Source organism: Shewanella sp. UCD-KL12 (assembly GCF_001957125.1).
Taxonomy (GTDB): domain Bacteria; phylum Pseudomonadota; class Gammaproteobacteria; order Enterobacterales; family Shewanellaceae; genus Shewanella.
This window is the reverse complement of record NZ_MPHJ01000007.1, coordinates 1-115343: the sequence shown is the minus strand read 5'-3', so window position 1 is coordinate 115343 and position 115343 is coordinate 1. Positions and strand designations below refer to the sequence as shown.

The 115343-nt window shown below is 43.9% G+C and carries 110 protein-coding genes; 72 read left to right on the top strand and 38 right to left on the bottom strand.

The features are described from left to right. Positions 1-361: 361 nt before the first annotated feature. Positions 362-1120, top strand: coding sequence for a TorF family putative porin (locus BM736_RS14045; RefSeq protein WP_372828701.1), 759 nt, complete (start codon positions 362-364; stop codon positions 1118-1120). Positions 1121-1259: 139 nt separating this feature from the next. On the opposite strand, the gene BM736_RS14040 is transcribed toward BM736_RS14045, so the two are convergent. Beyond that, entirely contained in the window at positions 1260-1955 is a 696-nt protein-coding gene (locus BM736_RS14040; protein ID WP_076413522.1) for a DNA-3-methyladenine glycosylase I, read from the bottom strand. A gap of 250 nt (positions 1956-2205) precedes the next feature. On the opposite strand from BM736_RS14040, the gene BM736_RS14035 reads away from it, so the two are divergent. Both BM736_RS14035 and BM736_RS14030 read left to right on the top strand, forming a co-directional pair. Beyond that, the gene (locus tag BM736_RS14035) at positions 2206-3099 is read left to right on the top strand and encodes a LysR family transcriptional regulator (protein WP_076413267.1); all 894 of its coding nucleotides are present in this window, start codon (positions 2206-2208) and stop codon (positions 3097-3099) included. 89 nt (positions 3100-3188) lie between these two features. Beyond that, positions 3189-3839 carry a glutathione S-transferase family protein gene (locus BM736_RS14030; RefSeq protein WP_076413265.1) on the top strand — a complete coding sequence of 217 codons (651 nt, stop codon included), beginning with the start codon at positions 3189-3191 and terminating at the stop codon, positions 3837-3839. Between the two features lie 40 nt (positions 3840-3879). Here BM736_RS14030 and BM736_RS14025 read toward each other — a convergent pair whose 3' ends face one another. Beyond that, positions 3880-4410 (bottom strand): thioesterase family protein, encoded by a 531-nt coding sequence (locus tag BM736_RS14025; protein WP_076413263.1) that lies wholly within the window; start codon positions 4408-4410, stop codon positions 3880-3882. A 194-nt stretch (positions 4411-4604) separates the two neighbouring features. After that, positions 4605-6650 carry an oligopeptidase A gene (gene prlC / locus BM736_RS14020; protein WP_076413261.1) on the bottom strand — a complete coding sequence of 682 codons (2046 nt, stop codon included), beginning with the start codon at positions 6648-6650 and terminating at the stop codon, positions 4605-4607. A 273-nt stretch (positions 6651-6923) separates the two neighbouring features. Here prlC and BM736_RS14015 point away from each other — a divergent pair, with 273 nt between their 5' ends. The 4 genes from BM736_RS14015 to BM736_RS14000 all read left to right on the top strand — a co-directional run bounded on the left by BM736_RS14015 (position 6924) and on the right by BM736_RS14000 (position 11137). Next, positions 6924-7694: a hypothetical protein gene (locus BM736_RS14015; RefSeq protein ID WP_076413259.1), complete on the top strand. Its 771-nt coding sequence runs from the start codon at positions 6924-6926 to the stop codon at positions 7692-7694. 100 nt (positions 7695-7794) lie between these two features. After that, complete coding sequence (locus tag BM736_RS14010; RefSeq protein WP_076413257.1) at positions 7795-8361, top strand: hypothetical protein; 567 nt, start codon at positions 7795-7797, stop codon at positions 8359-8361. Positions 8362-8621: 260 nt separating this feature from the next. Then, a complete protein-coding gene (gene gorA / locus BM736_RS14005; protein ID WP_076413255.1) occupies positions 8622-9977 on the top strand; it encodes a glutathione-disulfide reductase in 1356 nt (451 codons plus the stop codon). Positions 9978-10180: 203 nt separating this feature from the next. Then, a complete protein-coding gene (locus tag BM736_RS14000) occupies positions 10181-11137 on the top strand; it encodes a YeiH family protein (protein ID WP_076413252.1) in 957 nt (318 codons plus the stop codon). A gap of 57 nt (positions 11138-11194) precedes the next feature. Here BM736_RS14000 and BM736_RS25195 read toward each other — a convergent pair whose 3' ends face one another. Together BM736_RS25195 and BM736_RS13995 are read right to left on the bottom strand one after the other, a co-directional pair. Beyond that, positions 11195-11368 carry a hypothetical protein gene (locus BM736_RS25195; protein ID WP_179079059.1) on the bottom strand — a complete coding sequence of 58 codons (174 nt, stop codon included), beginning with the start codon at positions 11366-11368 and terminating at the stop codon, positions 11195-11197. Positions 11369-11505: 137 nt separating this feature from the next. Continuing rightward, entirely contained in the window at positions 11506-12198 is a 693-nt protein-coding gene (locus tag BM736_RS13995; protein ID WP_076413250.1) for a DJ-1/PfpI family protein, read from the bottom strand. Positions 12199-12471: 273 nt separating this feature from the next. Between BM736_RS13995 and BM736_RS13990 the strand changes: the two genes are divergently transcribed. Beyond that, complete coding sequence (locus BM736_RS13990) at positions 12472-15666, top strand: ATP-binding protein (RefSeq protein WP_076413247.1); 3195 nt, start codon at positions 12472-12474, stop codon at positions 15664-15666. Positions 15667-15694: 28 nt separating this feature from the next. Here BM736_RS13990 and BM736_RS13985 read toward each other — a convergent pair whose 3' ends face one another. The 8 genes from BM736_RS13985 to BM736_RS13950 all read right to left on the bottom strand — a co-directional run bounded on the left by BM736_RS13985 (position 15695) and on the right by BM736_RS13950 (position 23535). After that, positions 15695-16306 (bottom strand): paraquat-inducible protein A, encoded by a 612-nt coding sequence (locus BM736_RS13985; protein ID WP_076413244.1) that lies wholly within the window; start codon positions 16304-16306, stop codon positions 15695-15697. Between the two features lie 87 nt (positions 16307-16393). Next, entirely contained in the window at positions 16394-17572 is a 1179-nt protein-coding gene (locus tag BM736_RS13980; protein ID WP_076413242.1) for an HD-GYP domain-containing protein, read from the bottom strand. A gap of 264 nt (positions 17573-17836) precedes the next feature. Further along, on the bottom strand, positions 17837-18064 hold the full coding sequence (locus BM736_RS13975) for a hypothetical protein (RefSeq protein WP_076413240.1): 228 nt from the start codon (positions 18062-18064) through the stop codon (positions 17837-17839). Beyond that, the gene (locus BM736_RS13970; RefSeq protein ID WP_076413237.1) at positions 18065-18811 is read right to left on the bottom strand and encodes a DNA-binding protein; all 747 of its coding nucleotides are present in this window, start codon (positions 18809-18811) and stop codon (positions 18065-18067) included. Further along, entirely contained in the window at positions 18811-19356 is a 546-nt protein-coding gene (locus tag BM736_RS13965) for a core component of ECF transporter (protein ID WP_076413235.1), read from the bottom strand. The genes BM736_RS13970 and BM736_RS13965 overlap by 1 nt, the downstream gene beginning before the upstream one ends. A gap of 20 nt (positions 19357-19376) precedes the next feature. Further along, positions 19377-20048, bottom strand: coding sequence for a CbiQ family ECF transporter T component (locus tag BM736_RS13960; protein WP_076413233.1), 672 nt, complete (start codon positions 20046-20048; stop codon positions 19377-19379). 20 nt (positions 20049-20068) lie between these two features. Continuing rightward, a complete protein-coding gene (locus BM736_RS13955) occupies positions 20069-21430 on the bottom strand; it encodes an ABC transporter ATP-binding protein (protein ID WP_076413230.1) in 1362 nt (453 codons plus the stop codon). 20 nt (positions 21431-21450) lie between these two features. Further along, the gene (locus BM736_RS13950) at positions 21451-23535 is read right to left on the bottom strand and encodes a TonB-dependent siderophore receptor (RefSeq protein ID WP_076413228.1); all 2085 of its coding nucleotides are present in this window, start codon (positions 23533-23535) and stop codon (positions 21451-21453) included. A gap of 404 nt (positions 23536-23939) precedes the next feature. Between BM736_RS13950 and BM736_RS13945 the strand changes: the two genes are divergently transcribed. Continuing rightward, positions 23940-25283, top strand: a complete 1344-nt coding sequence (locus BM736_RS13945) for an isochorismate synthase MenF (RefSeq protein ID WP_076413520.1) — start codon at positions 23940-23942, stop codon at positions 25281-25283. A 41-nt stretch (positions 25284-25324) separates the two neighbouring features. Here BM736_RS13945 and BM736_RS13940 read toward each other — a convergent pair whose 3' ends face one another. Continuing rightward, positions 25325-26071 carry an ABC transporter substrate-binding protein gene (locus BM736_RS13940; RefSeq protein ID WP_083700195.1) on the bottom strand — a complete coding sequence of 249 codons (747 nt, stop codon included), beginning with the start codon at positions 26069-26071 and terminating at the stop codon, positions 25325-25327. Positions 26072-26433: 362 nt separating this feature from the next. Here BM736_RS13940 and BM736_RS13935 point away from each other — a divergent pair, with 362 nt between their 5' ends. Next, positions 26434-27078: a 7-cyano-7-deazaguanine/7-aminomethyl-7-deazaguanine transporter gene (locus tag BM736_RS13935; RefSeq protein WP_076413226.1), complete on the top strand. Its 645-nt coding sequence runs from the start codon at positions 26434-26436 to the stop codon at positions 27076-27078. 109 nt (positions 27079-27187) lie between these two features. Beyond that, positions 27188-27646, top strand: coding sequence for a hypothetical protein (locus BM736_RS13930; protein WP_076413224.1), 459 nt, complete (start codon positions 27188-27190; stop codon positions 27644-27646). Between the two features lie 1064 nt (positions 27647-28710). Here the strand turns inward: BM736_RS13930 and BM736_RS13925 are convergent. Then, entirely contained in the window at positions 28711-30825 is a 2115-nt protein-coding gene (locus BM736_RS13925) for an ATP-binding protein (RefSeq protein WP_076413219.1), read from the bottom strand. Between the two features lie 2 nt (positions 30826-30827). Then, positions 30828-32210 carry a sigma-54 dependent transcriptional regulator gene (locus BM736_RS13920; RefSeq protein ID WP_076413217.1) on the bottom strand — a complete coding sequence of 461 codons (1383 nt, stop codon included), beginning with the start codon at positions 32208-32210 and terminating at the stop codon, positions 30828-30830. 272 nt (positions 32211-32482) lie between these two features. Here BM736_RS13920 and BM736_RS13915 point away from each other — a divergent pair, with 272 nt between their 5' ends. The 8 genes from BM736_RS13915 to mutM all read left to right on the top strand — a co-directional run bounded on the left by BM736_RS13915 (position 32483) and on the right by mutM (position 39854). Beyond that, the gene (locus BM736_RS13915; protein WP_076413208.1) at positions 32483-33295 is read left to right on the top strand and encodes a substrate-binding domain-containing protein; all 813 of its coding nucleotides are present in this window, start codon (positions 32483-32485) and stop codon (positions 33293-33295) included. Between the two features lie 94 nt (positions 33296-33389). Beyond that, positions 33390-34097 (top strand): ABC transporter permease, encoded by a 708-nt coding sequence (locus tag BM736_RS13910; RefSeq protein ID WP_076413206.1) that lies wholly within the window; start codon positions 33390-33392, stop codon positions 34095-34097. Between the two features lie 3 nt (positions 34098-34100). Next, positions 34101-34820 carry an energy-coupling factor ABC transporter ATP-binding protein gene (locus BM736_RS13905; RefSeq protein ID WP_076413204.1) on the top strand — a complete coding sequence of 240 codons (720 nt, stop codon included), beginning with the start codon at positions 34101-34103 and terminating at the stop codon, positions 34818-34820. Next, positions 34804-35394, top strand: a complete 591-nt coding sequence (mobA, locus tag BM736_RS13900) for a molybdenum cofactor guanylyltransferase MobA (RefSeq protein ID WP_076413202.1) — start codon at positions 34804-34806, stop codon at positions 35392-35394. The genes BM736_RS13905 and mobA overlap by 17 nt, the downstream gene beginning before the upstream one ends. Before the next feature lie 14 nt (positions 35395-35408). Then, positions 35409-37208 (top strand): bifunctional molybdopterin-guanine dinucleotide biosynthesis adaptor protein MobB/molybdopterin molybdotransferase MoeA, encoded by a 1800-nt coding sequence (locus BM736_RS13895; protein ID WP_076413200.1) that lies wholly within the window; start codon positions 35409-35411, stop codon positions 37206-37208. A gap of 21 nt (positions 37209-37229) precedes the next feature. Beyond that, on the top strand, positions 37230-38216 hold the full coding sequence (gene moaA, locus BM736_RS13890; protein WP_076413198.1) for a GTP 3',8-cyclase MoaA: 987 nt from the start codon (positions 37230-37232) through the stop codon (positions 38214-38216). A gap of 320 nt (positions 38217-38536) precedes the next feature. Continuing rightward, on the top strand, positions 38537-39001 hold the full coding sequence (locus tag BM736_RS13885) for a hypothetical protein (RefSeq protein WP_076413196.1): 465 nt from the start codon (positions 38537-38539) through the stop codon (positions 38999-39001). 37 nt (positions 39002-39038) lie between these two features. Further along, positions 39039-39854, top strand: coding sequence for a bifunctional DNA-formamidopyrimidine glycosylase/DNA-(apurinic or apyrimidinic site) lyase (gene mutM / locus BM736_RS13880; RefSeq protein ID WP_076413194.1), 816 nt, complete (start codon positions 39039-39041; stop codon positions 39852-39854). A gap of 316 nt (positions 39855-40170) precedes the next feature. Here the strand turns inward: mutM and BM736_RS13875 are convergent, their stop codons facing one another. The 3 genes from BM736_RS13875 to hldE form a co-directional block, all read right to left on the bottom strand. Next, complete coding sequence (locus tag BM736_RS13875; protein ID WP_372828700.1) at positions 40171-41676, bottom strand: capsule assembly Wzi family protein; 1506 nt, start codon at positions 41674-41676, stop codon at positions 40171-40173. Between the two features lie 6 nt (positions 41677-41682). Further along, the gene (gene coaD, locus BM736_RS13870) at positions 41683-42153 is read right to left on the bottom strand and encodes a pantetheine-phosphate adenylyltransferase (RefSeq protein WP_076413192.1); all 471 of its coding nucleotides are present in this window, start codon (positions 42151-42153) and stop codon (positions 41683-41685) included. A gap of 89 nt (positions 42154-42242) precedes the next feature. After that, entirely contained in the window at positions 42243-43673 is a 1431-nt protein-coding gene (hldE, locus tag BM736_RS13865; RefSeq protein ID WP_076413190.1) for a bifunctional D-glycero-beta-D-manno-heptose-7-phosphate kinase/D-glycero-beta-D-manno-heptose 1-phosphate adenylyltransferase HldE, read from the bottom strand. Positions 43674-43893: 220 nt separating this feature from the next. Between hldE and BM736_RS13860 the strand changes: the two genes are divergently transcribed. Both BM736_RS13860 and rfaD read left to right on the top strand, forming a co-directional pair. Then, the gene (locus BM736_RS13860; protein WP_076413188.1) at positions 43894-44907 is read left to right on the top strand and encodes a glycosyltransferase family 9 protein; all 1014 of its coding nucleotides are present in this window, start codon (positions 43894-43896) and stop codon (positions 44905-44907) included. 68 nt (positions 44908-44975) lie between these two features. After that, entirely contained in the window at positions 44976-45929 is a 954-nt protein-coding gene (gene rfaD, locus BM736_RS13855; RefSeq protein ID WP_076413186.1) for an ADP-glyceromanno-heptose 6-epimerase, read from the top strand. A gap of 33 nt (positions 45930-45962) precedes the next feature. Here the strand turns inward: rfaD and BM736_RS13850 are convergent, their stop codons facing one another. Continuing rightward, entirely contained in the window at positions 45963-46355 is a 393-nt protein-coding gene (locus BM736_RS13850; protein WP_076413184.1) for an adenylyltransferase/cytidyltransferase family protein, read from the bottom strand. Beyond that, a complete protein-coding gene (locus BM736_RS13845) occupies positions 46352-47422 on the bottom strand; it encodes a CDP-glycerol glycerophosphotransferase family protein (RefSeq protein ID WP_083700183.1) in 1071 nt (356 codons plus the stop codon). The genes BM736_RS13850 and BM736_RS13845 overlap by 4 nt, the downstream gene beginning before the upstream one ends. A gap of 223 nt (positions 47423-47645) precedes the next feature. On the opposite strand from BM736_RS13845, the gene BM736_RS13840 reads away from it, so the two are divergent. The 3 genes from BM736_RS13840 to BM736_RS13830 all read left to right on the top strand — a co-directional run bounded on the left by BM736_RS13840 (position 47646) and on the right by BM736_RS13830 (position 50906). Beyond that, positions 47646-48761 carry a glycosyltransferase family 9 protein gene (locus BM736_RS13840; RefSeq protein WP_076413178.1) on the top strand — a complete coding sequence of 372 codons (1116 nt, stop codon included), beginning with the start codon at positions 47646-47648 and terminating at the stop codon, positions 48759-48761. 13 nt (positions 48762-48774) lie between these two features. After that, positions 48775-49623, top strand: coding sequence for a glycosyltransferase (locus tag BM736_RS13835; RefSeq protein ID WP_076413177.1), 849 nt, complete (start codon positions 48775-48777; stop codon positions 49621-49623). 452 nt (positions 49624-50075) lie between these two features. Then, positions 50076-50906: a glycosyltransferase family 2 protein gene (locus BM736_RS13830; protein WP_076413174.1), complete on the top strand. Its 831-nt coding sequence runs from the start codon at positions 50076-50078 to the stop codon at positions 50904-50906. 23 nt (positions 50907-50929) lie between these two features. On the opposite strand, the gene BM736_RS13825 is transcribed toward BM736_RS13830, so the two are convergent. Together BM736_RS13825 and BM736_RS13820 are read right to left on the bottom strand one after the other, a co-directional pair. Continuing rightward, the gene (locus tag BM736_RS13825) at positions 50930-52009 is read right to left on the bottom strand and encodes a hypothetical protein (RefSeq protein ID WP_083700180.1); all 1080 of its coding nucleotides are present in this window, start codon (positions 52007-52009) and stop codon (positions 50930-50932) included. Positions 52010-52149: 140 nt separating this feature from the next. Continuing rightward, a complete protein-coding gene (locus BM736_RS13820) occupies positions 52150-53190 on the bottom strand; it encodes a glycosyltransferase family 9 protein (RefSeq protein WP_076413171.1) in 1041 nt (346 codons plus the stop codon). Between the two features lie 117 nt (positions 53191-53307). On the opposite strand from BM736_RS13820, the gene rfbC reads away from it, so the two are divergent. The 4 genes from rfbC to BM736_RS13800 all read left to right on the top strand — a co-directional run bounded on the left by rfbC (position 53308) and on the right by BM736_RS13800 (position 56585). Then, on the top strand, positions 53308-53895 hold the full coding sequence (rfbC, locus tag BM736_RS13815) for a dTDP-4-dehydrorhamnose 3,5-epimerase (RefSeq protein ID WP_076413169.1): 588 nt from the start codon (positions 53308-53310) through the stop codon (positions 53893-53895). Further along, a complete protein-coding gene (gene rfbB, locus BM736_RS13810) occupies positions 53888-54916 on the top strand; it encodes a dTDP-glucose 4,6-dehydratase (protein ID WP_076413167.1) in 1029 nt (342 codons plus the stop codon). Before rfbC ends, rfbB begins: the two co-directional genes overlap by 8 nt. Beyond that, complete coding sequence (gene rfbD / locus BM736_RS13805) at positions 54913-55767, top strand: dTDP-4-dehydrorhamnose reductase (protein WP_076413166.1); 855 nt, start codon at positions 54913-54915, stop codon at positions 55765-55767. The genes rfbB and rfbD overlap by 4 nt, the downstream gene beginning before the upstream one ends. A gap of 101 nt (positions 55768-55868) precedes the next feature. After that, the gene (locus BM736_RS13800) at positions 55869-56585 is read left to right on the top strand and encodes a 3-deoxy-D-manno-octulosonic acid kinase (protein ID WP_076413164.1); all 717 of its coding nucleotides are present in this window, start codon (positions 55869-55871) and stop codon (positions 56583-56585) included. A 309-nt stretch (positions 56586-56894) separates the two neighbouring features. On the opposite strand, the gene waaA is transcribed toward BM736_RS13800, so the two are convergent. Continuing rightward, positions 56895-58163 (bottom strand): lipid IV(A) 3-deoxy-D-manno-octulosonic acid transferase, encoded by a 1269-nt coding sequence (gene waaA, locus BM736_RS13795; RefSeq protein ID WP_076413162.1) that lies wholly within the window; start codon positions 58161-58163, stop codon positions 56895-56897. Between the two features lie 283 nt (positions 58164-58446). On the opposite strand from waaA, the gene BM736_RS13790 reads away from it, so the two are divergent. The 5 genes from BM736_RS13790 to glpG all read left to right on the top strand — a co-directional run bounded on the left by BM736_RS13790 (position 58447) and on the right by glpG (position 63012). Further along, entirely contained in the window at positions 58447-59103 is a 657-nt protein-coding gene (locus BM736_RS13790) for a TetR/AcrR family transcriptional regulator (protein ID WP_076413159.1), read from the top strand. A gap of 298 nt (positions 59104-59401) precedes the next feature. Next, positions 59402-60595 carry a glycine C-acetyltransferase gene (locus BM736_RS13785; protein WP_076413156.1) on the top strand — a complete coding sequence of 398 codons (1194 nt, stop codon included), beginning with the start codon at positions 59402-59404 and terminating at the stop codon, positions 60593-60595. A gap of 125 nt (positions 60596-60720) precedes the next feature. Continuing rightward, positions 60721-61746, top strand: a complete 1026-nt coding sequence (tdh, locus tag BM736_RS13780) for an L-threonine 3-dehydrogenase (protein ID WP_076413154.1) — start codon at positions 60721-60723, stop codon at positions 61744-61746. Between the two features lie 86 nt (positions 61747-61832). Continuing rightward, positions 61833-62141, top strand: a complete 309-nt coding sequence (gene glpE / locus BM736_RS13775) for a thiosulfate sulfurtransferase GlpE (RefSeq protein ID WP_076413152.1) — start codon at positions 61833-61835, stop codon at positions 62139-62141. A 31-nt stretch (positions 62142-62172) separates the two neighbouring features. Next, positions 62173-63012, top strand: coding sequence for a rhomboid family intramembrane serine protease GlpG (glpG, locus tag BM736_RS13770; protein WP_076413150.1), 840 nt, complete (start codon positions 62173-62175; stop codon positions 63010-63012). 145 nt (positions 63013-63157) lie between these two features. On the opposite strand, the gene elbB is transcribed toward glpG, so the two are convergent. After that, entirely contained in the window at positions 63158-63811 is a 654-nt protein-coding gene (elbB, locus tag BM736_RS13765; protein WP_076413149.1) for an isoprenoid biosynthesis glyoxalase ElbB, read from the bottom strand. 412 nt (positions 63812-64223) lie between these two features. On the opposite strand from elbB, the gene polA reads away from it, so the two are divergent. After that, positions 64224-66986, top strand: coding sequence for a DNA polymerase I (gene polA / locus BM736_RS13760; protein ID WP_076413147.1), 2763 nt, complete (start codon positions 64224-64226; stop codon positions 66984-66986). A gap of 739 nt (positions 66987-67725) precedes the next feature. Here polA and yihA read toward each other — a convergent pair. Then, complete coding sequence (gene yihA / locus BM736_RS13755; RefSeq protein ID WP_076413145.1) at positions 67726-68409, bottom strand: ribosome biogenesis GTP-binding protein YihA/YsxC; 684 nt, start codon at positions 68407-68409, stop codon at positions 67726-67728. 169 nt (positions 68410-68578) lie between these two features. Here yihA and BM736_RS13750 point away from each other — a divergent pair, with 169 nt between their 5' ends. The 7 genes from BM736_RS13750 (at position 68579) to BM736_RS13720 (ending at position 76427) form a co-directional block, all read left to right on the top strand. Continuing rightward, a complete protein-coding gene (locus BM736_RS13750) occupies positions 68579-69199 on the top strand; it encodes a cytochrome c4 (RefSeq protein WP_076413143.1) in 621 nt (206 codons plus the stop codon). 745 nt (positions 69200-69944) lie between these two features. Beyond that, positions 69945-70622 (top strand): methyltransferase domain-containing protein, encoded by a 678-nt coding sequence (locus BM736_RS13745; protein ID WP_076413141.1) that lies wholly within the window; start codon positions 69945-69947, stop codon positions 70620-70622. A 48-nt stretch (positions 70623-70670) separates the two neighbouring features. Beyond that, positions 70671-71204, top strand: coding sequence for a Der GTPase-activating protein YihI (yihI, locus tag BM736_RS13740; RefSeq protein WP_076413139.1), 534 nt, complete (start codon positions 70671-70673; stop codon positions 71202-71204). Between the two features lie 79 nt (positions 71205-71283). Further along, positions 71284-71751, top strand: a complete 468-nt coding sequence (locus BM736_RS13735) for a DUF2489 domain-containing protein (protein ID WP_076413137.1) — start codon at positions 71284-71286, stop codon at positions 71749-71751. Between the two features lie 256 nt (positions 71752-72007). Further along, positions 72008-73384 carry an oxygen-independent coproporphyrinogen III oxidase gene (hemN, locus tag BM736_RS13730; RefSeq protein WP_076413135.1) on the top strand — a complete coding sequence of 459 codons (1377 nt, stop codon included), beginning with the start codon at positions 72008-72010 and terminating at the stop codon, positions 73382-73384. 149 nt (positions 73385-73533) lie between these two features. Then, a complete protein-coding gene (locus BM736_RS13725) occupies positions 73534-75339 on the top strand; it encodes a DUF885 family protein (RefSeq protein ID WP_076413133.1) in 1806 nt (601 codons plus the stop codon). Between the two features lie 95 nt (positions 75340-75434). Further along, positions 75435-76427 (top strand): alpha/beta fold hydrolase, encoded by a 993-nt coding sequence (locus BM736_RS13720; RefSeq protein ID WP_076413131.1) that lies wholly within the window; start codon positions 75435-75437, stop codon positions 76425-76427. Between the two features lie 56 nt (positions 76428-76483). Here BM736_RS13720 and flhA read toward each other — a convergent pair whose 3' ends face one another. The 8 genes from flhA to BM736_RS13685 all read right to left on the bottom strand — a co-directional run bounded on the left by flhA (position 76484) and on the right by BM736_RS13685 (position 82987). Then, positions 76484-78565, bottom strand: coding sequence for a flagellar biosynthesis protein FlhA (gene flhA, locus BM736_RS13715; protein WP_076413129.1), 2082 nt, complete (start codon positions 78563-78565; stop codon positions 76484-76486). Positions 78566-78576: 11 nt separating this feature from the next. Beyond that, positions 78577-79710, bottom strand: coding sequence for a flagellar biosynthesis protein FlhB (flhB, locus tag BM736_RS13710; protein WP_076413127.1), 1134 nt, complete (start codon positions 79708-79710; stop codon positions 78577-78579). Next, a complete protein-coding gene (gene fliR, locus BM736_RS13705) occupies positions 79707-80486 on the bottom strand; it encodes a flagellar biosynthetic protein FliR (RefSeq protein WP_076413125.1) in 780 nt (259 codons plus the stop codon). Before fliR ends, flhB begins: the two co-directional genes overlap by 4 nt. A gap of 2 nt (positions 80487-80488) precedes the next feature. After that, positions 80489-80758: a flagellar biosynthesis protein FliQ gene (fliQ, locus tag BM736_RS13700; RefSeq protein WP_076413123.1), complete on the bottom strand. Its 270-nt coding sequence runs from the start codon at positions 80756-80758 to the stop codon at positions 80489-80491. 4 nt (positions 80759-80762) lie between these two features. After that, positions 80763-80903 (bottom strand): hypothetical protein, encoded by a 141-nt coding sequence (locus BM736_RS25190; protein ID WP_179079058.1) that lies wholly within the window; start codon positions 80901-80903, stop codon positions 80763-80765. Positions 80904-80943: 40 nt separating this feature from the next. Beyond that, the gene (fliP, locus tag BM736_RS13695; RefSeq protein ID WP_076413512.1) at positions 80944-81672 is read right to left on the bottom strand and encodes a flagellar type III secretion system pore protein FliP; all 729 of its coding nucleotides are present in this window, start codon (positions 81670-81672) and stop codon (positions 80944-80946) included. A 1-nt stretch (position 81673) separates the two neighbouring features. Then, positions 81674-82033, bottom strand: coding sequence for a flagellar motor switch protein FliN (gene fliN, locus BM736_RS13690; RefSeq protein WP_076413121.1), 360 nt, complete (start codon positions 82031-82033; stop codon positions 81674-81676). 72 nt (positions 82034-82105) lie between these two features. Next, positions 82106-82987 (bottom strand): FliM/FliN family flagellar motor switch protein, encoded by an 882-nt coding sequence (locus tag BM736_RS13685; protein WP_076413120.1) that lies wholly within the window; start codon positions 82985-82987, stop codon positions 82106-82108. 600 nt (positions 82988-83587) lie between these two features. Between BM736_RS13685 and BM736_RS13680 the strand changes: the two genes are divergently transcribed. From BM736_RS13680 to BM736_RS13645, 8 genes are all read left to right on the top strand, one after another. Continuing rightward, positions 83588-84502, top strand: a complete 915-nt coding sequence (locus tag BM736_RS13680; protein WP_076413118.1) for an OmpA family protein — start codon at positions 83588-83590, stop codon at positions 84500-84502. Continuing rightward, positions 84489-85790 carry a sigma-54-dependent Fis family transcriptional regulator gene (locus tag BM736_RS13675; protein WP_076413116.1) on the top strand — a complete coding sequence of 434 codons (1302 nt, stop codon included), beginning with the start codon at positions 84489-84491 and terminating at the stop codon, positions 85788-85790. The genes BM736_RS13680 and BM736_RS13675 overlap by 14 nt, the downstream gene beginning before the upstream one ends. A 38-nt stretch (positions 85791-85828) precedes the next feature. Further along, complete coding sequence (gene fliE / locus BM736_RS13670) at positions 85829-86167, top strand: flagellar hook-basal body complex protein FliE (protein WP_076413114.1); 339 nt, start codon at positions 85829-85831, stop codon at positions 86165-86167. An 88-nt stretch (positions 86168-86255) separates the two neighbouring features. Continuing rightward, positions 86256-87968: a flagellar basal-body MS-ring/collar protein FliF gene (gene fliF / locus BM736_RS13665; RefSeq protein ID WP_076413112.1), complete on the top strand. Its 1713-nt coding sequence runs from the start codon at positions 86256-86258 to the stop codon at positions 87966-87968. A gap of 90 nt (positions 87969-88058) precedes the next feature. Further along, entirely contained in the window at positions 88059-89045 is a 987-nt protein-coding gene (locus tag BM736_RS13660) for a flagellar motor switch protein FliG (protein WP_256717878.1), read from the top strand. 74 nt (positions 89046-89119) lie between these two features. Next, positions 89120-89881: a flagellar assembly protein FliH gene (gene fliH, locus BM736_RS13655; protein ID WP_076413108.1), complete on the top strand. Its 762-nt coding sequence runs from the start codon at positions 89120-89122 to the stop codon at positions 89879-89881. Beyond that, positions 89874-91205 carry a flagellar protein export ATPase FliI gene (fliI, locus tag BM736_RS13650; RefSeq protein WP_076413106.1) on the top strand — a complete coding sequence of 444 codons (1332 nt, stop codon included), beginning with the start codon at positions 89874-89876 and terminating at the stop codon, positions 91203-91205. Before fliH ends, fliI begins: the two co-directional genes overlap by 8 nt. A gap of 9 nt (positions 91206-91214) precedes the next feature. Further along, positions 91215-91631 carry a flagellar FliJ family protein gene (locus tag BM736_RS13645; protein WP_076413104.1) on the top strand — a complete coding sequence of 139 codons (417 nt, stop codon included), beginning with the start codon at positions 91215-91217 and terminating at the stop codon, positions 91629-91631. Here the strand turns inward: BM736_RS13645 and BM736_RS13640 are convergent. The 3 genes from BM736_RS13640 to flgA form a co-directional block, all read right to left on the bottom strand. Next, positions 91628-92074: a flagellar protein FlgN gene (locus tag BM736_RS13640; RefSeq protein WP_076413102.1), complete on the bottom strand. Its 447-nt coding sequence runs from the start codon at positions 92072-92074 to the stop codon at positions 91628-91630. The two genes, BM736_RS13645 and BM736_RS13640, sit on opposite strands and share 4 nt — an antisense overlap. 13 nt (positions 92075-92087) lie before the next feature. Then, complete coding sequence (gene flgM, locus BM736_RS13635; protein ID WP_076413100.1) at positions 92088-92372, bottom strand: flagellar biosynthesis anti-sigma factor FlgM; 285 nt, start codon at positions 92370-92372, stop codon at positions 92088-92090. Positions 92373-92468: 96 nt separating this feature from the next. Next, positions 92469-93107, bottom strand: coding sequence for a flagellar basal body P-ring formation chaperone FlgA (gene flgA / locus BM736_RS13630; RefSeq protein WP_256717857.1), 639 nt, complete (start codon positions 93105-93107; stop codon positions 92469-92471). A gap of 196 nt (positions 93108-93303) precedes the next feature. On the opposite strand from flgA, the gene BM736_RS13625 reads away from it, so the two are divergent. The 23 genes from BM736_RS13625 to BM736_RS13515 all read left to right on the top strand — a co-directional run bounded on the left by BM736_RS13625 (position 93304) and on the right by BM736_RS13515 (position 112002). After that, positions 93304-93654 carry a flagellar basal body rod protein FlgB gene (locus BM736_RS13625; protein ID WP_076413096.1) on the top strand — a complete coding sequence of 117 codons (351 nt, stop codon included), beginning with the start codon at positions 93304-93306 and terminating at the stop codon, positions 93652-93654. A gap of 8 nt (positions 93655-93662) precedes the next feature. Continuing rightward, positions 93663-94082, top strand: coding sequence for a flagellar basal body rod protein FlgC (flgC, locus tag BM736_RS13620; protein WP_076413094.1), 420 nt, complete (start codon positions 93663-93665; stop codon positions 94080-94082). Beyond that, complete coding sequence (locus BM736_RS13615) at positions 94083-94793, top strand: flagellar hook capping FlgD N-terminal domain-containing protein (protein ID WP_083700177.1); 711 nt, start codon at positions 94083-94085, stop codon at positions 94791-94793. It begins immediately after the preceding gene. A 36-nt stretch (positions 94794-94829) separates the two neighbouring features. After that, positions 94830-96020, top strand: coding sequence for a flagellar hook protein FlgE (flgE, locus tag BM736_RS13610; protein ID WP_076413092.1), 1191 nt, complete (start codon positions 94830-94832; stop codon positions 96018-96020). An 11-nt stretch (positions 96021-96031) separates the two neighbouring features. Then, positions 96032-96766, top strand: a complete 735-nt coding sequence (locus BM736_RS13605) for a flagellar basal body rod protein FlgF (RefSeq protein WP_076413090.1) — start codon at positions 96032-96034, stop codon at positions 96764-96766. 46 nt (positions 96767-96812) lie between these two features. Next, positions 96813-97598 (top strand): flagellar basal-body rod protein FlgG, encoded by a 786-nt coding sequence (flgG, locus tag BM736_RS13600; RefSeq protein WP_076413088.1) that lies wholly within the window; start codon positions 96813-96815, stop codon positions 97596-97598. A 35-nt stretch (positions 97599-97633) separates the two neighbouring features. Further along, the gene (gene flgH / locus BM736_RS13595) at positions 97634-98296 is read left to right on the top strand and encodes a flagellar basal body L-ring protein FlgH (RefSeq protein WP_076413087.1); all 663 of its coding nucleotides are present in this window, start codon (positions 97634-97636) and stop codon (positions 98294-98296) included. 92 nt (positions 98297-98388) lie between these two features. After that, positions 98389-99525 (top strand): flagellar basal body P-ring protein FlgI, encoded by a 1137-nt coding sequence (locus tag BM736_RS13590; protein ID WP_076413085.1) that lies wholly within the window; start codon positions 98389-98391, stop codon positions 99523-99525. Next, positions 99525-99977, top strand: a complete 453-nt coding sequence (locus tag BM736_RS13585; RefSeq protein ID WP_076413083.1) for a rod-binding protein — start codon at positions 99525-99527, stop codon at positions 99975-99977. The genes BM736_RS13590 and BM736_RS13585 overlap by 1 nt, the downstream gene beginning before the upstream one ends. A gap of 56 nt (positions 99978-100033) precedes the next feature. Then, positions 100034-101398, top strand: a complete 1365-nt coding sequence (gene flgK, locus BM736_RS13580; protein WP_076413082.1) for a flagellar hook-associated protein FlgK — start codon at positions 100034-100036, stop codon at positions 101396-101398. Between the two features lie 64 nt (positions 101399-101462). Further along, on the top strand, positions 101463-102380 hold the full coding sequence (gene flgL, locus BM736_RS13575) for a flagellar hook-associated protein FlgL (protein WP_076413080.1): 918 nt from the start codon (positions 101463-101465) through the stop codon (positions 102378-102380). A gap of 14 nt (positions 102381-102394) precedes the next feature. Further along, a complete protein-coding gene (locus BM736_RS13570; RefSeq protein WP_256717855.1) occupies positions 102395-103438 on the top strand; it encodes a hypothetical protein in 1044 nt (347 codons plus the stop codon). 402 nt (positions 103439-103840) lie between these two features. Continuing rightward, on the top strand, positions 103841-104647 hold the full coding sequence (locus tag BM736_RS13565; RefSeq protein WP_076413079.1) for a flagellin: 807 nt from the start codon (positions 103841-103843) through the stop codon (positions 104645-104647). A gap of 325 nt (positions 104648-104972) precedes the next feature. Next, positions 104973-106331 (top strand): flagellar filament capping protein FliD, encoded by a 1359-nt coding sequence (gene fliD / locus BM736_RS13560; protein WP_076413077.1) that lies wholly within the window; start codon positions 104973-104975, stop codon positions 106329-106331. Positions 106332-106348: 17 nt separating this feature from the next. Further along, positions 106349-106729 carry a flagellar export chaperone FliS gene (gene fliS, locus BM736_RS13555; RefSeq protein ID WP_076413076.1) on the top strand — a complete coding sequence of 127 codons (381 nt, stop codon included), beginning with the start codon at positions 106349-106351 and terminating at the stop codon, positions 106727-106729. Continuing rightward, positions 106698-107024, top strand: coding sequence for a hypothetical protein (locus BM736_RS13550; protein ID WP_076413074.1), 327 nt, complete (start codon positions 106698-106700; stop codon positions 107022-107024). The genes fliS and BM736_RS13550 overlap by 32 nt, the downstream gene beginning before the upstream one ends. Then, positions 107014-108147, top strand: a complete 1134-nt coding sequence (locus BM736_RS13545; protein ID WP_076413073.1) for a flagellar hook-length control protein FliK — start codon at positions 107014-107016, stop codon at positions 108145-108147. Before BM736_RS13550 ends, BM736_RS13545 begins: the two co-directional genes overlap by 11 nt. 14 nt (positions 108148-108161) lie before the next feature. Further along, positions 108162-108620, top strand: a complete 459-nt coding sequence (gene fliL, locus BM736_RS13540) for a flagellar basal body-associated protein FliL (RefSeq protein WP_076413071.1) — start codon at positions 108162-108164, stop codon at positions 108618-108620. An 11-nt stretch (positions 108621-108631) separates the two neighbouring features. Next, complete coding sequence (locus BM736_RS13535; RefSeq protein ID WP_076413069.1) at positions 108632-109354, top strand: RNA polymerase sigma factor FliA; 723 nt, start codon at positions 108632-108634, stop codon at positions 109352-109354. 15 nt (positions 109355-109369) lie between these two features. Next, positions 109370-110227 carry a flagellar motor stator protein MotA gene (gene motA / locus BM736_RS13530; protein WP_076413067.1) on the top strand — a complete coding sequence of 286 codons (858 nt, stop codon included), beginning with the start codon at positions 109370-109372 and terminating at the stop codon, positions 110225-110227. Further along, entirely contained in the window at positions 110227-111237 is a 1011-nt protein-coding gene (locus BM736_RS13525; RefSeq protein WP_076413065.1) for a flagellar motor protein MotB, read from the top strand. The genes motA and BM736_RS13525 overlap by 1 nt, the downstream gene beginning before the upstream one ends. Next, entirely contained in the window at positions 111234-111668 is a 435-nt protein-coding gene (locus BM736_RS13520; RefSeq protein ID WP_076413063.1) for a hypothetical protein, read from the top strand. Before BM736_RS13525 ends, BM736_RS13520 begins: the two co-directional genes overlap by 4 nt. Positions 111669-111717: 49 nt before the next feature. Next, the gene (locus tag BM736_RS13515) at positions 111718-112002 is read left to right on the top strand and encodes a hypothetical protein (protein ID WP_076413061.1); all 285 of its coding nucleotides are present in this window, start codon (positions 111718-111720) and stop codon (positions 112000-112002) included. Between the two features lie 62 nt (positions 112003-112064). On the opposite strand, the gene BM736_RS13510 is transcribed toward BM736_RS13515, so the two are convergent. Further along, the gene (locus BM736_RS13510; RefSeq protein WP_256717854.1) at positions 112065-114575 is read right to left on the bottom strand and encodes a bifunctional diguanylate cyclase/phosphodiesterase; all 2511 of its coding nucleotides are present in this window, start codon (positions 114573-114575) and stop codon (positions 112065-112067) included. Positions 114576-115343: the final 768 nt, after the last annotated feature.

The following is a 115343-nucleotide window of genomic DNA, read 5'->3' as shown; positions in this document are numbered from 1 at the left end:
TAAATTTTTGGGTAATATTTGAACGTGCATTTATCTCACAACTAAGCAAAGTCAACAAGTAGAACTACCAGTAAATTTGTAAGCTAATGCAAATTTATAAGGTAAATCACCGTGTTATGTTAAAAAATGGTTAACACGCACAATATTTATTGCCACTCGTTAATTGGCTGTGGCTGCGGTTTTCAAAAAAATAATCATAATTACCACATGCTTACTCATGTAACTCTGCTCTTCAATGCACTTTATATTCATAACTTTTCATAACTTTTATTTTTTGGTTCATTCAAACCGTCATAGTTATTCACATCAAGACTCTACTATTTATCTGCGCTAACAATTTCTTTCTAATGAGATGAAGAACATGACAGTCAAGATGAAGCTACAACATACGTTACTACTAAGCGGGTTATTACTTTCTGGCACTTCGATCGCTCACGCTACAGATTCTGACTCTAGCTCAGAAGTACTTGGCGGTACTATTAACGGCAACCTCACCTTTGCATCAGACTACGTTTTTCGTGGTGAATCTGAAACTATGGATGGGGATGTGCCTGTTGTACAGGGCACTTTAGGTTGGGGAAATGATGATGGTTGGTACGGCGGTGTATTTGCCTCAAACATCAAGTTTGCCGATCCAAACCTTGAGATAGTAACCGCGCCCTTTATTGGTAAAGCGGGTGAATTTGGTGATAGCGGCTTTACTTATGACGTCATGGTGTTCTCTTACCTTTATCCAGGAGCTTCTTACTCTAACTACACTGAGCTATGGCTCAAAGTAGGTAAACAGTTTGGCCAGGCAAATGTTCAACTTGAGGTTACACCAACAATAGATGATTGGTTTGGTGTGAAGGGCTGGCAAGGTGTTAACTATGCCATTCATCCAAGTTATGAATTTAGTAACGGGCTGAAAGTTTCTGGCTCTGTGGGTTATCAAGACCTAGATGGTGAAGGTGCCGAGGGCTGGGGACACTGGAACTTAGGTATAAGTAAAGCTTACTTAGGCCTTAACTTTGACCTTAGATATCATGGCAGCACTGTCGATGAAAGCCATTTAGTTTACGGCACACAAACTGAAATTTTTGATGACCGATTTGTAATTGGCATCAATAAAAGCTTCTAAACTCTTACCGAGTTGTATTAGAAGCTGTAAGGAAACGATTTACCCTGCGACAATCTATCTCTATTTATTGCTCAATCTTCGGCAAGCTTGCGCCAGTCCTCTATAGGCTGGCGCTTTTTTCTTGGTAGCTCGTAGCTTATTAAAGCCGATTATCCCCAACGCTACATGCCAATATACGGCTAATATCAGCCAAACTTCTCCCCGACTCTTGCTGCCAGTTATTAAACACTTGCTGAACTTGTTTAAGACCACTTTTAGAGCTAAAGCCATAATCCACTAATTTATTAGCTGTCATATAACCTTGAATATCACCGGTAAGTAAAAAGGTGTCTTTGCCCATAGCCCGCAAAAAATAGGGCCCAGTATTACCACCAAGCCTTTGACCTCTACGCTTAAGTAGCGCCCATAAACCTGTTATATCCTCACTTGGCCAGCTCGCAATAAACTCAGCTAAACTACCATGTTCTCTGGCAATATCTTGTGTCATCAGAGCATTGTCATAAATCGCCATGGTTTTCTTCATATGACGTATTAGCTCAGGATCGCTGGCTCGCTCGTGCAGTTGCTCTGGCGACAGCATCAATACCTTCATCGGCTCAAAACCAAAGAAAGCTTTTTCGTATGCCGGCCACTTATTTTCAACAATCCGCCACACGAATCCAGACTGAAACACCTTTTTGCTCATCTCTGATAGCAGCTGAGCATCCTTATACTGGCCCATCTCATCGAGACTCAAGTTAGCGTTAGATGCCATCAAAGACTCGAGGCCTTCATCGCCTCCTTTACGGTCACTCGCTCTTTGGTAAATGGCTGAAAAAGATTCTTGCTGACTCATAGTGAAATCGTGCTCTGTGACAAATTGACTCCCAATATTAAGAAACCCTACCGAGAAAGCAATCACTAAATCCCCATAAAAGTAGCTTGTTTCATTACTCACTATAGCTATCGATTCACCGCGCAATATTGGGCAGATTTAAAGCAAACAGCTAGTTTTATCCCCGATGTCATGATAAACAATTAATAAGCAATAAGTAGTTTGGTTACCTACAGTTAACTATATAGTGGTTTATTTGGGGGAGATATCTATGGACGCAGGTCAGCTTTACCGAATGTTAGTGTTTGCCAATGTGGTTGAGCATGGATCGCTCACTGCAGCAGCAAATGCCTTAGGTATCAGTCGCTCTATGGTTAGCCAGCACCTGAAAAAGTTAGAGATCAGATGTGAAACCCAACTTCTACAACGAACAACCAGAAAAATGGGGCTGACTGAAAGCGGGCAAAACTTCTATTATTATTGTGCAGAGCTGCTACAACTCGCCAAACAAGCTGAAACCTCAATTCAACCGGATAATGCAGGGCTGCATGGCAATCTAAAAGTGCTCGCACCTGTCTGCTTCGGCGAAAATAATTTGATTAAACTGATCGGCAAGTTTCATCAAAACTACCCCAAAATTCGTGTATCGATACAGCTAGAAGATCGTCACCTTAGCCTACTAGAAAATAAGATCGATATTGCAATCCAAGCTGGTGCCAATATCACCCCAGACGTCAACGCTATCAAGCTCAGTACTTATGATGAATATCTGGTTTCTAGCCAAGATTACCTTGAAAGCAATGGGTCGCCACTACACCCAGATATGCTACAAATGCATCAATGGGTTCTACAGGCATCGAATACTCTGCCGAAGAATTATCAGATTAAAAACAGTTATGGAGACATGTTTAAGCTAAACATTAGCCCATTTATTACCTGTAATAGTAACCTTGGCGTGATGGGCTTGATTAAGCAAGGTTTAGGTATTGGTATCTTACCTAGCTATCTAGCAACGCCGCATATAGAGAATAACCAGCTGACACACCTCTTGCCTGATTATCATCTGCAAGAGGGAGCGATATATGCCACACATCCCTTTAATGAAGTCATACCGCCAAGAGTAAAAGTATTTATCGACTTCATCAGAGAACAAGTGGGCTCCTGACAGGGTTATTAGCTTGTAAGCGTTTGCGCTATGATCTGCAGCGACTAAAGTTATCTATATAAATCAAAATAAATGTGAGGGAAACGCTGATGGAGTTGTTTTATCATCCCCTTTCCCGCTACTCACAAAAAGTTTTAATCGCACTTTATGAAAAGCAGGCAAACTTTTACCCAAGAGTCATCGAACTATCAGATCCTTTTTCCCGTAGGGAGTTCTGCCACTTTTACCCTCCAGGTAAAGTACCACTACTCAAAAGCAAAACAGGTGTTTTAATACCTGAATCTAGCATTATTATCGAATACGTCGACAATGAGTTCTCAACAGGCACAACACTATTGCCTAAATCGCCCCAAATAGCGCTTGATACTCGCCTGCAAGATAGGTTAATTGACAATGAATTGAGTAATAGGTTACTTGAACTGGAACAGCAGAAACTGATTAACTCGGATAAAAACCAATTACTCATCAAGCAACTCGAAAAAGACATAAAACGTTTTTTACAATACTTAGATAAGCAGCTGGATAATAGCCACTGGCTTTGTAGCGATAGCTTAACACTTGCCGATTGCGCACTTTTCCCTTGCCTACACAGCGCGCAAACTCATTTCAAACTGTTCGAATATGACAATTTAGATCGCTACTGGCACCAAGCCCAGATGCGAGGGGCCTATCAACAGGTCGAAGAGGAAGTTGAGCTTGCTATGGGGGAGGCATTAGCAGGCAGAAGGCCAATACCTTAAAAAAAGTTCCCAGCACCTAAGTACTAGGAACGGATACCTTTTATATATTGCGCTCTTTCTTTAGCTGTAAAAACTGTTTCCACTTGACCACTTCTGGCGGTAGCTCAGGCGCGGGGCCTTCAAAGTTGACCTCTTTGACCATAGTATCAATCGGTACTTGCTTGCCTTTACAAACAAACACACCACGCACATGAACGATGCAATGCAGTTTGTTTTCACTGACGAAACGCTGCTCTATATAAAAATATTTCTCGTCCCAACCAACTAACTTAGTTTCGATTTCAAACTTAGTAAATGGCTTGATATCCCGGATATAGGTGAACTCTGCAGCGTTGACGATTGGCATCCACTTAAGCTTTATAAAGCGTTTAAGAAAGCCCATTTCGGCCAGCATATAGGTACGAGCGAGATCCATAAAAGCTGGATATCTTGAATTGGTCACATGAAAGTTAATATCACAGTCACAAGGCAAGGCACGATAAGCGATACGACTGGTGCCTAGAAAATCGATAGCGTTACAGTGGCGCACACGCCAGAGAAATAACCAGATAAGCCTAAAATAGAGATTCATGTACTGCTTAACCCGCATCCTTGATAAATAAGAGCCGAAAGGCTATCAGAGGTCATACCAGATAACAAGCTTGCAAGTTATCTAATATATAGCACTGATTGGTATAAGTGTTTTCCAATAATGAAAATGCCAGTAGGTTTACACCCGCTGGCATCTCTTTTTTCTACTAAAGGGTTTTAGGCTTTAGATGTTCTTTACTCGTCAGTGCTAATACCGCTATGTCGCAGTAGCGCATCAATCTTCGGCTCACGTCCTCGGAAACGTTTAAATAGGGTCATAGGCTCTTCACTGCCTCCCATCTGTAAGATGTTTTCAAGGAAGCTACGACCGGTACCTAAGTTAAAGATCCCCTCCTCTTCAAAACGCGAAAATGCATCGGCAGAGAGGACTTCAGCCCACTTGTAGCTGTAGTATCCTGCGGCATAACCACCAGCAAAGATATGAGCAAAACTATGCTGGAAACGATTAAACTCAGCAGCCTTAACCACAGCAACTTGTTTACGCACTTCGTTCAGTTTAGCTTGAATATTCGCACCTGCTTCAGGCGTGTACTCAAGGTGCAACCTGAAATCAAATAGAGAGAACTCAAGCTGGCGTAGCATCATCATGCCAGACTGGAAGTTCTTCGCAGCTAACATTTTGTCAAGCATTGCCTTCGGCAGTGGCTCACCTGTTTCATGGTGTCCTGAAATTTCAGCAAGCGCTTCCTCTTCATAACACCAGTTTTCCATAAACTGGCTAGGTAGCTCTACCGCATCCCAAGGTACGCCATTAATACCAGAGACTCCTGCTACATCTATTTTGGTCAACATGTGGTGAATACCATGACCAAACTCATGAAACAGAGTTGTCACCTCATCGTGGGTAAACAGTGCTGGCTTGCCATCTATTGGAGCGTTGAAATTACAGGTCAGGTATGCAACAGGATCTTGTAGGCCATTGGGCGTTAGCCGACGGGCTCGACAGTCATCCATCCATGCACCACCACGCTTACCTTCACGAGCGTAGAGATCTAAGTAGAAACTGCCACGATGAACACCTTCACTGTCGGTGATATGAAAGAAACGCACATCTTGATGCCAAGTATCAAACTCTTTTTGCTCTTTGACACTTAAGCCAAATAGGCGAGAGACGGTATAAAACAGACCCGATAAAACCTTATCTTCAGGGAAGTATGGGCGCAGTAGCTCTTGTGAAATCTCATACCTATGATGCTTTAGCTTCTCAGCATAAAAGCTTAAATCCCAAGGTTGTAGATCAGTAGCGCCAAACTCCTGTTCAGCAAAAGCGGTGAGTTCAGCAAGCTCAGTTTCTCCCTGCTCTTTTGAACGGCTCGCTAGTTCATTGAGAAAATCTAAAACTTGAGTCGGATTTTCAGCCATTTTAGTCGCTAGAGATTTATGTGCATAACTCTCGAAACCAAGTAGTTGAGCGAGCTCATGGCGCAGCGCCACAATCTCATCCATCAAAGGACCGTTATCATACTCTCCTGCAAATGGACCTTCGTCAGACGCTCGAGTCACAAAAGCTCGGTAGCACTCTTCACGTAGTTCGCGGTTTTCACTGTAGGTCATCACAGGTAGATAAGAGGGGAAGTCTAAGGTAAATAGCCAGCCCTCTTGCTCTTTGGCATCTGCCATCGCCTTAGCTGCTGCAATCGCAGAGTCAGGGAGACCAGCTAATTGCGTTTCCTCTGTGATGAGCTTACTCCAAGCTTGAGTTGCGTCGAGAAGCTGGTTTGAATAACTACTCGTCAGTTCAGACATTCGCTTCACAAGCTCGCCGTATCTCAACTTATCTTCATCACTCAGTCCAATACCGGAAAGCTCAAAATCTCTTAAGCTATGCTCAATCACAGTCTTTCTAGCTTGGCTCATCTGCTCAAACTCAGTGGATGCCCTTAATGATTTATAAGCTTGATAGAGAGGCTGATGCTGACCAACAAAAGTGCCATACTCAGAAAGAAGTGGTAGGCATGCATCATGTGCTTCACGCCACTCTTCACTGCTGACAACTGAATTCATATGAGAAACTGGCGACCAGATTTTGCCTAGCTCATCATCCACCTCCTCTAGAGGTGCTACGAGGTTATCCCAGGTAAAGGGGACTGATAGTGCTAAGACCTCATCAATTTTACTGCGGCAATTCGCAATGCCTTGCTCTACAGCAGCTTGTATATGCTCAGGTTTAATCTTTGAAAAAAGGGGTAACGTCGTGCTGGTAAGCAAAGGGTTGCTCATAGTCGGTCCTCAGCAAGTTAATAGCTATATAAACTAGATATGGGCAATAGTGGCACGATTCAAGAATTATTGCTCTTAAGTGCCATAATTGTTTTCTCTAGCAGTGAATTACTCATAAAACATTGACCTAGCTCAAATTATTACTTTACACATAATTTACATTCCATCTATTGTAATCGAGATCATAAATACGACGAGTTATCATTTACATTTATTGCTTTCCATATACTCTGGCTACAACTCCCTGTTCTTTCGCCAAATTTTGAGTTTACTATGAAAAATACCGCCCATTTAACATTTTTATCCTGCTGCATAATTGCCTCCTTTTCAGCTCAAGCTGATAACGTATCTAACCTTGATGACTCGCATAACATCAATAAACTGCCAAAAAATGAGCAAGCTGAGACGCAATTTATTGTCGACTTAGGTTGGGACTCTGAATATATCTCTGAAGGCCGTAACAACTTAGATAAAGGTGGTATCACGTGGGGGACAGTTGCAATCCAACATGGTGATCTTAATGTGTATGCCACGGGCGGCCGAGCCGATAGCCAAGATTATACTGAGTGGAACTTTGGACTAGAATACGGCATTGCACTGGCTGACAATGTAGAAGCGAGTATTGGTTACCAACGTCTCGAATTTTATGGTGAAGACAGAGATAGTGATAATGAGATTTTCAGCTCATTAGCATATACAGGCGTTGAGTGGTTAACCCCTTCAATAGCTTACACATATTCAACCGCTGCAGGTGGTTACTTTGTTGAAGCTAGTTTACATAGCAGTTGGGAGCTAGCTACTGGCTTAACTGTGACACCATATATAACTCAAGCTTTTGACTTTCAATATGTTACTGAAGAGCATAATGGCGCTAACCACTTCCAATTTGGGGTTGAAGCTGAATACCTCATTAACGATCAAATCGTTGTATCAGGGCACTTTAGCCATACGATTGCCCAGGAAGATATCAAGCTAGAAGCTGATGGCAATCAATCTAGCTTAGATCAAACTTATGCAGGTATTCACCTAACTTGGAGTTTCTAGTTCATCGCTGATTGAATTTAGATTAATGCTCGACTAAGTTTATCTATGAAGTGAGGCAAAGGATCGCCTCATTAAAATGTTCAACTTGGAGAAACAGGGAATGTTACTCACTCAACTATGCACACTGCTAACTTGTTCAAATCGCTTTAGTCAAAGTTACCTAAGCCGATGCTCTGCTTTATCTCTGCCAATAGTATTCATACTCAGCTTTTTTCCAGCAAATATGGTCTACGCTCAAGACCCGACAGAACGACTCACAAATGACGCTATACATAACATGCCAATGGATATGGCACTCGATAGTGATGGTAATCCGATAGCAATCCCCTCCTCTAATCAAAGCGCACTCAACTACCAGCCACAAGCTCCAAAGAGGCATCTGCGCTCTCATAAGAAAAGCACGAAAAAAACAAAAAGAAAGAAGAGTAAGCTTTCCCGTAAGCAGCAGCTTAAAACTAGATCACAAGTCGCTAACGACCCAAGTTGTCGCTGGATTGATCAGCGGATGGACCAACTTGAACAAAAGCTATCGTATTCAGGCAATAACACTGGCTATGGTTATCATTCTAAGGAGCTTAAAATAAGACAAAGTGAGTGGCAATGTATGAAATGCGGTGCCGAAGGGCCAAGTCAACGAGACTACGATAATTGCCAATACCGACGTTAACGCCTGCTCACTCTCCACGCTTGTGTTTACAGCTTACTGTTGGCTTTTACTACTTTTTACCCTAGGTAGGTAGAGCTTGAAAGATGCAGAGGTCTTGGCAGCAGCTCCTATTTCAGCAAGCGCATATATTTACTTTCATCTGCAACTTTTTCTACAGTTCTCCCGTCTTATACTTGAGCGCTGGTTCCAGAGATCTTTTCCCTCTACAATGAAGCACGCTTTTTAAAAAGCAACTGACCCACAACTTTTTGGAGATAATGATGGCCCAACATTTTGACTATATCTGTCTCGGTGCCGGCAGCGGCGGTATTGCATCGGCAAACAGAGCAGCGATGCGAGGCGCGAAAGTGCTACTTATCGAAGCGAAAGCCTTAGGTGGAACCTGTGTCAACGTGGGCTGTGTCCCTAAAAAGGTGATGTGGTATGGCGCTCAGGTAGCTGAAGCTATGCACCTTTACGCTAAAGACTACGGCTTTGATGTTACTGTAAACAAGTTTGACTGGAACACGCTCGTCGACAGCCGTGAAGCTTATATCGAGCGTATCCACGGTGCTTACGACCGAGGCCTTGAGAGTAACAAAGTTACCTTAGTTCGAGGTTATGGTCGTTTCGTTGATGAGCGCACCATTGAGGTCGATGGCCAGCACTACACAGCAGATAATATCCTTATTGCTACAGGTGGCTCACCAACTATTCCTAATATTCCAGGCGCTGAGTACGGAATCGACTCTGATGGTTTCTTTGAACTGAGGGAGCAACCAAAGCGTGTGGCAGTCATTGGTGCTGGTTACATCGCAATTGAGCTTGCTGGCGTGCTTCATGGCCTTGGCAGCGAAACCCACCTTTTTGTGCGTAAGCATGCTCCATTGCGTAGCTTCGACCCTATGTTAAGTGAGGCCTTGATGGAAGCTATGGCGACCGATGGTCCAACCTTGCACACCAATAGCACGCCAAAATCTGTAGAAAAAAATGCCGATGGCAGCCTGACATTGACCCTTGAGAATGGTGAAAGTTACCAAGTCGATACGCTCATTTGGGCCATTGGCCGTAAGCCATCTACTGGCAATATAGGCCTTGAAAATACCCAAGTTCAGCTTAATGACAAAGGTTATGTCATTGTCGATGAGCAGCAAAATACCACTAATCCTGGTATCTACTGTGTCGGTGATATCATCCAAGGCGGTGTAGAGCTGACGCCAGTTGCCGTCAAAGCCGGTCGACTACTGTCGGAGCGCCTGTTCAATGGCATGGACGATGCGAAGATGGATTATTCACTCATCCCAACCGTTGTCTTTAGTCACCCAGCCATAGGCACTATGGGTCTGACTGAACCTGAAGCCATAAGTGAATACGGCGAAGACCAAGTAAAAGTGTATACCTCTGGTTTCACCTCTATGTACACCGCAATTACTGCACATCGCCAAGCCTGTAAGATGAAGCTAGTCTGCGCAGGTCCCGACGAGAAAGTCGTGGGGATCCATGGACTAGGATACGGTATGGACGAGATCCTTCAAGGTTTCGGCGTTGCGATGAAAATGGGCGCAACTAAGAAAGATTTCGATGCCGTCGTTGCGATACACCCAACTGGTGCAGAGGAATTTGTTACCATGAGATAAGCAGTTATCTCATTACTGAGCGCAAACAGACGCACTCAACATAAGCCTGGGTTATCGGTAATCCAGGCTTTTTTATCCCCTAGATTTAACAGTATTCACCTCAAAAGATTAAGTTTTATTGAATTAAACACTAAGATAAATTGAATTTGTTGAGCTTGTTAGCTCAGCTATAATTATAATTCCATTTATCTTTATAGCGTTCGATGACTCAAGAGAATAAAGCAGTTACATCACGTATAGAAAAAGCAAAAAAGCATAGTCCTTTTTTTATCCTTGCCATTTTATGCCTGCTTCCTGTTATCTCATCACCCATCGCCTTAGTGCTTGGCTTCACCTTGGCAAGCATTGGCCTAGTACCAAAAGATATCGATCTCGCCTCGCTGACTAAACGCCTACTCTCATACTCCATCATAGGCCTAGGCTTTGGTATCCACCTTCAAACTGCTATATCTGCAAGTCTAGATAACCTGCCATTAATATTAGGCTCGATTATTTTCACGCTGATTTTAGGTTATCTGCTAACAAAAGCACTCAGGTTTGATAGCAAAACAGGACATCTGATCTCAGCAGGAACGGCGATTTGTGGTGGAAGTGCCATTGCCGCAGTCTCTCCCGCAATTAATGCTAACAGTGAGCAGTCTGCAATCGCACTGGCAACGGTTTTTATTTTGAATTCAGTTGCTCTATTTTTGTTTCCAACATTGGGTCATCTATTTTCTATGAGCCAATATGACTTTGGCGTTTGGAGTGCCATCGCAATACACGATACCTCATCTGTAGTAGGAGCAGCTTCAGCCTATGGTGAAGAAGCACTGACTACAGCAACGACGATCAAGTTAGCTCGCGCTTTATGGATCATCCCTATCGCACTGTTAAGCGCGCTACTTTTTGGTGGTAATAAGAATAAAATAACCATTCCTTACTTTATTGGCTTTTACTGCCTCGCGATTGGTGTTGCACATTGGTTTCCGCAAGGAGAAGCGGTTTATGAAGTGGTTTTTGAACTCTCAAAAAGAGTATTGGTTTTATGTCTGTTTTTAATTGGTGCAGGGATAACGGTGAGTAAAATGCGAGCCGCTGGCAGCAAACCTTTGCTGCTTGGTGTGCTGTTGTGGCTCTCAATTGGAACAGTATCTCTACTTTATATCTTGTATCTATAACACGCTAAAGAGACCAAAGTTTAGACGCTGAAACGAATTCAGAATAGGCGTTAAGCTTTACTTATCACCGATAATTTTGGATGGTTTGGCAGGATCTGACTTAATACCAATTGCTATCCATAAGAGACAGGCAAAAGCCATTAAGTCGATAAGGGCGCGCGTTAACCCTGTCGTCAAAAGAGAGGCTGCGACAAATACTGCACAACATAAGATAATTAACCACTGCTTCATTTTGCCTCCTATGTTTGCCAGGGAGATGATAAGTAGTGGTTATTATTTATCGAATATAGGTAAGTTCCCAAATACCCGTTTTCACTAACAAATAGCTATTCGGGCTAAGAGTCCAAACTTATACTGATTGGTATTACCTATACGGCATAAGGATCTTGGCTAGCATCATCATTCCAATGATATTCAGTGAGCCTTTCGATTCGTTTCGCCTCATCCATCCCAGCTTGCTGTGAAATATAGAAAAGTGCAGCATCGATTCCTGCTGAAACCCCAGATGAAGTCAAATATTTTCCATCATCAACCCAACGCGCACTCGGGTGCCAATTTGTTTTGTCCGATAGACTGGTCACCCAGTTATAAGCCATCTTATTGGTAGTAGCATTGAGACCATTTAACAAACCTGAGGTCGCTAAAAGGGCTGAGCCCGTACAGATTGAGAACACTTTTTTAGAAACACTTGCTTGCTTCTTTAACCAAGCCTGCATCTGCTTATCTTCTACTAGCTGCCTAGTACCAAGGCCACCAGGTACAATAAACAGATCGCAAGGCGTAACCTGATCCATCAAGATATCAGCGACGACCTTAGGCCCTTGATAACTTCTAATAATGCTCTTTGGCCCAACCAGCTTAATCTCAACATTCTTCATATGACCAATCATTTCAATTGGCCCATGAAGATCGAGTGTTTCATAATCATCAAAGACTAATGCTAATACCTGCAATGGCTGTTCTTTTGTTGCCGCAAATAGCTGAGTTGAAAAGCCACTCGTCGCTATTGCAGCCGTTCCTGCCGCAACTATGCCCGCAGATAAAAATTCCCGACGTCTCATAAAGTACTCATCTAATAAATAAATTCTAGGCTAGCCTGTATAGAGTGTTAGTCATCAAGATATTGAAATAATTCACTGTAAATATAGTTAGCTATATTTAATTTATTAATAAGTGGGAGCTAAGCCTAGCCAATTTAAAAAATGAGATAAAAAACTATTAAGCGATTTGATAAACAGAAGTAGGTCACAAATCAAATATTACTGTTACCTTTAAATCTCACTCCTCTGTTCTACACTTGTATGAGTTAATTCGTACTTATGGATCTTTAAGCCATGCCTGCTCGCTCCTTATTTCGGTGGCTCTCATTTAGCTCTATCGGCAGTAAAGTTATCGTCTCTATGATAAGCATTAGCTTGCTCGTACTCCTGCTTTCAGCTTCTAACTACCTAATGAACACCCGTGTAAAAGAGGACACTACATCTGTAAGTACTCACGAAATTCCTAAGGCCATTGCAGCGATCAACATGCTAGATGAGATTGGTGATATGAATGCCAACGTCCTTGAATATGTGTTAGGAGAGGTCGATGAGCGCAATGATTTCGACCGAAATCAGGAGGAGTTTGCACTTTACCTTTCGAACTTAAGACAAGCACTCACCACAAATGACAGAAGAATCGATGAAGTTGAAGAGCTGTTCAATGACTTTCATACAACAGCGAGAGCCCAAGTGTTCAACCGTTATAACCCGGATAATGAGGACTGGGCCAGACAGAGGGTTAAGGGGCTAACCGATATCACAGGTCGCAAGCTAGAGATCTTACTTGATAGCCTCAAAGAGAGCGAGATTCAAGATGTCGGCTCACAGCCAAACATAGACGAAGTGATTCATGATGATCTACCCGGTGTACGTTACTACTTAGAGTTAGTCGATGAAGCCGGGGATATGGTCGCCGACTTGAGTGATTATGTAGCGGGTAATTACGAGGCTAAAATCTCGTTCATTCAAAATGCTCAAAACTTCGAGGAGTTTCTTACCAAGTTAAAACCACTAGAGATGAAACCAACTGAGGTCGCTCAGCTACAAGAGGTTGAAGCCCTGTATAAGGTACTTAGAGATGGCGGCTTTGAAGTATTCCAGCGCTATAACTCCTCTAATAAAACATTAGCAATTAAGGCTATTGATGATTTAGAACATCAAACTTTTGCGAGGCTAGAACGGTTACTTGATGAGGTCTCCATCGATGCAGGGGAGAATGCCAATGTCGAATTACTTGGGCTTAGAGAGGTCACGGTATCGAACCAATATATTCTTATCACCTCTTTAGTCTTAGTCCTAATGCTCTGCGCTAGTATCATCTACTTTTCCTACCGAAGTATTACTGAACCAATTACCAAGTTAAGCGGCACTATGAAGCAACTTGCTGACGGTGATACCGAAGTGCAAGTCGTGTATCTAGAGCGTAATGATGAAGTGGGCTACATGGCCAAGGCGATCGAGATTTTTAAAAATAATATGATCGAAAGGAATCGTGTAGAGCAGGAGCTAGTCACAGCTAAAGATAATGCCGAAGAAGCCTCTAGAGCAAAAGCTAGCTTTCTAGCAACCATGTCACATGAGATACGAACACCGATGAACGGCATTATAGGTATGATAGATCTACTATTAACATCGAGCATGAATCGCGATCAGCGTAATATGACAAATACCATCCGGGAATCAGCCTTCTCTCTACTCAATATCATTAACGATATATTAGACTTCTCCAAAATAGAGGCGGGCAAGTTGGAGCTTGAAAACATTCACTTTTCAATCTCGGAACTACTTGAAAGTGTTGTAGATACCATCACCCCAAATGCCGATGAAAAAGGGGTCTCACTCGAGCTCTATACGGATCCTCAAATCCCTCATCAACTGCATGGTGATCCTATCAGGATCAGACAGATACTGTTTAATTTACTCGGTAACGCTGTAAAGTTTTCAAGCGATCAGCAACAAGCTGGTAAAGTTAGAATTTCCCTAACGTCACAAGAGATCAGTGACAAGCTAGTCTCATTCTCTATCGAGATTGAAGATAATGGTATTGGTATTAAGCCAGAGAGTTTAGAGGGACTATTTAAGCCGTTTACACAGGCTGAGTCATCCACCACACGTCGCTTTGGGGGCACAGGTCTCGGTCTCGCGATCTGCTATAACATAATCAGTCTTATGAAGGGTGATATCAAAGTTAAAAGCGAATCAGGCCAAGGTTCATCTTTCACTATCTCTCTCTCACTCCCATATAGCGATATCCCCAAACCCAAAGAGGATTATAAAGATACTCTGGTCATCAATGACATACAATCAGATTGGTTATCTGAGTGTGTGAATGGCTATTTTAATGCTCACAATATCAATATTATAACTTTGCCATATGTCAGTATTAACAGCTTTCTCAGTGATAACTATCAACACTCAATTCACACTGTGGTAGTTACCGATAATATTGCTCACTGTGAGGCGCAATTGACCCAGTACATTAGTAAAGAGCTAAAAGATAAGATTAAGTTTTTGGTGTTAAACAATGCTTCCAGAGGGGAGGGAGTGTTCAATGACCACTCATTCTCCATCGCAGCCTCTCCCTTAAAACTCACCACTTTGCTATACGGTTTTAATGTCGTACTCGGGCGTGAAAGCCCCCTAGAAAACCTCACACATGACGGTGAAGAGATACTGAAAAGCCACTTACCTCTCAAAGAGGCTGAAGAAGCTGGACGCCTCATTCTTGTCGCAGAAGATAATCAAACCAATCAGGAGGTGATAAAGCGTCAACTTAATAAGCTAGGTTACTCATGCATCATTGCAGACGATGGTATAGATGCGCTAGAACTCTACCCTAAGTACAATTTTGTAATGGTTTTGACTGACTGTCACATGCCAAGAATGGATGGTTACGAACTTGCTGGTTTACTTAAAAAGCAGCAAAAAAAGTCAGCGGTCAAACTCCCAATCATAGCGATTACAGCCAATGCATTAGTTGGTGAAGCAGATAAGTGTATAGCAGCAGGCATGGACGATTACTTGTCAAAACCTGTTGAGTTAGCCAAATTAAATTTAATGCTAAAAAAGTGGCTTACCGTTCCCAAAAAGGCAATTGGCACACAGGAAGAAACAGCGAGTCAGCCAGTTGTCAGCTTATTGGATAAACAGGCAATCACGACTATTTTTGCTGATGATATGCAAGATTACGCAGACTCTTTGGCTGACTTCCTTGAGCTAAGCTTGCCACAAGTCAAAGCCATGGTAAAAGATAAAAGCTTTAATGTTTCAACCATAGGTGAATTGGCTCATAAGCTTAAATCATCGGCCAAAATGCTTGGAGTTACATGTATTGGAGAGCCTTGCGAAGCCATAGAGCAAACAGCCAAGCAGGGAGACACTCCCGCTAACAAGGTGACGATTCAAGCTCAGTTAGACGCCATGGCCAAGATACTCCCTCAGATTGAAGATGAGATAACCAGTGTCATACATTCACAAGCTCATTCCTAAGACTTATTGCTCGTTTAAATAATAATGATTAGCTGGCTCTATTTTTAGCTGTCTGATTAACCAATATCCCGCTTAATATTGAGAAGATGCAGTAAGCAGAGAAGTAATAAAATCCCACTTCAAAATTAGCTTGGGTATTAAGCAAAGCCCCCATGCCAGCCGAAGCATTACCTGCCATATAGCTCACTATAACAGCGACGATAAACACGTCTGCCATGGACCATTTGCCGATAAAATTAGTCAGTAAACTCATCTTATTGCTGATCTGTCTCGATATAGGCAGCTGTTGAATCAACATAAAACTCAATTTAATAACTGGAATAATAATACTAAATAATCCCACCAGCGCAGCAACCAAGATATTCCCTGAGTGATACAGCTCCTCAACGGTGCCTAATATACTGCGCGTTTTCTGAAATACTTCCACCTCGCCTTCAATAGTATCTAAGCCCAACATGCTCGACATCATAGATAGCATCTCTTTTGCATTGGGGCTTCCCTCTGCGAGGTGCTCTATACCTGCCTGAGTTAATTCTGACTTCTCAATGGTACCGCTTAGGGTAAGAATAGGTTGAGTGACACCAGGCACAAGCAGCGCTAAAGAGGCAAGGATGACAACGAAGGAGAGTAGCCGATTCATAATAATTCCAACAAGCCGTTATCAACGGCAGTGATTCCAATCGGCATTATACTTATATTTTCAAAACTTGGGGGGGGTGAAGCTTTATTAATAAAATGGCGAGGGGTCAACCTCTAAGCTACTGGGTGATACGCCGCGCTCTATGTGTAGATCAGACTTCATCAGATCGACCATAGTCACATCGGTATAACGTTTATGCTTAACAGAATAGAAGCACTTTAAAACAGGGTGTAGGGCATCTCTATTCTTAGATTGCCACACAATACCTATACGGCCATCGGACAGCTCTACTAATGAACCAACAGGATAAACCCCCACACAGCGTATGAACTCATAAACGAGCTTTTCATCTAAATGAAATGGCGTGAGTGATAATAAGATTTTGAAGGCTGCAGCTGGGCTCATCGCCTCTTTGTAGCAACGCGTCGCTGTTAACGCATCGAAAATATCCACAATACAGCTCATGCGTCCATGGAGTGGAATTTCATCTCCCTTGAGACCTCTAGGATAACCGTTTCCATCCAACTTCTCATGATGCATCAAACACACATCTTTGCTAATTTTTGAGAGCCCTTGGGTTTGCTCCATAATATCAACGGCAAAGGTTTGATGCAGTTTCATATGCTCAAACTCTTTATCGGTAAGTCGTCCAGGCTTGTGTAATACCTTATTATCTACCTTTATTTTACCTATATCATGCAAGATGCCACCAACAGCTAGCTGGCGTAATATATCTCTCTCTAAATTAAGGTATTTACCGAAGGTGACCAACAGGAAAGAGACATTGATTGAGTGCTCCAGTAAATAGGCATCTTTAGTTCGCAGGGCTGAGACACATTTCAGCGCATCGGCATCAAGTAATACCGACTCAATCATGTTATCAGCTAGCACTTCGAAGGGCTCAACCTCAACGGCCTTGCCCTCAAAAACTTCAGATAGTACTTTTTGAACGAGATCTTTAGCTTCAACAATCAGCTTCTTAGACTCTTGCTGCTGCTTGTCGCGCGATGGCTGGGCCTTCTTCGCCACAGGTTTTGGTGAGATAGCCCGTTTTAAACCACAGCTATCAGCAGAACGTTCAACATCAATCCAAACATGGGTTATGCCATTTTTCTTAAGTTTTGCAATCGCATCTCTACTGCGAATTTGACCAGCATTTGCAATAGCAACCTGACCCTTTTGATCTATTGCACTCACAAACATTCCTATGGTCAACTTTGACACAGGAAATTTAATCAAGGCTTTAGAATCCGTCGCTTGGACCATCTACTCACATCCCCCCAGATGACATACGAGTATAGAATACTTTATAAACTTCTAACCCACTTATATTTTAGTATTCCAGTACGCCTAGTGTTTAATTATTTTAATTTTTTAGCATTTTGGCGTAAGGGGGAACATTCTATGCCCAGAATAACTAAATCACCACTTTAAAATAGTAATAACAGATCCAACAGACATAAAAACATACTGCAAACATATCCAACATTTAAGTAATGCACGGGGATTTATAATGAGTCACATGAATAGCTATGACTTAACTCTAAGTTGAATGCACTCTAACCCATTGGCTATCCAACGCCTTTTCATACAGTTAAAACACGATAAGCTTATATCGTCTGTCTGTTCATCCTCATCATCAGGCATAAACTTCTGACACATTAATGCAGCTTGTCGAGCAGCTGAATAATCCTCACTATCAGATTTGAACTGTAGAACATCGCCATTAATCTCAAACCAAGGTAAAAGTTGTTGCATCTAATACTCCTTCAAGTGCTGTTTAAGTGCATTACACCAACGACCTTCGCTGCTATAGACCAGTAGCGAGAACTTATGATCCCAATAGATAGCTTTTACTTTGTCAGTCAAAAACAGACTTTCATCAGCACCAAGCTGTTTCCCACAGGTAGAGACAACACAATCGAGTCCTGTTTGGCGCAAAAATGCCTCTACGTTGAGAGGGCTAACACCCGACTTTTCAAACTGAATCTGACCTTTCACGCGCCCATCCATACCATACAGACGTAAACCGAGCCCGGCTAAGGCTCCAATAACGCCCTGACCCGTTCCGCCATGCTCAGTTAAACTAATACCGAGTTGCTCAGCTAACAGATAAGCTTGTTGTTTTGTTTTGACCTCTGATTTAGCCTCACGGCCAAATTCAATTAATGCTTGCTGATGATAATCAGCAGTAAGATCTAAGATAGCCAAACCTGGGTCCGACGCCTCAGCTGATTGTTCAAGTAAGTGGGCAACCGCAATGGACTTAATCTCGTCGAAGCTTTTACTCGAATCTAGCTTAAAACACATAGCACTATTGTGTGAGGTATAGGGAATATCTGGGTGAACAAAGAGTTGATGGCGAGTCACCATAGGAATAGCTTGTTGAGCATCATCACTAAGCAAACCCGCTATCTCTTCGGCTATCTCTCCTGTCCCTTTAGTACCGATATCATCGGTATCATCGATACAGATCAACCAAGGTTTTTTATCAGAGTTTTGCATTACACTTTTCCATTACTATTGATTAAATCATGGGACTTTAAACGCTCAAGCACAGAGGGCACGATTGTCGCTGCGAGTACAGTAAAGAAGCCCCCTTTGAGCATGCTCAAACTAAATTGAACCATGGCCACTTCTAATGTCATGCCAACGAGGAGATCTTCCACCCAACCTTTTACTGCCCAAGCAAAACAGCCGACCAAGCCAACGAGGATGCATCGCCACCTCAGCGTAAATAACCCTGCAAACACGATTAAGCTAAGATCCATCGCCAGTGCTGGCAGCGCAAACTTAATTAAGATCAGTGGCCCGCCTTTGCCTACCCCTAAAGTCATGGCCACTATCCCAGCTAACATGCCACAACTTGTTATCGCTCCTAAGCGACCGACAACGCCATAGCAGATCAGATAGAAGAAGGTCATCAGAAACATGGAGTGGCCAGATAAACCAAGCTTAAGGCGTAGCATGCTTTTCATCACCACCAGCAAGGTCGCACAAAAACCAATAAAAAGAGCATCCTGAAGCCTAAAATCGCAGATTTTTCTCATAGTGTCTTATCTCTTGTTTACTAAAACTTCCAGTAGGTGGGTTTGTCATTTGTACCGTAATACCTAAACTGCGCGGCTGTAGCCATCTGCTTAGAAAGCTTTAGAAGTTGAATCAATAAAGGTAAAAGCACGCAGCTAACTAGCTCATGCCAGTTTCTAGGATCTCTGAGTGCCTTTGGCGTAATACGCGCCCCACGAAGACATTGGGCTTGATAAATATCCCTCATCTCTTTGCCCATTAAGGGTAATAAGCCAATAGAAGCGGTGATAACAAAAGCCCACTTAGCAGGCAGTATCCACGTGAGTACACGACCTATTTTTTCAGGTGCACAAGTCACTGAAAGCCACCAGCCTGGTATAAAAGCAAGGAGCACTCTTAGTACTGCAAGCAAACCTTGTAACATCTGCTCTTGGCCATGTAATAGATAGTAAAGCGCCATAGTGATCGCTAACTGCACACTAAATACCTTAACCAGTACAGTGACGCTTCCTTTGCGATATACCCCATGTAAAACCAAGACGAAATTACAAGCGCACAAGGTCATCAGGAACCGATCGGGCAGCATAAATGCTGAGCTTGATAGCAGGAGCACTAAAATCAGAGAAGCACTCGTAAATGTCCCCTCATAACGGCTAGCGGGATGAACTCCACAGCTCAAGTGATGGCTATGCCTGCTACCTCTAGAATGCATATACACGCTTTAGCAAACATTCAGCCCACATTGACTGACTCCTCTATCGATGCTTGATCAAATAGCTCACCATCAGCGATCCGCCAATACCGAGAAACTGGCGTATGGGGCAGTAACCTATGGCTGGTAAGTAAAATAGAGGTGCCCTGCTGACTTAACCTAATGAGCAGTTGCCAAACTCGACAGGTGTAGATCTGATCAAGGCCTGCAAACGGGTCATCGAGCAATAACACCTTAGGCTTGAACGCACAGATGGATGCCAGTGCCACTAGATGTTGTTGACCATAGGAGAGAGTATGAGGTGAGTGATCTTTTAGATGCTCTAGTCCAATTTCAACCAATAAGCTTTCAGCATTTTCAAGTGGCAAACTAAATCGCTTTAAACTAAATCTAAGCTCCTCTATGACAGATGACTCAAACAGCTGACGGTTCGGACGTTGAAATAGAAAACCTAACTCAGCGCCATACAGTCCTAACTTAGGCTTAAGCCCCATTAAGGTGATTGGTAAGCTAGCCACGCCTTGCTGTATACCCGCAATACTTTTAAGTAGGCTACTTTTTCCTGTGCCATTATCCCCCACCACAGCGACTATCTCGCCACTGTGTAAGGCTAAACTTTTACGGGATCGAAACAGCGGGTCTTCATGTTCAAAGCGATACTCTAATGGCGGTATTTCTAGGTGAGTCTCGTCAATCGCAGGCGTTACAGCACAGGCAAATTTAATTGTATTTGCCCTATAGCACCCAGGCAGCAGCTTGCCTTTGTCTAATTGCCAAAAGTGATCAACCAGTTCAATAAATGCTGAAGGGTTATGCTCAACGAGTATGATCGCAACGCCTTCATGTTTCAGCGCTTGCAGGGCTTTAATAAGCTCAGCAACACCGATATCATCAAGTTGCGCCCACGGCTCATCTAACAGTAATAGGCCTGGGTTAAAGACCAGTTGAGCCGCAAGCATCAAGCGATATTTTTGCCCTAATGACAAAGACTCAATTGGCATATCTAAACTAATAAAGAGCCCAACCCGCCTTAATGCATGCCTAACTTTGTCATACATACTCTGTGGAGGGACAGCTAAGTTCTCTAATGCAAAAGCAACTTCAGCACCTACACTTTGGCGAATAAGCTGAGCGTTAGGGTCTTGCATCACTAGGCCGATCATCAAGGCTTCAGATACCACAAGCCCCCCTTCGTAGGGCCTAGATACCCCCCCCATAATGATACTAAGCAGCGTAGACTTACCTGAGCCTGTCGGGCCATTGATACAATGTGCCTCGCCCTCTTTCACCGTTATAGACACGCCGTCTAAAATGGCTCTACCTTCACAGTGATAACGAAAGCTCAACTCATCGATTTTAAGTAAATCTACACGCTTATTCATAACCAGCCCTCTGAGAAACGCTATATTTGCCAGTTAATGCCTACAAATACCTGACGCCCAGCCTGAGGGATCCCTTCACTCTGGTAATAGTTTTCATCTAGCAGGTTGGTTGCTCTTAAATACAGTTCCAGGTTGTCATCTAAAATTGGCTGGGCAAGGTTTAGATCTAACAAGGTATAGTCCTCTACACTCTGCTCAACCCATAACTTTTCATTACCCACTTTCTCTTCCACGTAAAAGACCTGCCCCATGATGCGCTCAAGGTTCACGTTAATACGCAGTGCAAAAGGAAGTTCATATTCAGCCTGTAGGCGGAACTGATGCCTAGGGCGGTACTCTAGTGTCTGCATGCCATCGCTTGCGCCAACCTCTTCGGTATCTAAGAAGCTATAGGCGAATGTAACTGATAGCTCATCGATTGATTGGTTCGTTAATGCTAAATCGACCCCTTTAAACTGATATTGCCCCATGTTTTGGTATACGCCAGTGAGGTCTTTAGCGATATAGTTTTCAGCATCGGTATAATAGCCAGCCACATTGAGCGATGTATCAGCTCCCATCTCCTGCACAATACCCAGCTCAAAATGCTGAGATACCTCGGCTACCAGTTCATCATTTCCAGATGACTGAGAATAAAGGTTCCTCATTGAGGGGAAGCGCACTTTTCTCGCCACACCCGCATTTAGCTTTGTCTGCTGAAATAGCTGCCAATAGCCAGAGACTTGACCCGAATAATCAGCCTCAGAGTCACTTACACGATCTTGTTGATGATAAGCAGCCCCCAGGGTGACACCATAATCACTAGGGCTTTGATATTGATACTCTGTCGCTACTGTGTATAACCAAGCTGAGTCATCGAAATTATTATTCGAATTTCCTCCGCCGTTTCCACCACCGTTACCGCCGCCGTTATCGCCATTGCCGCCTCCTGAGCCTCCTCCATTGCCACCGCCAGAACCATTACCAAAAGTCACTGAGCTAGATTTATCAGAGAAACTCTCTGATACTGACTGCCAGCTTTGGTTCTCAGCAATCAATGCACTGGTTAAAAGGCCCACCTCTGCAAAGTCACTAATAAACTGCAGATTACCGCCCTGAATGGTTGAACGCCCATCCTGACTTTGTTTCAATTTACTGTAGCTATCATCCTTATATTGGTTTTCCAATACATCGCTTTGGTTGTGATAGCCAAAACCTCTGAGCGTAAACCTCTCATTAAATCGGTGTGCCATACCCAACTGGAATGTTTGCGACTGGTAATCATCGACACGCTCAAACTTAATGCTGCCACTGCCCGTTCCATCTCTTGATGGTTTGCCCCACTCACCTGAACGAAGACTTGCGTTTGCAGTGATCTGGGTATCATCAGATAACCAATAACTTCCCTGGGCATAGATATTATCAATGGTCTTATCGGAGTTATTTCTAACATCTCCCTGCTGAATATCATTCTCAGGGTAATCAGAAGAAAGGGGGAATCCGTCTGTTTGCTGATGAGAAACTGACACTAGACCTTGCCAATTATCTCCAGATCCTGCGGCACTGATATCACCGTTGAATACCCCATGTTCAGCCGCTTCTAGCTTTCCTGAGAGTAGTGGTGAATTGTCACCTTGCTTGGTAATTATATTTATCACACCACCAGCGCCACCTGGACCATATAAAACTGAGGTCGGGCCGACTGAAACTTCGACAGATGCTATTTGACTGGTTGGAATAACACTGGGATCAAACTGACCATCCTCAGCGCCATTGGCTGGAACACCATTAATCAGTAAGGTGACATGCCGCGTTTTGAACCCTCTAATATCAACCCTAGGTGTACCTTGAGCACCAGTTCGGACATATAAACCTGGCACGTTTTTCAACACTTGATCTAAGCTCTGAGCACCTAAAGCTTTAATTTCGTCCTCATTAATGCTCCAGTGTGTTGTTGATGCCTCGGTAGCTGTCGCTCTCTCTCCATGTACAACAATCACCTCACTGATGTTAAGGATTGCATCTCTTTCTATTGCTGCATCGGCATAAGCAAAGTTCAGCCCACTCGCTGCCGACATTGCTACAGCTAAAGCTGATATTTTGATGACTTTTCTCTGTTGTTTCATTTCTGCCTAGATCCTAAGGAGCACTTAATAGCGAGTATTCTCGATATTCGCCCTATTCCAGCAAGCGACAGAAAGCAAAAAACAAACCTATGTCGAGTTATTTAGACATCGTCTGTAACTTAGGGCACCCAATACAGACAAAAAGTCCCAAGCGGATACAGGTAAAGACAAAATTACTCACCATTTTTATGAGTAACTTATTGAATACTTATTTATAAATTGTCGAATTTAAGCTCAAGTTCACAGCTTGAAAGCCAACAACTTGACAGTTTTTACCTTGACCATTAATTTATGGTAAAGATTCTTATTAGCAACTAATCTGAGATTGAAAGTGGGAGCTAACCTTTCCGCTATAGATAGATTCGTTTTTACTGTTCTGTACGGAGTTTTCATTGGCTGCCATAATGCTGTCTCAGGCTATCTCAACACTTACCGATAAGCTTCAACAACTGAATTTTCAATCACATAGTGATCCTATTATTCAATTGTCTGTGGCTGTCAAAGCTATGCCTGTTATTGCCTGGTTAGCCGCTCAACCTATCTACCCTAGGATCTATTGGAAAGGCCGTGACACCGAAGAGGAGGTCTCAGCCATAGGTAGCTGTAAGGACTTCTTCTATGAAGAGGAGATAGATGACAATCAACTCTCTATGGAGTATCAGGCGCAAAGGGCTCTGACAAATAACCAGGAAGTACGCTATTACGGCGGTGTCGCTTTCGATAGAACCACTGAATGCTGGCCTGAATTTGGCCGTGCTCGCTTTGTTCTTCCTAGAATAGAGTTAAGACGAAGTGGCAATGATTACAAATTATTGGTAAACCTTAACTGCGAAAATTGCAGTGAGTCTGAACGTGCTCTCGCTATTGAAGCATTAGCAAGCTTAGCGTCGCCCACCCCTTTACCTCCGCCAAATAAAGTGAACTTATTAGGCCGAAGTGATAGACCCGATCGTTACCACTGGACTGAGCTCGTCAACAAGGTCACTCACCCAAAATTTATCAAAGACACCCCTAAGGTGGTGTTATCTCGTCTTACTCAGCTAGAGATAAATGAAGAGGTTAACCCTTGGATGCTACTTGCCTGCTGGCAAGGCCGTAACCCAAACAGTTTTCAATTTGGTTTTCAGTTTAGCCCCGATAGAACATTTATCTCCTGTACCCCAGAGAGGCTATATCGTCGCTGTCAGCGTGAGCTTTTCACTGAGGCATTAGCGGGAACAACGACTCGAGGGCTTAATCAGGAAGAGGATGAGCAGCTTGCTCAACAGCTTTTAGATGACACAAAAAATAGCCATGAAAACCAGCTTGTAAGGCAACACATTGTCGATGCACTTACGCCATTAAGTAACTATGTTGGCGCAGAGAAGCTCGCAAAGGTATTTAAACTTAGCCATATTCAACACCTACACCGCGCTATTCGTGCAGAGCTAAAACCTGGGGTCGATGACTTTCAGCTCCTTTTAGCTCTTCACCCAACACCTGCCGTCGGTGGACTGCCAAAAGAGCCAGCAATGAGCTTTATTCGTCAGCGCGAAGGTTATGCTCGAGGCTGGTATGCCGGCGCATGTGGCTACTTTAATAAGTATGAAAGTGAATTTGCAGTAGCAATTCGCAGTGCACTGATTGAGCCTGGCCGTATCAACTTATTTGCAGGTGCTGGCATTGTTTCAGGCTCTGAAGCTGACGCTGAGTGGGTGGAGTTAGAAAATAAACTCACTACGATTTTATCTATTCTTACTGAGCTATAGCTAAGCTCTGCATAAAAAGTGCGGAGTTTGAACCCTGTAAACTATTTCCCATTGAGCCTGTCTGCGCCCTCTCCAACATAGACTTTAAACAGTTTGTCTAACTCTCCACTTTCAACAAGCTGTTCGAGTCTTTTATCGAAGTGTGTCTTTAAGTTCTTACCTGAGCTGTTGTTACTAAACACAAAGTAAACCTCTAAACTAAACACATTCTCGACGATGACAAACTGTCTTGGATGACTTAATTCTGCGACTTTTGCTAGCATCGCCGGCTTATAGTCCAATACGGCATCTATCCTGCCTTGATTAACCCTGTTCAGCAGATCGAGTAAGTTAACACTCTCCTCGTAATACATAGGCACAGCAATAAGCTCATCGAAACGATACTCCAACAGTGCCTGCACCTTTTTATAGGCTAAGCTCTCCACCCCTTGCCACATTGCCGCTAACTCTGGCGTTAAAGCGATATCAACGCTATCAACTTCAATCGGCTGCTCGCTATAAAGCGAAGCTGAGCTATCAGCAGGATAGAAACCTAACGCCATATCTACTTTTTGATTTGCAATGAGATATCTCACCCGAGAAAATGGCACAAACTCAATCTCTAGCTGCCATTCAGGCTCTGGAAAAATCTGCTTAAGCGCATCGAAATAAAAGCCACTACCATCAAGGTTGGTATACCCAACCCAATTATCAGTAGCAATTTTAACTAACGTCGGTGCTGCAATAATTTGCACAGGCATACAACAAAATAGCAGTACGGCAATGCCACGAAACAGTTTATGGTTCATTAGGGTCACTTCTATTAAGCAGAGCGTCATCTTAATAACGCTCTCCTCTACGAGTAAGAGAGGCTTTGAGCTTCTCAATAAATCACTATCTAATAAGTTTAGAACAGGCTTGCATGAATATAGAGCGACCACACCTTCTTTTTAAAGGCACCTTGGGAAAATCGACGTAAAACCAAGTAATCAAAACTGCAGAATTAGGCTTGCTTGAAAAATAAACCCCTTTATAATGTGCCGCCCCTACAGGGGTAAACAATAATAATGATCACAAGGTATGCCGCTTAATATTATGAGCTGTATATCATCTATTTATCAGCGGGTTCCCTCACCCCGCGCTTCTCAACCACCACTAAAAAGGCCACAAGATGTTAACGTTAACACCAGCGCAGATTAAGCGTGCGCTATTGCTGCTTGTCAGCTTCCATATATTGATTATTTGTGCCAGTAACTATCTGGTTCAACTACCTTTCCAAATATTTGGCTTTCACACTACCTGGGGAGCATTTAGCTTTCCGTTTGTCTATCTCGCCACAGATCTAACTGTACGAATTTTTGGTCAAAGTGCAGCAAGGCGAATTATTTTTAGGGCGATGATACCTGCATTGGTGATCTCCTATTTGATGGGCGTCATGTTCCACCAAGCAGCTTTTCAGGGAGTCGCTGCACTCGCTGAGTTTAACAGTTTTGTATTCAGAATAGCCTTTGCGAGCTTCGCTGCTTATCTCATTGGCCAGCTAATGGATATCACCGTTTTTTCCAAGCTTAGAAACACGCAATCATGGTGGGTTGCACCAGCCGCTTCAACGGTTATTGGTAACTTGGTTGATACCTTAGTGTTTTTCTCACTGGCATTTTACGCATCAACAGATAGCTTTATGGCGCAGCACTGGCCAGAGATAGCCAGTGTCGACTATGGCTTTAAACTCATCGTTAGCTTGTGTCTATTTCTACCCGCTTATGGTGTATTACTTAAAATATTAGAGCAGAAGATAGTTAACCCAGCGCCCTAAAAGCGCTAAGAATCCCAACCAACTGGCCTGACCAGTCGTTTTGTACTATGATAGCGGCACTCAAAATTAACAATGAGATGCCGCTTTAACGGTATCAACTAGAGGCTTTATGTATACCGTTACTATCAAGCAGATCACAGATATCCAAGACAGTATCATTGATGAGGTTATCGCTGTTTGTGCTCAAATCCCTGAATTTGATAAGCCCTACTCACAGAGCGAATATCAAACTCGCCTACAGAACAGCACTGTCCTACTTCAGTATATCTATGTAGAAGATGAGCTTGCAGGTTTTAAACTGGGTTATTCCACGCAAAATAACCACTTCTATAGCTGGTTAGGTGGAATTTTACCTGATTTCAGAAAACTGGGATTAGCCGAGCTGCTACTAAAAGACCAAGAGTTGTGGGTATCAGCTCAAGGGTTTGCTGCAATAGAAGTTAAAACACTCAACCGTTTTGGCGCTATGTTAAGCATGCTCGTTAAGCATAGCTATGAGATCATGTCAGTCGATACCAACAAGCACTCTACATCATTAAATAAGCTTTACTTACAGAAGCTTATATAAAGTCTGGTGTTGTTATTGAAATTTTAAGTAATAATCGTGGAAAAAAGCTTGCAAGCACAAATGATAATGATTATTATTTACATGCGTTCCAAGAACTCACTCTACAAAGCTAAGGTAAGCACTTCATCTCTGTTTTCATTAGCCAACTATTTAATTAACTCTACTAAGGGTTAACTAAATAGAAACGTTAAGCGGGTTTCGCATAGCACGACATTGCTCACACACTCTTATAGCCGGGATACTCTTATCCCGGTATTTTTTTGTCTCCAGTTTATCAAGTTCTCAGGGCCATCTAAGCAGATACATCCCTTAGAAAGAAAAACAGACTCAATATAAAACAAGTAAAAGCAATAACTTAAATAAGGGTAAAAATAAAAAGATAAATATTCTATAAAAATGTACAAAAAATAGTTGCAAGACCAAATGATAATGATTACTATTTGCATGCGTTCCAAGAACTCACTCTACAAAGCTAAGGTAAGCACTTCATCTCTGTTTTCATTAGCCAACTATTTAATTAACTCTGCTCAAGGGTTAACTAAATAGAAACGTTAAGCGGGTTTCGCATAGCACGACATTGCTCACACACTCTTATAGCCGGGATACTCTAATCCCGGTATTTTTTTGCCTTGAATTTTCTTATCTCTTATCTCTTATCTCTTATCTCTTATCTCTTATCTCTTATCTCTTATCTCTTATCTAGATTAATTGCTCTCAACAACTAAAAATACAACCCATTGAATTACATTGACAAATAGCCTAATTATGTCTCTTTACAATACAAACGATAAAAAACAGTTGCACCCCTTAATGATAATAATTACTATTTGCATGCGTTCCAAGAACTCTTTCTTACTTATGTGATTCGCCTTTGTTTCATGTCTTAGGTTTATATTTAAGTTGAGTTTCGCAAGCACGACATTGCTCACACACTCTTTATAGCCTAGATACTTTTTCTAGGCTTTTTTTTGTCTAAATTTATATCAAATTCTAAGCAGACCCCATAAAAAAACCACTAACTGATGTAGTGGTTTTTATCGATGAGAATGAGCGGTGATTCCTAGTTAAGGCGCATTGAAGTGCAAACCTTCATAAGGTGTATCAGTCTGCTCCTCTTTGGCCTTGTGGTATAGACCAATGGTAAATAGCGTGCCTTTACCTAATGTAGAACTCACCTCTATGGTGCCGCCAATACGCTTAATGATGCCGTAGCTTAGTGATAACCCTAAGCCGGTACCATCCTTTCTGGTTGTATAGAAGGGGTCAAAAATACGCCCTAGTTGCTCCTGAGGGATACCTTTACCTTCATCTTCAATCTCAATCTTAACGCCAATCGGCTCATCCATATGCACCCAGTCATAGGTACGGATCCAAATTCGTCCCTTCTCGTCCATAGCGTGGGCTGCATTAACCACGAGGTTAATTAAGACTTGCAGCAGTTGAGGACGATTTACCTCTATCGGATAGCTAGCATTAAGCTCTTGATTCAATACAACCTGTTGCTCCTGAATAGAGTGACGGACAAGCACCAGCATCTCCTCAATAATCGGAGTAAGTTGGTGCATCTCTAATGGTGCGTTAAACTCACCAGGTCGGCTGTATTGCAGCAAGCTACGAATAATCGTGCTAATGCGTCCTACCTGCTGAATAACGAGGTCTATCTCCTCTTCGACAGCATCAGCATTGTCGCCGAGTTCATATTTAAGCAGCTCCATGTTCCCTAAGATCACTGCCGTAGGGTTATTGATCTCATGGGCGATACCTGCGGTTAACTCACCGAGCGCGGTTAACTTTTCATTGGTCACTAACTGCTGTCGAGTTTCATTAAGCAGCGCCACGTTGTTTTGTAACTCTTCGGTTTTCTCCTGCAGGCTACGTGTTCGCTCCTCAACTTTCACTTCAAGTTGCTCCGATGCAGCCTGAATTTGAGAGTTTCTACGCTGAAGCAGATCTAGCATGCGGTCGAACTGTTCCGCTAGGTTTGAAAGCTCATTTTCCCGCTCTAATCCAAGCGAACCAATACGCAAGTTTCGACCAGATTGAACCGCTTTTACTACATGATGAATTCGCTCAATCGGCTGCAGTAAGCTATATGCACCGCGATAAACCAACAAACCAGAGACCAGCAGCACCAACATTAAAATGGTACCCAGCTCGATAATATTCAGCAGATAGTTGTGGATAAATGGCGACTCAGAGAAACCTGTGTAGATCATACCAATCCGCTTGCCCTGAATATCAACCAGTGGAGAGTAAGCAGAGATAAACCAATCATTAAATACAAAGGCACGATCAACCCAAAGCAAGCCTTGAGATAACACTTTCTGTTTCACCTCTTCCGATACCAGGCTACCTAGAGCACGCCCTTGTGTTTCGTCACCTTGGGGGAAGAAATGTAAAGGTACATTGGTACTAATACGAATATTATCAAGAAAGATAGTCACAGTACCGATAGAGCGTTCAGGCAAGGTGCCTTTGTCGTATACAAGATCGCGAATATGGTCAACAATTCGGATATCTCGGTTAAACAGTATGCCACCGTCAAGATACCAAGCGACATTACCATCCGCATCAGGGATCGGTAAGATACTCCGGCTGAGTAGGCCTCTATCCTCTACTGTTTTTAATGGCTTTTGCGATCTGGGAGTTTCAACCAGTGGAATACTCGCCACTGCCACCATCTCAGGATCAATTCTTGCCAGCCTTTTAGGCCCTAATACCATTAAACCTGAGAAAGCTGAGCTTCCGTTGACTTTAGGCAACATAAACCGCAGATCGGGATCGGCAGCCGCCTCAGCGACACTGACCAAACGTAGAAAGTCTAAGTTGAGTGATTGCTTCTGCTGCTCTAAAAAATCCTCTATCGGCTTTCGCGCAGTCACTGAGGTATCAAACTGCCTAAACTCATTTTGAAACTCCCATGAGCTCATGACTAACTCTAGCTGTTTCTCTTGGCTATGCTGTACCGATACTAAGGTGTTATTAGCCACAGTAAGGTCAGCTTTAACCTTCATAAATAGCTGCTTACCGGTATAGCTAATATTCCAGTAGATAGTGATAAACACTAAGCTGACTAAAGTGAGCAAGATAGGTAACAGAGTTAAGATTAATATGCGATAGCGAACTTTGGCCTGCATCTGCTGCCAATTAACACCAAAGACTCGAGGGAAAAATGACACCTTTAGCCCTCCTCTTCTCTATCTGTGTCAAACCACTCTTTATATTTTCGGTCTAAGGTCTTACGTGAAACACCAAGATCTCTTGCCGCAGCAGACTTATTACCTTGATGAGCATCAACAACTTGCATCACATGGTGCTTCTCAACCTCTTTGAGCCCCCAACTTAATGGATAACCTGATTCATTCACAGATTCGCTCTTAGGTTGCTGCTTCCAATACTCTGCAGGTGGTTTACCTAGGAGTATGCAACGCTCAATCATATTACGTAGCTCACGAATATTACCTGGCCACTCATGCTGCTGTAGTTTGAGCATATCTTCATGACTCCAAACCACCTCTTTCACTCCCAACTCAGAAGCGAGCTGCAGGGTGAAATGATGCGTCAACTCAACCACATCTTCTGGTCGCTCTCGCAGTGGTGGAATAACGATATCGAGCACATTTAAACGGTAATAGAGATCACGCCTAAAGTTCCCCTCTTCAACCTCTTCAGCTAACTTACGGTTGGTTGCAGCTAAAACCCGCACATCAATATTGGTCTCTTTTTCGCTACCCACAGGTCGAATCGTTCTCTGCTCAAGCACTCTAAGTAGCGCAGTTTGCATCTTCAGTGGCATCTCACCAATTTCATCAAGAAATATGGTGCCACCAGAGGCGAAGCTGAATAACCCCTCTCGATTGCCTTTCGCACCAGTAAAAGCACCAGCAGAATGACCAAATAATTCACTCTCTAAAAGCTCTGGCGCTATCGCACCACAGTTAACAGGTACAAATGGCCCTTGCCTTCCACTGAGTAGATGCAGCTGCCGAGCCACTAGCTCTTTACCTGTGCCAGACTCACCTTCGATAAGAATAACGGCATTAGTTGGTGCAACACGCTCTATCACGTGTTTCACCTCTTTCATGGCTTCGCTGCTGCCTATGATGGTCGAAGACTGTCCGATAGAGACTTCACGACGCAACATCAAGTTTTCACGCTTCAACAGGCGACGTTCAATACAGCGATCGACCGCTTTCATCATCTGTTCTAAGTGGAAGGGCTTCATGATGAAATCAGAGGCACCAGCACGCAGCGCTTTAATCGCCACGTCCATATCGGCGTAGCCAGTCATAAAGATAATATCTGATCGACGTTCTTGGTCATCAAGTGCTTCATGCCACTCAATACCTGAACGCCCAGGCAAGCGAATATCGACAATCAGCAGGTCGAAATGACAGCGACTTCTAAGCTGCTCGGCATCTTCTACGCTCGACGCTGTCTCCACTAAAGCAAACTTCTTCGATAGGGCTTTTTTGAGGAAACTACGCATTCCAGGCTCATCATCTACAATAAGCACAGAAACAGCTGATGGAAGTGGTTTAGAATCTTTTTTAGTTTGGCTCATATTGTCTGCTTTAGGACATTTTGACTCATTTAATGATTATTCTATCACCAAGTTCAAGAAAATAGGTCACTGTGAACCAAAGAATGCGATGTTTGGGACAATATGTCTGTATGGTAACTTTTATTTTTGCGATCTTGCTCTCATTTCGTGCTGCAGTGTGAGACCCGTGTAACCATAAATAACTTGGCATTGTACTTGCTAAATACAAGGCAAATTGTTGGATGACCTCATATGGCAATGGGTCCTCTTATTAGATTAGCCAAGGAGCAAGAATGTTAAACCTTAAATCACTCTTCAGTATTGCATTAGCCGCTACGTTAGTTACAGGCATGCCTGCACAAGCTGAAGAGATCATTAAACTCGCCACTACAACGAGTACAGAAAACTCTGGCCTGCTTAAAAACCTACTACCAAAATTCGAAGCAGAATCTGGCTATAAAGTTCAGGTTATTGCTACAGGTACAGGTAAAGCTCTTAAGTTAGCACGCCAAGGCGACGTTGATGTCATCATGACTCACGCCCCTGCCGCTGAAGCAAAATTTGTTGATGAAGGCTTCGGACTTCTTCCACGCGGCATCATGGAGAACGATTTTGTGATCTTGGGCCCTAAAAATGACCCTGCAAAAATCCGTAGCAGTAAGACAGTTGAAGAAGCTTTTGCTAAAATAGCTAAATCAGGTGAAACCTTTGTATCTCGTGGAGATAACTCAGGGACTAACATGAAAGAGCTGATCATCTGGAAAGATGCCGATGTTGATCCCTCTTTCGCTACCTATAAGTCAGTAGGTCAAGGTATGGGTAAAACCCTGCTAATGGCTAACGAACTTCAAGGTTATACGCTTTCTGATCGTGGAACGTTTGTTGCGTATAAAGCAAAACTAGATATGGCGATTGATTTTGATGGCGGTGCAGCACTAGCTAACCCTTACCAAATCATGCTTATTAACCCTGCAAAATACCCTGACCTAAACCACAAAGGTGCAAGAGCCCTAAGTGATTGGCTGATCGGTGCTGAAGCACAAAGCATGATCAACAGCTACAAGGTTCAAGGTGAGCAACTATTTAAGGCAACTTATAGCGAATGACTCTAAGTTTCTGGTTAAGCAGCTTTTTAAAGCGCTCTACAGCGAACACATTTAAAGGTCTGAATATGCCGTTTTATAAATCGGACTATCACACATGAATGAAGGCTGGTTAGCCCTTTTACAGCAGGCCTTTGGCCTGCTGTTTTCATTGGACCCAGAAGTTTGGTCCATTGTTTCTGTCTCTTTTTCTGTATCTTTTGCAGCGCTAGCGATCACCTTGCTGCCCTCTATGATACTGGGGTTTGTGCTGGCATTTGGCCGCTTTCCAGGCCGCTGGATAATCACAAACCTCATTCAAACACTGCAATCGATACCTACAGTTGTTATCGGATTACTGGTTTACCTTATGCTTACCCGCATGGGTCCTCTTGGGGATCTTAAGTGGTTGTTCACCCAAAAAGGCATGATATTAGGTCAGATGCTGATCTGTGCGCCAGTGCTTGTAGCTATGAGTCAGGCAGCTTTCACCAGTGTAGACCGCAGAGCTTGGGAGACCTCCCGCACCTTAGGTGCTTCTTGGTTAAAAGCGATTTGGACTGTATGTAGAGAGCTTAAAGTGCCACTACTTATGGCTATTGTTGCCGGATTCAGCCGAATCTTAACCGAAGTCGGTTGCTCTATGATGGTCGGTGGTAATATTGCCGATGTAACCCGAAATATTCCAACAGCGATAGCACTCGAAACCAGTAAAGGCGACTTTGCCCAAGCTATCGCTTTAGGTTTAGTTCTGCTTATCCTATCTCTGGTACTCAACTTTACTTTGGGCAGCCTTAGAGGCAAAGCCGAACCGAGGAGCCATTAATTTATGGTTAAGTTGGTTGCACAAGATCTTAAGATGTACTTTGGTGATAGACACCTTTTTAGTGTCAACAGACTAGAGTTAGCTCAAGGGCTGACTATTCACCTGCAGGGAGATAACGGTTGCGGTAAAACAACCCTGATGAAACTTCTTGCAGGCCTTATAAAGCCTACCCAGGGAGAGATTTCCGCTAAAGGGTTTGCCCCATTACCTTGGTGGCGTTCCAATCCACTCCTAGGTAAAGCGGTTTACCTCCATCAGCACCCGTATCTATTCGACGGTAGTGTCGAGTACAACCTAAGTTACCCTCACGCATTTTGCAAAATGAGCAAGGCTGAACTTAAAAAACGCACAGATCAAGCAATAGAGATGGCAGCCTTAACTCACCTTAGAACGCAAGCTGCTTCTAGTTTATCCGGCGGCGAGAGACAAAGACTCGCTATTGCTCGCGCATGGATAATGCAACCTAAGCTACTGATGCTAGATGAACCAACGTCGAACATGGATCAATATTCACAAGATCTGGTATACACTATGATCGCCGACCTACAGCAACTTGGTACAGGCATGTTAATCAGTAGCCACCAATCTTGCTCACTCACCCGGTTATGTGACCAAACATGGGAAATTAATGCACAAGCTGTTGTATCATCGGTTCAGCTAAAACCTACACCTAGCAATACAGTAATTAACATACAGGATTCCGAATATGTCACTGCAAATTAATGCCGTCATCCTCGCAGGGGGAATGGCGCGACGTATGGGTGGAAATGATAAAGGCTTGGTCGATCTAAATGGTCAGCCTATGATAAAACATGCAATTGATCGGGTAAAACCTCAAGTTAAGGAGATCCTGATCAACGCAAACCGTAATCAGAACCTTTATGCTGAGTTCGGTTATCCAGTGGTCAGTGATGAAGACTCTGGTTACCTAGGCCCATTAGCCGGAATGATAACCGCTATGGCGCAGACAGATGCAGACTACCTGTTAGTGGTTCCTTGCGATTGCCCACTGTTACCGACCGACCTTGTATCACGTATGCTTTCACAGATTGAAAGTAATGATGCCGAGCTTGCGGTAGCCAGTGATGGAAAAAGAGAGCAACCTGTCGTGATGTTGCTCAAACCGTCTCTAAGAGATTCAATGAAAGCATTCTTAGATGCCGGCGAAAGAAAAATAGACTTTTGGTACGCAAAACATAACTGTGTTGTCACTGATTTTTCAGATCAACCCAATGCCTTTGTTAACGTGAACACGCCAGAACAAAAACAACAACTTGCTGAGGCAATTGCCAAATAAAATTTGAGGTTTAAATGAGCATTCCTTTTACCAATCCGCTGTCTATTCCAGTACTCGGATTTTGTGCCTATAGTGGCACAGGAAAAACCACCCTACTCAAGAAATTGATCCCAGAACTAAATCGTCGCGGGATAAGGCTAGCGGTTATTAAACACGCTCACCATGATTTCGATGTGGATATTCCAGGTAAAGACAGCTACGAGATGCGTAAAGCGGGTGCTCGCCAGATGTTAGTTGCCTCTCACGTACGCTGGGCCTTAATGACTGAAGATGAAGTCGAAGATGCGCCTAAGCTACCACACCTCTTACAACAAATTGAGCAAGACAAAGTTGATATCGTATTGGTCGAGGGCTTTAAGAAGCTAGAGCTGCCTAAAATAGAACTCCACCGCGCCGCTCACGGTAAGCCATTTATCCATACTCAAGATGACAATATTCAAGCCATCGCCTGCTGTGAAGATACGCAACTCCCTAGTGACTTACGTCGTTTGGATATTAATAATGTTGGCCAGATTGCAGACTTTGTTATTGAGTATGCAGAGCAATATCAACACTGCCCAACCAGCCTGCCGTTAGCGCCATCTTGTGGTTGTGAACTTGATACCAGCAAGACACTATCTGTACGCCAAGGGATAGATAAGATCCTCACCTATGTGAACCCGGTTTCAGAGAGTGAACTGGTTGCATTAGATGAGCTCAATGGCAGAGTACTAGCCCAAGATGCTATCTCTCCAATTGATGTCCCTCAGCAAACCAACTCGGCGATGGATGGCTACGCATTCAAATACTCGCAGCCAATGCTTCCAGAGTACAAGATCGTTGCCGATATTATGGCTGGGCATCAATATGACGGGATACTACAAGATAACGAAGCCGTTCGTATCATGACAGGCGCTACGGTTCCAGCAGGCGCTGACACCGTACAGATGAAAGAACTGGCCACAGATACAGGCGACACAGTCAGCTTTGAGGGAGAGATAACCTTAGCTCAGCATGTTCGCCTTGCAGGAGAAGATATTCCTCAGGGAAGTTCAGCACTTACTGCAAATAAACGTCTACAGGCACCCGAGCAGGGCCTATTAGCCTCTTTAGGCTTTGGTGAACTCCCAGTTTATAGACGACCAAGAGTGGCAGTATTTTCCACTGGTGATGAAGTTTGTCAGCCTGGCGAACCTTTAAAAGCAAACTGCATTTTTGACTCTAACCGCTTTACTATCAAGGCCATGCTAAAGCAGCTTGGTTGCGAAGTGATTGATCTTGGCATCATCCATGATTCACAAGCAGCGCTTGAGGAGACCTTGAAGCAAGCAGCAGTCGATGCCGATGTAGTGATCAGCTCAGGGGGGGTCTCTGTCGGTGATGCTGACTTTATTAAGCTTGCTTTAGAAGAGGTCGGTCAAATTAACTTCTGGCGTATCAATATGCGTCCAGGTCGACCACTCGCTTTTGGACAAATTGGTGACAGCCTCTTCTTTGGCCTACCAGGCAATCCTGTAGCTGTCATGGTCTCATTTATGCAGTTCGTCCAGCCAGCACTTCGTAAACTAGCCGGTGAAAGCGAATGGCAAGCAAGCATGATCCCAGCAGTGGCAGATTGCCATCTACGTAGCCGTACTGGCCGCACCGAATTTACCCGTGGCATCTATCATTTAGCGAGCGACGGTAAGCTTCACGTATCAACAACAGGCGCACAAGGCTCAGGGATGTTGAGCTCTATGGTAAAAGGTAACTGTTTAATCGTTGTAGGTGAAAAAGACGATCAGTTAAACCCTGGTGACACCGTTTATATTCAACCTTTTGCCGACCTTCTGTAGGCTCAATTGTAGGTATGTAGTATGAGTTTGATCGTCGACACCTTTGGCCGACAGGTAGAGTATTTACGCCTTTCAGTCACCGACAGATGTGATTTTCGTTGCGTCTACTGTATGAGTGAAGATCCCTGTTTTCTTGAGAGAGAGCAGGTGCTAAGCCTTGAAGAGCTAGCTTGGGTTGGCCAAGCGTTTACCGAACTTGGTGTAAAAAAAATCCGCTTAACGGGTGGTGAGCCACTAGTACGTACTGACTGTGATAAGTTGGTAAAACAGTTGGGCGCCTTGCCTGGTTTGTCTGAGTTATCCATGACAACCAATGGATCTAGACTCACTAAGTTTGCTAACAAGATGCGTGACTCAGGCTTAAGCCGACTCAACATCAGTTTAGATACGCTAAAGCCCGATCTTTTTACCGAACTTACACGTAACGGCAAAGTTGAGCGAGTGATCGCCGGCATTGATGCAGCTAAAGCCGCCGGCTTTAAACGCATTAAGATCAATGCCGTAATATTACGTGGGCAAAATGATGATGAGGTTCTTGACCTCATTGAGTTTTGCCGTGACCGCGAACTCGATATTGCCTTCATCGAAGAGATGCCTATCGGGGTTATCGATGAACGTAAAGAAAGCAGGCACTGCAGCAGTGAAGAGGTCAAAGCCATTATCTCTGAGCGTTATAAGCTTATGCTTTCCAACAAACGCACAGGTGGACCTGCACGCTATTACACTATGCCAGGTAGTCCAATCCATGTAGGCTTCATCTCCCCACATAGCAACAACTTTTGCCATGAATGTAATCGGGTTCGTGTTACCGTCGAAGGCAGATTATTACTCTGTCTAGGCAATGAACACTCGGTCGATCTAAAAGCGATAGTGCGAGAATACCCTGGTGATATTCAACGACTAAAAACTGCGATTTTAGAAGCCATTAAACGTAAACCTAAAGAGCATGTTTTTGGCGATCAGGGCGATGTACAGATCTTACGCTTTATGAATGCCACGGGCGGTTAGTAATATACAATGGCCAAACAAATGTTTATCTCTATGTTTGGCCACTCAACCGGTTTCAGCTAGCAATAATAGCAAATGGTATACGACAGGATTGACTGCTAATACCGGTCAGAATAAAGATGTGATCGCTCAGCGCTAAAACTCGCCTTTCAGGCGTGTTTTTGGCCGCCTACTTCTTCGTTGATTAGCTTCACAAGGCAATAACTATTCCATCAACTATTCGCCTTGAATTAGTTGCCAAAAAAACACTCTGAGTAGCTCACTTTCTTATGCTGATTGGTATAGTATCTATACTCTCCATTCTAATCTGAAGCAACAACATGGCATTATCACGGAAAAAGTGGAACAACATCATCATAATCGCAACGATTATGATGATATCGATCTTGACGCTTTTAGATAACAAAACCTCTCAGCTCCCTGATGATGCCGCACCGCTGTTCGATGACAACTCCCCTTTAAGCCAGTTACAACTTGATGACCTCTGGCTCAATCAAGGAAACACCAACTGGCAGTGTCATCCCAGCATTCTCAACTGCCAAACCTGGGCTGAAGCTTGGAGCCATATTCACTTATCGCCGTTAAGCCAGCAATTAGACGTTGAAGATAAAGGATTAGCACAAAAAGTGGTTATCTTGATCTCAGGTAAAACTGAGCCTCAGTTATGGTACTTCTTTGCTCAACCAGGGTTATTGCAATCACCAGCCAATAACTGGTATCAGATCCCACCGAGTCAGCGAGAAGCACTAACCCCCATCATCAAAGCTGAAGCGATAGAACAATAATTAAGCTTGCTGTACACAATATCACTAGAGAACTTATATGCCTGAATTACCAGAAGTTGAAGTCACCCGCCAAGGGATTACACCTCACCTTGTTGAGCAGCAAGTCACAGGACTCACCGTTCGTAATGCTAGCTTACGCTGGCCGGTACCCGATATTGCCCAGCAGATTGTCGGGCAAGAGATACGTAATGTACGTCGCCGAGCCAAATACCTGCTAATCGATACTGACGCCGGGACCACTATTGTGCATTTAGGCATGTCAGGCAGCCTACGTATCGTGCCTAAGTCCACCCCAGTAGAAAAACATGATCATATCGACCTTGAACTCGCTAGCGGTAAGGTACTGAGATATAACGACCCTAGACGATTCGGTGCTTGGCTTTGGTGTGAGCTCCCAGAAGAAGCTCATCCATTATTATCAAAGCTGGGCCCAGAGCCGTTAAAGGGAGCGTTTAATCCTGACTATCTACTGGAGTCACTTAAGGGCAAGAAGAAAGCGATAAAGTTATGTTTAATGGATAACCACATTGTCGTCGGCGTAGGGAACATCTATGCGAATGAGGCACTTTTCGCCGCAGGGATCCACCCTCAAGCTGAGGCAGGAAAAATAGATGTTGAGCGATTGACTATCTTAGTAACTGAAGTAAAACAGATATTGGCCAACGCGATTAAACAAGGGGGAACAACCCTCAAAGACTTTACCAACGCTGATGGCAAACCGGGCTACTTTGCCCAAAAGCTACATGTATATGGCCGTGGGGGTGAAACCTGTACCGCATGTGGCAACTTGCTCAGCGAGATAAAGCTAGGGCAGAGAGCAACGGTTTTTTGTGGGCTATGTCAGGCGAGATAAAACGATTAGGCCCTATCATCTAGGGCCTAATTTCAATCAGTATAATACTTATACCAGTTCCATTAAACATGTGATCAATTCAGAGCTTTCTCAGGGCTTTCAATTCAAGACGCATCGTTGAAGAAATGGCTATTCCCTTTTGAGGCGATGCAACGCAGGAGTGGAAGTCCTGAGACGCTCACGAAGTGCGGGTTTAAAATCCCTTTATGCTGCGCATGTGGCTTTCAAAATAGAACAACTATTAGCTTCAAACCACTTACTTGCCTACAGCGATTTTAACTCCCGCTGAATGGTCAACTCTTTAATGGAAATGGTATTAGAAACGGTACTCATAAGTACCAAATAGACTCGCATCAGACTCACTCTCTTGAGTGTCAAATTCCGAACGAGAAACAGTACCGCCGACACTCATCATTCCCTGCCAAATAGGCAATCGATAACTCAACTCAAGCATCAATAGGTCCTCTTTTGGCGTCTGGGGCGCCCAGCCATGCGACGGACTAGAGCCATCATTATTAAGCTGTGCATACCTGAGTATCGAGGTAATACCTTTACTATCTTCAAACTGACCAATTAGCCCTAAAGCATAAACGATGGCATCACTTTCGTAAGTGCTACCGTAGGTTTTACCGTAGTAACGCGAACCAGACTTATAGGTTGAATGCTCGTACATACAGTTGAAGACATTAGGGTCTTCGCCACAATCAACCTTAGTATCTGAATACTCGAAAAACAGTTTGTATTGTGATGTATCAAAAGCGAACCTGGTATCTGCACCAATGAGGTGTGCACAGTCAACGATATCCCAAGGTGCGGATCCTTTGGCATCTTCACATGTGCGTTCGTAATAAACACCTACAGGCACATTAAACCAAGTATCACTATATCGAATGTCGTAACCAGCCATCTGATTACCGTAGTTAGTACAGCCGGCCTCTCCAGCCTCACGACAATCTCTTTGGCCCGTTATCGACTTAAAGGCACTCTCTAATGTGCACTCCTCACCTTCACCACAAAATTGGGTAGACCATGAAAAACCAATCTCTAACTGCTGAAATGGTCGAATGGAGCTACGAAAGTTCCACAACAGAGGCTTAGAAACCGCCCTTTCCTCTTCCAATTGACTAATGCCAGCGGTAAGTGTCCAAGGGCCTAACCAAGAAAGCCAAGGCGTTTCAAAACCGGCGGCATTATTGCGGCTCACCATCACTGATGGCAATGGACGCGCATTATTCGATCTATGTAGTGACGAATCAAAACCTGGGCCCCACCATTGCTCTATTGCACCTGCGGTAAAGATCCAGTTACCCCAAATCATTGCCATATAAGAGCCATCAAGGCGAAAGTCTTCTTCGTCGGTGGCATCATAATGCGCAGATGCAGCAACTTTGAAGGCGAATCTATCTCCCATATATTCATGAGAAACCTGTAGATCACCTTGCTCCCGGTAATCGGAACCAAAATGCTGGAAACGAGCTGCATCGGTTGCAGCAGCAGCCTTAATACTGGTGTTACCACGATTTTCTACCGCATTTCGGTAATAGTAGTTTACTCGAGAAAATGCCTTGGCTAAGTCTGGTGTTAATCTAGATGGCTCAGCCTTACCTAAGTCGGCGCCAATGCCAGCCCACATCAAGGGATAAGTATTAACAGGTACAGTAATAACACCCGCATCTGCTAACGCCTGTATGTCTGCACGAAGGTATACGTCAGACACATCTACCCAGGGCGCTGAGACCGCTGAAAACGACGCTAATAGGGTGAATAAGAAACAAATTCTTACGCCGATAGATTTTTTCATGCTCTTAGTAACTAGTTTCATTTAACTTTACTTATTTAATGCCTTAGCAACGGCACAATGAACAAATTGACTGACATCTCCACCATGATAGGCAACTTCTTTAACCAGTGTGGATGAGATAAAAGAGTTTTCTTCTGCAGGGGTGAGAAATACGCTTTCTAGATCTGGGCTCAAACGGCGATTCATATTCGCTAGCTGAAATTCATACTCAAAATCAGATACCGCTCTTAAACCACGCACAAGAACACTCGCTTGCTGCTCCTTAGCAAAATCCACGAGTAAGCCACTGAAGCCTACCACTTCAACATTATTTAAATGTGAAGTAACCTCTTTTACGAGCTCTACACGCTGCTCTAAAGTAAACCTCGGTTGCTTGGAGGGGTTAGCGGCTATGGCAATAACGACATGCTTAAAAAGCTTTGCAGCACGCTCTATCAAATCAGTATGACCATTTGTTACTGGATCAAAAGTACCTGGGTATATCGCTCGAGTATGCATGGGTTAACGTCCAAAACTAAATTAAAAATAGGCTCTAAGTCCAAGAGTGATTGCAAAGGTGCTAGACCTTGCAGACTAGCACCTATAAATTACTGCTTTGACATTATGTTCTCAATGATTTTTGTGGTGGAGATACCATCTTCAAAACAGAGAACCTTTACCACGCCTCCAGCTTTAATAACCTCCTCGCCACCAGCGATCTCCTCAATCTTATAGTCGCCACCTTTAACTAACATATTTGGTAGTAAGCGAGAAATAATGCGCTGAGGAGTATCCTCACTAAATGGTACTACCCAATCTACTGAGGCGAGTCCGGCTAATACTGCCATACGTCTATCTAGCTGATTAACAGGCCTACCGTCACCTTTTAAACGCTTAACTGAATCATCATCATTAACAGCAACAATCAACCTATCACCATGGGATCTGGCTTCCTGCAGGTAGCTCACATGACCGGCATGCAAAATATCGAAACAACCATTGGTCATCACCACTCGCTCACCGCGTAACTTGGCCTGCTCAAGTGCATAAGCCAATTGATCTTCGGTTACTGCACCAAAACCCATCTCTCCATGATTTTGAGATAAGGCTTCTATCAGCTCAATTCGGCTAACGGTTGAAGTACCTAGTTTTGCTACTACTATGCCAGCAGCGATATTAGCAATAGCACAGGCCTCGGCAAGGCTACTGCCTGCTGACAATGAAGAAGCTAATGCAGAGATAACAGTATCGCCGGCACCAGTTACATCATGAACCTCGCGGGCAACGGTAGGGATATGTAGCTCATCGGCATCAGCGGTGATCAGTGTCATCCCCTTTTCAGAGCGGGTAACGAGCAGAGCTTCAAGCTCAAACTCTTTCAATACTTTGTGCGCTTTTTCAACCAGATCAGCCTCACTAGTGACTTCACCAACAACCAGTTCAAACTCACTCATATTAGGTGTTAACAGCGTCGCGCCACGGTAACGTGAAAAGTCGCTTCCTTTAGGATCGACTAATACTTTCACCCCTTGAGCTCTAGCCTGCCTAATAAAAGGCAGAGGATCAGCTAACGCCCCTTTGGCGTAATCTGAAAGAATCACCACATCGACCGTAGGAAGTTCCTCCACCACACTATTGAGTAGCGATTGACTCTCTTCGACGGGGTATTTTTCTTCAAAATCCAGGCGAATTAATTGCTGCTGGCGAGACATCACTCTAAGTTTAGTGATAGTCGGCTTATTGCTAACTGTGTGCCATTTAGGCTCAACGCCTAAAGCCTGCACTCCTGCCGTTAATGCTTCAGCAGCTTCATCTTGACCAACTATGCCTGCCAAAGAGACTTTTCCGCCAAGAGTCGCAATATTGAGTGCCACGTTAGCAGCTCCACCAGGGCGGTCTTCGCTCTGGCTGATCCGCACAACAGGAACCGGGGCCTCAGGAGAGATGCGTCCAGTAGGTCCTGTCCAGTAACGATCTAACATCACATCACCGACGACAAGGACTTTGGCTTTTTCAAACGCTGGCAGAGAAACCTTCATAACACTCTTATCTATTACAAAAAATGAGACCTGATTGTACCTAATTTTATTTGCTTCTGTTACCTTTGCCGCTTATTTATACTGACAGCATCTATTTAATCTTTGAAAACTGTTATCATCAAAGGTAAATTTTTATCGTTTTCAGATTAAGTATTCTTTGAGGATGTAGATAGCCACTACACCTCGTTCATACTTATCAATACTGGGTAATTGCTTTCATATGATCAAACGCATTTTAGTCATCCGACATGACAAGATTGGTGACTTTGTCCTTTATTGGCCAGCACTTTCTCTGCTAAAGGCCGCATTACCCCAAGCTAGTATCGAAGTGTTCGTCGCCCCCGTATTAAAAGAGTTTGCCGAAGCTTGCCCTTACATTGACCGCGTAATTGTTGATAGCGGTGACGATGTTGCAATAAGTGCAGAGTTTGCATCGCGTCAGTATGATGCTGTCATCGTCTCTTTGTCTCAATTCCGTATTTATAAGATGATCCGCCATTTGGATATCCCCTATAAATTAGCGCCGAAACATAACTGGTATCAATACCTCTATAAGCACAGAGCCGATGCCCAGTATAAAAAAGGGGAAGCCTGCTGGCGCGGTGGCTGTATGTTAGTTGAACATTTTCTCACTCAGCATGGTTATCCTATCCCTGAACTACCTCAACAGTATTGGGATATGAGCGCAGAACGTGAAAAGTGGCAAGAGTATTATGGCCGTACAGGAGATGAAAAGTTAATTTTTGCCCATGCTGGGACTGGTGGTTCATCGGGAATTTTGGCTCCTGCAGATTTTGCAAATCTCTTAACTCAAGTGAATAATAACACCCAAGCTAACTGCAAATTTGTTTTAACCTATAATGGCAGTGAAGAGGTGTTAGCTCAGGAAATTTTTAATATCCTAACTGCAGCATCTATCAAGGTAGAGATGGCAAAACCTCTCAATAGCCTTGCTGACTTTGCTAAGTCAATTGTAGCTGCCGATATGTTTATGGCGGGTTCCACAGGACCACTGCATATTGCTGGTTTACACAATGTGCCCACCGTTGGGTTTTATGCTGGTAGACGCTCTGCACCTAAGGTTCGCTGGCAAACCCTAACACAGAGCCATAAGCGCTTAGCTTATACTCCGCCAATTGGTAAGAAAACAGGCCGTAATATGGCACTCATTGATTTCAAAGCTGCAGCTACTGATATTGCAGATTTTTTAAATACTTATGACTCTAAGCAGTAATAAGTAACACATTATCGATTATCGCGACGTGAGATCCACTCAAGTCGCCTGAAAATTGGAAGATAGATATGATTATAGTCACAGGTGCTGCAGGCTTTATTGGTAGTAACTTAGTCAAAGCTCTCAACGATATGGGTCGTACCGATATTATTGCGGTTGATGATCTAACCGATGGCACACAGATGTTTAATTTAGCCGACTGTGAAATAGCCGATTATCTGGATAAGGACGATTTCCTTGCCAAGATAAAAGCCGGTGATTTCGATGGTCAACTTGAAGTTATCTTCCATGAAGGCGCTTGCTCATCAACCACTGAGTGGGATGGTAAGTTCATGATGGAAAACAATTATGAATACTCGAAGAGCTTACTGCATTTCTGCCAGGTAAATAACTGTCAGTTTATTTATGCTTCTTCAGCCTCAGTGTATGGCGGTAGTGAAAAGTTTGTTGAACAACGTGAATTTGAGAAGCCGCTGAATGTTTACGCATACTCCAAATTCCTATTTGACCAATATGTCAGACAGCAAAAGTTAACCACTCAAGTTGCAGGCTTACGCTACTTCAATGTTTATGGTCCTCGTGAGCAGCACAAGGGTGGCATGGCCAGCGTAGCTTTCCATTTCAACAATCAAATCAAATCTACAGCAATCTGTAGGTTGTTTGAAGGTGTTGACGGTTATGACGATGGACAACAATTACGAGATTTTGTTTATGTTGAAGACGTCGTTAAGGTGAACTTGTGGTTATGGCAAAACCCTGAGGTCTCAGGCGTGTATAACTGTGGTACAGGCGAAGCGCAAAGCTTTAATGATGTCGCAAACGCCGTCATTAACTACCACGGTAAAGGGGAGATTGAGTACATTCCTTTCCCTGATAAGCTAAAAGGCGCTTACCAAAGCTATACGCAAGCCGACCTGACTCAGTTACGTAAAGCGGGCTATAAAGAAGCTTTCAAGACGGTTGAACAAGCGGTACCTGAGTATATGGACTGGCTAAAGTCGCAACACTTTATCGGTCAGTAATCGAGTAAATAGAGCACCAAGTATGTTGGTGCTCTATTTTATTTCTCTGACAACTTCAATTAATTGAGTCGTTGAAATGGCAGGCGTACGGGGCAGGTAAACCACATCACATAATGGCTTTAGCTCATCAAACTTTCCTAGCCAGTCATCGCCCATCACTAAGCAATCCGCTTGATGAGATTTAATATATTCCGCTTTTAGCTCAAGAGACTCTTCAAGAAAAACCTCATCGACACTCGATAGCGCTTGTACAATTCTCATTCTGTCAGCTTCATTACAGATAGGAAATCGCTGTTTCTTAGAAAAATTCAGCGCATCCGATGAAACGCCTACAGTGAGATGAGCGCCAAGTTCCCGAGCCCTCTCTATGATATTAAGGTGGCCAATATGGAACATATCAAAGGTGCCAAATGTAATGATTCTCATGAAACCTCATCAGATAAAAGGGTATCGACAATGCGTTGACTACATAAGCCATCGATCTTGCCTGCAAGCTCATAGGTGTATTGAGCACGTTGGGCTGCAAACGACTCAGGATTAGCGATCTGTTGGTCTACCACAGATTTTAGCTCTTTATAGGACTCAGCATGAGCCGCAACACCCGCATATTTATACAGGTCTTCATCCATACGTTTATTAAAGCGAAATTTGAAAATACCGCGATAGCTCCAACGTAGGTGATAAAAGTCACACCAAACTACTGGTTTGTCGAGCGCTGCAAATTCGAAAAGAGCAGAAGAAGCATCACTGATCAATAGATCTGCAGATGCCATAAAGGGCAGCAAATTCGCTTGTTCAATAGGAGCAAGATAAGCATTATCAAATTGAGCCCAATGCTCTAACAACTGCTTTTGTTTTTTATAATTGGATTTACTCAGCGAGAAGTAATGTGGTTTGAGTAAAATATTATACTCAGCAAACTGTAGAGGCCAATCGCGGGCCATTTTTTCAATACTGCTTGGATAAAATGTCGGTGCGTATAATAAAGTTGGTTTATTAGGATCAAGCCCGAGTTCTTGCAAGTCTAAACCTTGCTCTTTACCTTGGATTATAGGGTCTAATTTGGCATAACCAGTATCGATAAACTGCTTACTAGGAAACATCTCTTGTAAGCGATTTAAACGATATTCGCCTTCAACAAAACGCACATCAATATCTGACTCAGATACCGTGTAATAACAGGATTTAGGCCCAATACCATGCTGCATCAAAGCCGTCCTGCTTACCCCTTTAAGCTTAGATGCGTTATCGAATGTATTACCAAAAATAACCCAGCTAGGTTTATGCTCAAGATAATAAGCTAAGGCCTGCTCAACATTATCTACCCATGTCACTGGCAAGTTATGCTGCTTCACGAGTGCATCTAATGCAACTTGCTGATCTTCACTGCGATAAACAATAAAGTGCACCGATTCACCACGAGCAATTAACTCGTCCATCACTGGCAAATATTGCGGTAGATAATAGGGATGCAGCATGTCAAAGCAAATCAAAATAGGCCTTCTTTACTGAAAAATATATATAAGAATTAGATTAACTAATCTAGTAAAGTTCCGCAGATCATAACACACCTATGCATCTATGCTATATCTCAGAATCGAAGAAGCTAGATACACACTCAAGAACGAATTGAAACACCCCTTAATTAAGCAAATCTTTTTAAAATAGTACTTTTCAGGGTATGCTTGCAGCAACAAAAATCACCAACTCCAGTTTATGTCGCTAGTATCCGATAAGCAGTTTCAACAGTGCCAACGCCTTTTATTCATATCACCAGTAGCTTTAGGGGATTTTCTCTACCTAAAGACCTTTCTTATTGCGTTAAAGCAGCGTTACCCTCATATCGAACTTGATATCTGGTTGGATGACAACAGGTGTAATTCTGATAGCTGGCGACTTTCTCGCAGTAAAATTTTACAACAATGGATGGAAACTGAAGGCTGCTTTACCCGTAGTTATGGTTGTACTGACTCCGTTGAGTCACGCAAGGCGCAAATCGAGCAAGCTAAAGGTCAACAATATGATCTCATCATTTGCCACTCGGTAAGCAAAAGCCAGCAGTATTCAGAGATTGCTCGAACGATTAGCCCAAATGCCTTTATTGTATCTAGCCTGCCTAAACGCTCTGCTTGGGGATTATTCGATAAAATACTCTACCGTCATTCGGATCGTGTATTTAGCCTTAACGCCAACGAGCTTGCGAGTAATCACCACATAACTGATCGCTATGAAAACATTTTTAGCCATATCACAGGGCTGCAATTAGCCAAGTCAGAATTAATGCCTGAACTCGTGGTACCCAAAAATGTTGAACCTATTACCGATGCTTGGCTAACAGAGCAGTTTGATGATCTAAGTAAGCAAGGCCCATTAATTTTCTTGAATCATCTTTCTACTAACGCTAAGAAAGATTGGCACCTCTCTCAGCTATTTGAATTAATAGAACGAATTGCAAAAGATGATGTGAACTATCGCTTTGTGATCAATGTGACTAAAGAGAATTATCAGCAAGTATCATCAAGCACTAAGGAGTTTGTTCAAAGCAGTAAGCTTCAAGTTGCGGTTTTTACCGTGCAGGAACACTTTTTTGAGCTACCTTCACTTATCGCACGTGCTGATTTTGTTATTACTGTAGACACTGCAATTTTACATTTTGCTTTCGCCGCTAAAAAACCTTTGCTCTCTATGATGCGACAGAAAAAACCCTACTGGGCGCCACCAGCAAGTCCATCCTCTCATGTCTTGTATGCCACTGAAGGAAAAGGACATATTTCTGATATCTCTGTTGACACTGTTTATCAACAGTACGCAAAGATGACAAAGGCTAACTAATTAAGGTATTCCAATGAAAAAAGCTATTTTCACACTCGCCATAGGCGATAACCCCATGTATAGAGCTGCTGTAGATAGCTTTAAAGAGTATGGTAAAAAGATTGGTGCCGATGTCATCGTATCAGATCAACTGCACTATAAAATCAATATCAATAACCCTAAGTTTGATGCCAGTCCAGCTTGGTCTGAGAAGCTATATATCCAAGAGCTCCTTAAAGAGTATGATCGAGTTTTATACTTAGATGCGGATATTATTGTTACGCCAGAGGCAAGGGATATTTTTGAGCTTTACCCAGATCTCGATACGGTTTACATGTTCAATGAAGGCTTGCATAGAGATCGCAGCCAACAGGCAGAGCAAATTAATAATGTGCTCGGCGAGGTTAACTGGCCAAAAGAAAATGACCAGGTTATTTACTATAACTCAGGTATGTTTTTAGTCTCGAAAGAGACTGGTCTATTTGATAATGCCAATATCGAAGAGATGCAAGCTATCTGTAATGAAGTTAAATTCTACGATCAAACGTACATTAACTATCTGATCAGAAGAGATAATATTAACAGTGTCGGGGTAGAAGCTAACTTTAACCGCATGCAATTGCTTAGTCATGAAAATTATCAAACTGCTGACTTTATACATTACTCAGGCAGAGGGTATCGACAAAAAGTTCCAATGAGAGAGTTGAAGTATATAATTGATTATTGTCAACTTTATTCAGATTCACTATCAGAAGCTGAGGTCTTGAAGTTTAAGCAAGAATCTTGGAATTGGTATATCTTAAAGCAATACCGCAAAACAAAATTACCTATGAGTTTTCTCAGTTTTGTCTTTGGCTTGTTTCATCCAAGTCATAAATACTAAGACCGATAAGTAAAACAAGCTAGCCCCTTTGATAGAAGATAACTGTTCGCCAAAGGGGCTAGATTGAGCAACACCTGCTGCCACACAGTTTTCACGCTCCATTCAATTCAACCCATCACTTCAATTAAATACTTAGCATCAATTGATTGCTTTTTGCTAAAGCTATTTGCCACTCCAAACTTTTTCTACTAATCAAACCTAAGTAACTATTTATGCTCGCTTCGAATATGGCGCAGAAAACTGCTGACAGATGCAACCCAATAAACAGAACAAAAAATCAACAAGCACCAACCAGACTAACAACTAAGCAAACACAGAAAAGCACCAAGGAAAAAACACAATAAAAACATTAAGTTGAAATGTTTGAGTTATATCCAAAATACGCGTTAAGCACTTATCTAATTACTCAACTCAAAGTAGAATCTGCTATATCACCCACTTCTAAATAAACTATGCGTACAAGTCTTATTATCACAACCTATAACTGGCCTGAGGCGCTTGAAGCGGTGCTTAATAGTGTTGCGAAACAAACCAGATTGCCAGACGAAGTGATCATTGCTGACGATGGTTCAAAAGAAGCCACCGTGCAGCTAATCAAGAAAATGGCAAAATCCTTTCCTGTGCCACTTATTCATAGCTGGCAAGAAGACCTAGGCTTTCGCTTATCACGCAGTAGAAACAAAGCCATTCATCTTGCGAGTATGGATTACATTGTGATGATTGACGGCGATATGATACTTAACAAGCACTTTATTGCTGACCATATCAAGGTGGCTGAACCGGGTTTTTTTATAACGGGTAAACGTGTCAAATTAGGTGAAAAACTAAGCCTTAAAGTGCTTAATCAACATGCTTCTCTCTCTTTTTTCACATCTGGGATTTCCAGAGGTAGAGAGCTATGCCTACGAAGCTCTGTTTTACAGTCAATGTATTGCAACAGCAGACCTTATAGCATAGACGGTATCCATGGCTGCAACTTAGCTTTTTGGCGGCAAGATGTCATCGCGGTAAATGGCTTTAACGCTGAGTTTGAAGGTTGGGGACCGGAAGATAAGGAATTTGCTTTACGTATGATAAATAATGGCATACTGAGAAAGCAGATTAAATTCTATGGTGTTGCCTTTCACTTAAATCATCATGAAAGCAGTAAAGAGCAGCTAGAAGAAAACGAACGGATTTTTCAAAACATTAAAAACAACCACATCATCTGTTGTCAGCGAGGTTTATGTGAATTTATTAACACATGGAAGGGTGAACAAAATAGCTGTAAACCGCTATATTAGTGCTTTATCGACCACCTCTCTTGCTACTCACCTATCAAACGGGCTATTTCATTCATGCCCACCTCAAGGCCATGAGTATCACTTAGCTCTGCCATATTATCTCTCACTATACTAATAGATTTCTTGTCTAAAAGTTGGCGAGTACTGGCTAACATCTCTCTTTCACTACTATCACAGGCTAAAATTAACTCTCTAGCGCTGCAGCTATCAATTCTGCTAGCCTGATCTTTAGCGATTGCAACTGCAAGTGTCGGTGTATTTAAAGCTACGGCTTGAAGTAAAGTATCGCCGCCACTCAAAATAGCCCCCTTTGCGCCAGCAAGTAAATTGATAAATTCACAGGTGCTTAACTCTGGGATAGCTAACACCCCTTCCATTTCTGGTAGTGGTTTGGGGTAATTGGGGCCGAACACCATTAAGCTTGGGACACCTGTTTCACGAAAAATTGTTTGAGCAACCTGTGCAAAACGATCTGCAGCCAACTCATGTTTCAGACTATGTCCACCGGAGCCTGCACTATAAAGCAGATATTCTCCCTGCTTAACCTGGTACCGTGAAAAGAGCCCTTGCTGAATCGTCTTCGTAGGGGATTTGAAAATACTGCCAGTAAAAATAGGCAGCTCTCGTTTAATCAACCCTAGCTTAAACCGATCAAATCGGCTGATATCACCAATCACAAACTCAGGTTGCACCACCCAGTGGCTATCAGTCACCAAGGCACGTTCGATTTTCATACCCCGTGAACGCTTGCGTCTGTGCTGACTAATAAAGATAACTTTAGCGCCAATACGGTTTGCATGCTTTAACTGAGCTTTACGACCTGCAGCGTCAAAAATGACAATATCAGGCCTAAGGTCATCCATTAACTGGTTAACCTCTTTAATTTTTTTGGTGGGGGTATCGTCCAGCAAGTGAGTAGAGTGTGGGCAAAAATCGGCATAAGGAGCCCGTCGATTTAACACAAAATCGATCTGAGCCTTAGGCCAACGACGCAAGATCTCGTCAGCAATAATTCTAGAGCGCATATACTCTCCAATCCCCTCTTCAGAGGAAACCGGAACAAACAAAAACTTAGGCGCCAACAACATCCATATATCCTTCATGAAGAAAGTGATCTTTACGTACTATCTTTTTGTGCGATTTATCTGTGCGATTTCTCAGTACTTTAATACAGCAAGAGGGCACTATTTTATCACTAATCCCTTTACCTACGCGACTCTAACACTCATAGTGATGAATTACCCTATAAATGCGTGTGAGACAGTTTATCAAATTGCGCAATGACGGGCGCTAACTTGATATTCTCCATCAAATACTCGCCCTTTGCCCGCTTCCCCCAAGGAATATCTCCGGCTTGCTGGGAAGCAACCACATCATGGTAAACGCTTACCACCGAGTCTAAGTATGTATATGGACCTGTCCGCCCAGGATTTGAATGAGCGTAGAGGCCAATAACTGCCGTTCCCTGAGTCACAGCCATATGAGCTGGACCTGTATCTGGTGCCAGTACTATGGACGCCTGCTTTAACACAGCCAGTAGTTGTGTTAGCGATGTCTTACCGACCTGATTGTCCAACGACTCAGAGCAAGCTTGCTCGATTGATTCTGCCAACTCCACCTCTAAAGCGGCTGGACCACCACATAAGAGCACGCGATAGCCTTTAGATACCGCATGTTCAGCTACAGCAGCATAGCGATCGCTTAGCCAGTTTCGCTCAGCCTTACTAGCAGCCGCACAGATCACTAATGTCCTATAGTTATCAGGTATCATCTGTTTAGCAAAATCTGTGTCAGCCTGAGGTACAGGTATATCCCACCTTGGAGTTAGGTCCTCTACACCTATCGCTTTAGCAAATCCCATAAAGCCCTCGAGTACGTGGGGGCGAGCTAAAGCTTCGACACTATGATTGGTCACTAACCACTGGCCCTCTTTTGCTCTTGCACGATCAAAACCGACTCGCACTTTGGCGGAGATTGCCAGCGAGGCGATTGTCGCCCTCAGTGCCACCTGCATATGCAATAACACATCAAACTTTTGACCAGCGAGATCTTCTCTTAACTTAAAATAGCTTCTCCAGCCCTGTGACTTATCAAAAATAACAAACTCAACCCCGGGAATATGTTTAAGAAGCTGATATTCAACCTTACCGATCACCCAAGTAATTTTAAGCTTTGGATATTGCCGCTGGATCGCTTGCACCATAGCCACAGCATGGCACACGTCACCTATAGCAGATAAGCGAAGTAAACAGAGAGAGTCACTATTATTTAGATTTAAGCTCATAGGGCCAGGTTGTTATTGGGGAACCGTATCGATTTTAATGTAGAATGCTATAAGGTTCCATGCTTACTCCACTAATTGCTGCTGGAACATTGTGCTTTTACCAACTGATTACCTCTTATGAAGATCATTAATACCAAAATTACAGATGTAAAAATCCTCAAACCTAAAGTTCACGGAGATGATAGAGGCTTTTTCCTCGAGACATTTAGAGAGGACTGGTTTCGAAAGCATGTCGCTGATGTTAGTTTCGTTCAGGAAAACCATAGCCACTCCTCACAGGGAACCTTAAGAGGGCTGCATTACCAATCACATCAAGCACAAGGAAAATTGGTTCGGGTAACTTCTGGAGAAATTTTCGATGTTGCTGTAGATATGCGCAGCACAAGTAAAACCTTCGGCCAATGGGTTGCCACCTATCTATCAGCAACTAATAAACAGCAATTATGGATCCCCGCAGGCTTTGCTCACGGCTTCTATGTCATTTCTGAGCAAGCTGATTGTCACTACAAATGCACCGATTACTACGCTCCCGAATTTGAAGAGACGATTCTGTGGAAAGATCCAACACTCAATATTGAATGGCCACTATTATCTGGCTTAGCGCCTAAGCTTTCTCTCAAAGACAGTGCTGGGAAATTATTTCCAAGTGACCCATATATCAGCGAGCAATCTGAGCACAGCCCCCTTGGAGGCTGTAATGAGTAAAACCATCCTTATTACTGGCGGCGCAGGATTTATAGGCTCAAGATTAGTGAGGTACTTACTAAGTGAAACTCCACATAAAGTGATTAACTTAGATAAGCTAACCTACGCGGGTAATTTACTCTCACTCAAACCAATAGAGCATGAGCCGCAATACCTTTTCATAAAAGGTGATATCTGTGATCGTCAATTGCTCGATCAGATATTAGCTGAGCAGCAGCCTGATCTCATCATGCACCTAGCAGCCGAGAGCCATGTCGATCGCTCTATCGATGGCCCAGCCGATTTTATCCAGACGAATATCATAGGTAGCTACACCCTACTCGAAGCCTGCAGAAGCTATATAGCCCAACTTACAGAAGATAAAAAAGCATCTTTTCGTTTTCACCATATCTCAACGGATGAAGTTTATGGCGACCTTGGACAGGAAGGGTTATTCACCGAATCTAGCCCCTATAAACCAAGCTCCCCCTACTCAGCGAGTAAAGCTGCTTCCGATCACTTAGTCAGAGCGTGGGGACGTACATTTCAACTGCCTATTGTGCTCAGTAACTGTTCGAATAACTATGGTCCCTATCAATACCCCGAGAAACTTATTCCGCAAACCATTCTTAATGCTATAGAGGGCAAGCCGATCCCTATTTATGGTAATGGCATGCAAGTGCGTGACTGGTTATATGTTGAAGATCATGTGAGAGCGTTATATCAAATTGCTATGCATGGAAAGTTAGGGGAAACCTACAATATCGGCGGAGAATGCGAGAAAAACAATCTTGCTCTTGTTATGGATATTTGTGAGCAACTCAATCACTTAGTGATATATAAACCTGACAAAATCGATGACTTTAAACAGCTAATAACCTTTGTTGATGATCGTCCAGGCCATGACCAAAGATATGCAATCGACTCAAGTAAAATCAAAGAGCAACTTGGCTGGCAACCAACAGAAAGTTTTGAATCAGGGTTAACACTGACTATTGAATGGTATCTGAGTCACCTTAGCTGGTGCCGAGAAAGATTATGAATGTACTCATTATCGGTAAGCATGGTCAACTGGCCCTAACCTTGATGCATTCATACCCAAACAATATCGAGCCTATAGCCATGGGTCGCAATGAGATAGATCTAAGTTCAACTGCGACAATAAGCTCTGTTATTAATCAGCATAACATCGCTCTAATCATCAATACGGCCGCCTACACCAATGTTGAACTGGCTGAGAATAATATAGCTGATGCTTTTTATCTCAATGAAATTGCTGCTGGTAACATAGCTGCTGCAGCAAATATCGCTGGTATAAAGCTCATTCACCTTTCTACTGATTATCTATTTGATGGGGCTAAAGTTACCCCATATACAACAATGGATAAACCAAGTCCTCTCAACATTTATGGTCTCTCTAAACTCAAAGGGGAAGCTGCTATAAAGCGACTAGAGAATAGTGACTTCACCATTATACGTAGTTCATGGCTCTACTCTATTGCCGGGGATAATTTTCTACTAACTATGCTTAGACTAATGCAAGAAAGGGATTCATTGCATGTAATTGACGACCAAGTTAGCTGCCCGACTTCCACTTATGAGCTAGCTAAATTTATCTGGAAAATCGCAGCTCAACAACATAAGGCTCCTACCTATCATTGGACGGATCTGGGTAAGGCAAGCTGGTTTGAATTTGCCTGTTCGATTCAAGACATAGCATTTAAATTGGGCAAAATAACTAAAAAAATCCCCATCGTGCCGATTACCTCGTCTGAATATGGCTCACTGGCGGTTAGACCTAGCTACAGCAAACTCGATATCAGTGAATCTCAAGCTATTCTCGAAGCAAAACCTTGGCAGCAAAACCTTGAAGCGATCATAAAATCCCTTTAAGCGAGATATCCTGATAGCTCATGACTGCAAACTCATTGTAGAATGTAGCTTACTGAAAGTTTATCGTTTATTTTTCTCATCAAGAACACGGCTCATTAAACATGCAGATAAAGCACACGCCTTTAGGTCATATCGCATTTTGTCCTCCAACTTCAGATGCTATCACCAATGAGTGGTTTACTGTCGAACATTGGCAGAAACTATCTGCAGTGACAGGCTCCTCCAAAGGGCGCTACACCACATGGTTTGTAAAACCTCAATCAAGTGAACAAAGTGAGTGGGTATTACGCCATTACTACCGTGGCGGATTGATAGAGAAAATAAGCAAAGACTCTTACCTGTACACAGGGCTAAAACGAACTCGAGCAGTTGCTGAGCTAGCACTACTAGAGCAGTTGTACAGTGAAGGATTTAATGTCCCAAGACCCGTTGCGGCCAATGTCGAGCGCTGTGGCGTTCATTATCGGGCCGATATCATTATTGAAAGAGTCGAAGGCGCCCAAGACCTTGTTGCCAAGTTAAGTCAAGAACCTATGTCTTCAACTCAGTGGCAAGACTTAGGCAGCTGTATTGCTAAGTTCCACCAGCGTGGGGTGTATCATGCCGACCTCAATGCCAAGAATATTCTCATCACAGACAATAAATTCTACCTCATAGATTTCGATCGAGGCGAACTACGCCAACCTAGCCCTAAGTGGCAGGGTGCTAATTTAGAGCGACTGTTACGTTCTTTTAGAAAAGAGCTCACTAAGCTGCCATCGCTGGCTTTTACTGAGTCTGATTGGCAAGAGTTGATACTTGGCTATTCAAAAACGTAGAACTTGTCTGATAACAAGTTTGAAGTATCTTTCTGTGCTGGGTTCATTAGGTACTTGGTCACACACTGAGAGCCATAGCGTCAATGGTGTTTATTGCTTGCAGTAGGCCCATGTGCAGATACTTCTTCGGGACGCTGTAAAGCCATCCGTGGCCGCTTAACGAAAACCTCCATGTTTTCGATACCCTCAGCCACATCGACACCTGATTATCAATCTCTTCAATTTAGGTTTTATGATTATTAATACGACTTTAAACAAATTAGAACATCAGCTCACCACAGATAATAAATAACCATGAAGGTTCAGCCTTTATTCGAAGGCAATCAAACGTTTTGTGAGTTCAAATTGATGCTTGAGTGAGCCTCTATTGTCATCGACCACTTTAAGTCCGGCTTCACTGGCTAGTTGATAACTGGCTTTATCATCGAAGTTGGCAATTAATCGCTCTGCCAAAGTATCTGCTGAATCAATGACTTTAAGCGCGCCAGCCTGTTTGAGTAAGCCCGTGATTTCAGCAAAATCCCAGTGCTGAGGACCTACATATACAGGCAGACCTAATGCCGCCGGCTCTAAGGGATTGTGGCCCCCGTTATCAATTAAGGTTCCACCGACAAAAGCTTGATCTGCTGCGCCATAAAACGTCAGTAACTCACCCATGGTATCGCCCAGTAATACTTGAGTCTCCGGCGTAACCGTGTCATTTAAACTACGACGTGACAAATTAAATCCGGCATCAAGGACCTTCTGTGCTGCGGCATTAAACTGTTCTGGGTGCCTCGGCACTATAATCAATAGCGCATCAGGCTTTTCCATCAATAAGCGTTGATGAGCCTTTAACATGGCTTCGAACTCTCCAGGATGAACACTCCCCGCCACCCAAATAGGACTTGCCACTCTCTGCCAATCTAATCTTAATGATTTCGCCAAATCGACTTTCTCTTTAGCGATAGTCAGATCAAACTTTAAGCTCCCTGTAACATGTACCTTTTCAGCTTTAACTCCTAATGAGATAAACCTTTCAGCCGCTTGTTGCGATTGAGCCGCAATCATATCTAGACGCTGCAGCATAGGTATAGATAGCCTAGCTTGTTTACGATATTTTTCTGCCGATTTTTCAGATAAACGGGCATTGGCTAGCATCAGTTTAATACCTGACCTTGATGCATGATGCACTAAGTTAGGCCAAAGCTCTGTTTCCATAATGATGATCTGCTTAGGTGAAACTTGCTTCAAAAAGCGTTGCACACAAACAGAGAGGTCAAAAGGCAGGTAGCAATGCTGTACGCTAGCCCCAAAAGCCTTGAGTACTTCCGCAGATCCTGTGGGACTCGTCGTCGTAACGGTAATCGATAGCTCAGGGTAAGCTTGCTGTATCTGTTTTATTAAAGGAATCGCCGCTAACGTTTCTCCCATAGATACGCTATGTATTAGCAGGTCACTCTTTTTCAGTGAAACGAGAGAGAATCGCTCACTCCAGCGAGATCGATAATCAGCACTCTTAAAGCCTCTGATTGCTAGGTATAAAATCAACAAAGGCAACAAAAGGTATAACAGGGCGGAATAAATAAAACGATTCATAGGAGCAATTACTTAATTAAGTCTTAGTAGCGTGAGAGGACATGCTATCACAGCACTCAAAATAGCGATATTATCGTCATAGCACAGCTTGCCAGCACTAGTAGACACAGGGTTTACTGGTCGGTTCAGAATTTCACTTTTTCTCACATAAAATCATTGGGCTAATACTCGTTAATACCCCATAGTCTTAAACACTAACAAATCATTTTTGCCTGACCAATTCCCTCAGTGCTAGTATGCTTGTTAGTTCAACTCATTTAAGCTCAAAATCACTAGGACAAAGATGAAAACCCGCGATAAAATAATACATGCAAGCTTGGAGCTTTTTAACGAGCATGGTGAAAGGACAATCACCACCAACCATATCGCAGCTCACTTAGGCATTAGCCCAGGTAACCTTTATTACCATTTCCGTAATAAAGAGGACATCATTCGTTCTATCTTTGCCCTTTATGAAAGTCACCTCGAAACAGGCTTTCAGCCTTATGAAGGTGAACCCGTCAATATAGACCTATTGATAGGTTACTTTGACGCTATGTTTTATGCCATGTGGGAGTTTAGGTTTATGTACGCCAACCTCTCCGATATCTTGAGCCGTGATAGTGAATTAAAAGCGCTCTATCTGAATGCTCAGCAGCAAGTTCTCACTCGTAGTAGCCATGTACTAAGCAAGTTAAAGCAAGATGAAGTGATCACCATAGAGAATGATGAGATACCTCCGCTTGCAGAAACAATTAGAATGATTGTCTGCTTTTGGATTAGCTACAAGCAGACCCACTCACCAGATACCAAGATAACTAAGTCGACACTTTACGAAGGTTTGTTGCGTATTTTAATGCTATCGAAAGCCTATTCAACACCGAGTTCTCGTGCCACTTTTGTTCGCTTAGAGCAACACTACCAAGAACTTGCTACTACTGACGCGACTAAAACAGACTGATATTGAGTTAAAACTAACTATCGCAAACACGATTTTGCGATAGTTAGTCTGCAGATGTTAAATTCCAACTTTTCTCTCCAAAGTCAAAAACTCCTTCTACAATCAAGTGTTAAATAGACGACGAGTCATAGCTAAATCTGTTTGTTACTGATTAGTTTTATTAATGTGAAAACCAGGCTAGCCCTAAACTAATTCATCTAGCGGTAACTCGTAAAAAAAAGGCTGTAGGGCGGAGAAGTTTAAGGTTAAAATGCCGCCACTCCACTACTCAAAATAATGCTAATTAAGGAGAATTCAGGTGGCAACGACCTCATTCTACGACCAGATCAATCAACAACTTACTGAAGTTAAAGCTGAAGGCTTATATAAGAGTGAGCGTGTAATCGTCTCTCCTCAGCAAACTGAAATTAAAGTCAATGGCACTGAAGTCATGAACTTCTGTGCTAATAACTACCTTGGCCTAGCTAACCACCCTGAGTTAGTAAAAGCAGCCCAAGATGGATTAAGCGATCATGGCTTTGGTATGGCTTCAGTAAGATTTATCTGTGGCACACAAGATATCCATAAGCAGCTTGAATCTAGCCTTAGTGAATTTTTAGGTATGGAAGACACCATACTTTACTCTTCTTGTTTCGATGCAAATGCTGGTCTTTTTGAAACCTTGCTCAGCAAAGAAGACGCTATCATCTCTGATGCGCTCAACCATGCTTCTATCATCGACGGAGTCCGTCTATGTAAGGCAATGCGCTTCCGCTATGCTAATAATGATATGGTCGATTTAGAGACTCAGCTAAAAGCGGCAAAAGAAGCGGGTGCTCGTAACATCATGATCGCCACCGATGGTGTGTTCTCTATGGACGGCGTTATCGCCAACCTAAAGGGTGTTTGTGATCTTGCTGACCAATATGGTGCCCTCGTCATGGTTGACGATTCGCACGCAGTAGGCTTTATCGGTCAAAATGGCCGAGGTACTCACGAGTACTGTGAAGTCATGGATCGCGTAGATATCATTACAGGTACCTTAGGTAAGGCGCTTGGTGGTGCTTCAGGCGGATTTACTTCAGCTAAAAAAGAGGTCGTCGATTGGTTGCGTCAGCGCTCACGTCCGTACCTTTTCTCTAACTCATTAGCTCCATCAATTGTAACCGCCTCTATCCACGTACTGGAAATGCTAAAGTCAGGCCAAGCAATACGTGAAGCGGTATGGGAAAATAGCCGCTACTTCCGCGAGAAGATGAGCGCTGCCGGCTTTACTTTAGGCGGTGCCGACCATGCAATCATTCCAGTAATGATTGGCGATGCCAAACTCGCTGGTGACTTTGCTAACCGTTTACTTGAAGAGAACATCTATGTCATTGGATTCTCTTTCCCTGTTGTGCCAAAAGGTCAGGCACGTATTCGTACTCAAATGTCTGCAGCGCACACTAAAGCTCAGCTAGATAAAGCTATCGAGTCATTTACTCGTATCGCAAAAGAGATGAAGATCATCTAACCATGACAAGTGGTTTGCCTGCCTCCATAAGCGTAGGCAAACTATAGTTAACGTGTCAGTTTTCTGCATGGTACTTAAGCCTTCCATAGCCAATAAGTATCAAAAGCAGTCTTGAAGGTCACAACATGAAAGCATTAAGCAAGTTAAAGCCTGAAGAAGGCATCTGGATGGTGGATGCACCTAAGCCAGAGATGGGTCATAACGACCTGCTAATTAAGATCCGTAAAACAGCAATTTGTGGTACCGATGTACACATCTATAACTGGGATACCTGGTCTCAAAACACCATTCCAGTACCTATGGTCGTTGGCCATGAATATGTCGGTGAAGTTGTCGATATAGGCCAAGAGGTTCGAGGCTTTACTATTGGTGACCGAGTATCAGGAGAGGGCCATATCACTTGTGGTCACTGCCGTAACTGTCGCGCAGGTCGTACCCATCTATGCCGAAACACATCTGGTGTTGGTGTAAATCGTGATGGTGCATTTGCTGAATACTTAGTCATTCCTGCTTTTAATGCATTTAAGATCCCAGATGATATCTCTGATGACCTAGCCTCTATCTTTGATCCATTCGGCAATGCTGTCCATACCGCACTTTCTTTCGACCTTGTCGGTGAAGATGTTTTGATCACAGGCGCTGGTCCTATCGGTATCATGGCTGCTGCAGTCTGTCGTCATGTCGGTGCCCGCCACGTTGTGATCACTGACGTTAACGAATACAGGCTTGAGCTTGCCGCTAAAATGGGCGCAACCCGTACCGTCAACGTAGCTAAAGAGAAGCTAGAAGATGTCATGTCAGAACTTGGTATGACTGAGGGCTTCGATGTAGGTCTAGAGATGTCAGGTGTACCAAGCGCCTTCCACTCAATGCTTGATACCATGAACCATGGTGGTAAAGTCGCTATGCTAGGTATTCCTGGCGATGATATGGCAATCGACTGGAGTAAAGTTATCTTTAAAGGTCTGATAATTAAAGGTATCTACGGCCGTGAAATGTTCGAAACCTGGTATAAGATGGCGAGTTTGATCCAATCAGGCTTAGATATCTCACCAATCATCACTCACCATTATAAGATTGAAGACTTCCAGCAGGGCTTCGACGCGATGCGTTCAGGTCAGTCAGGCAAAGTAATCTTAGACTGGAGCTAATTAACCCATAATTAGCTGGGGCTGTACTAATACAGCCCCATATTGCACAATTAAGCTATACCTTTATTACTTAACAGTACTTTTCTATGTCTAGCTTCCAGCATTTTAGCGTTAATCAGCTAATTCAACTTTCTCAAAGCGATTCTGAGATCCAAATTGTCGATATCCGTGATGCCGCCAGTTTCGAAACCAGTCATATCGAAAATTCAATTAACCTTAACAATGAAAACCTTGCTCAATTTATTGGTCAAGCCGATATGGATCTACCACTCATTGTTGTTTGTTATCACGGTATTAGTAGTCAAAGTGCTGCACAATATCTTGTCGAACAAGGCTTTGACGATGTCTATAGCCTAGACGGCGGCTTTCAAGCTTGGCGAGAAGCTCACGCATAGCATTAAGACAAAATAACCTTAAGGATACTCGATGATAGAAATAGGCAGACTTCCCAACAATCGAGCAGCACAAGCGCTAGTCGATTACCTTAAGGGGCAAAATGTCGACTGTAAGATTATGTCAGTTGAACAAGGGGTCGCTATTCTTGTTTTGCATGATCATGACAGTATCCGAGCTAGGCTCGAATTTGAGCACTTCATCCAAAACCCTCATGATCCCAAATACCTTCAAGCCTCATGGGATAATGGAGATAGCAACTTAAAGCTTGATTACGGCGCTCCTGGGCTACAACTGTTTACCCAATTTATTACAGGGGCAGGCCCATTAACACTGGGTATTATCCTCGTCTGTATTGGTGTTTTTGCCGGTTTCAATTTAGGGCTGGCCGATCCTATCTATCAGTACCTATCTTTTTTTAACGCTGTACCAGGCTCATCTCTCAATGAGTTTTGGCGACTCTTTACACCTAGCTTATTGCACTTCTCCGCGCTGCATATCATCTTTAATTTGCTTTGGTGGTGGTATCTCGGCGGCAAAATTGAAAATAAACTAGGCATAAGCCCCCTTCTCATCTTATTGCTAGTCGCAGGAACCTTGCCTAATATTGTGCAATATTTTGTTGCAGGCCCACACTTTGGCGGACTTTCTGGCGTTGTGTATGCAGTGGTAGGTTACACCTGGATTATGGGAACTAAGAGACCCGAGCTTGGAATAGGCCTCCCCCCGGCTTATATGGGCTTTATGTTGATCTGGCTAGTATTGGGGTTTACCGATATGTTCGGCTTATCCATCGCCAATGGCGCCCATATCGGTGGCTTGATTGTCGGGCTCGCACAAGGCCTGTTAGATAGTAAAAGAATCAAGCAGTAAAGCAGCTTCGAGCACGTTCGCAGACTCACTCCGAGAGCGAGAACAAGTTGGCTACGAGCTAGAGGCAAAAGCTTACTACCTCTTTCTCGTAGAAATGAAGTTTCGTTCTCGTAGTTGCACTGCAACACTCTCACTACTCGCAGCTTTAAATCATCTCCACAACTTTTTTCACGAGTTTCTCTATACCAATACTCGCTTCGGCAATACTGCCAGCCAGCATGTATGCTGGGGTGCTGACAATCTTATTTTCTTCATCAACCACAATATCCTCTACTATGGCATCTTGATGACAGCCCCCCATAAGATTAAACGCTTGGGCTGTTTCAGTATCATTGCCTATAGTCGCTACAACTCCCTCACCATACAGGCGTGGGATCATTATTGGGGCAATACAGATAAAACCTACAGGCTTATTGGTTTTTGCAAACTCAGCCACAAATAGAGAAACCAAAGGTAAGATCTCGCAATCGCTACCATTAGTAGCAAAATTACATAAGTTCTTGGCAGCGCCAAAACCACCAGGAATGATTAAGGCGTCAAACTCCTCTATCAACAAAGCATCTGTTGGTAATATTTCCCCACGGGCAATACGAGCCGACTCAACTAAAACATTACGACTCTCATCGGCTTCGACCTCTCCAGTCAGATGATTAACCACATGCATCTGAGAAATATTGGGTGCAAAACACTGGTAATCAACAGCCAGCCTTGAAAGCGCTAACAATGTTAATACTGACTCATGGATCTCACTACCATCGAATACGCCAGAGCCACTCAATAAAACTGCTATTTTTTTCATTAAAACTGACCTCTATATATCATTTTATTTTAACAAGATGACAACAAACCACTTGATCCGATTATTTTTCATGCTAAGTTAGTGCATCGACTTTACCAAGCGCTGATTATTTAGCCAAGGGGAGAGTCCAGAAAGACAGGGAAATAATTAAATCCACAAATTAGGATGATTTTCAAGAAACTAATGTCTAGTTCACACTTTTTTTAGTTTCAACTAGAAATCAATGAGTTACGACCCTCGATTTTCTAGCACTAAACAGAGCATCAAGTAAAGATAAAAGTTTAACTCACAGACTTATCCACAGGCTGTGTGTTATTTGCCGTGGCTGAAATTCCCCTTATGTGGCATGCTAGCAATACTATCTAAATCTGAGTCAAATACAGCTCTCGAAACCTAAGTCGAATACTAAATTATGCCTAAAATTGCCGAAAATCCTTTAGTTCTAGTGGATGGTTCCTCATACCTTTATCGCGCTTATTATGCACCGCCACATCTCACCAACTCTAAAGGTGAAGCTACAGGTGCAGTTTATGGCGTAATCAATATGCTAAGAAGCCTACTCAACCAATATGAGCCAAGCCAGATGGCGGTGGTTTTCGATGCAAAAGGCAAAACTTTCCGTAATGATATGTATGAGGACTATAAGGCTAACAGACCTGCGATGCCTGATGATCTTCGCACTCAGATAGAACCTTTACATCAGATCATTCGCGCGATGGGTTTACCGTTAGTTTGTATTCCAGGTGTTGAAGCTGATGATGTGATCGGCACCATAGCCACTCAAGCTAGCCAAGAGGGAAGAGCTGTACTTATCAGTACAGGTGATAAGGATATGGCACAGCTTGTCGATGAGAATGTCACGCTTATCAATACCATGACAAATACTGTGATGGGGCCTGATGAGGTAAAAGCTAAGTTTGGCGTTGGACCTGAGCTGATTATTGACTTCTTAGCACTGCAGGGGGACAAATCCGATAATATCCCGGGTCTACCTGGTGTTGGAGAGAAAACAGCAGTCGCTATGTTAACCGGTGCTGGCGGCGTAGATAAGATCCTCGCTAATCCAGAAAAAATGCCAGAGCTTGGATTTCGTGGCTCAAAGACAATGCCAGCAAAACTTGCCGAGCACGGGGATCTACTAAAACTCTCCTACGAGTTAGCGACCATAAAGTTAGATGTTGAACTTGAAGAGAGTTGGAAAGAGTTAAATGTCACGCCAGCTGATAAAGACCAACTCATAAAATACTTTGGAGAGATGGAATTTAAGCGCTGGTTAGCCGAGATTCTCGATAACAAGCTAGATAATAAAGCTAGTGCCAATAAAAGTGATAGCACTGATGAAGCGGTCACTAAACAAGAGATTGAAACTGAATATAGCACCATATTTACCCATGAAGAGCTAGACACTTGGATTGGTAAGCTTAAAAGCGCCGAGCTTATTGCCATTGATACCGAGACAACCAGTCTTAACTATATGGAAGCTAAGCTCGTAGGCATCTCATTCGCAGTCGAAGCAGGTAAAGCCGCTTACCTACCACTGGCTCATGATTACCTTGATGCACCCGCTCAACTCGATCAAGCGGAGGCTTTAGCAAAGCTCAAGCCACTACTTGAAGATGCCAAGCTTAAGAAAGTCGGGCAAAACCTAAAGTACGATATCAGTATCTTCGCCAATGTCGGTATTAAGCTCCAAGGTGTGGCGTTCGACACCATGCTTGAGTCATATGTATTTAATTCGGTAGCCTCTAAGCACAACATGGATGACCTAGCGCTAAAATACCTAGGCCATAAAAACATTAGCTTTGAAGAGATTGCTGGAAAAGGGGTTAAACAACTCACTTTCAATCAAATTGACCTAGAAACAGCGGCTCCCTATGCCGCAGAAGATGCCGATATCACCTTAAGATTACATCAGCATCTATGGGCCAGACTGGAAAAAGAGCCGCTGCTTGCGTCTGTGTTTACCGAAATCGAACTACCACTGGTTCAAATCCTATCTGATATAGAGCGTCAAGGCGTACTTATAGATAGCATGATGCTGGGCCAGCAAAGCGAAGAGCTAGCGAGAACCATAGATGAATTAGAGCAAAAAGCCTTTGAGATTGCCGGAGAGAAGTTTAACTTAAGCTCCCCAAAGCAGTTGCAGGTACTATTTTTCGAAAAACTGGGTTACCCAGTGATCAAGAAAACCCCTAAAGGCGCTCCATCTACAGCTGAAGAGGTATTGATTGAGCTAGCCCTAGATTACCCTCTACCAAAAATTATCCTAGAACATAGAAGCCTAGCGAAATTAAAGAGCACTTATACTGATAAGCTACCTTTGATGGTAAATGGCCAAAGTGGTCGTGTCCATACCAGCTACCATCAAGCTAATGCGGCGACAGGTCGCTTATCTTCAAGCGAGCCTAACTTGCAAAATATCCCAATTCGCACAGAAGAGGGACGCCGAATTCGTCACGCATTTATCGCTCAAGAGGGCAAAAAGGTACTCGCTGCCGATTACTCTCAAATAGAGCTACGCATCATGGCCCATCTATCACAAGATAAGGGATTACTAACAGCTTTTGCTGAAGGCAAAGATATCCATAAAGCCACAGCAGCTGAAGTGTTTGACGTAGATTTTGGCGAAGTCACCACTGAGCAACGCCGCCGTGCTAAAGCGGTTAATTTCGGCCTCATTTATGGCATGTCAGCCTTTGGACTAGCTAAACAATTAGATATTCCTCGAGCCGAAGCCCAGAAGTATATTGATACTTATTTCAAACGTTACCCTGGTGTATTGAAGTACATGGAAGATACACGCGCTGAAGCCGCTGAATTAGGCTACGTATCCACCCTCTATGGCCGCCGACTCTATCTACCTGCAATAAAAGACAGAAATGCCATGAGACGCCAAGCCGCAGAACGTGCAGCGATTAATGCACCGATGCAAGGCACCGCTGCTGACATCATCAAGAAAGCGATGATCGATATTGCCAATTGGATTAAAACGGAAACAGATGGCGAGATAATCATGATCATGCAAGTACACGATGAACTCGTTTTTGAAGTCGATATTGATAAAGCTGAAGAGATGAAACAAAAAGTTTGTCAGCTGATGGCAGCTACCGTAGCCCTTGATGTCAACCTACTTGCAGAAGCTGGAATTGGTGATAACTGGGAACAAGCACATTAAGGTTTAATACCACCTTTTTTCCACCAAAAGCCTTCGATTTTGTCGAAGGCTTTTTGCTTTCTGCTCATAAAAAAGTGACTAATAACATAGTTGCGATCACTCCCCTTCGCTAGATAATAGCAAACCCAGCTTTATCACTTAAGTAAGAACTCTAAATGTACAAAAAATTCAGTAACCGATGATTAATCGAGCGGAATCATTTAAGTGATTCATTTTTAAACGCTATAATGGTAATTATCAGATCAAAAGCCAACATTTTATCAACGAAATTGTTAGATCTAAGTCACAATATTGCCGTTCTTTTGAAAAAACAGTTTCCTAAATAACGGTCAATGGGGTATTATTCTCTGCGTAGGGTACAGAGGTTAAGATGTTCTATCTTTCAAACCTTTTATTTCACTTTATAGTGAACAGCCAAATTATGGCGCCTCAGCAGTTTATATTGCTGGGGCTTTTTTTCGTCTAAAATTTATTTTAGAGCATTTACTTTAATTAAAGTTAAATTCGCGGTATGATATCGATATTGAGAGTCGCAGAGTTCAACTCAGTGACACTTGAGTCTTGTTGAATTTAGCTTCTCCCCAAAAGAGCTAATTGGGCCGATGGTTTTTCCGTCGGCTATTTTTTTGCCTGAAACAAGCTAAATTTAAGCAAAAAAAATGCCTATCATAGGCAAGTATGACAGGCATTCTTAAGCGGTATTTTAAGTCATCAGTTCAACAATGATGATTCCAATTAATTACCCTTCTTTTGATTCATCGCTCGCTTCAGCTATTTCAGCCTCTGCAATAGCTTCAACCAACCATTGTGGATGACACCAATCATTCAGAATTCCCAGCACCTTAGCTTTACCAATCCCTTTTAGCGATGAGAAAGGTTCAACTTTAACTCGACCATCAAAATCACCTAAGTGCTTTCTGACTTCATTAACCATTTTCATCCGTTCACTTTGCTTCATCTTGTCAGCTTTAGTGAGCAGAGCTAATACAGGTACTTCGCTATCAACAGCCCATTCAATCATCTGCATATCCAGATCTTTTAATGGGTGCCTAATATCCATCAGTACAACCATACCGCCTAGACACTGTCGCTCTTGCAGATATTCACCTAGAGCTTCCTGCCATTTCTTCTTTAATGCTAAAGGAACCTGGGCAAAACCATAGCCAGGTAGATCTACCAAGCGACGGTGTTCATCAAGTTTGAAAACATTAATTAACTGAGTTCGCCCAGGGGTTTTACTGGTCCTAGCTAAACCTTTCTGATCTGTGAGCAGATTCAATGCACTCGACTTTCCGGCATTCGATCGCCCCGCAAACACAATCTCGACGCCAGCATCACCAGGAAGGTGCTCATCGAGATGTGCAATATCAGGAGCACTAATTAAAAACTTGGCTTTACGAAAATCAATACGAGATTCAGTCACTACTGACTCCAAAAATATTAAGTTTTGCACTATAAATATCGAAGAATTGCTTACATTTTCACAATTTCGTGTAAAATATTACCCCGATCACATAAGTTACATTTTATCACGCTTGCGGGCTCTGCTAGTAAGCTCAGGACAAAAAAATTTAACAATAAGTTGGAACGCCATGAAAAAGTTAGCTCTTGCGCTATCAGTTTTAGCCTGTATCTCTTCTCCTGTAATGGCAGAAGGTGACGCTGAAGCTGGAAAAACTAAAGCAATTGTTTGTTCTGCCTGTCACGGTGTTGATGGTAACAGCATGATAGACATGTACCCAAAGCTTGCTGGCCAGCAAGCAACTTACCTATCTAAGCAGCTGCATGATTTCAAAAATGCCGCGCAAACAGGTGGTAAAGATGGCCGTAACGATCCGATTATGGGTGGTATGGCTGTAATGCTAAGCGACCAAGATATTGAAGATGTTGCTGCATTCTATGCTTCACAGACTCAAACTGTCGCAGAAGTAAAAGATATTCCAGCTCTAGGTGAGCAGCTATATAGGGGCGGCGATATGGCTCGTGGTATCACAGCTTGTATTGCATGTCATGGCCCAGAAGGTAAGGGAATGGAACTAGCAGGCTTCCCAGCCATTGCTGGTCAACATGCCAATTACCTAAAAATACAGTTAAACAAGTTTAGCGATACAAATCGTAACAACGACTTAAACGGCATGATGCAAGATATCGCTAAAAAGCTAAACAGCGATGATATCGAAGCATTATCTAAATATATATCAAGCCTTAAGTAACTTTTAGGCTTGTTATGAAAAGGTGGCGCTGCCACCTTTTTTTTATCCATTACTTTACGTTTACGTAAAGTACCCTTAAAAACATGCTTGACAGAGATCACAGATTTAGGTTTAATAGCCCCGTACCGAGATGAACCCATCTGTTTGTATAAAATATTAAATAATAACTTACAGTTTTCGGTCGATATAAACATTTAAGATATAAGAATAAATTTACTCAATAACAATAATATAAATTAAGACTACTCCAATAAAAATAACAGGAGTTGTGATTTCACTTGAAATCCAGGTCAGTACAATATTCGTAAGGAACTTGGTTAGGAAGGCCATGTAGCTGTAATAGCACTCCCTTACAGGTTCAGAGAAAATCGTTCCGCCGATAAATTATTATCAGTTTTAGAACGTTTAATCACTGAGCTAACGGTAAACCTTAACAAGGATGGTTACATTTGGCGTCAAAGATGACGATAGGATTGTGATGTGTCATGAAGACCATCTACGGAAGCTGTGGTCAGGAAGACTCAGGAATATAAAGAAAGCGTCTGGAAGACCGACAACTAGAAAACATGCATGGAAAGCAGACTAAAAAAAGATGGATAACGACCGGGAAAGTCGCATAGCAAGTACGGATACTTGAAATCAGAATTGGTGTCTTTGACACTTTTTGGAAGGCGACAGTCATACTGTCGCCTTTTTTTATGGCAAAATACTAGAACCCATAAAATAGTGAGCAATCCATACCTATATGCTTAGATGCCCTCTTTGTCACAATGAACACACTTCACTATTTTACCAAGACAAAAAACGTAGCCTTTTTACCTGTCCTCAATGTCAGCTGATTTTCTCCGATGCACACAGCCACCTGCTACCTCATGTTGAGAAACGTAGATACCAACAAAACTCAGAGAAATACCAAAAGCCACTAGCCCAATTCTTACAGAGCTTGATCCAGGAATGTGCTCAGCAAAATGCACAACCACTAACAGGATTAAATTTTGGCCGCATAGCCAAACCAGACACACTTGAAGCAATTAGCATCTATGGCCATAAGCTAAGTCAATATGATCCATTTTTCGCTCCTGACCACAGCCTTCTCAAACAGGAATACGACTTTATCAGTTGCTATCGTGTCTTTGAGCACTTTCGCTTTCCATCAAGAGAGTGGTCATTACTTTGCAAGCTATTAAAGCCAGGTGCCTGGTTAGCGATAAATACCAAAATACTGACTGAGCCAGAGAACTTTACTAAGTGGCACCACAAAAATAATCCGACTCATGTGAGCTTTTATCAACGTCCAACATTCGAGTTTCTAGCCCAACAGGCAGGTTTTAAGCTATTATTCGCATCAAATGATCTCATTCTGGTGCAAAAACCATCAGGATCTGATATAAAACGCGACCAAAGTTCGCTAATTAATCTTTAATCAGCGCATTTATTTAAAAGTTTGTATTACCAGTTATTGAGAAAAACCATGTCACACTCTAAAAAGTCCCGTAAAAGTAATGAAAATGCGCCTAAATTGGCCCCAAGAACCAAGAAGAGTGAACGCGTTCTTGCTGGTAAAAAGCAGAATTCAGGCAATAAAGCAGGTAGCCGACACAATGCCAATATTGTGGGTGGTAATGCAGGTGGATCTGCCGCTAAGAAAGATCCACGACATGGTAGTAAAAAAGCGGTAGCCCTAGATCTGCCAACAAAAACAATTGCACCTAAGAAAGAGCAAGGGCCTAAGCTCAGCGATGAGCAGAAGCTGCTTAAGCTAGAGGAAGATCCAAGACTGAACCAGCTACTTGATATGCTCGAAGAGGGTAGAGAGTTAGGTCAGGAAGACCAGAAGTGGTTAGAAAAGACCTTAACCCAAATTGAGAAGCTAATGGAACGCTTAGGGATCACCGAAGAAGATGACCTTGAACAGGTCGTGCAATCGACTGCAGCTGCGAGTGATGATGACCTACTCGACAAGTTTGAGTCTGGCGCAGATCTATTAAAAGATTACCAGAAGTAAAAATTAACGCTTAGTTACACTAGTAGATGACACCTTAGGGAATGTTATCTACTAGTCATATATTCAGACAGGATACCTCATGACGACTGTGCTACTAGTCTCTGGCTTTATTATCATCGCGGCGCTTGCAAGCTATGCCACAATGTTAATGCTTAAATTGCGTAAACAAACCAAGCAAAGAGAGAAGAAACAGCAAGAGTTAAATGATATCAATCAAGCTCGAATAGATGAGCACTTAGGAAGTATCCGCTACATTGCGACAGCCATGCTCGAAGATCGCTGTGAACTGTCTGAAGGCGTAATGAGAATAGCAAAACTATTTGGCATTTTATCTATGTCTGAACAGGTGGAGTCAAAGTACCCTGCAATTTTCAAACATTTTGCCGTGATTCAAGATCACCCGATCATGGAAACCCGCAAACAGTTGGAAAAACAGCAGCGCATGAAGCTCGACTTTGCCCGAATGCGCTCAGAAGCGGAACTTGAAGCAGACATCCTCAATGAAGCTAAGCAGCTATCTAGCTTCACACCAAGTCCACTTCACTGAGCTTTTCTGCGTGAGTTGCTCTTGCCCTAGCAAGATCAACTCTCCATTACTCTCTATTTTATTGCCATATCGCGTGAGTCTGTGCACAAATTCTCCAATTGATCGCGACATTCACACTCAATTGATAGATATTCCCCAGCAGGAATGATCATATTTATTTTTCAGCTTTTATTTTTACAACATGGATCAAGGTTATTAAACTTATAACCATGCATACTTTACATGTTGCTAAACTACTACCCTCGGAGGACACGCCTTGAAGCAGCCCACCCAAATTAGTTGGGATCAGTCAATGATCGAAAAATACAATTACAGCGGTCCCCGTTATACCTCTTACCCAACAGCGCTGGAGTTTGACGATTCTTTCACTGAAGAGAAACTGCTGACCTCTATCAAGAACAGCAAAAGCGATAAGCTTTCTCTATATATACATATTCCTTACTGTGCCAAGCTTTGCTATTACTGCGGCTGTAATAAAGTGATTACACGCCATCAGCATAAAGCCGATCAGTATATCGAATACCTTGCTACTGAAATTGTTAAGCGTGCCCCGCTATTCAAAGACTACTTAGTCACTCAAATTCACTGGGGTGGCGGTACACCAACATTCTTAAGCCCTGAGCAGATCCTTAGACTGTCTGCATTGATTAAAACTAACTTTAATGTGGCTGATGTTGGCGAATACTCAATTGAGGTCGACCCACGCGAAATTGAGCTATCTATGCTTGATACATTGCAAGAAGCTGGGTTCAACCGTATCTCAATCGGTGTACAAGACTTTAATAAAAAGGTTCAGATTGCGGTTAACCGTGAGCAAGATGAGCAGTTCATCTTTGATCTTATGGCTAAAGCGAAAGAGATGGGCTTTGTATCTACTAACATAGATCTTATCTATGGCCTTCCACATCAGACACCTGAAACCTTTGCTGAAACTATGCAACGTGTTCTAGACCTAGATCCTGACCGCTTATCTGTATTTAACTATGCTCACCTGCCATCACGTTTTGCAGCTCAGCGTAAGATTAAAGATGAACATCTAGCATCACCTCAACAGAAGCTAGATATGCTGCATCAAACCATCGAGACCCTCACGGGTGCTGGTTACCAGTACATCGGCATGGATCACTTTGCTAAGCCAGATGACGAGCTTTCTATTCTACAGAACGAAGGCCGCCTACACAGAAACTTCCAGGGTTATACCACACAAGAAGAGTGTGACTTACTAGGTCTTGGTGTGTCTTCAATCAGCCAAATTGGTGATTGTTATGCACAAAACCAGAAAGATATCCGCCCTTACTTCGAGTCTATCGATGCTAACGGACATGCACTCTGGAAAGGTTGTGATCTAAATCGTGATGATGAGATTCGTCGTGTTGTGATTAAGCAGCTTATTTGTCATTTCGATCTTGATATGGCCCAAATTGATGACAAGCTTGGCATTAACTTCGAAGAGTACTTTGCAGAAGATCTAAAACTGCTACAAACTTTCATCGACGACAAGCTAGTGAATATCACAGATAGAAAGATCACTATTAGCCCAACAGGCCGTTTATTGATCCGTAATATCTGTATCTGTTTTGATGTCTACTACCGTGAAAAGGCTCGTCAGCAGCAGTTCTCTCGAGTTATCTAAACAGACTGAGACAACACTTTATAAAAGCCGACATCATGTCGGCTTTTTTGTCAGCTCATTTTGTAACTGTTTTTGTATACCATTTTAATCTCTCGCCAACCTGAGGCATAATCGAGGACATAACAATAATAGCCATTAAGGTCTTTGTAATGCATAAGCTTCTGCTACCCAGTTTACTCGCGATATCCCTTAGCGCTTGCCAAGTAACTCCCATTTCAACACAAGCGACTCAACCCGAATCAACAGTTGAAAGCCCACTCACCATTGGCATCAGTGATGCTAAGCTTAAAGCTATTGTTGAAGCAGATTGGCAAATTCAACTAGACAGCAATCCATCTCAAGCATTTCTTGATGGAGATCTCACTGCTGCAGGTAAACTCGCAGACTTATCACCACAACATTTGGCCTCGCTCAATCTACGTAAACAGCAGCTATTAGATGAGCTAAAAACAATAGATAGCGCCTCACTAACTAAAGAAGATAAGATCAACGCACAGATCCTCCAAGGCCAGCTACAAAATAGCGTCGATCTTTTTAAGTACAAAGACCACTACTTACCCATCACAGCCGAGAGTGGATTTCACGCCTATATCTCATCGATTACTAAGGCTAAGTTTGCCACCCAAGCGGATTATCAGCATTACATCGCTAAGCTTAATGCCCTGCCTCGCTATTTCGCCCAGCAAATTCACTGGTTAAAACAGGGACTATCGACAGGTATTACGCCTCCAAAAGTCACGCTTAAGGGGTTTGAAGACAGCATCAGTGCCTTTATGGTACCCGTTGAGGAGAGTGGCTACTTTCAGCCGTTCAAACACTACCCTAAGCACTTTACTCAAGCTCAGCAAGATGAACTCACCGCACAGGGAAAAGCATTAGTTGAACAAAAAGTCCTGCCACTTTATCAGGCGTTTTATGACTTTATGACCAAAGAGTATATTCCTAATGCTCGAGTCGATATTGCCAGCGCTAGCCTACCTTATGGCATCGAATTTTATGAAAACCGTGTGCGTTACTACACCACACTCGATATGAGTGCTGATGAGGTCCATCAACTTGGTCTAAAAGAAGTTAAACGTATCAGAGGTGAGATGCAGGAGATCATCGATGAGCTTGGCTTCGAAGGCAGCTTTGCTGACTTTCTTAACTTTTTACGCACAGACCCTCAGTTCTATCCAAAAACGGCAGAAGAGCTACTCAAAGAAGCAGCTTATATCGCCAAAAAAGCCGATGCTATGCTACCTAAGTATTTTGGCAAGTTACCCAGAACTCCCTATGGTATCCAACCTGTGCCAGCTGAAATCGCGCCAAAGTACACCACTGGGCGTTACTCAGGTTCCAACAGAGACGATCAACCGGGCTATTACTGGGTAAATACCTACGCCTTAGATAAAAGACCTTTATATGAGATGGAAGCGCTAACCTTGCATGAGGCAGTACCTGGTCACCACCTGCAGATATCGCTTAATAAAGAGCTGACTAACCTACCTAACTTCAGACGCTATAGCTACATATCAGCCTTTGGTGAAGGCTGGGGACTTTATTCAGAATATCTAGGTTTAGAAGCGGGCTTCTATCAAGATCCCTATAGCAACTTCGGCCGCCTAACCTATGAGATGTGGCGCGCTGCGCGTCTCGTTGTCGATACAGGTATGCATGCTAAAGGTTGGAGTCGTCAACAGGCACTAGACTTTATGGCGAGTAACACTGCCTTGTCGATGCACAACGTTACCACTGAGATTGATAGATACATCTCTTGGCCTGGCCAAGCGCTTTCATATAAGATTGGCGAATTGACGATTAAGCGACTCAGAGCAAAAGCTGAAGATGAGCTTGGCGAAACATTCGATATCAGAGCCTTTCATGATGCGTTGTTAGAAAATGGCTCAGTACCTATGTCGGTTCTCGAGCAACAGATCAATGACTTTATCTTAAAGCAAAAAAAGAGCAGCTAATACCAATGTGCTACGAGCGATATTGACCACCGTTCGTAGCACTGTTTTAGACTGTGGTACACTGCCAATAAGTATACATAAACCCAGTAGATATCATGACGGTAGCCATTGAGTCACAAGTCGACAATCCAGCCACAAAACAGCTCAGCTTTAGCTCTGAATACTCACTCAATAACGAACAGCAGCTAGATTTTTGGCGTCATATCGAAGAATCCTTCATCAAAATTAATGATCAGATATCACTAGGTTATACCTATATAAAACATCCAGATAGTAAACGAGCTGTGGTTCTCAGCAATGGTCGCGTCGAATCATACCTAAAATACAAAGAGTTAATCTTCGATCTTTATCAACAAGGTTACAGTGTTTTCGCGCTCGATCACCGTGGTCAGGGCCTATCTAGCCGTATCACCGACAACCCGCATCAAGGGCATATTGATAAGTTTGATACCTATATTGATGACTTTTCACTGTTTATTGATAGCGTCGTGAAACCTAAAGACTATCAAGATCTATTTCTCGTTGGCCACTCGATGGGCGGCGCCATTGGTACGCTCTATATGGATAAGCATCCAGAAACGTTTACCGCAGCTGCATTTTCAGCGCCTATGTATGGCATTAAATTGCCCATAAGTCGCCGGTTTATCCGCTGGCTGGCTAACTTACTCGATAGCGAGGCAGGTAAAGAGCCGAACTATATTTTAGGCGGCAAAGATTATCATGCGGATGCATTCGAAAAAAATGACCTCACCAAAAGCCAGTTACGCTACGATGATTATCGCCACCTCTATGAACAAAGGCCTGAATTAAAGCTCGGCTCCCCAACCAATCACTGGCTGGTCGAATCTATTGATGCTGGGCCTAAAACGATTAAAGCCGCAAAAAACAGTCAGTCACCGATTCTAATCCTTCAAGCAGATGAAGATACGATTGTCGATAATTTTGCTCAATACCATGCTGTAGGCGGTTTATGCCAGCTGGTTAATGTCCCTAATGCTCGTCATGAGATCTTTATGGAGCTCGATGAAAGTCGTAACTTTGCCCTGCAGGCAATGTTCAAGTTTCTTGCCTCAAACCACTCTCATTAAACAAATGCCAGCTGTATAAAATAGGGAGCCTAGCTCCCTACCTATCCTGCATATGATTAGCCTAACTGCCCTGCCACCATCAACTCTCGACTCTCGGGGATCTCATTGTATGAAAGTACGTGCAGACCTCTTGCAAACGCCAGCGCATAACGTGCCAGGATTGGCCTTAACTGAGGAGAGACCAACAGCATAGGGCTATGACCTTGCTCTTTTGCCTGCGCTAATAACTGTGGCATCTTCTGCTGTAGCTGAGCCAATAGTTGCGGTTCAACCGGAAAACTATCCAGCGACACCTTCCCCTGCTGTTGAGACTGATTGAGCGCCGTCATCAAGGTTTGCTCAAGCTCAGGGGCTAAAGTCAGTACGTTTAACTGCTGAGATTGGCCAGCTATAGTGTGCAAGATACTGCTTCGCAAAGCACAACGGACATCAGCTGCCAATAATACCGGGTCCTTACTGTTCTCACTGCAATCTAGCAAAGTCGTCGCTATGGTTCGAATATCTTTAAGTGATACCTGCTCCTTTAATAGTAAACGGTACACTTTTAGTTGTTGGATTGGTGTTAATGCTGTTGATAAAGACTCTGCTAACTTGGGTGACTGCTTAGCTAAGCGGTCGCTTAGGGCTATCACATCATCATGTTGCAGCATATCTGGCAATGATTCACGAATAAGCTTACTCACATGAGTCGCTATGACAGTGGCATTATCGACAACCGAATAACCAAGATTTAGCGCTTTTGCCTTACTCTCTGGCTCAACCCAGAGTGCATCCATCTGATAAGCAGGCTCTTTAGTAATAATGCCATCAATATCACCAAACACTGGCCCACTCTTAATCGCCATTAATTTCTCTGGTTCAAGCTCTGCTGTAACCACCGGATTTCCCATTAAATTAATTTGGTAAGCATTAGGGGCTAAGGCCAGATTATCTCTCACTCGAACCTCAGAAAGTAGGAATCCTGCTTGCTCTGACAAGGTACGCCTTATACCTGTTAACCGTTTCTGTAACTCAGCTCCCTTGCTACGCTCAACCAAGTGAACAAGTCGGTAACCGAGTCGAACCTCAATAAGATCAGTAAATGGCAACGCCTCCCAGCTGGGAACAGATGGTTCAGCAAGGCTCTTCTCTAATTTCTCCTCTACCCCCTCCTCAGGCAATACTTCAACTTTTTGACTCAGCTTCCAAGCCGAAAAGCCCAGTACAGCGGCAAAAGAAAGAAATACTAACGCTGGCATTCCAGGAACAATACCTAAGATCACCATGATGACCGCAGCTGTCGCTAAGGTTCTAGGGTTGGCGAGTAACTGCTTACTCAGCTGAGTCGGCATCTCCTCCGCATCGGAGACTCGGGTAACAATAATCGCGGCAGCGGTAGCTAGTAATAGCGACGGGATCTGCGCCACTAAGCCATCACCTATGGTTAGCAAGGCATAAGTTTTAAAGGCCTCGCTCACGCTTAAGTCATGCATAAACACACCAATGGCAATACCACCGAGTATATTGATCGCCAAAATCAATATACCTGCTATGGCGTCACCGCGAACAAACTTAGAGGCACCATCCATCGAACCGTAGAAATCGGCTTCTCTCGCCACCTCCTGACGGCGAAGTCTCGCCTGATCTTGGCTTAGCACGCCAGCATTAAGGTCAGCATCGATTGCCATCTGCTTGCCTGGCAGTGCATCTAAGGTAAAACGAGCCGATACCTCAGATATACGCTCCCCACCTTTAGTGATCACCACGAAGTTAATGATCATCAAGATAAGGAATATCACTGCACCGACCACATAGTTCCCATCGATAACCACTTCACCGAACGCTTGGATCACACGGCCAGCCGCATCTCCGCCTTGATGCCCCTCAATTAAAACCACTCGGGTTGAGGCCACATTCAAAGTTAGCCGCATCAGGGTCGCTAACAGCAATACTGTCGGAAACACTGAGAACTCTAGAGGCCGCCTAATAGAGACAGCTACCAGTAACACCATCACAGCTAAGACAATATTGAAGGTAAATAGGATATCCAGTAGCCAAGGTGGCAGTGGCAGTATGACCATAGCAAGTATGGTCAGCAGCATGATAGGTATACCTATATAGCTACGATTTCCAGCAAACGTACGAGATAACCAGTTCATGAGAGATACCTTTAATCGTGTCTTAAGTGTTTTGGAATGAAAAAGTTTGGTAATGGATCGGGGCGTTTTTTCTTACCCTCTCGAGCGGCCTTTATCTGCAACACATAGCTCAAGACGTGTGCGATAGCGATGAATAGAGCTGCTGGGATCTGTTGTTCGACTTTGGTTGAGTAGTAAATAGCACGCGTAAGTGGCGGAAGCTCTATCACTTCAACATCATTTCGTTGAGCAATTTGGCGCATATAAAGCGCAACTTCATCAGTCCCTTTGGTCAGCACATAGGGGGCATCAGCCTTTTCAACATCATATTTAAGCGCCACAGCATAGTGTGTAGGGTTAACCAGTAGCACATCTGCTTGTGGCACCGCAATTTCAGCTCTAGAGCGTCCCATACGTTGTTGTAACTGACGGATTTTCGCCTTTACTTCTGGCTTTCCATCTTGTTGCTTGTGCTCATCTTTAACATCTTGCCGAGACATTCTGAGCTCTTTATGGTGGTGCCAGTATTGATAAGGCACATCAATAAAAGTGATCACCAACAACCCAAGACCGAGATAAAGCACGCCTTCAGCGAGCATATTGATACCGTTACTGACCGCCTCGTCAATCGGCAGCTGATTGTAAGTCAGCAATGTTTGCAAGTTACTCTCTAAGAAGGTAAACATTATGCTGATAAGCAAAGTGATTTTTAGAATCGACTTTACTAACTCAACTAATGACTTTACTGAAAACATACGCCCTATCCCGGCAATAGGATCAATTCGGCTATATTTAAATTGCGCATTCTTAAAGCTAAACACAGGCCCGCCAGGCATAGCACCAGCAATCATGGCAATAATCGCGACCATGATGAACAGAGGGCCAAGTATATTAAGCATCTCAACTAAGGAAGCGCCAAGATGCTCGAGCAACATACCGGGACGGTCTAACTCCTCTTTGGTGATAGACATGTTAAAACGCGTCAACTCAGCGACTCGCGCAGCAAACCAATCTGCACTCAAAAACAGCATCAGAGAACAACCAATAATCAGTGCCGTTGATGCCAGATCTTTTGACCGGGGGACCTGTCCCTCATCTCTGGCTTTCTTTAACTTTTGGGGGGTGGCTTTCTCAGTCTTACTCTGCCCGGTATCCTTATTACTCATGTGATACCACCAATAAATTGATACATGGCAGCAAGCGCGTCCAAACACAGGTCGCTATAGCGGCTTGGTAAGCCACTAAATGAGAAAAATACGCACAATAAGCCCATCAACATAGACATGGGGAAGCCTAGGGCAAATACGTTTAATGAGGGAGCTGCACGGCTCAACACACCAAAGGTGATATTGACCATTAACATGGCAAGAATTGCTGGTATTGCTAGCATAAATGCCGATGCAAACAGCCAAGCATAACGTGCTACTAACCCCATGAAAGGCAGATCAAAAATGCCAGTACCTATGGGCCATAACCTAAAGCTATCGACTATAATTCCCAGCGCAACAAGATGACCGTCTAACGCCAAAAACAGCAGGGTGCCATAAAGCAGAAACCACTGGCTTAAAATGGGATTAGAGCTGCCGTTGGCTGGATCATTCATAATCGCCATGGCGAGTCCCATCTGCATCGACATCATGGCACCAAACAGTGTCATCACATGAATTAAGATGTAGAGGAACATGGCCAACATAAAACCAATAAGCAGCTGCTCGATAGCGATAAACAGAGCCGCAATCGAGATAGCATCTACCGAGGGGACTGCGGGTAACATAGGTGCAATGAGTGCAGAAATGAGCACAGCTAACAATATTCTCACCATGGCAGGAATATAGGAGCTACTCAAAAAAGGCATAACAATGAATGCCCCCATGATACGGCAGAAAGGCCACCAAAAAGTACCGATAAAACTGCTGATCTGAACTGAAGTAAGAGAGAGCATGGCTAACCAATTATATGGGGAATATTCATAAACAACCGATTAAACAGATCAGAGATCTGCTGCAGTAGCCATGGACCGGAAAACAGTACCATCAAGAGGGTCAGTACTAACCTAGGTAAAAAACTTAATGTCTGCTCATTGACCTGTGTCGCCGCTTGAAATACCGCGATTAATAGACCCACTAACAAACTGGGCACCACAAGTACTGCGACCATAGCGACCACCAAAAATATCGCATCAGCAAACATAGAGGTCAGTTCATTAACATCCATATTGCTACCTTAATATCCCTGTCACTGAGTTAATGACAAATTCCCAACCATTAAAAGCGACAATCACGCAACTGATCAGACAAAGTATAAAATAGATGATGTCACTGACACTGAGGTCATCTTCCAGCGCTTTTACTATTTGCATCATTTCACCTAACAAGATTAAAGTGCAGCCCGTACACCAACTAGCCAAAGCTAGACACAAGCGTCCCGACCGTCATGGACCAACCATCGACGAGTACGAATACCATCAGCTTAAATGGCAAAGAGATAATCAGTGGAGATAGCATCATCATACCCATAGACATCAAGACACTAGCCACAACTAAATCGATCACCAAAAATGGCAGGAAGAGTAAAAAACCGATCTGAAATGCTGTTTTAAGCTCACTCAATACAAATGCAGGCATGAGTACAAAGAAAGGCACCTCATCGGCAGTTAAGGTCACTGGCTCATCGGCAATTTTGAGCATCTGCTCCAAGTCTGTCTCTCGGGTTTGAGCTAACATAAACTTTCTCAGCGGCCCCTCCCCAATAGCTACAGCTTCATTGAGTTCTATTACCCCTTGATCATAAGGAAGGTAAGCTTGGTCATAGATATCTTGGCCAACGGGTCTCATAATAAAAATCGTCAACACCAAAGTAAGCCCAACTAACACCTTATTCGGTGGGCTCTGCTGTAGGCCTAGTGCTTGTCGTAATATAGCTAACACAATGATAATTCTGGTAAAGCTGGTTAACATCATCAGTAATGCAGGCAGAAAGCTAAGCACGGTCATTAATGCCAGAATCTCTAGCTTAATATTGACAGTCTGACTCTGGTCTCCATCATTAAGGGTGAACAGGGTTAATCCATCATTGGCTAAAGCCGCTGGCACAAAAAATAATGAAATAAGCAGCAGAACTCGAAACATATCAGTCATTCGCTCCGGTGAGACTGATGGCTTCCACTTCTAACAAGCGCACACCATAACGGCCGTTAACCTCAACGACCTCACCCCGTCCAAGCAATGCACCATTGACTCTAATATCTAAAGGCTCTCCAACCATACGATCGAGTGCAACAACATCTCCTTCGCCCATACGAGATAACTCACCTAAAGACATCTCAGCACTGGCAAGTTCCAGCGTGACCTGAACAGGCAGCTGCTGAAAAAATGATATGTCTTTAACGGGTTTAGCCTTAACAACTTCCTCCTGTGCAAACGCCTCATCATCAAATAGGTTGTCATCTAATAAAAAATCTTCATCTTGAAGCAGTGTTTGTTCTGACATCTAGTCATTCCTTAATAATTTAAAATTCAATTGTCTAAAAAGCTTGTTCTGTGAAACCTAATCACCGCTAATTCAGCTGTTATCACCATCATCTTGCTGAAAAATATCTTGGGTTAACTTAGCGACCATCTGTCCCTCATGGGTATGTATCGCAGCATAAAATAGTGGCCTTTTTCCTACCGTCACCGGACAGCGTGAATGTAAGTTCATCGGTAAAATATCTCCGGCCTTCAGTCCATTAAGTGAGGTTACGGGGGTAGTTTGTCTTCCAAGCTCGAGGGATACTTTTAGCGGGATCTGCTTTAATCTTTGAGCTAACTTTTCAGAAAGGCCGGCAGTAGCTTGATAGAAGCTAGGCTGCTCAGACATGAGTCCGAGGAGATACTCAGTCATGCAAAATTGAATCGGCGGAGTCATCTGACCTTTAGCAAAACTTAGAGACCAATTAATCGGTGCATCAATGGGGGTATTATTAGCAACTAACTCTAACTCTATCGCCTCCTCATCCAGCTCAGAAATTGGCAGCACCTTGAGCGCCGATAACATCAACTTTCTTGCCAGTCTAAATTCAGACTGACTCGGTGAACGCAATGGAGATTTGAAGGGAGTCGCTAAACTGCCGTAGTAACCACTCGCTAATTGATCGAGTGTACAACGGTCAATTCTCCACCAAGCCATTACAGCGCCATGATAGCTAAGTCTAAACCAAGCATTATGACCATCAGGCTCAATCGGTACACTTACCTCTTGAAGTGAAATATCTGTTAATCCGTGATGCCCTTGGCGAATTATTGGATTAAGTACACTATTAACCGAATCTAAAACTGCTCTTTGACAAGACTCGACTTGAATCAATAAACGGCTTCTAGCCAATTTTTCCTGAATTAAAGCAACAGGCCTTATTTTTTTACACTGACTAAATTTTAGTAACTTTGCTTTTGCTGTTGTTTTCATATTAACCCAACCAATATATAAGTCGTCAAATACATTTTATTTAACACCACTATATTTAAAAAATGACTATCGTCATAAATATGACACTCTCTACCGCAAGACCTAATTAAACCAATAAACCATTATAGGCACATGTGTATTAACGTGCCCACTCTAATTTAAATAAAACAAAATCTATATAAAGCGACCGAATTCAATATTTCTTTAATTATTTTTTAATTTAAATTTAAGAAAAAATTTAAAACGCATACCACACAGATAACTTAACCAGTAAAAACATATAGATACAGCAGGAACAAACCTCTGTATCAACATGTATCAATTGATAAAATTTTAAACAAAGCAATCTTAAAGTAATAAACCAAACATAGAAACAAACTAATTTTATATTTAAACGGTATCAGTAGAAGTTTATTCTTTCAACTGGCGAGCTCTCACAAAATAAATAAATTCACAAAAAAACATTTTACATATCCCTTCATTAATGTTTAATTATAGCCCGCAAACAAACTCCAATTAATCCTATTCAAAAAACATATAAATATTAAAACTCAAGATTTAATAACTTCTAAGTTATGTAAATAAAGGGAAGTAAATCCATTGAAGTCACTAGCTCATATATTAATCTTTTCACTGTTGATTAGCCTGGTCATATCAAATAGTGCATTAGCCAATATTACTCGCTATCAAACACCATTTGAGCAAGCCCAATGGAGCTTTCAAGGAAATCTATTTTCGTGCCAGATAGAACACAAAATCGAAGGCTTTGGAAATATAAAGTTAAAAGCGCTTCCAGGAGAGAAGCTGAGCTTAGTGCTCAGCGCTGACTGGCTTAATGCCGACGGTGCCACATCAAGTATTCAAGTAGTATCACCTTCGTGGAAAAATAACAGCGATGATGTTTTTGCAGAAGCTAAATTGTTCTGGCATGGAAACGTCGCCACAGGTCAGCAAAACATAAACCCATTTTTAGAAGCCCTTGAGCAAGGCTTAGCTTGGCAAGCAGATATCAAGCCTAAGCATAGCAGTCACTACCGAGTTAATAGCAGCCCAGTAAATACCAAGCAAGTAGCCAATAAATTCAGGCTTTGTAGATATCAGCTTTTACCTAAACCGTTTTCTTATGTTCGCAGTCTTGCCCTCTACTTTCCATCTGGTTCCAGTGAGATAACGGCTGATCATGAAGCCGATCTCAATGCAATAGTGAGATACGTTCAGGCTGATCCATCAATTACCCAAATATTAGTTGATGCTCATGCCGATAGTTCAGGTGAACGTTTAGCTAATTTGGTACTCAGTAAAGACAGAGCAGATGAAATAGCTTCTCGCCTTGTCGAGCTAGGTATTTCAGTAAAAATGATTCAAGCACGTCACCATGGCGCTCGCTCTCCAAAAGTGTCCAACAACACTCTCTCAGGTAGAGATACAAACCGCCGCGTCTCTGTACGCCTTATCAAGTCACCGCTAAATAGTGTGGCAGTATCCCCTAAAGAGGTTAACCATGACTCCGAATGATATACGACTGATAGACGCAAGCTTACCCGACAGCTGCCTCTCTCAGTTAACTCTACAGGGGTTTTCCACTTGGCAGTCTGGCAATTCAGCCCCCTGGCTTAGCATGATTAATCTGTCGGATTGTAGCAACGACGAGGTGGCAGCTAAGCTCACTCAATTTCCTGCGAGAAATCAGGTGGCGCTTTTAGCCCCAGAACAAACTGAGCTTGCGACTACGGCGATGCAGCTGGGTGTGCAAGATTACTTGCTACTTCCACTTGAAAGTGAACAGATATGCTCACTGGCTCAAAGACTTAGACGTCTAGAACAACCCGATGCCGAACTCGTCGTTGTTTCGCCTATCAGCCGTCAACTTATGATGCTTGCCCACAGAGCAGCTTCAACGGAAGCGAGCGTTTTATTAACAGGTGAAAGTGGTACAGGTAAGGAGCCTTTGGCTCGCTATATTCATCGCCACTCTACGCGCGCAGCCAAACCCTTCATCGCAGTTAACTGTGCCGCAATTCCAGAAAGCATTCTTGAGTCCATCTTATTTGGTCATCACAAGGGGGCATTTACTGGCGCGACGAGTGATCAAGCAGGAAAATTTGAGCTCGCTAATGGCGGAACCTTATTGCTTGATGAAATTGGCGAAATGCCAGTGCAGGTACAAGCTAAACTACTCAGGGTTTTACAAGAGAGAGAGGTGGAACGCCTTGGGGGTCATAAGTCTATTCCTCTGGATATTCGTATCATAGCCTCAACCAATCGAGACCTGAGAAAAGCCGTCCAGTCTGGCAGCTTTAGAGAAGACCTCTTCTATCGACTCGATGTGCTTCCCCTAAAAATATCGCCACTTAGAGATCGTCGTGCCGATATTTTGCCTCTAGCAGATCACTTTTTACAGAGATATCACCACTTGGCAGCTGGGCAATCTTGCTACTTCAGTGACCAAGCTAAGCTCAGATTAACTTCCCATAACTGGCCAGGTAATGTTCGAGAACTTGAGAACACCATCCAAAGAGCACTCGTCATGAGAAGAGGGCAAGCGCTTCAAGCGTCTGAGCTTGGCATCGAGGGAGACTCAGCCCTTACAGATGACACTCGAGTTCAAAGTGAGCAGGGATTAAAAGCCTCAAAGAAGCATGCTGAATTTCAATATATTTTAGATACCTTAAAAAAATTCAATGGTCACCGTAGCCAAAGCGCACAAGCGCTTGGCATGACGACGAGAGCCTTGAGATACAAGCTAGCTCAAATGCGAGAAGAGGGGATAGATATAGAGCAAGCATTAGGCAAAGCCGCATAAAGATCCCAATCAACATTTATCTTAGATAGGAATACCTAATGTCGAACTCGACCACAATTAGCCCTCAGTCGATGATGAGCACTTTAAGCATTCATACTGAAATGGCCAAAGGTGCTATTAAGATCCCTCAAAACCCGAGAGATCTAGGCGTGCACTCCCCCTCTTTTACAGAGCTAATGGAGAGTAAGGTCGCGGCAGTGAATACAGATCAAAATCATTCATCCGCGCTAATGCGCGCCGTTGATGGTGGAGAAAGTGACGATCTGGTGGGCGCGATGGTTGCTTCACAAAAAGCCAGTCTCTCCTTCTCTACCATGATTCAAATAAGAAACCGATTGGTTCAAGCCTTCGATGAGGTCATGAAAATGCCAGTCTGATCGAAAATTATTAGCCAAACAGAAATTACTAACCAGTTAATAAGATTGAGAAAGCATCGGGTGACATGCTTTCAATAAGGATTAAATCATGTCTACAACTCTTGCTCAACCGAGCCCAGCTATCACAGATGTCGGCGAAAAACCTGACACGCTTTCAAGCATGAAAGCTAAGTGGAAGCAGTTTAATCAGGGCGATAAGCAAGTGCTAATCTTGGCGATTCTTGCCAGCGTAGTGGCCTGTGTCATCGTGCTTTTACTCTGGACAGCAAGCCAAGGCTACCGCCCGCTTTATGGTCACCAAGAGAAAGTTGAAACCTCTCAGATCATCGAAGTACTCGAAGCTGAAGGAATAAAGTACCGCCTAGAGGCCAATACAGGACTGGTTTTAGTCCAAGAGGATAAGCTAGGTAAAGCACGCATGTTACTTGCGGCCCGAGGCGTAAAAGCACGGGTGCCATCTGGCATGGAGTCTCTCGATAATTCAACGATTGGTACTAGTCAGTTCATGGAGCAAGCTAAATACCGTCACAGCCTTGAGGGCGAATTATCAAGAACGATTATGGCGCTCAAATCGGTTCGAACAGCCAGAGTTCACTTGGCGATACCTAAACGGACGCTATTTATTCGTCAGCAACCTGAACTGCCCTCCGCTTCAGTCATGTTAGATCTTTATGCAGGGAGTAATATCCAACCCAACCAGATAGAGGCAATTGCTAATCTAGTCGCTGGTAGCGTTACGGGCATGACTGCAGAGCGAGTACAAGTGGTCGATCAAGAAGGCAACCACCTCAGCTCAGGCATCGCCATTAACCAAGACATTACTCAAGCCAGAGACAGACAATTAAAATATACCCAAGAGCTAGAGCAGAGCTTAATTAATAGAGCTTCCAGCATGCTATCCCCAGTATTGGGACAAGAGAATTTTCAGGTACAGATAGCGGCTCAAGTTAATTTTAATCAGGTCGAAGAGACCCGAGAGTCCCTTGACCCTCAAACTGTGATGTCTCAAGAGAAGCAAAGTACCAATGAAACCAATTCCAGTATGGCTATGGGTATTCCAGGTGCCCTTAGTAATCAACCCCCTACCGCCAATGCAGAGGGTGACGACAATGCTCGCCGTAACTTGAATCAGCAAGAGAGTAGACAGTTTGAGATTGGGCGCTCAGTAAGACATACCCGCTACCAACAGATGCAACTCGAGAATTTATCTGTCTCTGTATTACTCAATAATCAAGCCGCTGGTGAAACAGGCTGGAGCGAACAGCAAGTGTCACAACTTGGCATTATGGTAAAAGATGCGATTGGCTTTACAGCCGCCCGTGGTGATCAATTCAGCATCAATAGCTTCGACTTTGCCCCCGTTCATGCCGCAGTGTTTGAGCCTATGCCATGGTGGCAGACCGAAGGTTACCAATCGTACTTGAGGTATCTGATCGGTGGACTACTCGGCTTTGGTTTAATCCTATTTGTACTGAGACCTCTGGTATCACACCTCACTCGTACAACTGAATACAACAGTAATGAGGATAATTCTGCCGCCGTTGCAGAGCTTGATTCACCTAAAACGGAACAACTCGCCAACAATGCCCAAGCGGGAGATTCACAAGCGCTAGCCGATCAGTTAATGGGGCTAAGTAATGAGACTTCCAACAGTGACTGGATCAGTAATCAAGGATTACCGGCGCCAGAATCACCACTGACAGTGAAGATGGAGCACTTAAGCTTATTAGCGAATCAAGAACCCGCTCGCGTTGCAGAAGTCATCGCTCACTGGATTGGTGACAACGAAAATGAAAAGTAATGCTGCGGAAAGATCGAAAGCGCGAAAAGCTGAGCCAATAGATAAACCGATAGGATAGACATTGTGAATAATAGCGAACTCGGAATAAAAATGGATAATCTCGATCAAGCAGCCATGTTGCTGCTAAGTATGGGAGAGAAAGGTGCCGCGCAGGTGATGGCTCACCTTGATAGAAATGATGTTCAGCATTTAAGTCATAAAATGGCTCGCCTATCGAGTATTACTCAGCAAGAAGCTGAAGCGGTTCTCGGTCGCTTCTTTATGCGCTATCAAGAGCAATCCGGTATCGCTAGAGCATCACGTTCATACCTACAGAAAACCTTAGATATGGCACTGGGTGATCGGGTAGCAAAAAGCCTGATAGACAGCATTTATGGTGACGAGATCAAGACCTTAGTCAAGCGACTTGAATGGGTTGAACCACAGCTACTCGCAAGAGAGATCACTAACGAGCACAGCCAACTTCAAGCGGTACTGTTAGGCCTACTTCCTCCAGAAAGTGCCGCGCAAGTACTTCATAGTTTGCCAGAAGCTGGACAAGATGAAGTGCTAGTACGTATCGCTCAGCTCGGTGAACTAGACCGAGATGTGGTGGACGAGCTTAGACAACTCGTTGAACGCTGCATGCTTATCGCCATGGAAAAGAGTCATACTCAAGTCGCAGGAATCCGCCAAGTTGCAGATATTCTCAATCGATATGAGGGTGATAGAGAGCAGCTGATGGATATGATCAAGCTTCACGATAGACAGCTCGCCAGTAATGTCGCCGACAACATGTTTGACTTTATTATTCTTGGCCGCCAAAAGCCTGAAACCTTGCAAGAAATTATGGCAATCGTTCCGCCTGAGATGCTAGCACTGGCACTCAAAGGGATAGACCAAGAGCTTAAGAGTACCCTACTCGATGCCCTGCCTAAGCGTATGTCTTCAGCCATAGAAACCCAAGTTGATGCCATAGGGGCAGTACCTCTTAGCCAAGCCATTGCTGCACGCAAAGAGATTATGGAACTCGCCAAACAGATGATGGATGACGGCGACATTGAGTTGCAACTATTCGAGGAGCAAGTCGTTGAATAATGATTTCAGCTCAAAGCCAACAGTAAGCATGCTGACATTAGTCTGCGACAAGTCATAAACCAGGTGATCGGATAATGAAATCTACACAAAACAATATTGATCCTAAATGGCGCTTACAAGGCGACCTTGCCAGAAGGCACAGGTTCAGCCCACTCATTCCAGCCGACACGCCTGAAAATAGCAATGAACCTGGCTGGCAGGACTACCAACAAGCCTTCGATAAAGGCTATGACGAAGGGGTTGCTAAAGGTCATCAAGAGGGCTTTGAATCAGGCGAAGAGGCGGGACGACGCAGCGGCTACGCAAGCGGATTTAATCAGGGACGAATCGAAGGCCAAATGAAAGGAAAACAGGGCATCGATGAGCAACTCAATAACCTGCTGGCTCCTCTTGGCGCGCTAAAGTCACTACTCGAAGATGGACACCTAAGCCAGATCAACGAACAGCAGCAACTGATCTTAGATCTAGTGCGCCGCGTGGCTCAACAAGTGATCCGTTGCGAGCTCACCCTGCAGCCCCAACAGATCTTATCGTTAGTCGAAGAGACGGTAGCCTCCCTGCCTGACACTCGCTCCGACATAAAGATCCATCTAGAGCCTACAGCAGTTGAAAGACTCAGAGAGCTGGCAGCCGATAAGATACAAGATTGGATTCTAGTAGAAGATAGCACTATTTCATCTGGTGGCTGTCGCATAGTCAGCGATAACTCAGATGCCGATGCTTCGGTTGAAACTCGACTGAACGCCTGTATGGATCAAGTTGAAGCTAAACTTTACTCGCCAACTCCAGCAGCAGAGCCCGAACAAACTCCTAAGCTTGAAGCAAACAATGTCTAAGCATCAATTAGATAGTGCAGAGATCTTTGACTGGCCAAGTGTGCCAGTCGCCCAAGTCTATGGTCGACTAACCCGTGTCAATGGCTTACTCCTCGAAGCGGTGGGCTGTCAACTAGGAATGGGGGATCGTTGCAATATTGAGTGCCGCAATGGACGTCTAGTCGAAGCTGAAGTCGTGGGCTTTAACAAAGAGACATTATGCTTAATGCCCATTGAGCATACTTCAGGACTAATGCCTGGTTCCAGAGTGATGCCTGTTGCTGAGCAATCGCAGATCCCAGTAGGTCCAAGTCTTTTAGGTAGAGTGCTAGACGGTGCAGGACAGCCGTTAGATAATTTAGGCAAGCTCAATAGCCCACAAAAAATAACGCCCTCTTGCAGTACGATCAACCCTCTACAGCGCCAACCTATTCGCGAACCACTCGATGTAGGCATCAGGGCTATTAATGCCCTACTCCCCATAGGCCGTGGGCAACGCTTAGGGCTATTTGCAGGCTCAGGTGTCGGTAAGAGTGTCCTCCTCGGTATGATGACTCGATTTACCGAAGCCGACGTAGTCGTCGTTGCACTCATTGGCGAGCGTGGCCGTGAGGTTAGAGAGTTTATCGAAGAGTCATTAGGTGAAGAGGGCCGACGCAGAGCCATTGTCATTGCAGCTCCCGCTGACACAACGCCATTGATGCGCTTAAGGGCTATGCGACTGAGTCATCACATTGCCGCCGCCTTTCGAGATCAGGGTAAGCAGGTATTACTTTTAGTTGATTCACTGACACGTTTTGCACAAGCACAGCGTGAAATCGCACTCAGCTTAGGTGAGCCACCAGCAACCAAAGGTTATCCACCATCAGCTTTTGCTCAACTGCCAAGCCTAGTTGAACTAGCAGGTAATGGCGAGCACCCAACAGGCACGCTAACAGCCTTTTATACCGTGCTCACAGAGGGGGATGATCAACAAGATCCTATTGCCGACTCAGCTCGCGCCATTTTAGATGGTCATATCGTGCTCAGCCGTAAGCTTGCCGAGCAGGGGCATTTTCCCGCTATCGATATAGCCAGCTCAGTCAGCCGATTAGCGACGCAAGTAAGCACTACAGACGTTATCGCTTTAGGTCATCAGTTTAAACAACTTAATAGTCGCTATAACGAAGTGCGAGAACTACTGCCACTTGGCGGATATCAAGCTGGGCACGATCCACAAATGGATCTTGCCGTACAGCACTACCCTGAGATGGCAAAGTTTCTTAAGCAAGGCACTGATGAAAAATCTGATTTAAACCAAAGCCTCGAAGATCTAAAACAGTTAGTAGATTCAGTTATTCGTTAGAGGAAGCCTATGAAACAACTATTAATACTCTGTCAGCAGGAGGAGAAAAAGCTCAGACAATTAGGTGAACAACGCACCGATGCGCAAAATAGGGTCATAGCAAACCGTCAGCAAAACGAAGCCGTGACTCAAATGCTCAATGAATATCATCAAACTAGTTGCCACACCACTAGCCCACTGCTACTGCAGAATAACGCCAACTTACTCAGCTCGTTAAAGCCACTTCAAAAGAAGCTCAGTAAACAGCAGATGCTGTTACAGCAGGAACAACAAAGAATGGATGGTTTATGGCAAAAACAGCTGGGACGTCAGCAAGGACTGATCTGGCTCTATGAGCAACGAAAATCGGAGCAACGTAAAGCACAAGAGAGGCTGGAGCAAAAACAGGTCGACGACCTATCCTCACGGTATCAAGGCAGAGGTTAACGCTCCCTTGTCTCCCCATAATCCGTCACGGTATCAGCTTCACGATTAAGTATATTGTTGATCACTGTCTGTTGCGATACTAGCAAGTTGCCATTAGCTTCATTAGCTTGCTGACTATCTCTCACAACAGCTAGCAGGTTTTCCCACAATAAGTTCACTTGCAGGGCGCTCTGTTTTGGCAATTTTGAAATCAAGCTCTTCATGCCTGCCGCATCACCAGAAAAACCCAATTGCAATAATGCATCACTGCGCTTTTTAGCCTTAATCATCAATTCATCACACAGCTTAGCTTGGTGCTCATTATGATGTTTTAAGCCATCATTATCTCGGCGCTGCATCAAATCTCGCTGTCGGTTTAGCAGGCTTTTAAGCTGTTTATAGCTTTCAATATCTTGTCGGATGCCACGAACTAAGACCTGAACAATCTCTTTTTTAGAACTCATGATATTGCTCTCTTTAGCCGTGTTGCTGCAACATCGCCTCTGATATAGCATCCAGATCGAGTTTAAACGTGCCCGCTTTCAGAGACTGACGCAATTCATCAACTTTAGCTTGATCAACCTCATCAATTTGCTGAAGCTCTGGCTGAGAGCGAGACATAAGCTGCCAATCATCACTGACGACCTTCTGTGAAGGCACTTCAGCCCTGTCATTTTTCTCCTGCTGAATAGGCGCTTGAGTCTGCCCCTTCTTAGTACTTATTTCAGTGCTAATCGCACTATTTATCTTTTGGATTTCCATCTGTTTCACCGAGAATTTCTGCCGTTACCTTGTTAAAGCGACACAAAACTCAAAAGACTAAAATATGACTCATAAATAAGACAGGATTTAAGAGAGTTAAAACTGGGTCGCGACTCTTCCCTTTGCGGTTGGATAAGCGGTGATCACCTTGCCAGAGCTTAAGTTTCGGACTCGAATAGGTTGACCTTCTCCCCCGGATTCAAGTGCTTCCCCCTGCATATTGGCATAGAAGCCGCTGCTACTCGCTTCAATAATCACCTTGTCACCGATATTTACCCATTGGGGGGCACTTAACTGTTGCACCTGTATCGGCTTATGCCGACGTAGTCCGCGGATAACCTGACGCCCAACAATCTCATCAATTTGTGTCATCAAATGTCTATCGGATGACGTTAATCTGATCGTTTGCCACTCAATATCTTGTCGACTGACAAGCTCCCCCCGCTTCATCGCTCGGTTTGTCACTGGAATACTGGCTGACACTTTCACTCGAGCGCGTACAAACATAGACCAGCCTAAAGATGCACATTGAACACGTCGTTGAATATTGCCAAAAGCAAGGCCAGACGCAGCATCTATCGATAACGGCTCAGCACACATCGGTAATTTTTTAGCCCCTGAAGGCACCCTCACTTCAATCTCGTGTTGCAGTGATTTAACACCAGATTGACGCTGCCACTGCTTAAGCTCAGCCGAAATGAGTTGCTGCAACTCAACCTCTATCTGCTCACTCACCGAATTGCTCTCAGCGTAGGAAAACGATAGCGGAAGCAGAGCGGACAACAGGATCAACATATGGGAAATAACAGTTCCGTTCCTCTTCCACAAAACATGGCAAACCATTAATAAACCTCACAATTATTTATTGGCACGCAACTTGTACTATAGCCGCAGCAAGACTAAAACCGAACATACATTACTAGGAGTCGCAATGGCTATCAACCTCGATGCCGCACTTGGCATACATCCACAAACGCTCGATTTTCGAGTCGAGCGCAGCAAGATGCTAGCGGGTAACCTCGCCAATGCTGAGACACCGGGTTATAAGGCGAGAGACCTCGACTTCAAAACCGTCATGACCCAGATCAACTCAGGAATGGGCCATGACAGAAGTTATGAAGCCGCCTATCGAGTGCCATACCAGACCTCTAGTGATCAAAATACCGTTGAGCTAGGCAAAGAGCAGGCAAGATACTCACAAAATGCGATGGACTACCAAACCAGTCTCACATTTCTCAATATGAAGATTGCGGGACTGAAGTCTGCAATCGAAGGCCAATAGGAACCAATATGTCTTTTGGAGAGATCTACAACATTGCGGGAGCAGGCATGCATGCCCAAACCGTCCGCCTCAACACGGTAGCCAGTAACTTAGCTAACGCAGGTGCTGCAGCTGAAACACCAGAAACCGCTTTTCGTGCACTGAAACCTGTGTTCTCAACGATCTACAACCAAACCCAAGATGGTCAGCTTTCAGGCGCCCATGTTGAGGTATCGGCAATCGTCGAAGCAGACGCACCACTCGATATGCGTTACGAACCCGACCATCCCTATGCAGATGAACAAGGTTACGTCGCTTACTCCAATGTTAATACCGTCGAAGAGATGGCAGACATGATGGCAGCGAGTCGCTCTTTTGAAACCAACGTAGAAGTGATGAACCGTGCCCGTTCAATGCAGCAAGGTTTACTGCAGCTAGGAGCTAAATAGATGAGTGTAAACGCGGTTTCCAACCAGAATGACACTAACCCAGCCGGCGAACCTGAGATCATGGCCTCAGCCGGTGGTAGCTCCAGTTCAGCAGAGAGCACATCCTCTGCGGGCGGTAATGCCAGCACCATCAAGAATGATTTTATGACCTTGATGTTGGCGTCCATTCAAAACCAAGATCCCACCAACCCTATCGATAGTAATGAGTTTGTGACTCAGATGGCGCAGATCTCTCAAGTCGAAAGTTTAGAGATGATGCGCGCCAACCAAGCGATGAGCATGATCATGATGGAAAACTTAGGCATTGTGCAGTCGGCGCAGTTAATCGGTAAGAGCGCCATGGTGCCCGCCTCTGAGTTTGAAATTGATGCTGAAGCGATAGACGGCAAAATTTATCTAGAAAATGCCGCCGAAGAGCTCAGCCTAGAGATAACCGATGAAACTGGTGAAGTGGTTGCCACCATCAATCTAGGTGCACAAGAGCCTGGTGATGTGGCCTTTATCATAGACCCAGAAGCGTTAGATCTTCCACCTGGAGAGTACCAAGTCAAGGCTAAGGGGTCTGCAGGGGAAGAGACACTGACCGCAGATACCTTTATCAAGGCGCCTATCGAGAAAGTGCACTTTATCAGTGCCTCCGGCGTGATGATGGCCGAGCTTGGTAATGGCCTAGGTACGGTTTCTGTACTGGATATCTCTGAAGTTTCATAAACGCATTAAAATAATATCAATTAAAGGATACATAGCATGTCATTTAATATTGCCCTAAGCGGACTGCAAGCAACCACCCAAGACCTCAACACCATCAGTAATAACATTGCCAACTCATCCACTGTCGGGTTCAGAGGCGGGCGTAGTGAGTTCTCTGCCATCTATAACGGTGGCCAAGCTGGCGGTGTCAACGTGATGTCCACCAGCCAAAACTTCTCTATGGGTGGCAGCCTTGTTTATACCGGTCGCGAGCTCGATATGGGCGTCGAAGGTGATGGTTTCTTTATGCTATCGGCAAGTGATGGCAGCACCCTTTACTCTCGTGCAGGTATGTTTAACCAAGATGCGAATGGCTATGTCACCGACCCTGCTGGTAACCGAGTACAAGGCTATACAGTCGGCCCCAATGGCCAACTACAAAACGGTAATGTTAACGATCTGCAGATCCAATCAGGCTCCCTACCCGCTAAGGCAACGACGAATGTCGGCCAAGTCTCTAACTTAGATGCGAGTGTTGACCCAATCACTGCGGCTTTTGATCCTGATGATTCCTCCACTTACCACTCTTCAGGCACCGTCACTGTCTATGACTCACTCGGTAAAGAGCACGCCATGACTCAGTATTATGTCAAAACAGCAGACAATGAGTGGAAGGTTCATTACAGAATGGATGGTAACGATGTTGGCCCAGCTGGCGGTCACTCATTAGAATTTGATTCTGCAGGTAACCTCACCCAAGGGGAAACACTCAAGTTAGATATTGCAGCACAAGGCGGTGCTTCCGCGATGAGCATAGATCTAAGTTATAAGAACAGTACTCAGTACGCCTCTCCTTATAACAACTCTAGCTTAGTGCAAAATGGCTACACCTCAGGTGAGCTTAACGGCATCCGCATCGACGATGATGGCATGCTCTATGGCACATACACTAACGGGCAGGAGCAGATCCAAGGCCAAGTGGTGCTCGCCTCATTCAACAACCCTAATGGGTTAACTCCCGTTAGCCAAAATGCCTGGACTGCGACTAATGCTGCTGGACAACCCGTAGTGGGCACACCAGGCACAGGCACCTTTGGTTCCGTTGCAGGTGGTTATCTTGAGGGCTCTAACGTAGATCAAACCGCAGAGATGGTTAACCTGATGACCGCTCAACGTAACTATCAATCCAATGCCAAGGTGCTGCAGACCAATGCCAGCATGCAGCAGTCGCTGCTTAATGCCATCTAAGGAATTGAGTCATGGATAAGATGCTCTATACCGCTGCAAGCGGGGCAGCACGAGTGATGGAAGCACAAACAATACGTGCCCATAACCTAGCTAATGCTGAGACCACAGGCTTTAAGGCCGATCTTGAACGGGTTAATGCCAAGGTCGTTGCGGCGACAGGAAATAGCCTACAAACACGGGTCATGGCGCAAACCGAAAGCAGTGGCTTTAGTCAACAAGCGGGTGCGATGAACCCTACTGGTAGAACCTTAGATCTTGCGATTAAAGAGCAAGGTCTATTTACCGTGATGACTGAGCAGGGAGAAGGTTATACCCGCTCAGGCAATATCGTACCCGACACTAATGGTCAACTCACCATAGATGGGCGACCCGTGTCAGGCATTGATGGGCCAATCGTGCTGCCTGAGTATCGTGAACTCTTTGTTGGTGACGATGGCAGAATCAGTGTTATCGCAGCTGAAGGCGGCATTATTGAAGAGGTGGGTCAACTTAAGCTAGTAAACCCAGAACTAGACACTGTCGATAAAGGGCTTGATGGCCTGCTCTATAGCCGTGATGGAGAGCCGCTAGCAATCAATAATGAAGTGCGTGTTGATAGCGGTTTTCTTGAAGCAAGCAACGTCAAAGCAGTTAGCGAGCTTATCGCCTCAATGGATCTTAGCAGGCAATTTGAGATTCAGGTCAAGCTGATGAAAAGTGCTGAGAAACTCGCAGAAGCCGGTAACCGGCTTATCCGTAACGCCTAACCATTAGGCGCAGGACCACCAGCGTTAATAGAATTAAGGAATCAAGATGCAATCCTCGTTATGGGTAAGTAAAACTGGCCTCACGGCTCAAGATGTAAAGATGACTACCATTGCCAACAACTTGGCAAACGTTAATACCACAGGCTTTAAGCGTGACCGTGTCGCGTTTAACGATCTGTTCTACCAGACACAACGTCAACCGGGTGGCCAAGTCGATGAACTCAATGAGCTGCCATCAGGTCTGCAGTTAGGTACTGGTACACGTGTTGCGGGTACCCAAAAAGTATTTACAACAGGCGACCTGCTCACCACTAATCAACAACTCGATCTCGCCATCGAAGGCCAAGGCTTCTTTCAAATTGAGGAGCCAAATGGTGAACTGGCTTTCACTCGTGATGGGCAGTTTTACCGTAACAGTGATGGGCTAATGGTGACATCACAAGGCTTACCTTTAGTCCCCAATATTGAGATCCCTGAAGATGCGCAAACCATCACTATCGCAACCGATGGTGTCGTGACCGCGCAGATCTCAGGTCAAGCTGAAGCGCAAGAGTTGGGGCAGATCACCTTAGCCAACTTTACTAACCCTGCAGGCCTAGAAGCCCGTGGTGACAACCTCTATCGTGAAACAGGCGCATCAGGGGCAGCCATAGAGGGCGTTGCTGGCGATCAAGCCATAGGTCAGCTACGTCAAGGGGCACTAGAGGGCGCTAACGTGAACGTTGTTGAGGAGATGGTTGAGATGATTTCGACCCAGCGTGCCTATGAGATGAATGCCAAGGTGGTTTCAGCCTCAGATGACATGCTTAAGTTCCTCAATCAGGCACTTTAAGCCTTTACTCTTTGATTATCAGATAAGGAAAACAGATGCGCCACATATGGATAGGAATGCTATTACTGTTATCTGGATGTGTGTCTCACTTCCCCGAGCCAGAGACCAAGCCGGGGCAACCTGAGTGGGCACCACCAGAGATAGACTACAGCCTACCTGAAGCAAAAAATGGCAGCGTATATCGACAGGGCTACATGCTAACCCTGTTTAAAGATAAACGTGCTTTTAGGGAGGGAGACATCCTCACCGTTGCTCTGGATGAAAAAACCTACTCCAGCAAACGCGCAGATACTAAAGCGAATAAAGAGCAAGACATGTCAATTGGCGGTCAAGCTTCTACTGGCAGTGACAGCTTCAGTGGTAGTGGCAGTGGCGCCGCTTCTCGCGGCTTCAAAGGATCGGGTTCTAGCACGCAACAGAACCAGCTTTCAGGCTCAATCACTGTCACGGTGGCTAAAGTCTTGCCTAATGGCGCCCTGCTTATTCGAGGCGAAAAATGGTTGAGACTCAACCAAGGTGATGAATACCTGCGCCTACTAGGCCTGATCCGTACCGATGATATAGGTAACGATAATACTATCTCCTCACAGCGGATTGCCGATGCGCGCATCATCTATGGTGGCCAAGGCGCAATCGCTGATAGTAATGCGATGGGCTGGGCTGCACGTTACTTCAATAGCCCTTGGTTCCCACTATGATTCAGGCCGTTACACAGCTTTTATCAGCGAGCTATATAAGGTTTAACGCCATGCCTTATTTTACCATTTTCACCTGCTGCAAAGGTTAACCAATGAGACAGTTCAGTCTATTTATAGCGAGTGCTTTTCTCGCTTTTGTTATCGCTCAGCCCCCAGTTCAAGCTAAGGGCCAGAACCGTTATCTTATGGATATCGTCGACGTCCAAGGGATCAGGGATAACCAGCTGGTCGGTTATGGTCTAGTTGTCGGACTCGACGGCACAGGTGATAGAACCCAAGTTAGGTTTACCAGTCAGTCTATCGTCAACATGCTCAAACAGTTTGGCGTGCAGATAGATGGCAGAACCGACCCTAAACTGAAAAACGTTGCAGCAGTTGCAGTCCACGCAACCGTGCCACCTTTGGCAAGCCCAGGCCAAACACTCGATATTACCGTCTCATCTTTAGGTGATGCCAAAAGCCTACGTGGCGGTACCTTACTGATGACGCCTTTAAGGGCGGTCGACGGTGAGATATACGCAGTAGCTCAAGGTAACTTAGTCGTTGGTGGCGTTTCAGCACAAGGACGCAATGGCACCTCAGTCACCATCAATGTCCCGACCGTCGGGACCATCCCTAATGGGGCGCTATTGGAAGCACCGATGGAAAGTGACTTTAATGACAATGAGCAGATAGTGCTGAACCTAAGAGCCCCAAGTTTTATGACTGCTCGCAATATTGAGCGACAAGTTAATGCACTTTTTGGCCCTGATGTCGCTCAAGCAGACAGTAGTGCCAAAGTGTTGGTACGTGCGCCTAAAAGCAATCGCGAGCGCGTTACCTTTATGTCTATGCTCGAAGAGCTACAGATAGAGCAAGGTCGAAAGTCACCTCGAGTTGTCTTTAACAGTCGCACAGGCACCGTGGTTATGGGTGGCGATGTGGTCGTTAGAAAAGCTGCAGTAAGCCATGGCAACTTAACGGTTTCTATTACCGAGCAAGAGTTTGTCAGCCAACCTAATGCGCCAGTATGGGGAGGCCAAGGACAGGGAGAAACAGTGGTTATCTCAGATAGCCAGGTCGACATAGACACAGGTGATGGTCATATGTTTGTTTGGCCTGAAGGCATCGCTTTAGAGGAAGTTGTTCGCGCGGTTAACAGCCTAGGCGCTTCCCCAATGGATCTGATGGCAATTTTACAGGCGCTTGATGAAGCGGGTGCCCTAGAAGCTGAACTGGTGGTTATCTAATGAAATTAGAAAACTCACATGGATACCTTAATAACCTGAGCGCGGGTGAACTGATCAAAGCAAACGGTGAACATGGCGCACTTAAATTAGTCAGCCAACAGTTTGAAGCGCAGTTTTTGCAAACGGTGTTAAAGCAGATGCGTAGCGCATCAGATGTGATGGCAGACAGCGACAGCCCACTGTCATCACAAAATGATGGTATGTATCGAGATTGGCATGATGCTGAGTTAGCCGGCCGTTTAAGTCAGATGCAGAGTACTGGGCTGGCTAGCGTTATGACAAAACAATTAAGTGCCGCGCTTAAGTCTCAGCCTGACACGGTCGCTTCTACTGAACATACCCTAGAGGCTAATGCAGCAAATTCAGCCCAGTTTAACGGGCTAAATAGTGGCACTAAGGCGATGCAACCAGCACTCGTCGTTCCACTGTTTAACCAGGCAAACAAAGAGTAATTGCTCCACATAGCGGCTCACGCTAACGACACGAATAACAGAGATAAGGAAATATTATGAGCATGCTCAATATCGGCATGTCAGGACTCACATCGAGTATGGCAGCCCTGAATGCAACCTCCAATAACGTCGCAAATGCCATGGTGCCAGGTTACTCGCGCCAGCAAGTGATGTTGAGCTCTGTGGGTGGTGGCGTATACGGCAGTGGTGCTGGAGTACAGATAGATGGCGTTCGCCGTATCTCAGATCAATATGAGGTTGCTCAACTCTGGAATACCACCAGCGGTGTGGGCTACTCACGCGTTAAAAGTAGTTACTATGGACAGGTTGAACAGATCTTTGGCTCTAAAGGAAATAATATCTCCTTTGGACTCGATCAGCTGTTCGCTTCACTCAACTCAGCACTTGAACAACCAAGTGATATCGCTTACCGCCAAGGAGTGCTCAGTGAAGCCAAAGCGATGGGGCAAAGGTTTAACTCTATTAGCCAGTCGCTTAACTCTCAGCTAACTCAAATTGAGGGCCAGATTGGTGCCTCAGCAAAAGAGATAAACTCACAACTTGAAACCATAGCTAAGTTCAATGAGGAGATACAAAGATCGGGGGCCGATGTTCCCGCCTCACTGTTAGATGCCAGAGATGCGGCTATCGATGATCTGTCGCAACTGGTTGATATTCGAGTCACTGAAGATGCGAACGGCATGGTCAATATCTCTCTGGCGCAAGGTCAACCACTGCTTTCAGGTACGACTGCATCCACGTTAGAAGTGAAGCCAGATCCTAGCAACCCAGCACTCAGTACTATCACCATAAAATTTGGCGAATCAAGTTTTCCATTAGATGAAAGTGCAGGCGGAAGCTTAGGTGCGTTACTCGACTATCGTGACAACAGCCTGATGGAATCGATGGCCTTTGCCGATGAGATGGCCGTCACCTTTGCCGATGAGTTTAACGCCATTTTAGCAGGTGGTACCGATCTTAATGGCAACACGCCAACCCAAGACCTGTTCACCTACGACCCAACAAACCCAGCCGGTAGCCTCAAGGTCACCGATGGTTTTACCGCCGAGATGCTCGCTTTCGGTAAAGATGGCACCCCAGGTGATAACAGCAACCTCAAAGAGCTGATTGAGCTAGCGAACAAGGAATTTACCTTCGCATCTATCGATGTAACGGCTTCCATGGGAGATGCCTACTCAAGCATAGTGGGAAAACTCGGCTCAGAATCAAGACAAGCGCAAGTCAGTGAAGATACCGCGCTCAGCCTACAAAGAGAGGCTCAAGCACAATGGGCTAGTACAAGCGGAGTCAACATGGATGAGGAGGCAGTCAACTTAATCATCTACCAACAAAGCTATCAAGCCAATGCCAAGGTGATCTCCACAGCCGATCAACTCTTTCAAACCATACTCAACATTTAGTGGCCTACAGCGATAAGCCCCAGAGTCGATCAGCGCTAGTGATACAGAATAGAGGAACAAGATAATGCGAGTCAGTACCCACAACCTATATGCCAGTAATCTAAATAGTCTGCAAAACTCCACAGCAGACATAGCTCGCCTAAACCAGATGATGGCAACAGGTAAGTCAATCCTGCGCCCATCAGATGATCCTATCGGCTCAGTGAAGGTGATCTCAAGTCAACGTGATGTAGCGGCGACAGAGCAATACCTAAAAAATATAGGGTCGCTGAGCTCAAGCTTTGGTCGTGCAGAAACCAACCTCTCCTCTATGGTTGAGATAGAGTCGCGTATGCGAGAAATCACCCTTTCGGCTCGCAATGGTTCACTGTCAGCTGAAGACAGAGCGGCTTACGCCTCTGAACTTGAAGAGTTACTGGAAGCGTTTGTTGGCGCCGTCAATGCACAGGATGATGCAGGCAACTATATCTTTTCAGGTAATGAAACGAACACGGCACCAATAGGTCAAGATGCTAGTGGTAACTACATCTATCAGGGAGATAATAACCAAAGAGAGGTACAAACATCTGGCTCATCTTGGATGGCTGCCAATGTGACAGCAGAGCAGTTTCTTTTCTCGAATGGTAGTAGCGATATCCTTAACCAAACACAGGACTTTATCGATGTGCTTAAGGACCCCAGTTTATCTCCAGGTGAACCAGGATTTGATAACATCGCCAACACCATGATGGATACCCTTGATGACACGCTATCGAGCGTCAGTGGTGCTATAACGGATATAGGTGGTAAACAGAAGAGTCTGATGTTGATGGAGGAGTCCCATGAAGAGATGATTCTATTCAACCAAGAGGTGATTGGTGACACAGAGGGGCTAGATTATGCCCAAGCGACAGCTGAGTTTAATCTTAAGCTCACCACATTAAAGGTCACCCAGCAGACTTTTGTACAAATCAGTCAACTCACCCTGTTTAACCAACTTTAACAAGGAAGTACGACATGGCTATGGTTAGTGGAGTTTCAGATGCGCTGAGTGTTCAGCACCGTAGCCAAACTGTCAGCGCCCCTGTTGGTGAGCAACCAGCTCTCAAGCAGACTGAAACGAAACAAAGAACAGATATCCCCACCCATAGATTAAAGAGCTACTCTCGTTGGGCGAAAGTGACGCAGGGTCAACATAAAATCTCAGCCTCTCAGGTGGCTGAGCAAGGCTTAAGACAGATAACCCATCTACTAAAGCAGCTAAAGAAACAGAGCCAAAAAGCATTAAGTGTAGAAGGTCAGCAGCAAATAGAGTCGAGCAATCTCGCAAAGCAGATGCAGAAACGGCTCTCAAGCATTCAAGTTGAATATCAAAACACACCGCTAATCGATCATCAATTAAACCTGATATCGCCCAAGCGCCCAGCTGCACTTTATGAGTTCAAATTAAAATCTGTCGAACTTGCTAGCCCTAAGCCAAGAGATGAGCAAGTTGTTATCCAGCTAGCTCAAAAATCAGCGAGTCTCTATCTACCTGCTAACGACAATGCCCACCAGCTAAAGGCAAAAATAACCAAACAGATGGACTCGCTTGGCATTGGAGTATCAAAGTCTAATAGTTTTGTCGCTAACACCGAAACGATATACACCACCAATAAAAGCCACTGGCAAACGTTAAAATCAGGCATTATGATGACCGGGCAAGGGCAGCGACTTCCTGCTGGTGAAGCCAGAACAATCAAAGTTGATGAACAGTTGTCATGGCAAGATCCAAGAGAGTGGCGCTTTGGCACCAATGAGGAGCTTAAACAGGCTATCGCTAAGATCAATAAGTCACTACATAAAGTGGACCAGCAGCTACGAGAGATAGGTGAAGCTAAGCTAAAACTACAACGTCAGCTCGATAAACTAAACCTTAGCCAGAGTGACAGCCAAATGATTGAAGAGACACTCAATCAGTTAGACAGTCATATGCAGTCCAGCCCCTTCTATAAGCAGGTCACAGCTGTGATGGCCCAGGCTAATGTGACGCGCTCTCACGTTTCTTCATTATTAAAGTAGTCCCTTTCATTTTTAGTTTGTTGAAAGTCGGTCGCTATATCAATTTGACCTGATAAGTTTTCAAGCGGTTTTCGAGCCCCTATTCGTCTCCCTTGATACGCTTTCCATGTCCTTCCTATTTGATTTTTTGATTCATTTAACCGGCTATATAGCTGGTTTTTTTATCTCACACTTACTAGTAACCCGTTGTAAGCAAACCTAAAAGCAAGCAACCAGTTTGTGTTCTAATTTATATTTTTTTAACTATTTTTTAGTCGAAGGTTCAGTTTCAAATTTGGGAGTCGTTTTATCAAATATGAGACACAACGAATTGTTTAACTGTGACTTACTGTTCCTCATTAAAATTTATTGAGCCAGCTAAGCCTCAGATGAATAACTTTTAAAATATTTGGAGAAACAGCCATGTTATCAGTTCATACTAACTATGCGTCTATGGTCGCTCAAAATGCTGTAGGTAAAAACAATAGCTTACTTACAACCTCTATGGAGCGCCTATCAACAGGTCTTCGTATCAACAGTGCATCTGATGATGCTGCCGGTCTACAGATCGCTTCTCGTCTAAACGCTAACGTTGTAGGCATGGAAACTGCTAGCCGTAACGTGTCAGATGCAACTTCTATGCTTCAGACTGCCGATGGCGCGCTGGATGAGCTAAACACAATCGCTAACCGCCAGAAAGAGCTAGCTACACAAGCGGCTAACGGCGTGAACTCAGCGGAAGATCTAAAAGCACTGAATGCTGAATACCAAGAGCTAACAAAAGAGGTCGATCGTATCGTTGGCCAAACTGAATACGCGGGTAACAACCTATTCGCTACGTTAGACGGTGGAGTTAAATTCCAGATTGGTGCAGGTGCTGCTGAAACATTAGATGTTAAGACTGATGTTGTGGCTAAGCTTGCTGGTGATACTACTGATATTAGTGCTGCAGGTGGTGGTACTACCGCAATTGGCAACATAGATACATTTATCGATAACATTGGTAATGAACGCTCTAATTTAGGTGCCAACATTAACCGCCTAGGTCATACATCATCTAACTTAGCTAATGTCACCGAAAATACTAAAGCGGCTGCTGGCCGTATCATGGATGCCGATTTTGCTGTAGAAACAGCAAACATGACTAAAAACCAGTTACTTGTTCAAGCAGGTACTAGCATCCTATCTTCAGCCAACCAGAACACTGGTTTGGTTATGGGTCTGCTATAAGCACCTAAGCTTACTATCTAGAGTAAGCTGTATAAAGGAGCCTTACGGCTCCTTTTTTCTATCTAGACCTCACTATAACTCTCCCGTTAACAACAAGATTTCTCTAACACTCACTTCATCTCTCCCACAAAAGGTCGCCTTTAAACCTTGTCGGCTAGTGGCTTTGCATTCAACGAACTAAGCGGAAGCCTCACTTCCCGTATAGCAGATTTAATCGGAAGTGATTTAGAGACACTTAATCACAACACAAAAGTAAAACCAATTTAAACAATAACTTAACTTTTGGCATAGAGATTGCCCTACCCCTTTAACAGGAGGAGTCACAATGATATCTGGTATGAGTGCCGCCCAGTTCGCCGAACAACTGATTATGGCTGAACGTATGGGTAAAGATGAGCTCTACAAAACCCAAATGAATCGCTATCAAGCTCAGCTTGATGCCTATGGTGTGCTAGAGAAAAGCTTAAACAACATGACCAGTAAACTGGAAAAAATCGATGGCGATGCCTTCGATGATAAAACAGTTTCAGTCAGTGATGACAATGCCTCTGTTACTGTCGGCACCGATGCGCCTGAAGGGAGTTATGACCTCATCGTCAAACAGCTTGCTCAAGCCCATCAGCTAACAAAAACCTTTGCTAGTGAAGATGCTACAGGTCTTCCAACCAGTGGAGATTTCACCATAGAGATAGATGGTGAGGTGCTGACCATAGATATGGGCGCAATCAATAGTGATGGCAGTGTCACCATCAGCCAGTTCAGAGACTATATCAATGATCACCCCGACAACCCTGGGGTACAAGCTTCTTTAGTACGCACTGGTGGCAATGTTGAGTTTATGCTGACCTCAACAAAAACAGGTGCAGCGAGTGAGATCACCGTACTTGATAACGGTGCCAGTTTTGGCATGACAGAACGCCGCGCCGCCCAAGATGCATTGGCAACACTCAATGGTATTGATATTCAGAGTAGTAGTAACTACCTAGAAAATGTCGTCGATGGCATGAATATCGAACTCAACAAGGTTCATCAAGCCGGAGAAAGTAGCACGATTACAGTCGGGACTGACTTCGAATCCAGCGAGCAAGCGGTTAACGACTTTGTCGATGCCTTCAATACTCTTATGGATCAGATCAACAAGCTTACCCGCTCTATGGGCAGTGAAGTTGCCGATGAAGTTGATGATGAAAAAGATGATGACGACGAAGACGATGACTCTTCATCTGGCAGTGGCTCAGTCACTGAAGAGCAATTAGGAGTTCTAAAAGGGGACTCTAGCATTCGCATGCTACAAAACAGCATGAGACAAACAGTTTTCACCCCCTCACCTAACGGCATGCGTCTATCGGATATTGGCATTGAGATGACTCGTGACGGCAAGCTTGAGGTCAATGACGACAAGCTCTCAGAAGCCCTCAAAAGTGACCCATCTGCAGTAAAAGCCATGTTTACCGACGATGGCGGTTATGTCGACCGCCTCGATACCATGATCGATCCATTTACTAAGTCTAATGGCTACTTAGATCTTAAGCAGGGCAACCTAGATAAACAGGTTTCTCGCGTCGAAGACAACATGGATCGCCATGACTACCAGATGCAGCAAAGGTATCAGATCTACCTGGCCCAATTTACTGCAATGGAAGCCAACATTATGAAAATGAGTTCAGCCAGCGGGCTGTTTTAACAAAGGAAACCAACACTATGTTGAATGAGCATGATCCCTTCAGCGCTTATAAACAGACAACTTTAGATGCCAGAGCAGCAGCGGCAAATCCCCACGAGATGGTACGTATGCTGCTTGATGGACTACTCGAAGAGATGGAGCGAACTCGAGGGTTTATGGAGCGTAAAAGTTTTGAAGATAAGGGTAAGAGCGTTAATAAGTGTCTCAACATAGTGCATGGACTCGACTCAATGTTAGATCTTGAAAATGGTGGTGAAGTCGCAACAAGCCTGAACCGCCTTTATGACTACTGTAGTCGACAACTCGTTGCTGCCAGCGTTGAAAATAGCCCAAGTAACTTAGACCCCATCATAGAGGTGATCACTAATGTCAGAGAAGGTTGGGCAAATCTCAATTGAGCAGTGGGGACAGTTTGAACATGCCCTTTTAAAACATGCTAAGTCAAAGGACTGGGACAAGGTTATTAAGATCAACGAGCTGATGATTACGGCACTTACCAGTGAAGGAAAGGCTAAGAGTCGAGCCCAATTTGCTGCTAGACAAGCTTTGGCTAAAACCCATGCTCTCGTTCTTTCTCAGCTTAAGCAAGATAAAGATAAATTGGAAATCGAAATGAAGCAATTCAAAAGCCAACAGGATGGATTAGCAGCATACCAACTGACCAGCCTAAGTGGGGAAAGTGATGATATCTAGTACGATAGATCTAGCTGCTACGCCCCACAATTCAAAGAAGTCAGAGCAAAGCATTACTGATGCTACAGAGGACCTGTTGTCACTCGAACAGAGTGAATTCTCTGTTTATGCATCGGCAAGCCTTCCACAATTACAGGCGCTGACCACAGCAGGTACTTCAACGCCACAATCCCTTGAAGCGCATATCGGCAAGTTACAAACCCGCTTAGGTGCTGAAGCTACATTTAGCTCAGCCAGTCTGGATAAGAATCTTGAAGCAAAGGCTTATGAACCTAGCAAGCTCATCAACTTAGAGTTAGCCAAGCCACTGTCTTCTGAGCGCGCTTATACAAATGACCTCAGCCAAATAGTAGGGGCTATTGACCCTAAGCTTGCGAAAGTTATCGATAGAGGTTTGCCCGAATCAATACGACTCAACCATTCTAATACGCTCACAGAGCAGCAGTTGAGTAATCAAGATCCCAAAACCACGTTTCAAGCCTCAAAACAGAGCCAATTATCAACAATGGCACAGCCTGTATCGAACCAAGTTGCCACAGGTGTAGGCAATGCACTTAAAGGGGATATCAACCCTCAAGCGAACTTGATGCTAAATCAGATACTACAGGTAAATAACCAAATTCCAGACACAGATCCCGCGACGGTCGCGATTACAACGACCACTAGAGCCCAAGCTGCTGTGAGCCAGTGGGGACCGGTTTCAGTTTCAACCGCTGCACCTTTAGCTCAGCAGGCACAGGAGATGCTCACTCCACTAAGAGAGCAGCTGAGATTTCAGATCGATCAAAAGATTAAGCAAGCCGAGCTTAGGCTTGACCCTCCCTCTTTAGGCAAGGTTGAACTCAATATCCGTCTCGATGGCGATCGTTTACATATTCAGATGCATGCGGCCAATCCCAATGTTAGAGATTCGCTGCTAACAGGGCTTGAACGTCTCCGTGAGGAATTAGCGATGGATCATGGCGGACAGATTGAACTCGATATCGGCCAAGGTGAAAAAGAGCGACAGCCCGATGAGCGGCAAGCAAGTGTGATAGCGGATCATCAAATAGAGATGCTTGAGCCTGAATCCCCCCAACAAGACAAGCAGCAGATCAGCAATCAAATAGATCTATTAGCCTAACTAGGAGTAAGCCAATGGCTTTTGGTAATAGCAGTATGAGTAAAAAAATAACAATCTTACTTTTTCTTATCCTTTGGACAGCCTCAATATTTTGGGTTGGTTGGCAATCTCCAAGTATCATCGGAGGCCCATTTATTCCGAAAGAAACTCAGGATAACAGTGCAAAATTCTACCCATTAGATCGCTTTGTAATCTCTGTGCCTGGAGACAAATTCCCCCACTACTTGCTACTGGAGCTTGCTCTAAAGAGCAGTTCACCAGATGTCACCAAGACACTTTCAGAAGCAGATCCTCTTGTCAGAAACTCACTGATGAAGATGTTTTCTCGTAAACACTTTAATCAGTTAAACGATTCCAACCAGCTCGAAGGATTACAGCTAGAAGCCTTGACGCTACTTTCTGACGTACTTAAAGAGAACAACTATGAAATAGAACTCGATGAAGTGCTATTTACTCGCATGGTTATACAGTAGGAAGCGACATCATGAACTCTGGCCAACTCGCATACCAAGAATCATTTGAAGATAAAGCAATCAACAGGCTCAGTGAGAGTCAAGTAATGAAGCAGTACCTACCACTGGTCAAACGCTCTGTATCTCAGTTACGTAGTCACTGTGGCGCTGCATTAGCCATTGAAGACATGGAGCAGATTGGCATGATGGCGCTGCTTGAATCATCGAGACGCTATCCTGGCGAGTTTGATAACGGCTTTATCTCATTTGCAGGTCAGAGGATCCGAGGCGCTATTCTTGACGAATTAAGACGACAAGACTGGCGCCCTCGACCTGTAAGGCAGCAAGCACACGAACTGAATGATGTCGTACGTAAGTTGATGCGCAAGCTGGGGCGGGACCCCACCGATATAGAGGTTGCCCAGACCATGGGAATAACGAGAGAGCAGTATCGTGACCGCCTGTACGCCTCTCAATCTGAATCAATGAAAAGCTTAGATGACATGCTAAGTGCTGGTAGTCACTTCTCCGATAACGTTAATGCTATTGAACAATTTTCATCCAAACAGACATTAATGAAGGCAATATCGAAATTAAGCAAAAGAGAACAGGTGATCCTGTCGCTTTATTATCAACATGAACTCAATTTAAAAGAGATTGCCGGAACCCTAGGGTTAACTGAAACGCGGATCTGCCAACTACATAAACTGGCAGTCAAACACCTTCAGGAGATCTACCAACAGTGGGAAAGGTAATATAGGTAAGGAAACATGAGTAAGATTTTAGGGCTAGTCATCATTCTATTGTCGGTCTTTGGGGGTTATGTCTGGGCAGGGGGTAACCTAAGCTCACTTTGGCAGCCCGCTGAGATTCTTATCATATTTGGCGCCGGCTCTGGGGCCTTGATAATCGCTAACCCTAGAGCAGTCCTTGAAGAGATGCTCATTCAGCTAAAAGAGCTTATCTCAATCGAAAAAGAGGATCCTGAGCTTTACCCTCAACTCTTTGGTTTGATGGGAATGTTGATGAACCAAATCCAATCTCAAGGGCTTAAAGTACTCGATGAGCATGTCGAGAAGCCAAGAGAGAGTTCACTGTTTCTAATGTATCCCACAGTGCTAGAACACCCTAATGTGCTGCAATTTTTAATCGATAACCTACGTCTGCAATCTATCGGAAAAATATCTCCCCATGACCTTGAGCATATTTTAGAGGAGGAGATCTATCGTATCGAAGAGGACCGCATGAGGCCTTCGCATGCGCTAGCCAGAGTTGCAGAAGCTATGCCAGGCTTTGGTATTCTTGCCGCTGTGATGGGAATTATTATCACCATGTCCAGCATCGATGGTCCCATCACTATGATAGGCGTTAAAGTAGCAGCGGCTTTGGTGGGGACTTTTATTGGTATTTTTGCTTGTTACTGCTTATTTGAACCTGTCTCTAAGGCGCTGGAGCATTTGGTCGAAAGAAAATCCGCTCAACTACGCTGTGTTGCAGCCATTTTAACGGCCTTCTCTAAAGGCAAACCCCCCATGCTAGCCATAGACGCCGGAAGAAAGCAGATACAGAGTGAAAACAGACCTAGCTTTGTCGAACTTGAACGCTGGATGGTGGAGCAGAAAAGCTAATGGCAATAAAAAATGAGCCACTAGTGATCAAAAGACGTAAACGTAGCAAATCCAAAGGCTCCCACGGGGGCGCTTGGAAAGTTGCATTTGCCGACTTCACCTTAGCCATGATGGCACTCTTTATGGTGCTGTGGATCTTACAAATTGCCGACCAACAAGAGCGAACTATGATAGTTCAGTATCTCAACGGCGATATGTTTGCATCGGGTTCAATAAATCCGTTCGATCTTTCTCAGTCTCCGTCGATGATCGATCTTCAGGGCTCTGTTGCACTGCAACAAGCCATAATTCCCGCGACGGGAACGGGAGTGGACAGAGCCGGGCCAGCAATGCACAACCATATACCGGCAGGTGAAGATAACCCTAAAGCAGGTAAAGGCCCTGAGCTAAACTCGTTGGTACCAGGGCAGTTTGAAACTCAATCACAGCTAGAGTTTCTAGCTAGAGAGGTCAACAAGGTCATTGATCAGGTTAACCTCAGCGCCAATGTTGAAATAAAGGTCGTTCCCCAAGGTATCAGGATCCTTGTACACGACAACATTCACCAGTTTATGTTTACCCGAGGTAGTTCTGATATGAAACCATATTTTGAAGATCTACTTATGGCACTAGGGCCGCTTCTGGGTAAGGTCGAAAATAAGATCAGCATATCGGGCCATACAGACTCTACCCCATATGCTGGAAAAACATTTACCAACTGGGAACTGTCTAGCCAACGGGCACTGCTTGCAAGACGGGTATTGGAATATGCAGGAGTGAAACGCGATCAAGTCATTCAAGTCACCGGAATGGCCGATCAGGTACCTTATATCACTGACGACCCAGCGGCGGCAGCTAATAGACGCATCGAAATGTTAGTACTAACCAGCTCAACGGAGTCACAAATAAGAGAGATGGCAGGACTTCCAAGTAAGCCACCGAAGGAGGACGCCAGACTCACTCAGGCGCAACAAGCTGCAATGGATAACCAACCTCGTACTCGTTATCCAGAGCAATGGACAACTCCATGAGTCATTTTGAAGAGTTTATTCCAGCCGAAAAAAAGCAAGCAAATGAATTGCCCAATCATGAGCATCGACAATACTTGCGCATAAACCTAAGAGAGACAGGTGATGAGTCTCTGGCGCTTGCCTGCGATGGCGTGACGGTTGAACTCTATGCGGACAATTGGTGGCGAAAGCAGAGGTTGGGAATAGCTAATATCAAAAATATAGGGCTAGGTGGTGCGGGACTACTATCTGCAACTAGGCTAACTGTCGGCAGGTCAATAATCATAGAGTTTCAAGGCCAGCGCCTCAAGCTTGAAGTAGCAAGGAGTTGGCCTGTGAACAACAAGCTGCATTTTTCAGGTGCTAAGTGGGTTACTCAGGATGAAAATGAGATCATCAACATGATTAATCTTATCACCAAGAAAAATACATACACCCCAGCCAGTATCTAGCTCAATCTAACTCAACCCTGATTGAACTGCGATTTTTTTAGAGGTTTCCATGGAACGCATCTATCGGCGAAAAGGACCTGATGGTCTACAAAAGCTCTTTTTGTACCTCATACTGCTAGACTGGTTTATCTTGTTGTATATCTCGACAGAGATAAAGCATATGACATTTCGCCATGGTGCCGTAGCATCTATAATGCTCACCCTATTTAACCTTATTTTGGTTAACCTCTGCTACCGTAGAGCCAGGCGTTCTGGAGATAGTTATTTGATCTACCCGGTGATAGCTGGTGCTTTATTCTCTTTTGTTTTAATGAGTTATTTTTTCTTCTTTTAAGCAAAGACGAATCATCTTCCCACTAAAAGTAGCGCTAAATACAGGCCTAAAAATAGTGAAGCTTAACTGACAGACATTAACTTTTTTGTGGGAGCGGAGGCTATAAAACCAATAAAATCAGCCTCTGTTAGTGGCCTAGAAAAAAGGTAACCTTGGAACTTATCGCATCCTTCATGCATTAAAAATTCATATTGTGCCTGAGTCTCTACCCCCTCTGCGACAACTTGCAAATTTAATGCGTGCGCCATATCTATGATTGCTTTAACAATGGCATTTGATGAGCTGTTCTTACCGATTTCACTGACAAAGCTGGCATCAATCTTTAATCTAGAAAGCGGTATACTCTGCAAGTAGCTTAAAGAGCTATAGCCAGTACCAAAATCATCAATAGCAATTGATATACCGGCCTGCTTTAGCCGCAGCATTACCTGCTTAACCGAAGCCAAATTATTGAGTAAAGCATACTCAGTAAGCTCTAGTTCGATGGTTTTAGCATGAACGCCATGCTCGGCAATATGTTTGAAAAGTCCATCGACAAACTCCTCCTGATTAAACTGTCTGGCACTAACATTTATCGCAACAGCATCTAGTTGTAATGCTTTGTGCTCTAATCGCTTAATAAAGTCACAAGTCTCTATAAGAACCCAGCGCCCCAGCTCTTCAATTAAAGCACTCCCTTCTGCTAATGGAATAAAAGTGGCTGGCGAGATATTCCCCATCTCAGGGTGGTGCCATCTCAACAGTGCTTCAGCTGAAACGACAGTACCGTTTCGATCAATAATGGGCTGATACATGAGTGAAAGCTGTTTGGCAGCAATAGCCCCTCTTAGCTCACTTTGAATAAATAAACTATGTTGAGCGACCTCCTCCATCTCAGCGGTATAAAGTAAGTATCCATCTCTTCCCCTATCCTTAACCTGTTGCATAGCAACACCAGCCTGCTTAATTATCTGCTCTGGAGATATTTGAATCGACTGCTCAATAAAGCAGGCTCCAACACTGGCAGAAACAGCGATAGACTGGTTATTGATATTAAAACTGCGAGCAATGATTTGACGTATCTGACTGGCAAGAGCGTGCACGTGACGCCTCGCGGTATTACTATCATCAGATAGATTCTTAGTTAACACGACAAACTCATCGGCTCCAAGTCTTGCAACTAAGGCATTACTTGAAAAGTAACTAGAGAGACGCGCGGCGAGTTGGATCAACAATCGATCACCATGATGGTGGCCTAACGCTTCATTAATTAGCTTAAAGTTATCCAAGCCAATCAGGTATATGCCTGCGGAAGCATGCTGATGGTTTTCCTTCAGAGAATAAAGTTCATCGAGTAGACAGCTACGATTAGGCAGGTCGGTAAGCAGATCATGCTTAGCTTGATGAATAACAGCCTGCTTATTCCTGACTTCATTTGAAACGTCAGCGTGAGTACCAATCATTCGAATGGCTTTACCTTGCTCATCCCACTCAACGACCATGCCTCGGTCTAACACCCAGATGTAGTGACCATTTTTATGTTTAAGACGATGGACACTTTCAAATTCGTCTAGCTCATTATTCAAATATTGATTTAGCGTGTTTAACGCATCAGCTTTATCTTCCGGGTGCAGCAATGACTCCCAAGTCGATAACTCACTAGCTAGCTCATCACTGTTATAGCCAAGCATCTCTTTCCAGCGATCAGATAAGAAAACTTCCCCGCTAGCAAAGTTCCAATCCCAGATACCATTTCTAGAGACTTCAATAGCAAATAGCCAACGCTGCTGACTATCATTTAGCTGCTTCTCACTGCGCTCTAGCTTGTCATAAAAATTGATGAGATGACTCTTAATCGCCTCTAACTCGCTAAAAGCAACATTCACAGAGGAAAGGTGCCAATCAGAACTAGCACCAATTCGGCGAGGCTTATCATGGCTGACTAAACTAGCTTGCTTTGCCATAAGGCGAAGCGGTCTAATCAAATAGATATGATAAAACACAAGGAACAAGAGCAAGCCAATGAAAGTCACTCCCCATGAACGGATAGCACTCTGTAAAACTCGCTTGTCGACTTTAGTTAAAAGAGGGGATACATCATATTCTAAATATATAATGTTATTACTATCAATTAGCATGTCAGAGGTAATGGTAAGCGGAGAGTATGCCTGGATAGATAGTCTTGATTGGTTAAAATAGGTAAGAGAGTCGCCCTGTAAAGAGGCCTGTTCATGCATCGATGAGTCGTAACCATCGATAACAAGCTTTGCGGAACTTCCACGCCAGACAAGATGGTTTGCGAAACGAATTTCACTATTTTGCTGTAACACCGTATAGACCATTACCTCTAGATCTATAGCTGCCAGTGAGACCTCCTCCTCAACCCTATTAGAATCTTGCTCGCTCATAGCAAGCTCAACAATATGCTGCATTCTAAGTAGGTGCTTATCAATCCGCTCCATTGTTTCAACAACAGCCTGAGTACGGCTTTCATCACGTGCATAAAAGTACTCTGCCGACATCAGACAGAAGTAGAGCAAAAATGCTAAAGCAGGAACAACATAAACCAAAGATGGCCGACGAATCTTCAACAAGTTAATAAGCACCCAGATAGACATAGAGAGGACAAGAATAGATATTGGCAACTCAAAATGTAGTAAAAGTAATGAAATCCCATTTCATCAATAAAGATAAATGTTAACAAGCCCATCATCAGCAAGATACATAATTTAATAAATAAAAACCATGCTACAAATTAACTGCTCAGAGTCAGTGACTATATGAACCTGTATAAACCTACAAACAAACCAAAATCATCAAGCAAACTAGATGCTGAAAATGGTTATTAAACGAAACGAAGGCTGCATATAAATTTCCAACTATTAGCATGCTGTTATGTATGGTCAGAATGTTAAAGCACCTTCAGGACTACTTGTGGAGCGGATGTTCCCTAAATCTAAATCGTTTATTAGGCACCTGGAAATGACCTACGACCCATATGGATGTGGGAAGTGTCAATTATGCACGACTGAATGGATTCAGGAGGTAGGGTAACGCAGGAGCTGTTACCGAGGATGCTAGAGCCTTTATCGACCGACGTCGGAAGAAGCTATTTTGTAGCCTGCAACAAAGGCGCCTTTCAATGTCCAGCTTCGAGCAAGCTCTCCGCGTTCAGAGCCAACATCAAGCTTCGCTTGATAAGCGTAGGCTCGTCACCCTACTATCACATGAAATGAAGCATGCTTCGCATGCGCTATTTACTTCCCATGTTCGAGTGGTCATTTCAAAAGCTGTTAAACGAAAAAATCCCCAACACAAAGTGCTGGGGATTTATCGTTTATTAGGCGCCTGGAAATGACCTA

Excerpts from the sequence above, each read along its gene's own strand:
- BM736_RS13960 (WP_076413233.1), bottom strand. The coding sequence starts at position 20,048 with ATGCATTCTAGAGGTAGCAGGCATAGCCATCACTTGAGCTGTGGAGTT.
- waaA (WP_076413162.1), bottom strand. The coding sequence starts at position 58,163 with ATGAATCGTTTTATTTATTCCGCCCTGTTATACCTTTTGTTGCCTTTG.
- rfbD (WP_076413166.1), top strand. The coding sequence starts at position 54,913 with ATGAATGTACTCATTATCGGTAAGCATGGTCAACTGGCCCTAACCTTG.
- BM736_RS13725 (WP_076413133.1), top strand. The coding sequence starts at position 73,534 with ATGCATAAGCTTCTGCTACCCAGTTTACTCGCGATATCCCTTAGCGCT.
- fliN (WP_076413121.1), bottom strand. The coding sequence starts at position 82,033 with ATGTCAGAACAAACACTGCTTCAAGATGAAGATTTTTTATTAGATGAC.
- BM736_RS13605 (WP_076413090.1), top strand. The coding sequence starts at position 96,032 with ATGGATAAGATGCTCTATACCGCTGCAAGCGGGGCAGCACGAGTGATG.
- fliR (WP_076413125.1), bottom strand. The coding sequence starts at position 80,486 with ATGCTCTCTCTTACTTCAGTTCAGATCAGCAGTTTTATCGGTACTTTT.
- glpG (WP_076413150.1), top strand. The coding sequence starts at position 62,173 with ATGATAGAAATAGGCAGACTTCCCAACAATCGAGCAGCACAAGCGCTA.
- BM736_RS13720 (WP_076413131.1), top strand. The coding sequence starts at position 75,435 with ATGACGGTAGCCATTGAGTCACAAGTCGACAATCCAGCCACAAAACAG.
- BM736_RS13965 (WP_076413235.1), bottom strand. The coding sequence starts at position 19,356 with ATGAGAAAAATCTGCGATTTTAGGCTTCAGGATGCTCTTTTTATTGGT.
- BM736_RS13660 (WP_256717878.1), top strand. The coding sequence starts at position 88,059 with ATGGATAATCTCGATCAAGCAGCCATGTTGCTGCTAAGTATGGGAGAG.
- BM736_RS13550 (WP_076413074.1), top strand. The coding sequence starts at position 106,698 with ATGTCAGAGAAGGTTGGGCAAATCTCAATTGAGCAGTGGGGACAGTTT.
- hldE (WP_076413190.1), bottom strand. The coding sequence starts at position 43,673 with ATGAAGGTTTCTCTGCCAGCGTTTGAAAAAGCCAAAGTCCTTGTCGTC.
- BM736_RS13980 (WP_076413242.1), bottom strand. The coding sequence starts at position 17,572 with ATGGTCCAAGCGACGGATTCTAAAGCCTTGATTAAATTTCCTGTGTCA.
- fliD (WP_076413077.1), top strand. The coding sequence starts at position 104,973 with ATGATATCTGGTATGAGTGCCGCCCAGTTCGCCGAACAACTGATTATG.
- BM736_RS13520 (WP_076413063.1), top strand. The coding sequence starts at position 111,234 with ATGAGTCATTTTGAAGAGTTTATTCCAGCCGAAAAAAAGCAAGCAAAT.
- BM736_RS13525 (WP_076413065.1), top strand. The coding sequence starts at position 110,227 with ATGGCAATAAAAAATGAGCCACTAGTGATCAAAAGACGTAAACGTAGC.
- BM736_RS13745 (WP_076413141.1), top strand. The coding sequence starts at position 69,945 with ATGCTTAGATGCCCTCTTTGTCACAATGAACACACTTCACTATTTTAC.
- BM736_RS13835 (WP_076413177.1), top strand. The coding sequence starts at position 48,775 with ATGAAAAAAGCTATTTTCACACTCGCCATAGGCGATAACCCCATGTAT.
- fliS (WP_076413076.1), top strand. The coding sequence starts at position 106,349 with ATGTTGAATGAGCATGATCCCTTCAGCGCTTATAAACAGACAACTTTA.
- BM736_RS13910 (WP_076413206.1), top strand. The coding sequence starts at position 33,390 with ATGAATGAAGGCTGGTTAGCCCTTTTACAGCAGGCCTTTGGCCTGCTG.
- flgK (WP_076413082.1), top strand. The coding sequence starts at position 100,034 with ATGAGCATGCTCAATATCGGCATGTCAGGACTCACATCGAGTATGGCA.
- BM736_RS13945 (WP_076413520.1), top strand. The coding sequence starts at position 23,940 with ATGCTGTCTCAGGCTATCTCAACACTTACCGATAAGCTTCAACAACTG.
- BM736_RS13995 (WP_076413250.1), bottom strand. The coding sequence starts at position 12,198 with ATGAGACGTCGGGAATTTTTATCTGCGGGCATAGTTGCGGCAGGAACG.
- rfbC (WP_076413169.1), top strand. The coding sequence starts at position 53,308 with ATGAAGATCATTAATACCAAAATTACAGATGTAAAAATCCTCAAACCT.
- BM736_RS13565 (WP_076413079.1), top strand. The coding sequence starts at position 103,841 with ATGTTATCAGTTCATACTAACTATGCGTCTATGGTCGCTCAAAATGCT.
- motA (WP_076413067.1), top strand. The coding sequence starts at position 109,370 with ATGAGTAAGATTTTAGGGCTAGTCATCATTCTATTGTCGGTCTTTGGG.
- fliE (WP_076413114.1), top strand. The coding sequence starts at position 85,829 with ATGTCGAACTCGACCACAATTAGCCCTCAGTCGATGATGAGCACTTTA.
- BM736_RS13895 (WP_076413200.1), top strand. The coding sequence starts at position 35,409 with ATGAGCATTCCTTTTACCAATCCGCTGTCTATTCCAGTACTCGGATTT.
- BM736_RS14025 (WP_076413263.1), bottom strand. The coding sequence starts at position 4,410 with ATGAATCTCTATTTTAGGCTTATCTGGTTATTTCTCTGGCGTGTGCGC.
- flgL (WP_076413080.1), top strand. The coding sequence starts at position 101,463 with ATGCGAGTCAGTACCCACAACCTATATGCCAGTAATCTAAATAGTCTG.
- BM736_RS13645 (WP_076413104.1), top strand. The coding sequence starts at position 91,215 with ATGAAACAACTATTAATACTCTGTCAGCAGGAGGAGAAAAAGCTCAGA.
- BM736_RS13585 (WP_076413083.1), top strand. The coding sequence starts at position 99,525 with ATGAAATTAGAAAACTCACATGGATACCTTAATAACCTGAGCGCGGGT.
- BM736_RS13840 (WP_076413178.1), top strand. The coding sequence starts at position 47,646 with ATGTCGCTAGTATCCGATAAGCAGTTTCAACAGTGCCAACGCCTTTTA.
- BM736_RS13975 (WP_076413240.1), bottom strand. The coding sequence starts at position 18,064 with ATGCAACAACTTTTACCTTGGTTTGAGATTAATGGCGATGTTCTACAG.
- BM736_RS13825 (WP_083700180.1), bottom strand. The coding sequence starts at position 52,009 with ATGAAGGATATATGGATGTTGTTGGCGCCTAAGTTTTTGTTTGTTCCG.
- BM736_RS13790 (WP_076413159.1), top strand. The coding sequence starts at position 58,447 with ATGAAAACCCGCGATAAAATAATACATGCAAGCTTGGAGCTTTTTAAC.
- BM736_RS14030 (WP_076413265.1), top strand. The coding sequence starts at position 3,189 with ATGGAGTTGTTTTATCATCCCCTTTCCCGCTACTCACAAAAAGTTTTA.
- fliP (WP_076413512.1), bottom strand. The coding sequence starts at position 81,672 with ATGTTTCGAGTTCTGCTGCTTATTTCATTATTTTTTGTGCCAGCGGCT.
- BM736_RS13935 (WP_076413226.1), top strand. The coding sequence starts at position 26,434 with ATGTTAACGTTAACACCAGCGCAGATTAAGCGTGCGCTATTGCTGCTT.
- fliH (WP_076413108.1), top strand. The coding sequence starts at position 89,120 with ATGAAATCTACACAAAACAATATTGATCCTAAATGGCGCTTACAAGGC.
- BM736_RS14015 (WP_076413259.1), top strand. The coding sequence starts at position 6,924 with ATGAAAAATACCGCCCATTTAACATTTTTATCCTGCTGCATAATTGCC.
- tdh (WP_076413154.1), top strand. The coding sequence starts at position 60,721 with ATGAAAGCATTAAGCAAGTTAAAGCCTGAAGAAGGCATCTGGATGGTG.
- BM736_RS13830 (WP_076413174.1), top strand. The coding sequence starts at position 50,076 with ATGCGTACAAGTCTTATTATCACAACCTATAACTGGCCTGAGGCGCTT.
- BM736_RS13820 (WP_076413171.1), bottom strand. The coding sequence starts at position 53,190 with ATGAGCTTAAATCTAAATAATAGTGACTCTCTCTGTTTACTTCGCTTA.
- BM736_RS13985 (WP_076413244.1), bottom strand. The coding sequence starts at position 16,306 with ATGAATCGGCTACTCTCCTTCGTTGTCATCCTTGCCTCTTTAGCGCTG.
- BM736_RS13515 (WP_076413061.1), top strand. The coding sequence starts at position 111,718 with ATGGAACGCATCTATCGGCGAAAAGGACCTGATGGTCTACAAAAGCTC.
- BM736_RS13750 (WP_076413143.1), top strand. The coding sequence starts at position 68,579 with ATGAAAAAGTTAGCTCTTGCGCTATCAGTTTTAGCCTGTATCTCTTCT.
- BM736_RS13885 (WP_076413196.1), top strand. The coding sequence starts at position 38,537 with ATGGCATTATCACGGAAAAAGTGGAACAACATCATCATAATCGCAACG.
- coaD (WP_076413192.1), bottom strand. The coding sequence starts at position 42,153 with ATGCATACTCGAGCGATATACCCAGGTACTTTTGATCCAGTAACAAAT.
- BM736_RS14045 (WP_372828701.1), top strand. The coding sequence starts at position 362 with ATGACAGTCAAGATGAAGCTACAACATACGTTACTACTAAGCGGGTTA.
- polA (WP_076413147.1), top strand. The coding sequence starts at position 64,224 with ATGCCTAAAATTGCCGAAAATCCTTTAGTTCTAGTGGATGGTTCCTCA.
- rfbB (WP_076413167.1), top strand. The coding sequence starts at position 53,888 with ATGAGTAAAACCATCCTTATTACTGGCGGCGCAGGATTTATAGGCTCA.
- BM736_RS13915 (WP_076413208.1), top strand. The coding sequence starts at position 32,483 with ATGTTAAACCTTAAATCACTCTTCAGTATTGCATTAGCCGCTACGTTA.
- flgH (WP_076413087.1), top strand. The coding sequence starts at position 97,634 with ATGCGCCACATATGGATAGGAATGCTATTACTGTTATCTGGATGTGTG.
- BM736_RS14010 (WP_076413257.1), top strand. The coding sequence starts at position 7,795 with ATGTTACTCACTCAACTATGCACACTGCTAACTTGTTCAAATCGCTTT.
- BM736_RS13615 (WP_083700177.1), top strand. The coding sequence starts at position 94,083 with ATGAGTGTAAACGCGGTTTCCAACCAGAATGACACTAACCCAGCCGGC.
- BM736_RS13570 (WP_256717855.1), top strand. The coding sequence starts at position 102,395 with ATGGCTATGGTTAGTGGAGTTTCAGATGCGCTGAGTGTTCAGCACCGT.
- flgE (WP_076413092.1), top strand. The coding sequence starts at position 94,830 with ATGTCATTTAATATTGCCCTAAGCGGACTGCAAGCAACCACCCAAGAC.
- rfaD (WP_076413186.1), top strand. The coding sequence starts at position 44,976 with ATGATTATAGTCACAGGTGCTGCAGGCTTTATTGGTAGTAACTTAGTC.
- moaA (WP_076413198.1), top strand. The coding sequence starts at position 37,230 with ATGAGTTTGATCGTCGACACCTTTGGCCGACAGGTAGAGTATTTACGC.
- BM736_RS13990 (WP_076413247.1), top strand. The coding sequence starts at position 12,472 with ATGCCTGCTCGCTCCTTATTTCGGTGGCTCTCATTTAGCTCTATCGGC.
- BM736_RS13685 (WP_076413120.1), bottom strand. The coding sequence starts at position 82,987 with ATGAAAACAACAGCAAAAGCAAAGTTACTAAAATTTAGTCAGTGTAAA.
- flgG (WP_076413088.1), top strand. The coding sequence starts at position 96,813 with ATGCAATCCTCGTTATGGGTAAGTAAAACTGGCCTCACGGCTCAAGAT.
- BM736_RS13735 (WP_076413137.1), top strand. The coding sequence starts at position 71,284 with ATGACGACTGTGCTACTAGTCTCTGGCTTTATTATCATCGCGGCGCTT.
- fliI (WP_076413106.1), top strand. The coding sequence starts at position 89,874 with ATGTCTAAGCATCAATTAGATAGTGCAGAGATCTTTGACTGGCCAAGT.
- BM736_RS13860 (WP_076413188.1), top strand. The coding sequence starts at position 43,894 with ATGATCAAACGCATTTTAGTCATCCGACATGACAAGATTGGTGACTTT.
- BM736_RS25190 (WP_179079058.1), bottom strand. The coding sequence starts at position 80,903 with ATGCAAATAGTAAAAGCGCTGGAAGATGACCTCAGTGTCAGTGACATC.
- fliF (WP_076413112.1), top strand. The coding sequence starts at position 86,256 with ATGTCTACAACTCTTGCTCAACCGAGCCCAGCTATCACAGATGTCGGC.
- BM736_RS13955 (WP_076413230.1), bottom strand. The coding sequence starts at position 21,430 with ATGAATAAGCGTGTAGATTTACTTAAAATCGATGAGTTGAGCTTTCGT.
- BM736_RS13850 (WP_076413184.1), bottom strand. The coding sequence starts at position 46,355 with ATGAGAATCATTACATTTGGCACCTTTGATATGTTCCATATTGGCCAC.
- BM736_RS13930 (WP_076413224.1), top strand. The coding sequence starts at position 27,188 with ATGTATACCGTTACTATCAAGCAGATCACAGATATCCAAGACAGTATC.
- fliQ (WP_076413123.1), bottom strand. The coding sequence starts at position 80,758 with ATGGATGTTAATGAACTGACCTCTATGTTTGCTGATGCGATATTTTTG.
- BM736_RS13640 (WP_076413102.1), bottom strand. The coding sequence starts at position 92,074 with ATGAGTTCTAAAAAAGAGATTGTTCAGGTCTTAGTTCGTGGCATCCGA.
- BM736_RS14000 (WP_076413252.1), top strand. The coding sequence starts at position 10,181 with ATGACTCAAGAGAATAAAGCAGTTACATCACGTATAGAAAAAGCAAAA.
- BM736_RS13800 (WP_076413164.1), top strand. The coding sequence starts at position 55,869 with ATGCAGATAAAGCACACGCCTTTAGGTCATATCGCATTTTGTCCTCCA.
- yihI (WP_076413139.1), top strand. The coding sequence starts at position 70,671 with ATGTCACACTCTAAAAAGTCCCGTAAAAGTAATGAAAATGCGCCTAAA.
- flhB (WP_076413127.1), bottom strand. The coding sequence starts at position 79,710 with ATGAGTAATAAGGATACCGGGCAGAGTAAGACTGAGAAAGCCACCCCC.
- flhA (WP_076413129.1), bottom strand. The coding sequence starts at position 78,565 with ATGAACTGGTTATCTCGTACGTTTGCTGGAAATCGTAGCTATATAGGT.
- mobA (WP_076413202.1), top strand. The coding sequence starts at position 34,804 with ATGTCACTGCAAATTAATGCCGTCATCCTCGCAGGGGGAATGGCGCGA.
- BM736_RS13675 (WP_076413116.1), top strand. The coding sequence starts at position 84,489 with ATGACTCCGAATGATATACGACTGATAGACGCAAGCTTACCCGACAGC.
- fliL (WP_076413071.1), top strand. The coding sequence starts at position 108,162 with ATGGCTTTTGGTAATAGCAGTATGAGTAAAAAAATAACAATCTTACTT.
- BM736_RS13950 (WP_076413228.1), bottom strand. The coding sequence starts at position 23,535 with ATGAAACAACAGAGAAAAGTCATCAAAATATCAGCTTTAGCTGTAGCA.
- BM736_RS14040 (WP_076413522.1), bottom strand. The coding sequence starts at position 1,955 with ATGAGTCAGCAAGAATCTTTTTCAGCCATTTACCAAAGAGCGAGTGAC.
- mutM (WP_076413194.1), top strand. The coding sequence starts at position 39,039 with ATGCCTGAATTACCAGAAGTTGAAGTCACCCGCCAAGGGATTACACCT.
- BM736_RS13940 (WP_083700195.1), bottom strand. The coding sequence starts at position 26,071 with ATGAACCATAAACTGTTTCGTGGCATTGCCGTACTGCTATTTTGTTGT.
- BM736_RS13625 (WP_076413096.1), top strand. The coding sequence starts at position 93,304 with ATGGCTATCAACCTCGATGCCGCACTTGGCATACATCCACAAACGCTC.
- glpE (WP_076413152.1), top strand. The coding sequence starts at position 61,833 with ATGTCTAGCTTCCAGCATTTTAGCGTTAATCAGCTAATTCAACTTTCT.
- BM736_RS13590 (WP_076413085.1), top strand. The coding sequence starts at position 98,389 with ATGAGACAGTTCAGTCTATTTATAGCGAGTGCTTTTCTCGCTTTTGTT.
- BM736_RS25195 (WP_179079059.1), bottom strand. The coding sequence starts at position 11,368 with ATGAAGCAGTGGTTAATTATCTTATGTTGTGCAGTATTTGTCGCAGCC.
- prlC (WP_076413261.1), bottom strand. The coding sequence starts at position 6,650 with ATGAGCAACCCTTTGCTTACCAGCACGACGTTACCCCTTTTTTCAAAG.
- BM736_RS13905 (WP_076413204.1), top strand. The coding sequence starts at position 34,101 with ATGGTTAAGTTGGTTGCACAAGATCTTAAGATGTACTTTGGTGATAGA.
- BM736_RS14035 (WP_076413267.1), top strand. The coding sequence starts at position 2,206 with ATGGACGCAGGTCAGCTTTACCGAATGTTAGTGTTTGCCAATGTGGTT.
- gorA (WP_076413255.1), top strand. The coding sequence starts at position 8,622 with ATGGCCCAACATTTTGACTATATCTGTCTCGGTGCCGGCAGCGGCGGT.
- BM736_RS13535 (WP_076413069.1), top strand. The coding sequence starts at position 108,632 with ATGAACTCTGGCCAACTCGCATACCAAGAATCATTTGAAGATAAAGCA.
- BM736_RS13970 (WP_076413237.1), bottom strand. The coding sequence starts at position 18,811 with ATGCAAAACTCTGATAAAAAACCTTGGTTGATCTGTATCGATGATACC.
- flgM (WP_076413100.1), bottom strand. The coding sequence starts at position 92,372 with ATGGAAATCCAAAAGATAAATAGTGCGATTAGCACTGAAATAAGTACT.
- flgC (WP_076413094.1), top strand. The coding sequence starts at position 93,663 with ATGTCTTTTGGAGAGATCTACAACATTGCGGGAGCAGGCATGCATGCC.
- BM736_RS13545 (WP_076413073.1), top strand. The coding sequence starts at position 107,014 with ATGATATCTAGTACGATAGATCTAGCTGCTACGCCCCACAATTCAAAG.
- BM736_RS13920 (WP_076413217.1), bottom strand. The coding sequence starts at position 32,210 with ATGAGCCAAACTAAAAAAGATTCTAAACCACTTCCATCAGCTGTTTCT.
- BM736_RS13875 (WP_372828700.1), bottom strand. The coding sequence starts at position 41,676 with ATGAAACTAGTTACTAAGAGCATGAAAAAATCTATCGGCGTAAGAATT.
- elbB (WP_076413149.1), bottom strand. The coding sequence starts at position 63,811 with ATGAAAAAAATAGCAGTTTTATTGAGTGGCTCTGGCGTATTCGATGGT.